This window comes from Pseudomonas sp. LB3P14 (assembly GCF_054898045.1).
Genome location: NZ_CM142714.1, coordinates 4626698 through 4742040, shown reverse-complemented (window position 1 = coordinate 4742040; position 115343 = coordinate 4626698). Strand labels below are relative to the sequence as shown.

The 115343-nt window shown below is 55.5% G+C and carries 77 protein-coding genes and 6 pseudogenes (2 of these 83 running past the window's edge); 45 read left to right on the top strand and 38 right to left on the bottom strand.

The genetic code is table 11. The features are described from left to right. The 5 genes from dnaB to ACYZT5_RS21720 all read left to right on the top strand — a co-directional run. Window positions 1–954, top strand: the 3' portion of a protein-coding gene (gene dnaB / locus ACYZT5_RS21740) for a replicative DNA helicase (protein WP_462047348.1). Its footprint begins 441 nt before the window's first position; 954 of the gene's 1395 nt are visible here — the last part of the coding sequence; its start codon lies off the left edge, out of view; its stop codon occupies window positions 952–954. Between the two features lie 214 nt (window positions 955–1168). Then, complete coding sequence (locus ACYZT5_RS21735) at window positions 1169–3472, top strand: YgiQ family radical SAM protein (RefSeq protein ID WP_033055554.1); 2304 nt, start codon at window positions 1169–1171, stop codon at window positions 3470–3472. A gap of 318 nt (window positions 3473–3790) precedes the next feature. Continuing rightward, the gene (locus ACYZT5_RS21730) at window positions 3791–7066 is read left to right on the top strand and encodes a transglutaminase family protein (RefSeq protein ID WP_462047347.1); all 3276 of its coding nucleotides are present in this window, start codon (window positions 3791–3793) and stop codon (window positions 7064–7066) included. 88 nt (window positions 7067–7154) lie between these two features. Beyond that, complete coding sequence (locus ACYZT5_RS21725) at window positions 7155–9641, top strand: circularly permuted type 2 ATP-grasp protein (protein ID WP_462047346.1); 2487 nt, start codon at window positions 7155–7157, stop codon at window positions 9639–9641. After that, window positions 9641–10531, top strand: a complete 891-nt coding sequence (locus ACYZT5_RS21720; RefSeq protein WP_462047345.1) for a transglutaminase family protein — start codon at window positions 9641–9643, stop codon at window positions 10529–10531. The genes ACYZT5_RS21725 and ACYZT5_RS21720 overlap by 1 nt, the downstream gene beginning before the upstream one ends. A gap of 223 nt (window positions 10532–10754) precedes the next feature. Here the strand turns inward: ACYZT5_RS21720 and ACYZT5_RS21715 are convergent, their stop codons facing one another. Together ACYZT5_RS21715 and ACYZT5_RS21710 are read right to left on the bottom strand one after the other, a co-directional pair. Next, window positions 10755–10943 carry a hypothetical protein gene (locus tag ACYZT5_RS21715; protein ID WP_007947526.1) on the bottom strand — a complete coding sequence of 63 codons (189 nt, stop codon included), beginning with the start codon at window positions 10941–10943 and terminating at the stop codon, window positions 10755–10757. A gap of 68 nt (window positions 10944–11011) precedes the next feature. After that, window positions 11012–11599 (bottom strand): LOG family protein, encoded by a 588-nt coding sequence (locus tag ACYZT5_RS21710; protein ID WP_462047344.1) that lies wholly within the window; start codon window positions 11597–11599, stop codon window positions 11012–11014. Window positions 11600–11942: 343 nt separating this feature from the next. Here ACYZT5_RS21710 and azu point away from each other — a divergent pair, with 343 nt between their 5' ends. Next, a complete protein-coding gene (gene azu / locus ACYZT5_RS21705; protein WP_462047343.1) occupies window positions 11943–12389 on the top strand; it encodes an azurin in 447 nt (148 codons plus the stop codon). Window positions 12390–12630: 241 nt separating this feature from the next. Beyond that, window positions 12631–13563, top strand: coding sequence for a hypothetical protein (locus ACYZT5_RS21700; protein ID WP_462047342.1), 933 nt, complete (start codon window positions 12631–12633; stop codon window positions 13561–13563). 61 nt (window positions 13564–13624) lie between these two features. On the opposite strand, the pseudogene nadE (ACYZT5_RS21695) reads toward ACYZT5_RS21700, so the two are convergent. Further along, window positions 13625–13933, bottom strand: a pseudogene (gene nadE / locus ACYZT5_RS21695) (NAD(+) synthase); the annotation flags it as partial. 302 nt (window positions 13934–14235) lie between these two features. Between nadE (ACYZT5_RS21695) and ACYZT5_RS21690 the strand changes: the two are divergent. Further along, on the top strand, window positions 14236–15891 hold the full coding sequence (locus tag ACYZT5_RS21690; RefSeq protein WP_462047341.1) for an NAD+ synthase: 1656 nt from the start codon (window positions 14236–14238) through the stop codon (window positions 15889–15891). 164 nt (window positions 15892–16055) lie between these two features. On the opposite strand, the gene ACYZT5_RS21685 is transcribed toward ACYZT5_RS21690, so the two are convergent. Continuing rightward, window positions 16056–16487 (bottom strand): helix-turn-helix domain-containing protein, encoded by a 432-nt coding sequence (locus ACYZT5_RS21685; protein ID WP_462047340.1) that lies wholly within the window; start codon window positions 16485–16487, stop codon window positions 16056–16058. A gap of 212 nt (window positions 16488–16699) precedes the next feature. On the opposite strand from ACYZT5_RS21685, the gene ACYZT5_RS21680 reads away from it, so the two are divergent. The 5 genes from ACYZT5_RS21680 to istB all read left to right on the top strand — a co-directional run bounded on the left by ACYZT5_RS21680 (window position 16700) and on the right by istB (window position 21306). Beyond that, the gene (locus tag ACYZT5_RS21680) at window positions 16700–17107 is read left to right on the top strand and encodes a DUF6957 family protein (RefSeq protein WP_462047339.1); all 408 of its coding nucleotides are present in this window, start codon (window positions 16700–16702) and stop codon (window positions 17105–17107) included. A gap of 41 nt (window positions 17108–17148) precedes the next feature. Further along, on the top strand, window positions 17149–17571 hold the full coding sequence (locus ACYZT5_RS21675) for a hypothetical protein (RefSeq protein WP_462047338.1): 423 nt from the start codon (window positions 17149–17151) through the stop codon (window positions 17569–17571). A gap of 96 nt (window positions 17572–17667) precedes the next feature. After that, complete coding sequence (locus ACYZT5_RS21670) at window positions 17668–18024, top strand: hypothetical protein (protein ID WP_462047337.1); 357 nt, start codon at window positions 17668–17670, stop codon at window positions 18022–18024. Between the two features lie 989 nt (window positions 18025–19013). Further along, on the top strand, window positions 19014–20510 hold the full coding sequence (gene istA / locus ACYZT5_RS21665) for an IS21 family transposase (protein ID WP_462047336.1): 1497 nt from the start codon (window positions 19014–19016) through the stop codon (window positions 20508–20510). After that, the gene (istB, locus tag ACYZT5_RS21660) at window positions 20503–21306 is read left to right on the top strand and encodes an IS21-like element helper ATPase IstB (protein ID WP_462047335.1); all 804 of its coding nucleotides are present in this window, start codon (window positions 20503–20505) and stop codon (window positions 21304–21306) included. The genes istA and istB overlap by 8 nt, the downstream gene beginning before the upstream one ends. A 632-nt stretch (window positions 21307–21938) precedes the next feature. On the opposite strand, the pseudogene ACYZT5_RS21655 reads toward istB, so the two are convergent. The 5 genes and pseudogenes from ACYZT5_RS21655 to ACYZT5_RS21635 form a co-directional block, all read right to left on the bottom strand. Further along, window positions 21939–23296: pseudogene (locus tag ACYZT5_RS21655) on the bottom strand (IS1182 family transposase). A gap of 692 nt (window positions 23297–23988) precedes the next feature. Next, window positions 23989–24969, bottom strand: a complete 981-nt coding sequence (locus tag ACYZT5_RS21650) for a fimbrial protein (protein ID WP_462047334.1) — start codon at window positions 24967–24969, stop codon at window positions 23989–23991. Window positions 24970–25078: 109 nt separating this feature from the next. Continuing rightward, a complete protein-coding gene (locus ACYZT5_RS21645) occupies window positions 25079–27529 on the bottom strand; it encodes a fimbria/pilus outer membrane usher protein (RefSeq protein WP_462052291.1) in 2451 nt (816 codons plus the stop codon). A gap of 221 nt (window positions 27530–27750) precedes the next feature. Beyond that, window positions 27751–28500, bottom strand: a complete 750-nt coding sequence (locus ACYZT5_RS21640) for a fimbrial biogenesis chaperone (RefSeq protein WP_462047333.1) — start codon at window positions 28498–28500, stop codon at window positions 27751–27753. A gap of 67 nt (window positions 28501–28567) precedes the next feature. Further along, a complete protein-coding gene (locus ACYZT5_RS21635) occupies window positions 28568–29158 on the bottom strand; it encodes a fimbrial protein (protein WP_462047332.1) in 591 nt (196 codons plus the stop codon). 1465 nt (window positions 29159–30623) lie between these two features. Between ACYZT5_RS21635 and ACYZT5_RS21630 the strand changes: the two genes are divergently transcribed. The 12 genes from ACYZT5_RS21630 (at window position 30624) to ACYZT5_RS21575 (ending at window position 62088) form a co-directional block, all read left to right on the top strand. Beyond that, complete coding sequence (locus tag ACYZT5_RS21630) at window positions 30624–31289, top strand: LuxR C-terminal-related transcriptional regulator (protein WP_462047331.1); 666 nt, start codon at window positions 30624–30626, stop codon at window positions 31287–31289. Between the two features lie 308 nt (window positions 31290–31597). Continuing rightward, a complete protein-coding gene (locus ACYZT5_RS21625; RefSeq protein ID WP_462047330.1) occupies window positions 31598–47401 on the top strand; it encodes an Ig-like domain-containing protein in 15804 nt (5267 codons plus the stop codon). 106 nt (window positions 47402–47507) lie between these two features. Further along, entirely contained in the window at window positions 47508–48419 is a 912-nt protein-coding gene (locus ACYZT5_RS21620; RefSeq protein ID WP_462047329.1) for an OmpA family protein, read from the top strand. 102 nt (window positions 48420–48521) lie between these two features. After that, window positions 48522–49451: an OmpA family protein gene (locus tag ACYZT5_RS21615; protein ID WP_462047328.1), complete on the top strand. Its 930-nt coding sequence runs from the start codon at window positions 48522–48524 to the stop codon at window positions 49449–49451. A 229-nt stretch (window positions 49452–49680) separates the two neighbouring features. Next, window positions 49681–51981: a type I secretion system permease/ATPase gene (locus tag ACYZT5_RS21610; protein ID WP_462047327.1), complete on the top strand. Its 2301-nt coding sequence runs from the start codon at window positions 49681–49683 to the stop codon at window positions 51979–51981. Continuing rightward, a complete protein-coding gene (locus ACYZT5_RS21605) occupies window positions 51978–53225 on the top strand; it encodes an HlyD family type I secretion periplasmic adaptor subunit (protein WP_462047326.1) in 1248 nt (415 codons plus the stop codon). The genes ACYZT5_RS21610 and ACYZT5_RS21605 overlap by 4 nt, the downstream gene beginning before the upstream one ends. A 2-nt stretch (window positions 53226–53227) precedes the next feature. Continuing rightward, entirely contained in the window at window positions 53228–54928 is a 1701-nt protein-coding gene (locus tag ACYZT5_RS21600) for a TolC family protein (protein WP_462047325.1), read from the top strand. Further along, window positions 54925–55398: a hypothetical protein gene (locus tag ACYZT5_RS21595; protein WP_462047324.1), complete on the top strand. Its 474-nt coding sequence runs from the start codon at window positions 54925–54927 to the stop codon at window positions 55396–55398. Before ACYZT5_RS21600 ends, ACYZT5_RS21595 begins: the two co-directional genes overlap by 4 nt. 10 nt (window positions 55399–55408) lie before the next feature. Beyond that, complete coding sequence (locus tag ACYZT5_RS21590) at window positions 55409–56629, top strand: EAL domain-containing response regulator (protein ID WP_462047323.1); 1221 nt, start codon at window positions 55409–55411, stop codon at window positions 56627–56629. A 167-nt stretch (window positions 56630–56796) separates the two neighbouring features. Next, entirely contained in the window at window positions 56797–57429 is a 633-nt protein-coding gene (locus ACYZT5_RS21585) for a serine protease (RefSeq protein WP_462047322.1), read from the top strand. 257 nt (window positions 57430–57686) lie between these two features. Further along, the gene (locus ACYZT5_RS21580; protein WP_462047321.1) at window positions 57687–58385 is read left to right on the top strand and encodes a response regulator; all 699 of its coding nucleotides are present in this window, start codon (window positions 57687–57689) and stop codon (window positions 58383–58385) included. A gap of 184 nt (window positions 58386–58569) precedes the next feature. Beyond that, window positions 58570–62088 (top strand): transporter substrate-binding domain-containing protein, encoded by a 3519-nt coding sequence (locus ACYZT5_RS21575; protein ID WP_462047320.1) that lies wholly within the window; start codon window positions 58570–58572, stop codon window positions 62086–62088. 269 nt (window positions 62089–62357) lie between these two features. Here ACYZT5_RS21575 and ACYZT5_RS21570 read toward each other — a convergent pair whose 3' ends face one another. From ACYZT5_RS21570 to ACYZT5_RS21555, 4 genes and pseudogenes are all read right to left on the bottom strand, one after another. After that, window positions 62358–65537 (bottom strand): transporter substrate-binding domain-containing protein, encoded by a 3180-nt coding sequence (locus ACYZT5_RS21570; protein ID WP_462047319.1) that lies wholly within the window; start codon window positions 65535–65537, stop codon window positions 62358–62360. Window positions 65538–67017: 1480 nt separating this feature from the next. Next, window positions 67018–67185: a hypothetical protein gene (locus ACYZT5_RS21565; protein WP_462047318.1), complete on the bottom strand. Its 168-nt coding sequence runs from the start codon at window positions 67183–67185 to the stop codon at window positions 67018–67020. 245 nt (window positions 67186–67430) lie between these two features. Further along, window positions 67431–68611, bottom strand: a pseudogene (locus ACYZT5_RS21560) (diaminopropionate ammonia-lyase); the annotation flags it as partial. Window positions 68612–68774: 163 nt separating this feature from the next. Further along, window positions 68775–68903 (bottom strand): hypothetical protein, encoded by a 129-nt coding sequence (locus tag ACYZT5_RS21555; protein WP_462047317.1) that lies wholly within the window; start codon window positions 68901–68903, stop codon window positions 68775–68777. A gap of 175 nt (window positions 68904–69078) precedes the next feature. Here ACYZT5_RS21555 and ACYZT5_RS21550 point away from each other — a divergent pair, with 175 nt between their 5' ends. Further along, entirely contained in the window at window positions 69079–69549 is a 471-nt protein-coding gene (locus tag ACYZT5_RS21550; RefSeq protein ID WP_462047316.1) for an Lrp/AsnC family transcriptional regulator, read from the top strand. Between the two features lie 131 nt (window positions 69550–69680). Here ACYZT5_RS21550 and ACYZT5_RS21545 read toward each other — a convergent pair whose 3' ends face one another. After that, window positions 69681–70115, bottom strand: a complete 435-nt coding sequence (locus ACYZT5_RS21545; protein ID WP_462047315.1) for an N-acetyltransferase — start codon at window positions 70113–70115, stop codon at window positions 69681–69683. Window positions 70116–70261: 146 nt separating this feature from the next. Then, a pseudogene (locus ACYZT5_RS21540) lies at window positions 70262–70901 on the bottom strand (MFS transporter); the annotation flags it as partial. Between ACYZT5_RS21540 and ACYZT5_RS21535 the strand changes: the two are divergent. Continuing rightward, window positions 70866–70973, top strand: a pseudogene (locus tag ACYZT5_RS21535) (AraC family transcriptional regulator); the annotation flags it as partial. The pseudogenes ACYZT5_RS21540 and ACYZT5_RS21535 overlap by 36 nt on opposite strands. Window positions 70974–71028: 55 nt before the next feature. Here the strand turns inward: ACYZT5_RS21535 and ACYZT5_RS21530 are convergent. Next, window positions 71029–71631 carry a hypothetical protein gene (locus ACYZT5_RS21530; RefSeq protein WP_462047314.1) on the bottom strand — a complete coding sequence of 201 codons (603 nt, stop codon included), beginning with the start codon at window positions 71629–71631 and terminating at the stop codon, window positions 71029–71031. 1160 nt (window positions 71632–72791) lie between these two features. Next, window positions 72792–73313, bottom strand: coding sequence for an SH3 domain-containing protein (locus tag ACYZT5_RS21525; RefSeq protein WP_462047313.1), 522 nt, complete (start codon window positions 73311–73313; stop codon window positions 72792–72794). Between the two features lie 803 nt (window positions 73314–74116). Between ACYZT5_RS21525 and ACYZT5_RS21520 the strand changes: the two genes are divergently transcribed. The 4 genes from ACYZT5_RS21520 to ACYZT5_RS21505 all read left to right on the top strand — a co-directional run bounded on the left by ACYZT5_RS21520 (window position 74117) and on the right by ACYZT5_RS21505 (window position 77796). Continuing rightward, window positions 74117–75064, top strand: a complete 948-nt coding sequence (locus ACYZT5_RS21520) for a hypothetical protein (RefSeq protein ID WP_462047312.1) — start codon at window positions 74117–74119, stop codon at window positions 75062–75064. Then, a complete protein-coding gene (locus ACYZT5_RS21515; RefSeq protein ID WP_462047311.1) occupies window positions 75055–75522 on the top strand; it encodes a three component ABC system middle component in 468 nt (155 codons plus the stop codon). The genes ACYZT5_RS21520 and ACYZT5_RS21515 overlap by 10 nt, the downstream gene beginning before the upstream one ends. After that, window positions 75519–77513, top strand: a complete 1995-nt coding sequence (locus ACYZT5_RS21510) for a DUF3732 domain-containing protein (protein ID WP_462047310.1) — start codon at window positions 75519–75521, stop codon at window positions 77511–77513. The genes ACYZT5_RS21515 and ACYZT5_RS21510 overlap by 4 nt, the downstream gene beginning before the upstream one ends. Before the next feature lie 127 nt (window positions 77514–77640). Next, on the top strand, window positions 77641–77796 hold the full coding sequence (locus ACYZT5_RS21505; RefSeq protein ID WP_462047309.1) for a hypothetical protein: 156 nt from the start codon (window positions 77641–77643) through the stop codon (window positions 77794–77796). 290 nt (window positions 77797–78086) lie between these two features. Here the strand turns inward: ACYZT5_RS21505 and ACYZT5_RS21500 are convergent, their stop codons facing one another. Together ACYZT5_RS21500 and ACYZT5_RS21495 are read right to left on the bottom strand one after the other, a co-directional pair. Then, window positions 78087–79466: a DUF6035 family protein gene (locus ACYZT5_RS21500; protein ID WP_462047308.1), complete on the bottom strand. Its 1380-nt coding sequence runs from the start codon at window positions 79464–79466 to the stop codon at window positions 78087–78089. Between the two features lie 123 nt (window positions 79467–79589). Next, window positions 79590–80342 (bottom strand): HEPN domain-containing protein, encoded by a 753-nt coding sequence (locus ACYZT5_RS21495; RefSeq protein ID WP_462047307.1) that lies wholly within the window; start codon window positions 80340–80342, stop codon window positions 79590–79592. Between the two features lie 173 nt (window positions 80343–80515). Here ACYZT5_RS21495 and ACYZT5_RS21490 point away from each other — a divergent pair, with 173 nt between their 5' ends. Further along, the gene (locus tag ACYZT5_RS21490) at window positions 80516–81748 is read left to right on the top strand and encodes an RES family NAD+ phosphorylase (RefSeq protein WP_462047306.1); all 1233 of its coding nucleotides are present in this window, start codon (window positions 80516–80518) and stop codon (window positions 81746–81748) included. 30 nt (window positions 81749–81778) lie between these two features. On the opposite strand, the gene ACYZT5_RS21485 is transcribed toward ACYZT5_RS21490, so the two are convergent. The 9 genes and pseudogenes from ACYZT5_RS21485 to ACYZT5_RS21445 all read right to left on the bottom strand — a co-directional run bounded on the left by ACYZT5_RS21485 (window position 81779) and on the right by ACYZT5_RS21445 (window position 92236). Further along, complete coding sequence (locus ACYZT5_RS21485; RefSeq protein WP_462047305.1) at window positions 81779–82453, bottom strand: hypothetical protein; 675 nt, start codon at window positions 82451–82453, stop codon at window positions 81779–81781. Between the two features lies 1 nt (window position 82454). Then, the gene (locus ACYZT5_RS21480) at window positions 82455–82625 is read right to left on the bottom strand and encodes a hypothetical protein (protein WP_462047304.1); all 171 of its coding nucleotides are present in this window, start codon (window positions 82623–82625) and stop codon (window positions 82455–82457) included. Window positions 82626–82950: 325 nt separating this feature from the next. Then, the gene (locus tag ACYZT5_RS21475) at window positions 82951–83466 is read right to left on the bottom strand and encodes a hypothetical protein (protein ID WP_462047303.1); all 516 of its coding nucleotides are present in this window, start codon (window positions 83464–83466) and stop codon (window positions 82951–82953) included. After that, window positions 83463–85604 carry a site-specific integrase gene (locus ACYZT5_RS21470; protein ID WP_462047302.1) on the bottom strand — a complete coding sequence of 714 codons (2142 nt, stop codon included), beginning with the start codon at window positions 85602–85604 and terminating at the stop codon, window positions 83463–83465. Before ACYZT5_RS21470 ends, ACYZT5_RS21475 begins: the two co-directional genes overlap by 4 nt. Then, on the bottom strand, window positions 85601–88051 hold the full coding sequence (locus ACYZT5_RS21465; protein WP_462047301.1) for a tyrosine-type recombinase/integrase: 2451 nt from the start codon (window positions 88049–88051) through the stop codon (window positions 85601–85603). The genes ACYZT5_RS21470 and ACYZT5_RS21465 overlap by 4 nt, the downstream gene beginning before the upstream one ends. Continuing rightward, window positions 88048–89340, bottom strand: coding sequence for a tyrosine-type recombinase/integrase (locus ACYZT5_RS21460; protein ID WP_462047300.1), 1293 nt, complete (start codon window positions 89338–89340; stop codon window positions 88048–88050). Before ACYZT5_RS21460 ends, ACYZT5_RS21465 begins: the two co-directional genes overlap by 4 nt. A gap of 114 nt (window positions 89341–89454) precedes the next feature. Further along, a pseudogene (nadE, locus tag ACYZT5_RS21455) lies at window positions 89455–89979 on the bottom strand (NAD(+) synthase); the annotation flags it as partial. Between the two features lie 4 nt (window positions 89980–89983). Next, the gene (pncB, locus tag ACYZT5_RS21450) at window positions 89984–91219 is read right to left on the bottom strand and encodes a nicotinate phosphoribosyltransferase (RefSeq protein WP_462047299.1); all 1236 of its coding nucleotides are present in this window, start codon (window positions 91217–91219) and stop codon (window positions 89984–89986) included. Between the two features lie 78 nt (window positions 91220–91297). Further along, on the bottom strand, window positions 91298–92236 hold the full coding sequence (locus ACYZT5_RS21445) for a LysR family transcriptional regulator (protein WP_462047298.1): 939 nt from the start codon (window positions 92234–92236) through the stop codon (window positions 91298–91300). Window positions 92237–92410: 174 nt separating this feature from the next. On the opposite strand from ACYZT5_RS21445, the gene amaB reads away from it, so the two are divergent. From amaB to ACYZT5_RS21405, 8 genes are all read left to right on the top strand, one after another. Continuing rightward, entirely contained in the window at window positions 92411–93901 is a 1491-nt protein-coding gene (amaB, locus tag ACYZT5_RS21440; RefSeq protein WP_462047297.1) for an L-piperidine-6-carboxylate dehydrogenase, read from the top strand. 168 nt (window positions 93902–94069) lie between these two features. Next, window positions 94070–95353, top strand: coding sequence for an L-pipecolate oxidase (amaA, locus tag ACYZT5_RS21435; RefSeq protein WP_462047296.1), 1284 nt, complete (start codon window positions 94070–94072; stop codon window positions 95351–95353). A 364-nt stretch (window positions 95354–95717) separates the two neighbouring features. Beyond that, window positions 95718–96851, top strand: coding sequence for an ABC transporter substrate-binding protein (locus ACYZT5_RS21430; protein ID WP_462047295.1), 1134 nt, complete (start codon window positions 95718–95720; stop codon window positions 96849–96851). 170 nt (window positions 96852–97021) lie between these two features. Continuing rightward, a complete protein-coding gene (locus tag ACYZT5_RS21425) occupies window positions 97022–97936 on the top strand; it encodes an ABC transporter permease subunit (RefSeq protein ID WP_462047294.1) in 915 nt (304 codons plus the stop codon). Between the two features lie 3 nt (window positions 97937–97939). Next, window positions 97940–99223: a high-affinity branched-chain amino acid ABC transporter permease LivM gene (gene livM, locus ACYZT5_RS21420; protein ID WP_462047293.1), complete on the top strand. Its 1284-nt coding sequence runs from the start codon at window positions 97940–97942 to the stop codon at window positions 99221–99223. Continuing rightward, window positions 99220–100092, top strand: a complete 873-nt coding sequence (locus ACYZT5_RS21415; protein ID WP_462047292.1) for an ABC transporter ATP-binding protein — start codon at window positions 99220–99222, stop codon at window positions 100090–100092. The genes livM and ACYZT5_RS21415 overlap by 4 nt, the downstream gene beginning before the upstream one ends. Then, window positions 100089–100805, top strand: a complete 717-nt coding sequence (locus tag ACYZT5_RS21410) for an ABC transporter ATP-binding protein (RefSeq protein WP_462047291.1) — start codon at window positions 100089–100091, stop codon at window positions 100803–100805. The genes ACYZT5_RS21415 and ACYZT5_RS21410 overlap by 4 nt, the downstream gene beginning before the upstream one ends. Window positions 100806–101535: 730 nt before the next feature. Continuing rightward, window positions 101536–102306 (top strand): SDR family oxidoreductase, encoded by a 771-nt coding sequence (locus tag ACYZT5_RS21405; RefSeq protein WP_008153379.1) that lies wholly within the window; start codon window positions 101536–101538, stop codon window positions 102304–102306. A gap of 93 nt (window positions 102307–102399) precedes the next feature. Here ACYZT5_RS21405 and ACYZT5_RS21400 read toward each other — a convergent pair whose 3' ends face one another. From ACYZT5_RS21400 to ACYZT5_RS21370, 7 genes are all read right to left on the bottom strand, one after another. Further along, entirely contained in the window at window positions 102400–103527 is a 1128-nt protein-coding gene (locus ACYZT5_RS21400) for an AGE family epimerase/isomerase (protein WP_462047290.1), read from the bottom strand. A gap of 192 nt (window positions 103528–103719) precedes the next feature. Next, entirely contained in the window at window positions 103720–104292 is a 573-nt protein-coding gene (locus ACYZT5_RS21395; RefSeq protein ID WP_462047289.1) for a HupE/UreJ family protein, read from the bottom strand. A gap of 35 nt (window positions 104293–104327) precedes the next feature. Then, entirely contained in the window at window positions 104328–104942 is a 615-nt protein-coding gene (ureG, locus tag ACYZT5_RS21390) for an urease accessory protein UreG (protein ID WP_449645011.1), read from the bottom strand. A gap of 23 nt (window positions 104943–104965) precedes the next feature. Continuing rightward, window positions 104966–105640 (bottom strand): urease accessory protein UreF, encoded by a 675-nt coding sequence (locus ACYZT5_RS21385; RefSeq protein ID WP_462047288.1) that lies wholly within the window; start codon window positions 105638–105640, stop codon window positions 104966–104968. After that, on the bottom strand, window positions 105637–106137 hold the full coding sequence (gene ureE, locus ACYZT5_RS21380; protein ID WP_033055578.1) for an urease accessory protein UreE: 501 nt from the start codon (window positions 106135–106137) through the stop codon (window positions 105637–105639). Before ureE ends, ACYZT5_RS21385 begins: the two co-directional genes overlap by 4 nt. 269 nt (window positions 106138–106406) lie before the next feature. Next, the gene (locus ACYZT5_RS21375; protein ID WP_008157374.1) at window positions 106407–107039 is read right to left on the bottom strand and encodes a TetR family transcriptional regulator; all 633 of its coding nucleotides are present in this window, start codon (window positions 107037–107039) and stop codon (window positions 106407–106409) included. Between the two features lie 157 nt (window positions 107040–107196). Further along, window positions 107197–107709, bottom strand: coding sequence for a hypothetical protein (locus tag ACYZT5_RS21370; RefSeq protein ID WP_462047287.1), 513 nt, complete (start codon window positions 107707–107709; stop codon window positions 107197–107199). Between the two features lie 386 nt (window positions 107710–108095). Between ACYZT5_RS21370 and ACYZT5_RS21365 the strand changes: the two genes are divergently transcribed. Then, window positions 108096–110171, top strand: a complete 2076-nt coding sequence (locus tag ACYZT5_RS21365; RefSeq protein WP_462047286.1) for an AsmA family protein — start codon at window positions 108096–108098, stop codon at window positions 110169–110171. A 102-nt stretch (window positions 110172–110273) separates the two neighbouring features. On the opposite strand, the gene ACYZT5_RS21360 is transcribed toward ACYZT5_RS21365, so the two are convergent. Together ACYZT5_RS21360 and ACYZT5_RS21355 are read right to left on the bottom strand one after the other, a co-directional pair. Continuing rightward, the gene (locus ACYZT5_RS21360) at window positions 110274–110804 is read right to left on the bottom strand and encodes a ferritin-like domain-containing protein (RefSeq protein ID WP_149630178.1); all 531 of its coding nucleotides are present in this window, start codon (window positions 110802–110804) and stop codon (window positions 110274–110276) included. Between the two features lie 128 nt (window positions 110805–110932). After that, the gene (locus ACYZT5_RS21355; protein ID WP_462047285.1) at window positions 110933–111865 is read right to left on the bottom strand and encodes a LysR substrate-binding domain-containing protein; all 933 of its coding nucleotides are present in this window, start codon (window positions 111863–111865) and stop codon (window positions 110933–110935) included. 93 nt (window positions 111866–111958) lie between these two features. Between ACYZT5_RS21355 and ACYZT5_RS21350 the strand changes: the two genes are divergently transcribed. From ACYZT5_RS21350 to ACYZT5_RS21340, 3 genes are all read left to right on the top strand, one after another. Then, window positions 111959–112597 (top strand): FMN-dependent NADH-azoreductase, encoded by a 639-nt coding sequence (locus ACYZT5_RS21350; protein WP_462047284.1) that lies wholly within the window; start codon window positions 111959–111961, stop codon window positions 112595–112597. Beyond that, window positions 112598–112903 carry a DMT family transporter gene (locus tag ACYZT5_RS21345; protein ID WP_462047283.1) on the top strand — a complete coding sequence of 102 codons (306 nt, stop codon included), beginning with the start codon at window positions 112598–112600 and terminating at the stop codon, window positions 112901–112903. 109 nt (window positions 112904–113012) lie between these two features. Further along, window positions 113013–113903 carry an esterase/lipase family protein gene (locus tag ACYZT5_RS21340; RefSeq protein ID WP_462047282.1) on the top strand — a complete coding sequence of 297 codons (891 nt, stop codon included), beginning with the start codon at window positions 113013–113015 and terminating at the stop codon, window positions 113901–113903. Window positions 113904–113994: 91 nt separating this feature from the next. Here the strand turns inward: ACYZT5_RS21340 and ACYZT5_RS21335 are convergent, their stop codons facing one another. Next, the gene (locus ACYZT5_RS21335; protein ID WP_462047281.1) at window positions 113995–114882 is read right to left on the bottom strand and encodes a DMT family transporter; all 888 of its coding nucleotides are present in this window, start codon (window positions 114880–114882) and stop codon (window positions 113995–113997) included. Between the two features lie 95 nt (window positions 114883–114977). Here ACYZT5_RS21335 and ACYZT5_RS21330 point away from each other — a divergent pair, with 95 nt between their 5' ends. Then, on the top strand, window positions 114978–115343 hold the 5' end (the start) of the coding sequence (locus ACYZT5_RS21330; RefSeq protein WP_462047280.1) for a helix-turn-helix domain-containing protein. Its footprint extends 429 nt past the window's final position; only the first 366 of its 795 coding nucleotides appear in the window; the start codon lies at window positions 114978–114980; its stop codon lies off the right edge, out of view.

The window sequence follows — 115343 nt, the reverse complement described above, 5'->3', positions numbered from 1 at the left end:
GAAGAGATTCTCGACGAAGCCGAACGGCAGATTTTCCAGATCGCCGAGGCCCGGCCAAAAACCGGCGGCCCGGTGAGCGTGAATGACCTGTTGACCAAGGCCATCGACCGTATCGATACGCTGTTCAACACTGACAACGCGATTACGGGCCTCTCCACCGGTTATACCGATCTCGACGGCATGACCAGCGGCTTGCAGCCGTCCGACCTGATCATCGTCGCCGGCCGTCCGTCCATGGGTAAAACCACCTTTGCGATGAACCTGGTGGAAAACGCCGTATTACGCAGCGACAAGTGTGTACTGGTTTACTCGCTGGAGATGCCAGGCGAATCGCTGATCATGCGTATGTTGTCGTCCCTCGGTCGGATCGACCAGACCAAGGTCCGGGCCGGTCGCCTCGACGACGACGATTGGCCGCGCCTGACCTCGGCGGTCAATTTGCTCAACGACCGCAAGCTGTTCATCGACGATACGGCCGGTATCAGCCCGTCGGAGATGCGTGCGCGGACCCGACGCCTGGTGCGTGAGCACGGCGATGTGGGCCTGATCATGATCGACTACCTGCAATTGATGCAGATCCCGGGGTCGAGCGGCGACAACCGGACCAACGAGATTTCTGAAATCTCCCGTTCCTTGAAGGCCCTGGCCAAGGAATTCAACTGCCCGGTGGTGGCGCTGTCCCAGCTCAACCGCTCCCTGGAGCAACGACCGAACAAACGCCCGATCAACTCCGACTTGCGGGAATCCGGAGCGATCGAGCAGGATGCTGACGTGATCATGTTCGTGTACCGGGACGAGGTTTACCACCCGGAAACCGAGCACAAAGGCATCGCCGAGATCATCATCGGCAAGCAGCGGAACGGCCCGATCGGTACGTCACGACTGGCGTTCATCGGTAAGTACACCCGCTTCGAAAACCTGGCGCCGGGCAGCTATAACTTCGACGACGAGTAAATTATTCGGCGTCTGGTCGGACCTCTTCGCGGGCAAGCCTCGCTCCTACAGGTCACGTGTCGTTCGCGGAATCGTGATTCGACAAAAAACCTGTAGGAGCGAGGCTTGCCCGCGAATGAGGCGACACCAATTTCCGACCATAGCCGTCGGAATTGGTTATTTTTTGTGCTATATTCCGCGCCCGCGATTTTTCATCTCAACACCGGTCATCGTCATGCAAACAGCCAAGCCGTTATTTGACTATCCCAAGTACTGGGCCGAATGTTTCGGCCCAGCGCCATTCCTGCCGATGAGCAGGGAGGAGATGGATCAGCTTGGCTGGGATTCCTGCGACATCATCATCGTCACCGGTGATGCGTACGTTGACCATCCGTCGTTTGGCATGGCGATCATCGGCCGGCTGCTGGAGTCTCAGGGCTTTCGCGTCGGGATCATCGCTCAGCCAAACTGGCAGTCCAAAGACGACTTCATGAAGCTCGGCGAGCCGAACCTGTTCTTCGGCGTCGCGGCCGGCAACATGGACTCGATGATCAATCGCTACACCGCCGACAAGAAAATCCGTTCCGACGACGCCTATACCCCGGGTGGTCTGGCGGGCAAACGTCCGGACCGTGCGAGCCTGGTTTACAGCCAGCGCTGCAAGGAAGCCTACAAAAACGTGCCGATCGTTCTCGGTGGCATCGAAGCGTCCCTGCGCCGCATCGCCCATTACGATTACTGGCAGGACCGGGTGCGCAACTCGATCCTGATCGACGCCTGCGCCGACATCCTGCTCTACGGCAACGCCGAGCGTGCGATCGTCGAAGTCGCCCAACGTCTGTCTTACGGTCACAAGATCGAAGACATCACCGACGTTCGCGGTACCGCGTTCATCCGTCGCGATACGCCGAAAGACTGGTACGAAGTCGATTCCACGCGCATCGACCGTCCGGGCAAGATCGACAAGATCATCAACCCGTACGTCAACACTCAGGACACCCAAGCCTGCGCCATCGAGCAGGAAAAGGGTCCGGTTGAAGATCCGAGCGAAGCCAAGGTCGTGCAGATCCTGGCCAGCCCGAAGATGACGCGCGACAAGACGGTGATCCGTCTGCCATCGGTTGAGAAAGTCCGTGGCGACGCGGTCCTTTATGCTCACGCCAACCGCGTGCTTCACCTTGAAACCAACCCGGGCAACGCCCGTGCACTGGTTCAGAAGCACGGCGAAGTCGACGTCTGGTTCAACCCGCCTCCGATTCCGATGACCACTGAAGAAATGGACTACGTGTTCGGCATGCCTTACGCACGTATCCCGCACCCGGCGTACGGCAAGGAAAAGATCCCTGCCTACGACATGATCCGTTTCTCGGTGAACATCATGCGTGGCTGCTTCGGCGGCTGCACCTTCTGCTCGATCACCGAGCACGAAGGCCGGATCATCCAGAACCGTTCCGAAGAGTCGATCATTCGCGAAATCGAAGAGATTCGCGACAAGGTTCCAGGCTTCACCGGCGTCATTTCCGACCTCGGCGGCCCGACCGCGAACATGTACCGCATCGCCTGCAAGACCCCGGAAATCGAATCCGCGTGCCGCAAGCCTTCGTGCGTATTCCCCGGCATTTGCCCGAACCTGAACACCGACCACTCGTCGTTGATCCAGCTGTATCGCAGCGCTCGTGCCTTGCCGGGGGTGAAGAAGATTTTGATCGCGTCTGGCCTGCGTTACGACCTCGCAGTCGAGTCGCCGGAATACGTCAAGGAGCTGGTGACCCACCACGTCGGTGGTTACCTGAAGATCGCCCCGGAACACACCGAGGAAGGTCCGCTCAACCAAATGATGAAGCCGGGCATTGGCAGCTATGACAAGTTCAAGCGCATGTTCGAGAAGTACTCCAAGGAAGCCGGGAAAGAGCAGTACCTGATTCCGTACTTCATCGCCGCTCACCCGGGCACCACCGACGAAGACATGATGAACCTGGCCTTGTGGCTCAAGGGCAACGGCTTCCGTGCCGACCAGGTGCAGGCGTTCTACCCGTCGCCGATGGCCACCGCCACCGCGATGTACCACTCGGGCAAGAACCCGCTGCGTAAGGTCACTTACAAGAGCGACGCCGTGACCATCGTCAAGAGCGAAGAGCAGCGCCGTCTGCACAAAGCGTTCTTGCGCTATCACGACCCGAAAGGCTGGCCGATGCTGCGTGAAGCGCTGACCCGCATGGGCCGCGCCGACCTGATCGGGCCGGGCAAGAATCAGTTGATCCCGCTGCACCAGCCGGCGACCGACAGCTACCAGAGCGCCCGTCGCAAGAACTCGACACCCGCCGGCAGCCATAAAGTGGCAGGGGAAAAGACCACCAAGATCCTGACCCAACACACCGGCCTGCCACCGCGTGCCAGCGATGGCGGCAACCCGTGGGACAAGCGTGAACAGGCCAAGGCTGCGGCATTCGCCCGCAACCAGCAGGCGGCCAAGGACCGTAAGGATGCGGCCAAAGGCAAAGGGCCGAAGCCTGCGCGTAAGCCGGTTGTACCGCGCTAAACGCTGACCGCTGATAACAGAACGCCAACCTTCGGGTTGGCGTGATCGTTCCCACGCTCTGCGTGGGAATGCCTCAAGGGACGCTCCGCGTCCAGTGACGCGGAGCGTCACGGGCTGCATTCCCACGCGGGAGCGTGGGAACGATCAAACGATCTAGGGACGGCGCAACATTTCCGTGCAACTCCTCCAAACCAATTTCCCGCATCGCCCGATTTTGGTGCTGTACTGCCTCAAGCAACCGGAGAAAGCGCCAGCGCTGCGCGATGGCATAAGTCTTGCGCGCTTTCCAATACGCTTAAGGCTCGCAGGAGGCACGCCGTGTCGATCCATGTCGCATTGCACCACGTCACGCATTACCGCTACGACCGCGCCGTCGAGCTCGGTCCGCAGATCGTTCGTCTGCGCCCGGCGGCCCACAGTCGCACGCGGATACTTTCCTACGCGCTGAAAGTCTCTCCCGAGCAGCACTTCATCAACTGGCAGCAGGACCCCCAGGGCAATTACCTGGCGCGGTTGGTGTTCCCGGAGAAAACCGATGAACTGCGGATCGAAGTCGATCTGCTGGCGGAGATGGCGGTCTTCAATCCTTTTGACTTCTTCCTTGAGCCCTACGCGGAAAAGATCCCTTTCGCCTACGCCGTGGATGAGCGCAAGGAGCTGGCGCCCTACCTGGAAACTTTGCCCCTGACGCCAAAGTTCAAGGCTTACCTGGACGGTATCGACCGCACGCCGCTGCCCAGCGTCGATTTCCTCGTCGCGCTCAATCAGCGCCTGAGCGAAGACATCGGCTACCTGATCCGCATGGAGCCGGGCGTGCAAACGCCCGAACACACCCTCGAACAGGCTTCCGGTTCCTGCCGCGACTCGGCATGGCTCTTGGTGCAACTGCTGCGAAACCTCGGTCTGGCGGCGCGTTTCGTTTCCGGTTACCTGATCCAGCTCACCGCTGACGTTAAAAGCCTCGACGGCCCGTCGGGCACTGACGTGGACTTCACCGACCTGCACGCCTGGTGCGAAGTCTATTTGCCCGGTGCTGGCTGGATCGGCCTGGACGCGACGTCAGGGCTGTTTGCCGGCGAAGGACATATTCCGTTGGCCTGTAGCCCTGATCCGGGCTCTGCGGCACCGATCAGTGGCTTGGTTGAACCGTGCGAGTGCGAATTCACCCACGAAATGTCGGTGGAGCGGATTTGGGAAGCACCGCGGGTGACAAAGCCCTACACCGAAGACCAGTGGCTGGCGATCCAGGCCTTGGGTCGGCAGATCGATGCCGACCTGCTCGAGGGTGACGTGCGCCTGACCATGGGCGGCGAACCGACCTTCGTCTCCATCGATGATCCGGACGGCGCCGAATGGAACACCGCTGCGCTCGGGCCGGACAAGCGGCGCCTGTCCGCCGAATTGTTCCAGCGCATGCGTAAGCACTACGCGCCAAAGGGACTGGTGCATTTCGGTCAGGGCAAGTGGTACCCCGGCGAGCAATTGCCGCGCTGGTCGCTGAACTGTTATTGGCGCCGCGACGATGTGCCGATCTGGCACAACAGCGCGCTGATTGCCGATGAGCAGCAAGACTACGGGGCCAATGGTGAGTTGGCCGGGCGTTTTCTGGCGAGTGTCGCCGAGCGCCTGAAAATTCCCACACGGTTTGTATTTCCGGCCTACGAAGACAATTTCTATTACCTCTGGCGCGAAGGCGCTTTGCCGCAGAACGTCAGCGCCGAAGACTCACGTCTGGAAGAGCCTTTGGAGCGTGCGCGCCTGCGTAAAGTCTTCAGCCAGGGCCTGGACAAGGTCATCGGTCAGGTCCTGCCGCTGGCGCGCACCGCCAAGGGTGATCAATGGCAGAGTGGTCGATGGTATCTGCGCGATGAGCATTGCCGACTGGTACCGGGGGACTCGCCGCTGGGCTATCGCTTGCCGCTCGGCTCGCAGCCTTGGGTGAAAGCGGCGGAGTACCCCTTTATTCATCCTGTGGACCCGAATCAGGATTTCCCCGCGCTGCCCGACACTGCGCAACTTCAGAGCCAAGGCGAGCCAGCGGTTGCTGATGAACGCACGCCAAAGATCGACGAATCTGCCGACTGGCTGACACGTACTGCCTTCTGCGCGGAAGCACGAGAAGGGCGGTTGTACCTGTTCATGCCGCCGCTGGAGCGGGTCGAGGACTACCTCGAACTGGTCAGCGCCATTGAAGCCACCGCCGAGGAATTGCATTGCCCGGTGTTGCTTGAAGGCTATGAGCCGCCGAGCGATCCGCGCCTGAGCAACTTCCGCATCACGCCCGACCCAGGTGTGATCGAGGTCAACGTGCAGCCGTCTGCCACGTGGGATGAACTGGTCGAGCGCACCGAATTTCTTTACGAAGAAGCGCGCCAGACCCGACTCACCACCGAGAAATTCATGATCGATGGCCGGCATACCGGCACCGGCGGCGGTAACCATTTCGTGCTGGGAGGCGCGACTCCGGCTGACTCACCGTTTCTGCGCCGTCCGGATTTGCTGCGCAGCCTGATCAGCTACTGGCATAACCACCCATCCTTGTCCTACCTGTTTTCGGGATTATTCATCGGCCCGACGTCTCAGGCGCCACGGGTCGACGAAGCACGCAACGATGCGTTGTATGAACTGGAAATCGCCTTCGCCCAGATGCCTGAGCCGGGTGAGGAGTGCGCTCCGTGGTTGGTGGATCGGCTGCTGCGTAACCTGCTGATCGACGTGACCGGCAACACCCATCGTGCCGAGTTTTGCATCGACAAACTGTATTCACCTGACGGTGCTACCGGTCGCCTTGGATTGCTCGAATTGCGCGCGTTTGAAATGCCGCCCCATGCGCGCATGAGCCTGGCTCAGCAATTGTTGCTGCGGGCGCTGGTGGCTCGGTTCTGGCGCGAGCCTTATGCGCCGCCGAAACTGGCGCGCTGGGGCACTGAGCTGCACGATCGTTTCCTGTTGCCGCATTTCATCGAACAGGATTTCGCCGACGTTATCGTCGACCTTAATGCCGCCGGTTATCCCGTACGGGCGGAGTGGTTTGCGGCGCATCTGGAGTTTCGTTTCCCCAAGGTCGGCGATTACGCGGTCAGCGGCATAGAACTGCAATTGCGCCAGGCGCTGGAGCCTTGGCATGTGCTGGGAGAGGAGGGCGCGGTCGGCGGCACGGTGCGTTACGTGGATTCGTCACTTGAACGCTTGCAGGTCAAACTCATTGGCCTGCCACCACAGCGTTACGTGCTGACCTGCAACGGCATTGCGGTGCCATTGCAACCCACCGGACGGGTTGGCGAATTTGTGGCTGGCGTACGATTTCGTGCCTGGCAACCGGCCAACTGCCTGCAACCGACCATCCCGGTCCATGCGCCGCTGGTGTTCGACCTGCTCGACACCTGGATGCAGCGCTCGCTGGGTGGTTGTCAGTACCACGTTGCCCATCCGGGCGGGCGCAACTATGACAGCTTGCCGGTGAACGCCAATGAGGCGGAGAGCCGCCGAATGGCGCGTTTCTTCCGCATCGGACATACGCCGGGGAAACTTCCTATACCCAATATGGAAATTAACGACGAGCTGCCGATGACTCTCGATTTACGACGTTTCTAAACCGTACGCGACGCTCGGATTTTTCGTATATCCGGGCGTCATGAGCCTGCGTTAGTCTGACCGTTCTTTGCTGTCTGCCGAGCTTTCCATGCCTGACCTGCTTGACCGCTACCCGCTGACGGCGGGCACTTATCACGAACTGCTCGACGACAGCGGCGCGGTGCGCCCGCATTGGCGTCGGTTGTTCGACCAATTGCAGCGCAGCACACCAACACAATTGGTGCAGCGTCAGGCCCTGCTGGCCCGGCAGATCCAGGAAAACGGCGTGACCTATAACGTCTACGCCGATCCCAAGGGGGCCGATCGGCCGTGGGAGCTCGATCTGCTACCGCACGTGATCGCTGCTGATGAATGGCAGCAGTTATCGGCCGGGATCGCTCAGCGGGCACGCTTGCTCAATGCTGTGCTGGCAGATTTATATGGCCCGCAACGGTTGATCGCCGAGGGGCTGCTGCCGGCTGAACTGGTTTTCGGTCACAACAACTTCCTCTGGCCCTGTCAGGGCATCACGCCGCCCGACGGGGCTTTTCTGCATCTGTATGCGGTGGATCTGGCGCGTACACCTGACGGTCGCTGGTGGGTCACGGCAGACCGGACTCAAGCGCCATCCGGTGCCGGTTACGCGTTGGAAAACCGCACCATCGTGTCCCGGGCCTTTCCCGAGTTGTACCGCGATTTGAAGGTGCAGCACCTGGCCGGGTTCTTCCGCACGCTTCAGGAAACCCTGGCCCGTCAGGCGCCGAGCGATGACGAAGCGCCGCTGATCGTGCTGCTGACCCCGGGACGTTTCAACGAAAGCTATTTCGAACACCTCTATCTGGCGCGCCAGCTCGGTTATCCACTGGTGGAGGGCGGTGACCTGACGGTGCGCGACGCTACGGTCTACCTGAAAACCCTGAGCGGATTGCGCCGGGTCCACGCGATCATGCGGCGGCTCGACGATGACTTCTGCGACCCGCTTGAACTGCGCACCGACTCGGCCCTTGGTGTGCCGGGGCTGCTGGAGGCGGTACGCCAAGGGCGAGTGCTGGTGGCCAATGCCCTCGGCAGCGGCGTGCTGGAGTCGCCGGGATTGTTGGGCTTCCTGCCGAGGATCAATAAATTCCTGTTCGGCGAAGAATTGATCCTGCCCTCCATCGCAACCTGGTGGTGCGGTGAAGCGCCGGTGCTGGCTCAGGCCCTGGAAAAATTGCCGGAGTTGTTGATCAAACCGGCCTTCCCGTCGCAAAGCTTCGCTCCGGTGTTTGGTCGCGATTTGAGTGAAAAACAGCGTCAGGCACTGGCCGAGCGCATGCAGGCCCGGCCTTACGCCTATGTCGCGCAAGAATTGGCTCAGCTCTCTCAAGCCCCGATCTGGCAGGCTGAAGAGGGTCATCTGCAACCCCGGGCCATCGGCATGCGCGTGTACGCGGTGGCCAGCCGTGAGGGTTATCGGGTTCTGCCCGGCGGCCTCACCCGCGTTGCCGCCGAGGCTGACGCCGAAGTGGTGTCGATGCAGCGCGGTGGCGCGAGCAAAGACACCTGGGTGTTGGGCGATCGCCCGCCGAGCGGTGAGCAATGGAAAACCCAGCGTACGATCGGTGTGCACGACCTGGTAAGACGCGATCCGTATCTGCCGTCCCGGGTGGTGGAAAATCTGTTCTGGTTCGGGCGTTACTGCGAGCGCTGTGATGACAGTGCGCGGTTATTGCGGATCATGCTGGCGCGTTATGTCGATGGCGATGACCCGCAAGCCCTGGAGGCGGCGGTGGATCTGGGCGAACGGTTGATGTTGTTGCCCGATGAAGGCGAGTTGCCGGAGCGTTTACTGGCGGCATTGCTCGGCGATGACTGGCCGTTCAGCCTGCGCTCCAACCTGCAACGTCTGCAGTGGGCGGCCTCGCAAGTGCGCGGCAAGCTCTCGCGGGAAAACTGGCAGGCGCTGGTGGAGTTGCAGCGAGAGGCCATGGAGCTGGAAACCGAAGAGCCGGATTTCGGCGAATTGCTGGATTTCCTTAACCGTCTGGTGATGTCCCTGGCGGCGTTATCCGGTTTCGCCCTCGACGACATGACCCGGGACGAAGGCTGGCGCTTCCTGATGATCGGCCGCCGGATCGAACGTCTGCAATTTCTCAGCGCCAGCCTGGCGGCATTTTTGCGCGGTGCTGGTGCTTTCGATCAGGCCGGACTGGAATGGCTGCTGGAGCTGGGCAATAGCAGCATCACTTACCGTTCGCGGTATCTGGCGGTGGCGCAACTGATTCCGGTGCTCGACCTGTTGCTGCTCGACGAGCAGAACCCCCACGCCGTGCTGTTCCAGTTGAAACTGGTGACTCGTACCTTGAAACGCTTGAATGACGACTTCGGCGTGCCTCGCGAAGCGGGGTTGCCACAGTTGGTGGAACGCTTGGCACAGTTCGATCTGGGATGCCTGGAGAACCCGCTGTTTGGCGAAGCCAGCGTTCGGGCGGCCATTGAGGGTCTGGCCGATCTGTTGCAAGAAATCGCCGATGCCAGCGGGCAAGTGTCGGATCGTCTGGCCTTGCGCCATTTCGCCCATGTCGATGACGTCAGCCAGCGCACGGTGTCCGTCTGATGAGCGCCCACTACCAGATTCTCCACGACACCCATTATCACTACGACAGCCCGGTCTCTCTGGCTCAGCAGCTCGCGCACCTGTGGCCGCGGGCGTGTGCCTGGCAGCGTTGCACCAAGCAGCAACTGCAGATCAGTCCCGACCCGACTTCGCGCCGCGATGAACTGGATGTGTTCGGCAATCCGCTGACCCGGTTGGCGTTCGAGCGGCCGCACGATGAATTGCTGGTCAATGCCCAGCTCATCGTCGAAGTGCTGGCCCGGCCGGCGCTGGATTTCAATCAATCCCCCGCGTGGGAAGAAACCCGCAACGCGCTGACCTACAGCAGTCAGCCGCTTTCCCCGCAATTGCTGGAAGCGTGTCGTTACCGGTTCGAATCGCCCTATGTGCATTTGAAGCACAACTTCGTCGAGTTCTCGCAAAGCTGCTTTCCACCGGGGCGGCCACTGATGCTGGGTGTTCAGGCACTGATGGAGAAAATCTTCAGCGAGTTCACTTTCGATGCCGAAGCGACTCAGGTGGCGACGCCGCTGGTGGAAGTGCTGGAGCGCCGGCGCGGCGTTTGTCAGGACTTCGCTCACCTGATGCTCGCTTGCGTACGCTCCCGTGGGTTGGCGGCCCGTTACATCAGCGGCTACTTGCTGACCCAGCCACCACCGGGCCAGCCACGACTGATCGGCGCCGATGCTTCACATGCCTGGGTTTCAGTGTTTTGCCCGGTGCTCGGCTGGGTGGATTTCGACCCGACCAACAACGTGCGACCAGCACTGGAACACATCACTTTGGCCTGGGGCCGGGATTTCTCCGATGTATCGCCGTTGCGTGGGGTCATTCTTGGGGGCGGTAATCACGACCCGGAAGTCCGCGTCACCGTGATGCCCCTGGAGTAATAAAGAACCCATGTGGGAGCGAGCCTGCTCGCGAAAGCGGTGTATCAGTTACATCAATGTTGAATGGCACACCGCTTTCGCGAGCAGGCTCGCTCCCACAGGGGGCTGTGCAAGTCAGTTCTGGATGGGGTTTTTCAGATTGGACTGTGAGGGTCAGCAGCGTGACTGCTGACCCTGGACACAGATCCGGTGGGCCTGATCAGATCATCTGGCCCTGAGGGTCTCAGGCGTCGGGCGCCTGATCTTTCGGTGCTTCAGTTTCGTCTGTAGCCACTTCGCCTTCGGCATCCGGGTTCAGTGCTGCTGCTTCTTCTTCAGCTGTAGCTTTCTTGCGCTGAAGCTTTTCCTCTTTCTTCTGCTCCTTGGCCAAGTCTCTCTGACGTTTGGCGAAGGAATAATTAGGTTTAGCCATGGGCGATCCTCTGGGGTCGAAGGTGAGGTTGAGCGGCGCATATTCTGCCCTGTATCGATGCCGAGCCGTTAGCTGGGTTTTTGCTCGGCCCATTTTGGCGGTACCGAGGGTTGCCAGGCGTCCAGTGCATCGAGCAGGGTTTGCGGCGATTCGCTCATTTGCAGCATGTCACGGTGCGGTTCGCGAACGAAGCCTTCGCCGACGATATGATCGAGAAAATCCGTCAATTTGCGATAGAAACCGTTCACTTCCAGCAGCCCCAGCGGTTTGCCGTGGTAACCGAGCTGGCCCCAGGTCCAGACTTCGAACAGTTCTTCCAGCGTGCCCAGACCGCCGGGCAGGGCGATAAAGGCGTCACTGAGCTCGGCCATCCGCGCCTTGCGCGCATGCATGCCGTCGACCACTTCCAGGCGAGTCAGGCCGCTGTGGCCGATTTCTTTGTCTTTGAGGCTTTGCGGAATGATTCCGATCACTTCACCACCGGCCGCCAGCGCAGCATCGGCGACGATTCCCATCAGCCCGACGGCACCGCCGCCATAGACCAGGGTCAGCTTGCGCTCGGCCAATGCTCGCCCCAGGGCGACAGCCGCTTCACGATAAGCAGGGTTGGTGCCAGTGCTGGCACCGCAAAATACACAAACGGACGCTAAAGACATGCCTTACTCCATGGTCAGTATGGCCACAGAGTAAAGGCAGGCACGCGGCGTTCCAAGGTCTAGACTTCGCGTTTAGGTGTTTCATAGGTACCGCTGGCGCCGCAGGCGTAGGCAGCGAGCAAACTGCACAACAAGCTATTAAGGGACATGACAGACGCTCCGGATGAGTGATGACGACCTGATGATAGGACCGCCCCAGACGTCTGGCTGGTAGATTGTTTCGATAGGTGTCATAGCCCGAAAGTTGTATACAATTTTTGATTCAGGTCATAGGAACTTGCGAAGATTTCAGGCAGTCTTCTGTCCATTCGCACTTTTGTTAACCCTGCCTTGGAGATTCACCATGTTTGCCAAACTTGTTGCGGTATCCCTGCTGACACTGGCCAGCAGCCAATTGATGGCTGCCGAGTGCAAGGTCACTGTCGACTCGACTGATCAGATGTCCTTCGATACCAAGGAGATCAGCATCGATAAGAGCTGCAAGACGTTCACCGTGGAGCTGAAACACTCCGGCAACCTGCCGAAAAACGTCATGGGTCATAACTGGGTGCTGAGCAAAGAGGCGGACATGCAGCCGATCGCCACCGCTGGCCTGGCCGCAGGCATCGAGAAGAATTACCTGCCTGAAGGCGACGCACGCATCATCGCCCACACCAAAATCATCGGCGCCAAGGAAACCGACTCGGTGACCTTCGACGTGTCGAAGCTCGATGCTGGCGAGAAGTACGGCTTCTTCTGCTCGTTCCCTGGCCACATCTCGATGATGAAAGGCACTGTTACCCTGAAGTAAGTCAGCGCTTATGCAGTACTAAAAACGCCGCTGCGAGGCTATCGCAGCGGCGTTTTTGCGTCCGGGGTATTTATTTTTGCTGAGGTGCGGGACTAGCCATCTCACGCTGCTCGTTCCAGCCCATTGGTCTGAAATTCGCGATACCTGTTATTTATGACAGTAGACGCAGATTTTGATCGCGAGTCTGATGGCATGGCGCTCGCATCGCGTTGCGCATCCATTCTGAAAAAGGAGTTTTCATATGACCGAACAAGTGAAATTACCTCAGCTGCGTTCTTTGGTTCAGTCATCGAGTAAAAATACTCGGGAGAGTCGGACCTTGATTCTGGCCGTTACTAATGGCGATGGTGAATTAATCGAAAGCGGCGGCACCAGTAAAAATGGCGATTTAAGCTTTGTAGGCGCTGCTGAACCTGATCAAACGGCGGAGGTTCTCGATCGGGGCGTTCCCGTACATCCTCCTGTTAATGTCGATAACCTTGGTCACTACAGTGCCTTCCTGCCGAAACAGACATTTGGTGAGCACGAGTACAGCGTACGAACATCCGACGGGCAGGAATCAGCTGTGTGGCACATTTTTATGGACGTGCCCGAACTTGCAGAAATCCAGTGGGTAGCAGGTCCTGACGGAGTTCCCATCGAAAGTAATAAAAGCACTGTGCATAGAGCTCTCAGTTTTGTCGGCTGGGGGCCGGCTCTCCAGACAGTGGATCTTCTGGACTGCGGGGAGCTGCTTCAAACACTTAACGTCGATGGGAACAATCATTGGAGCGCCCTCGCTGAAAACGTGAGTGAAGGCCTCCATGACTTCACTGTTCGTGGAGAAGATGGTGAGGAGTCGGCGCCTTGGAAGATTCTGGTCACAAAGCAGGCTGAACTCAGTGTTCAATTTGTAATAGGAGCCAGTTTCCAGCTCATCGGGAATCACGAGTCGACGACTGATAAAAAGTTAACGCTAGTAGGTACGGCAAACCCCGGTGAAAGCGGATTTATTGTTGACTATGAGAGAGATCTGGTTCCATTTGTGGCTGATAAGAACGGCGTCTTTACAGCAACTATTGAGTGCTTGGAAGCAAAGGTACATACCTTCAGAGCGAAATCTGACCAAGGTCGAGTCTCAACGCCATGGGCCATCAGGGTTGTTGCGTCGAAATCAAGGCACACCGGTTCCTGATTCATATCAAAAAAGGCCCACTGAGAAATACCCTCAGTGGGCCTTTTTGTTGCTCACCCGCTTAAGGCGCGAACGGCATTACCCGCTTGTGATGAGTCTTTTTATACGTGTCACAAATGATCTTGAACGCTTCCTCACGCACCGGCTCGCCGTGCAGAAACGCGTCGATCTCGGCATAAGTCACGCCGTGGGACGCTTCGTCTGGCTTGCCAGGCGACAGGTCTTCAAGGTCGGCCGTCGGGATTTTTTCTACCAGCGACTCCGGTGCGCCGAAGATGCGGGCGATGTCCCGGACCTGGTTTTTCACCAGACCGCTCAGTGGCGCCAGGTCGCAAGCTCCGTCACCGAATTTGGTGAAAAAGCCCAATACTTTCCTCCCCCCAAAAAAGTGCCCAATACGTTGTTAATGCTTGCCTGATAGCTAGCTTATACGTTGTGCAGAATTATATTCTGCACAGCCTTAAAAAAGTGTATGACTTTTTGAAATCCCTGCACCTTGGCGACCACTACACCCATAGGCTCGAGGGATGGATGAGGCATAATGAATGACAATCGCGAGATGCGGCTCTACCTGTGATAAGCACTCGTTGGAGCCTGGCAAGGCAAATGGCCTGATGATGAGTCGGCTAGTGAGCGACATTTTGCAGTTCGGCTCAAGGCATAGGAGGAACCATGGCGCAGAGTTTGAGAGTGGTAATGGCCCAGTTGAATATCCGTGTGGGGGATATTCAAGGCAATGTTGAGAAGATCATCGACGCGGCGAAGAAAGCGCGTGACGAACTCCATGCCCAGATCATCGTTTTCCCTGAACTTACTTTGTGCGGCTATCCGCCAGAGGATCTGTTGCTGCGCTCTAGCATGCAGCTCCGAATTGAAAAGGCTTTAGATAAAGTTCGCCAAAGCTCTCAGGGTATAGCTGTAGTGGTTGGCTTCCCTTGGGTTGAAAGTGGTTCTGGTCACGAAGAGCTACAAAGTAATCGATACAACAGCTGCGCTATATTTATTGATGGGGTAGAGCTGGGACGTTACAACAAACAGAAACTTCCGAATTATCGAGTCTTTGATGAGAAGCGATATTTCGTGCCTGGCAAGGGGCCGTGCGTTGTTGAGCTTTTTGGTGTAAAGATAGCTCTCGGGATTTGCGAAGATATATGGTTTCCAGAACCTTTGAATGAAGCCTGTGCCGTAGGTGCGCAAATCATGCTCACCTTGAATGCATCACCGTTCCATCGCGGCAAACAAGCTGAGCGCGAAGAGCTTCTTGCGCAGAGAGCGAATGAATGCTCAATTCCGATGATTTATGTAAACCAAGTTGGTGGTCAAGACGAACTCGTCTTTGATGGCAACAGCTTCGTTGTTGATGGAAACGGAAAAGTTACTCAACGAGCCCCGGCCTTTGAAGAAGGGCTCTTCCATGCTGACTTTGCCATAAAAGAAAATTCCCTCGTACCAGTTGAGGCAGGGAAGGCTGATCTTCTGAGCGTAGAGGCGAGCGTTTACGAAGCATTGGTTATTGGTGTGCGTGATTATGTTCAGCGCAACGGCTTTAAGGGCGTTGTACTGGGTCTGTCTGGCGGTATCGACTCGGCCTTAACCCTTGCCGTAGCGGTCGATGCCTTGGGAGCTGAAAACGTGGAAGCGGTGATGATGCCGTACCACTACACCGCCCAAATGAGCCAGGACGACGCGAAGGAAGAGGCCGAGCTGCTTAACGTCAAGTACAGCGTGATGCCGATTCAGCCGATGGTTGAGGCTTTCCTAAGTACACTAACACCCGCTTTCGAAGGGCTCCCCAAAGACACCACCGAAGAAAACCTGCAGGCCCGTTGTCGTGGGGTAATTCTCATGGCTATCTCCAATAAAAAACGCTACTTGGTTTTAACCACTGGTAACAAGAGCGAAATGGCAGTCGGCTATGCAACCCTCTATGGCGATATGGCAGGGGGCTTCGATGTATTGAAAGATGTTCCTAAGACTCTGGTGTTCCGCTTGTGCGAATACCGAAATACTCTTGGATATGTCATTCCTCAGCGTGTTATTGATCGACCTCCGTCAGCAGAACTTGCACCAGATCAGAAGGACGAAGATTCGCTTCCTCCTTATCCTGTTCTCGATGAAATCTTGCGTTTATACGTTGAGCATGACTACTCAGCAGATGCCATTGTTGATGCCGGTTTCGACAAAGAAGTGGTGCACAAGGTGATTAGGCTAGTTGATATCAACGAGTACAAGCGCCGCCAGGCTGCAGTTGGCCCGCGAGTAACTGAGCGAGGATTTGGACGGGATCGAAGATATCCAATTACTTCGCGTTGGAGCATTGGCGAATAAATGAGCAGAGTTAGGCCGTCCGCAATGGTCGGCCTATTTTGCTTACCGTTTACGCTCAGACCGTAGGTATGGAGACCATCTCGAAATACCTGAACGGTGTTTTTGCTAGCGCTTCAGGCCTCTTGCTCAGCGACCAAACTGCTCAGCCTATCGGATGAACTCAGCTACGATGCGTCAACTGCATCCGAGTGCCAAATCTTGTTCACCGTTGAAGCCGCCATGCCAAGCTCTGAGCACGTTTGTTTCTGAGTAAAACCTTTTCCTTTGCAGGCAAGCACCGCCTGGATCTTTTCAGCAGGCACGGGCCGCTTGCCCGCTTTACCCGTCCGCAAATCACCATCTTGAAATTCACTTGGCAGGCTGGCCATTACACCGAGCTTTTCTAGCTTCTGGATTTCACTGCTCAGGAATGAAAGGAAGTCAGCAGTGGACTGTTGCCTCTCGTAGCTAGAGGCCATAGCGAGTAGAGCTAAAGCATCGACGTCAAGACGCTTGGCAATCCCTTCAAGAGTGTCCAGGGTTACGCTGGACTTTGCGTGCTCAAGGTTGTGTAGGTGCCTCGCTTCTACTGCGGTAGCAAGCTGCTCTTGGGACAAGCCGCGTGCTTTCCTGGTCAATCGTAGGATCGCGGCTAGCGCTAATCGCAATGGCATGAGTACTTCCCACAAAGGAAAGGATAAGGCCACATTGATAAATTCCAATCTATGCAATATAGTTCTTTATTGGGAATTACTGGTATCGCCCGCGCTCCGAATAGGGAGCGAGATCCCGCGCAAACATATCACATGTATTGTCAGAGGTTTTTTGATTGGAATTCGAAAAAATCCAAGCAGCCAGCGAGCTCCTCTCCAGCCTCGGAGAGGCTCGGTCTGGATCTATGGAAAGCCAAGAGACATTGATCCAACTGGTACAGAGCCGCTTCCCCAACAAAGGCTTTTGCATCGTCCAGCAGTGGACGATCGTTCGTGCGATAGCGAGTGATGCGGACTTCACCAAAATTCACGTTCACGGCCATTTGCCGCTCTTTGTTTTCGCCGAAAAAGTGATCCTAGACAGCCGAGGACGCTTCGATTATGGAAATTGGGTGCGTAGCACCATGGCTATTTCATTCCAAGATGGCTTTCTCTTTGAAACCAAAAACACTGTGTACGTTTTGGCGGGAGACGGCGACGAAAAGTCAGCCCCTCTCGCCGCGATACTGTCTCTTTATCAATGATGTCGGCTGCAACTGCAGCTGAAGATCCACGGGAATGTGAAATGTTTAGAAGCCATGAAACCGTTGCCGAGGGCACTCCTAATATCTTTGGGGATGGGTATTCGAACTGGCGGATGTTTGAACGCCACTTGGCTCATCCCTGGTATCACGTCGTCCTTGAAGAGCGCTTGGAGGGCAAGGTATGGCCACGCACCATGATGATTAGTGACGTCGATATGCTCGAAGAAATACTTTCCCAACAAACCAGCGAGTTTGTCGTTACGGAAATTCAGGTCGTCTCGCCCGGGTGGATGAACAAAGCCGGCAAATGGATTATGGAGGGACTTTCGGGGTTGCTGGTGGGATATGACTCCACGGGACGTCGGATTTGTCTTCACAACATAGATGACGAAAAGGCTTATACCGATGCGCCTGGACAACTGATCGATACCCATTCCCTGAATGGAATGCGAGTTATTTTTTGATCTGATCTCGTAATGCATCTGCAGCGATGAAATGGAGCGTCGTAAAGAGGAGATGGGTGAAAATCGAAGAAGAAGGAAATGCATTAGGAGGAAATTTTGTCTGAAGTTATTAACGTGGAGTTCCACAGTAAGTGGCTGACCGACTTTGAGTTAATTCGTCTGGTGCGAGCAACAAATCAAAAGGACACCATTGTCATCACGGCATTTATCAGCGGTGCGATGATCATAGATGACACATGCTTGGGTGTGGTCTTTGGCCATCTGGATAAGGATGACTTAGGCCGTCACGCTGATTGCTCGATCATCCAAACAGGAAAAATCCTTTCGGCTCGAAAGGAAGGCCGGTTCTGGGTGCTATCAACGCATGAAGAACACTACGCTGTAGGTACTTTCAAGCGAGGCGGCGGAAGAGCTAGCCTGCTCCAGTTCCTCAAGTCCGGCGAACGCCTCTGAAGATGCTTAGATCTCAAAGGAAATGGCTGATCGCAGGGAAAGTTGCGTCTTCCATCTAGCACCAAGAATTAGTTTTCTGGGTATCAGCACTATAGCCACCAGAACTTGGCTCGGGCGAGGCACGTCAGCCACGTCAGATTATTAAAATGGATGGAGATCTAACATGCTCGACACGAGCGACGCAGGCCGTCATGACCGCCACCTGACTGACTTTCAACTCAAAAGGGTCATTTGCGCCCTACAGTGGCCTTACGATTCACCGATCACTGGTTATCTTAGCGATGCACTGTTCGTGGGCAATACGTGCATCGCCATAGTCTTTGACCACTCACGAAAAGGGCCTCGTGAGCAATTCAAGGACGGGCACCTGATTCGAAGCTCCCACATTTTATCTGTGCATAAAGAAGGTCGATTCTGGGTTCTTACTACATTGAACAGCTTGTACGTCGTGGCCAGTTTCAAGCGTCTGCTGGGCAGGTCGACGTTCAAGAAATTGGATGCCTTTGAACGCTGGAAGACTTGCGTCGGGTAGGCGATGGGAAGACGGTGTAATTTGATCTCAACAAAGAGGGCCTGGCAGCATGGCAAGTGAGGAACGGTGGACTGTTATTCGCGCAGCGATCCATTTTGATGAGTTGCTCGAACACGTTATCACCACGCGAAAGCCAGTTTTCATCGACGGGGAGAGTAAGAGCGCGGTGCTGATATCAATCGAGGGATGGATATCCGTCCAAGAAAAACTCAGGTATCCCTCTTCATCTGCCCTCTGAAAAAGTGTCGTATCGGGACTTTACATATACCCTTTGAGTATCGCTCCGAATGATGATCCGGAGCGCATATTTAATGCATGTCCTCAGACTGATATGCATCTGTCTGTTGCCGCTGACCGAAAACTGACCCAGTAAAGGCTGTTCTGCCGACTGAAAACTGACCCAGGTGTTCAACTGCTTCTGCTCACTTTCCGAGCAGGAGAACACAGGGTGATCAGCATGGAAATGTTGGGAAAAATCCGGCGGATGTACTTCCGCGACAAGCTCTCGCTGCACCAGATAGCCAAGCGTACCGGGCTGTCGAGAAACACCATCCGAAAATGGGTCAGAGCGCCCGAAGCCACTCAGCCGGCGTACCAGCGGTGCGCGACCTTCAACAAACTCAGCCCTTTCCACGACACGCTGGAACAGGCGCTGAAAGCCGATTCGTTCCGAGCAAAGCACAATCGCAGAAGCGCCAAAGCACTTTTCGAGCAGATCAAGGCCGAGGGTTATGACGGCTACAGCCAGCTCACAGCGTTTGTACGCTCGTGGCGAGGTGAGCAAGGCAAGTCTTTACGAGCTTTTGTACCGTTGACGTTTGCGCTCGGTGAAGCCTTTCAATTTGACTGGAGCGAAGAAGGGCTGCTGATCGGTGGCCTGTTTCGACGCATCCAGGTCTCCCACATGAAGCTTTGCGCCAGTCGCGCATTCTGGTTGGTTGCGTACCCTAGCCAAAGTCACGAGATGCTCTTCGATGCCCATACACGCTCGTTCGCAGCGTTAGGTGGCGTGCCGCGTCGCGGCATCTACGACAACATGAAAACGGCTGTCGATAAGGTCAATAAAGGCAAGGGCCGCACGGTCAATGCCCGGTTTTCCGTGATGTGTGCGCACTACCTGTTCGATCCGGATTTCTGCAACGTAGCCTCTGGCTGGGAAAAGGGCATTGTCGAGAAGAACGTTCAAGACAGTCGACGGCGCATTTGGCTTGACGCTCAAAACTGCATGTTCCACACCTTCGAGGAACTGAATGCCTGGCTCGGCCAACGCTGTCGTGCGCTCTGGAGCGAGCTGCTGCATCCGCAGTACAACGGACTTACGGTGGCGGAAGTTTTGGAGCTGGAACGGGTCGAAATGATGCCGATGCCGACGGCCTTTGATGGCTACGTCGAGCGTACCGTGCGGGTCTCCAGCACCTGCCTGATCAGCGTGGCGCGAAATCGCTATTCGGTGCCTTGTGAGCGAGTCGGCCAGTGGGTCAGCAGCCGTCTTTACCCATCCCGGATCGTGGTCATCGCCGATGACACGATGATCGCCAGCCACGAGCGCCTCTTTGATCGAGATCAGGTCAGTTTTGACTGGCAGCATTACATCCCACTCATCGAGCGCAAGCCGGGTGCACTGCGCAATGGCGCACCGTTTGCCGATCTGCCCAATCCGTTGCGGCTTCTCAAACGGGGCCTGAGACGTCACAGCAACGGTGATCGAATCATGACGCAGGTGCTCGCTGCCGTGCCCATCGCCGGTCTCGACCCGGTGCTGGTAGCGGTAGAACTGGTGCTTGAGTCGGGAAGTCTGAGCGCCAATCACATCTTAAATGTTCTCGCCCGACTCACCGCTACTACACCACCGCCTTCCGTAGAAACCAGCCTGCAACTCAAGGTGGCTCCCGTTGCCAACACGGCCCGATATGACCAACTCCGTACAACAGATGAGGAGAGCCGCAATGCGTGACTTGATGGCAGAACTTAAAGAACTGCGTCTGCATGGCATGGCGCAGGCTTGGGAAGAACTGGCGGCCCAGGGAGAAGCTTCGACGGCATCCTCGAAATGGCTGCTTGAGCATCTGCTCCAACAGGAGCAGGCAGATCGCGCCGTGCGCTCTGTGAATCATCAGATGAACATGGCAAAGCTCCCCATGCACCGTGATTTAGCTGGCTTTGACTTCAGCGCTTCCAGCGCTGATGCCCGTCTGGTCAAGGAATTATCCAGCCTTGAGTTTACGGAGACTGCGCAAAATGTCGTGTTCATCGGTGGGCCTGGAACCGGAAAAACACACCTGGCCAGTGCCTTGGCCGTGTCCGGAATCACCACTCATAACAAACGAGTACGGTTCTTCTCCACGGTCGATCTCGTCAACCTGCTGGAGCGTGAAAAGTTCGATGGTAAGGCAGGCCGAATCGCCCAGGGACTGCTTCGGACAGACCTGGTGATACTCGATGAGCTTGGGTATTTGCCCTTCAGTCAGAGTGGTGGCGCGCTGTTATTTCACCTGCTTTCAAAACTGTACGAGCACACCAGCGTGGTCATCACCACCAACCTCAGCTTCTCGGAATGGTCGAGTGTGTTTGGCGACGCCAAGATGACCACAGCGTTGCTGGATCGGCTGACACACCACTGCCATATCGTCGAAACGGGCAACGAGTCCTACCGCCTGCAACACAGCACCTTGGCCGCCCAGACAAAGATCAAATCGCGTGAACGAAAGCGCAAGGACGAAGATGGTATCGAGGACGATGAAGCGTTTTGATCTGCACCGTAAACACACTTCCGCATGCCTGCATGCGGTGGGGCCAGATGCGTCTTCAACCAGGACACTACTGCTAAGGTTATCCACAATTGCTGAGACAAAAATCAGCAATCCGCCCTGGGTCAATTTTCAATCGGCAGGGTGGGTCAGTTTTCAATCAGCGCCAACATAATGAGCGCTGGTGAAAGGGGTTGATAGGAAAACAACTGAAGGTTTACGTGGCTGAGGCTGAGAGGGCTATTAACCCCCTTGAGCAAGCCCTATTAGCCCTACACAACATGAATTTAACTGGTCGTGAAGGGCCACTTCTGGCCCAGAGTGCGTAAAAACGCCTCCGTCATTTTGAAGTCTGCGTTGCTATTTAAAATCTGCCAGCGCTCGCTCAGTCAACGGACCTACAATTTGCGTAGGAACACGATTTCCGGACTGTTTTCGTACGCAGCTGCTGGTCAAAAACGTTTTTACACAGCCTCGGCCCAGAGTGTGTAAAAACGCTAGATCCCGTTTCGATTTTCAAGGCTGAGCGGCTGTCCGGCTTCGTTGCCTGATCAAGGCACAATGTCCCTTCCTGATGAGCTAAACCGCCCCAGCAACGCGCCAGATCATCGGGACACGTAAAAACAGGCCTGTTTTTAGGCCGTTAGCGCCTTCATCAAGTGATGGGTGCCGATGATTTTCATGACCCGTTTCAAGTTGTAGACAGCACATACAAGCTCATCTCCGTACTCACCCCAGCCAGCTTTCGCGTCAGGAAGTGCGTCGCACCCATCCATTGCTTTTGCTCAGCCGAAGCTGCATCTCCTCCAATACGTCTTCATGCTCCCAGCGTCGAACTCGTCGTTCCGTGCTCGGAGTGGCATTACGACTTCAACGAGCAGCCCTGGCATTTCGAACTCCAGTAACGATGCAACTTCAGGCCTTTTTCAACGTTGGAATAGTGCCAGATCAGCGTTTCTCCAGACGGCAAATGTATTCGTTTTTTGCCGCGTCATTGATGAAGGCATCGTTATTGAAACGCCCGTCAGCCTTGGTTCCAGAGGTCATCGGCTTGGGCACATAGGCGGTGATGACTGCATCGTGACAAGTTAGGATTTGTTCGCTTTTGAAGTAACCTCGGTCAGCCACTACCGACAACGTATCTTACGCCATCGCCTCGCGGGCATGCTTGGCCATCGAGCTGAGTTGATCGCGGTCGGAACCGACGTTGGTCACCTCATGTGCAACGATCAAATGGTGCTGCGTATCGACCGCCGTCTGCATGTTGTAGCCGACGATTCCCGTGCCGCGCGTCATCATGGAGCGGCTGTCTGGATCGGTCAGTGAGACCTGTTTATCCGGCGATTCATTGAGCTGGATTTCGATCGCTTGAAGCTCCTTCATTTGAGTTTTGAACTGGGCGATTTTCTCTTCCAGCCGCACGGCATTGGGCTCGGAAGCTGTTGGTTCTTGCCAATCAGCAGCATCGAGTGCCGCCAGGTAACGGTTGATGCTCGATTCAATTTCTTCCATGCGCCGCTTCAGTTTGGCGCTGGTGAAATTGCGGTCGCGATTGTTGACGGCTTTGAATTTGCTGCCATCGATGGCGACCAGGTGTTCTCCGAACACACAGCACGACGAACTGGCGACAGACGCCTCGGATGGCCTTGCTGTTGTCTTTTCGGAAGTTGGCGATGGTCTTGAAATCCGGCATCAAACGCCCGGTCAACCACATCAGCTCGACGTTGCGTTGAGCTTCTCGTTCAAAACGTCGGCTCGACTGGATGCGGTTGAGATAGCCGTAGATGTAGATCTTCAGCAAGATCGCGGGGTGGTAAGCAGGCCGGCCAGTATCGGCAGGAATGGCACCTTCAAAACCCAGATTGACCAGGTTGAGTTCGTCGACAAAGACGTCGACTACGCGCACCGGATTGGTATCGCTGACGTAGTCGTCGAGGCTCTCGGGAAGTAAGGTGCCTTGGCCTCGATGTTCACCTTGGATAAAGCGCTTTATGGGCGATCCCTGCGATGAAATCCTCAGAAATTATAGCAAGGGTTCGCGAAGGCGTTTTTACACACTCTGGGCCAAAAGCGGTCGCTTCCGCCTATATGCCCTGAGGTAATTGGCCTCTATAAAACCGAGGCCATTTCAAGGGCACCTCCGCGATCAAGGCTGAACCTTTGTGGCCTAGCTTGTGAGAAATAAAACTCTCTACAAGCGTGATGACTGATACCGCGTTCCATGGCCTATTGGTTCTAAAGCCTTTTTCACGGGCAAGCGCCTTAAGCTCGTATGACGCGTAGCTCAGCAGGCAATTCGAGCGTAGTGAAAATTGATCCGTTGCAGCTGTTTGTTAAACTCCTTTCGTGATGCTTGGAATTTCACCTTTGTAGTACTCCGCGATCAGATCCTTTCTTGATGCAGGAAAAGTAATGAAGGGCTTATCTTTGAGCGCACCAGGTGGGGCAAATAATACTGCCGCTCCGTACCCTTTCATTTCAGCCCACTCTAGCTGATAAGAAAAGCTCTGAAGACATATTGAGGCATGCCTCTAACACACCAACGGTCACTATCTAACTGCGCCTCTCTAAAAGCTCGCTGCGCATGCTCTTTAGAGTAGGATAAAAGCATTTCAGGTCTTTTCGTCGTGGGGTGAAGGGCGGTGGCGACTACTCATCAATAATGTAGGTTTAGGTCTAGAGCGGTCATAAGTAACTCATAATGAAAGTAAGGGAAGTGTTGGCCGTGCCCACAGTGAGCTCTTTATCCTGGAGTCTTACGTATGACGCGCTTAGCGGGATCTTAAAGTGACCGCCATTAGTATCATATGAGTCGAACATATAGGGCTTTTCCAAGGATAGTGCAGTTCCATTTTCATCCATAATGCGTAGGCCAACTCCCTTGGCAGTAGAGTTACTATCCAGCGAAACCAAGCCAGTGAGTTGGTCAATAATTGGAGTGTTTGCCAATATTGAGTAAGTGACTTTGGAGATGCCTTCTTGGCACTCATTAAGATCAATGTTAAATTTTAAGGGGATGGACTGACCACGGCTTCCGGAAATTTCACTGGCGACATAATCTCCCATGTTTACTGATACGTCAGGAGTTTTACATGAGGCTGTCGAGATTGAGGTATTTCCTACAAGTTTGAAAATGTGTGTAGTGAGGCGGCCATGTTTGTACAGTGCGAATTTTACGGGGTCGATAAAGGCGCCATGTTTTATTTTTCCAATTTTTACAAGTCTGAACATAAAATAGTTATATGTGGCTAACACGTTTCCTACTTGAGTCTTTTCCTCGCCCCAAACCCTCAAAGGCCTTTCGGAACCTGATTCGATCGAATAAAGTTGGATTGCCATTCCAGTATCTTTGATCGGAATTGTGTAACCGGTAGCCGGTGGAGGTCCTAATTCTGACCCTATATCTAGCCCCTTGCCGAGTACTTCTGTGCACGTCAGCGTATTAGTTGCTTTAGATATAATTGTGAGCTCATGTATAACGCTGTTGTCTTCAAGGTTCGCTGGCATGCTTATAATTTCGGGTATCCGTATATTTACTTCGGTTGGTCCCGGTAATTGTTGTCCTTTATTGAATGTGCAGTCAGCAAACGAATTGGAAGTTGTCATTGCTAGGGAGGCGATCAGTAAAGAGAGGAGTATTTTGCTAACGTTTTTGAATCTAAACATATTAGATCCTTCCAAAAAAGGTTTTCAGGTTTTTGTTAAGCTCGTGACTTGAAGTTGGTTTTTGATGCTTTTCAAGGCTACGGGCGATAGATGGAGAATTGTCAAGAAATTAAAAATCGTTGCGTGAAGGCAAGCAAATTAGTTTGTAGCGTTCGTAATTAACATTGGTGTCAGGAGGCGGAAGCGAATAAGCTGCCTGGCACTGTTTTCCTGCCCATTTAATGGTCAGCGTATCGTTATCTCTTTCCACCATCGCTAGGGCATTACCGGTTGGATCTGAAATCGCCAGCTGTTTTCCGCTGGCATCTTCTAAAGCAGCACCGAATGGAATTGACTCATTATTGGCATCAATCAACTCAAATTGGACTCTGCGACCTTTTCGCCCGTCAAAGCGTGCCACTATCACTGCACCCCGTCGAGGTACGAGTTGTTGAGAAGTATTGTCAAGCTCAATATCGCCACCTAGGTTGCGGGTGTCCAAACTCAACCAATTGACGCGATATGGTTGGGCGTTAGGAATGACGGCGTAACCATTGGAGCCGGTCATAACACCTGTGTGAGTGCTGATCTCAACTCCGGAAATTCCAGGGACCTCGACTAGGGCAAAAGTTTCACCCACAGTTTGCCCAAAATTCACCCCTCCCGCATGCGCTACCACCGAACCAGAAACGTTCAGATTCTGAGAGTCGTAGCCACGTCCCTTACTGTAACCCACACCAAGATCGGCCACCGCTGTGCGGGTGTTTACGCTGATTGAGCTGGAGCCACCGTTATTGTCGCTATCACCAGACTGGACAGAGAAAAAAGTGTCACTGTTGTCCGATAGGTAGCCATTGATGCCAATTTGCGTGCTATTACCGCTTTGTTCTCGGTTGGTCGAAACAAAAGCTCGCGGCGACCTAGGACCAGAACCTAATGGAAAAGAAACCGAGAGGTTAACCTGGGTGTCCGCGTTCGATAAATCCCGCTCACTGAATTCCTGGGTTTTTGTCAGGCTCAGGTTATAGTTAAGGTCACCCCAGTTGTTGCTATAGCCGCTAGAGAAGCTCCGGGAGCCACCGCGGTTCCAGTAGCGTTGATCGCTGGCATTCAAGTAGAGCGTACCGTATTGTCGAGCGCCGCCAAGTGTCTGATTAACCGTTAAATCAGTACGAATTTTCGAGCTGCCGCCACGCGGCCGTGCGCCTTCACTAATATCCTGAACATGATCATTAAAACTGCGATAGCCCTCAGTGGAGTATCGGTAGGCAGCGAGTGTGAAGCTAGTATCAGTACCAGTGAAGGTTTTCGCATACAGCGCTCTTATACTACTGCCCTTGGTGTTTCTTCCCTGGGAATGACTGGAGGATTTGGTGACGTCGAACGATATCGCGCCAATAGTGGTATTTTTTGCTGCGCCGATAGAAAGAGCTTGGAAGTTTTCACTGATTTGCAAGCCTGCAATTCCTGTCAGGCTACTGCTTAAACCATAAGCCACAGTACTGCTGGTGAACGCTGGCGATGCAATCCCTTGGGTATTACTGGCGTATTTGCCCGCAGACGCGCTGTACTTAACCTGGCCTTCTCGGACCATGGTTGGCAGAGCAGAAAAAGCCTGCCTGCTTACTTTGCGACGTCCGTCAGCCTCGATAGTAATTATCTCCAGATCACCGTTTGACCCGGTAGGGTAGATGTCACTAATCTCGAACGGTCCTGGAGGGACAGTGGTGGTGTAAAGGATGTAATCATCTTGGCGAATCTCCACCGTGGCGTTGGATTCGGCTACGCCACGAATGATTGGCGCATAGCCACGTTCACTGTCGGCGCGCATGCCCTCATCAGAGGCTAATTTCACGCCTTGATAACGCACGCTGTCGAACAGCTCGGTATCCGACAGGATTTCGCCGGCGGAGAACTGACCCTTGAGCACAGTGACGTCGTGTTGCACATAACTCCGATTGCTGGTGAATTTGTTCGGGCTACCGGTGCTGGTACTAAAATTTGACTCGTTTCGCAGGCGCCACGCCCCGAGATTGACGCCATTACGCAGGCCCAGGTTATTAGATACTTGAGCACCATAATCAGTAGTTTGGCGGTTTGTGCTGAACTGATAGTTGATAAATCCGGCCGGGACACCTCCGTCCCATAACTCAGGGTCGACATAGCCGCGTATCCCGCGAGCGAGCGCCACTTGTGGCACGCTGACATAAAGTCGCAGGCGATTGGAATCGTAGCGAATCGCGGCCTGATCGATCATAGCCGGGAGGTCATAGTAAGCCGCAGGCGCCTCCAGGTTGATCAGCCCTTGGTCCTGCAGCTTCTGTAGGTCGACGCCGAGCTGTTGCAATAGGTCAAATGTCAGGCAAGGGTCTACCTTGTTAGTACGCTCGTTGTGTTTAAATTGAATGTCTCTACGACCGATGAGAATTTCATTACTGTAGAGGTCCACTCGATAACTGCCAGGCAACACTTGGTTGGCGCTCAGCAGTGTCTGTACATCTACTGCGTCTCCTCCGCCCTGCAGAAAAGAGGTGTTGAACCCTTCGGAATAGTGATCTACCTCTTCTGCGTGGAGAGCCATGCTCGAAAGTGCGAGAATAATTGCAATGTAAAGTGGTTGTACGCACGCGAGTGTTGGGTTGTGTTTAGATATAGGTCCTCGAGCACTTTTCTCCATGCAAGTTTTATGCGTATGGATATTGGAGGAAAACATGCGGATAGCCTATGCCGAAGGAGTTGTGGAGCTGTCAGAGGGGGGCGAATGAAACGGCCAGACACGGCGCTGCAACGTATACTAAGCTGTTACCTTTCGGTGATCTCTTTCGCTCTCACCGTATTAAGTTCGCTGCTGGAAAATTTGGCTTCAAACTTTCGCAGTGCCCCGTAGTCGTTGATGCTGGAAAACCAGAGAGATAGTGACTGTGTATTGGGCACTAAGTTAAGCTTGAGTGTCCTTTCCTCGCCAGGAGTGATCATTGTTGCATCGGCGACAAGTTCGGATTTCTGTAAATCCCCAATCTTAAGATCAGCCAGCGAAACGTGAAATAGACTGTGGTTCTTAACCTTCAATACGAGTTGGCCACCAATTCTTTGTAGTTCCCAAGTCAGTTGTTCAGGCGCTCGAGCTGCTTCGCCTTGCAAGCCGGCCGGTCGAAAAAAAACTTTAATTCTTTGACGTACAGCCAGTTGTAGTGTGTTGGCATCGGCAGAGCTTGACTGGGGGATTTCCTGAACATTCAGCCAGACTACTGACTCTTTGTCGGGGGGTAACCCATTGCCTTCATAAAGAATGCGTAGAAGTTGTTGTTCATTGGCTTCCACTCGGGCCAAAGGAGGCGAGACCGCAAAGGGAGGTGTTTTTGTTTCTGATGCGTAACTGTCGATCCACGACTGTACTAGCACTTTTTGGGATCCGTTGCGCACCGTGACGTTTGCTTCTTTTCGGGATCCGTCGAATATAACGCGGGTTGAACTTAGCGATATGCTGGCGGATGCCTGGAGTGAAAAAAGTAGACCAAATAAACTCAAAAGAACAGGAATAGGATGTCGCATTGTGTAATTAACCTAATGAGTGTTTACTGAGGCAAGTGAGGCATTGGTGCCTCACTTGCACCTGGTGTTACTCGTACTGCAGTACGAACGGGAGCGTTGCATTACCCGTACCAGCAGTGGCAGCTTTTGCATCGCCAGTGGTGACATAAGCGGCGGCGAAAGACAGAGTGCCATCGCCACCCGTACCTTGTTCGCCACTCAGCCCTGTTTCGATCTTGGCCGTGGTGTCGGAGCTCAAGTCAATCAGCTCGCCGTTGCCATCAAGCAGAGCGATACCTACACCTTTAGCGGAATCTGTACCCTGCAGTTTCAGAACTTTTTTTCCATCAACCAGTCCGGATCCACCATTCAGGCTCGGTTTGAAAACCATGGAGACTTTGGTGCCATCGTTGCAATTTACTTTGAGGTTGAAATTGTTCGCACTCATGCGCCCAGCAGTTGGGGCCGTGTCGCTGCCCATGTCCTTGATCGATACGTTGCCCATATCAACCGAGATCACTTTGTCCTTGCCCGTGGTGCCATCAACCGAGCAAGCGTCGTTGTTGATAATGCCTGTGAAGTTGATCTGTCCGCTGCCGCCTTTAACGGGTGCAGCAAAACTATTAGCGGAAGCTGCCAGAGCCGACAGGGTGAGGAGTGCAAGGGAAAACTTTTTCACTTTGAGTCCTTAGTAGCTTAAGAGTGTTTCGCTGGAGTTCGTAGACAATGTTAGGGCGATGTCCGAGGCCGGTCTTTAAGACTTGTCTCAAACCGTCTCCAGAGATTTTTTTGCTGCTAACCTAAGCGGCGGTAGGGAGTTGTCAAAGGCTCTAAGTTCAGCCTCTTGGTCGGTAGTGTTGGACTGGCGCATCGAGTGGTTCGTTTTTTTTGGTATTAAGCTGCGGCCTGTTTGATCAGAATTTTTTGCGTGGATAGAGATAAGTCTTGAAAGGCTCGGGGCGGATGGAGAAGAGATGTTCTCTAGTGAGCTAATGCCGCCGCACATTCATTTAGGTGAAAATTATCGCCATACCGAAATGTCGCTGGAGCCAGTACCTTTCTACGCGAGGCGCCGACCTCAGGCTCAAGCAAAGTCGCAGCTCCATCCAAGCACGTCGCTTGCTCATTGCTGGATAGAAGATGGCTTCTGCGCCCTTGGGTTCGAAGAACTCTCGCGACGCACTGATCCATCAGCCAGGCGCCCGTCATCCAGTCGACTGCTTGTGCAAGGCGTCTAAAGTCTCCCCTTCGTGTTGCTACGGACGCCGTCTCAGGTGGCGAGCGCCCGTTAAGAGACTTAGGTCGCGTACGTGAGTGAATCAGCTGTTCGCTCAGGCAGTAGGTGTCAGCCAGCGTCGCAGCATGTTGATGATGAATAAAGGAAGGTATGCCAATCGGACATTTCTAGATGCGCAACTTGATGTGCGAGAGAGCGGGTCCGCAAGCAACCCGGACCGCACACGTCAAAAAATAAGAGTTCGGAGGCTTGAATGCCGAATATTCTTAGCTGTAGTTTGATTTTGACACCGGCAGGGGTAGAGGTGAACCGCACTGCGCGCGGTTTAGCTGGTGTTCCGCTTGATCATGGCATTGAGATGCTGGTGGTTGCCGCCCCAATCATTCTAGCGCTGGCTCCAGGGCAATCCGATCGCACTGGCGCTAAGCACGCGTCTCGGTTTGTTCTTTTGGGGAATGCCACTGCGATTGCAAAGTCTCAATAGGGTGTGGCTATAACGATGCAGTGGTTTCGTTTGTTCTGCGCAGCGCAGTCGGAGAAGCTGATATTGAAGTATGAATCTGGAAAAAACTCGACTTTATTCTGGAAAGCCTGACTCGCCGCGGGTCGAACGAAACCGAAAAAACTCAAATAATGCCCGGAATCAGGGGGGCGCGCCCCCCAACGGTGTTGGACTGTCTTTTGGTCAAAGGTTTCTATCTTGATTTTTTGAGACAAATCTTGGAGTTCAAATTGTGCGGAACCGCTATCTTTGCGAATGCCAGATACGCGTGATTAGGCATAGGAATCGCATGAAGGGGGTGTTTCGAAGCCAGCTTGAGTGCGATCATTTTCGTCTCAAGAGTTCTCCAATAACTGTTTTGCTCTCGCGGAATAAGAACCGATCAGCTGGAGATGGAGTTTCGCCATGTTGAACCCTATCAGGGTAGGGGTGCTAGATAGGCACGAAATTGCACGTTATGGTTTGTGCGTGCATCTGCTTGATCAGCCGGGTATAGCAGTGTCGGGCTCCTACGCAAATTCCGCCACTGCATTGTGCGGTGCGCGTAAGGAAGGTTGGGACCTGCTACTTATGGGGGAGCTACTGGAGCATAGCAACCGTGTTGAGCTTATCAGGATATTGAGAGTTGAGCAGCCAGCACTGAGGTTCTTGGTTTTGTTGGATCAACCTCATTTGGGAACAGCTGTAACTCTTATGGCTGCGGGAGCCCACGGCGTTGTGTGTAAAAATCAGCCCCTTACGGATTATGTTGAAGCAATTCGCTCTCTGGCGTCTGGTGAATTTTACTTTTGTTGTAGGTTGGCTCCTGAGCAAAACTTTGAGCGTAGAGTTAGTGCTCGGCATGCCGGAATCGATAATGTTCGGGCCGACTTGTTTGACAGCGCCATGTTGACATCGCGAGAAAGGGAAGTACTAAGGTTATGTGCCGGCGGCCTGACGGTTACTCAAATTGCAATTAGCTCCGCGCGAAGTGTCAAAACTATCAGTGCACAAAAACAGGCCGCCTATCGAAAGCTGGGTCTGAAAAATGATCTCGACCTGTTCAGGATTTTTTCCCTGCGGTCTTCTTAATATTTGGCGCGCTGTAGCGGAAGGGGGTCCCAAACACCCTTAACGTTCGGCGCGCAATTTTTCAGTCGCCTCCTTTCACACCCTCCTGCGTGTTCCTTTCTGTATTCCAGCGGCGAGCCTATCGTCCGCGTTCCCGCTTTAGCCTGCGCACTGCCTAATTGGGACAGGTCTCATATCACTCGGCGTCCGCCTTAAAGAGAATTCTTATACCCCAAGAACGCCGTTGGCTAGCGAGAGATTCTGGTCGACTTAAGCGAATGTCGTCATTGGCGACATAAAAACAACCTGACGAAATAAAGGTAGAGCACGTGACTCCTAGTGCAGTGAGCATTGCAGTGGTAGACGGCAGGACGATTATTCAAGCGCTGGAGCTTCGTACCTCGAAGCATGGCGAGCCGCTCCGAATCAAGGCAATAGAACAGGGCAAGTACATTCTTGCCGAAGGCGAAAAAGGCTTCGCGCCGGAAAACATCACGGTCAAGCGCGTTGGCAAAGACCTGCACATCAGCTTGGAGGGCACTGACCTTGATCAGCCTCAGCTGATAATCGAGGGCTTCTACGACACCCAAAGTCAGGTTGTCGGTATGGCTGAGGACGGCACGTATTACCCGTACGTGGCATCCGATGCCGAACACGAACACGAAGTCGCTTTCTTGATGGATGATGTGTCTGCGCCTCAGGTACTGGGTGTTGAAGCATTAAATGGCTTTGGTCATGACCTGGTGGCGCTGGCGGGCTCGGGCATCTTGTGGCCAAGCGTACTGGGGTTGGGGGCGCTGGGCTTGATCGGTCTCGGCGTCGCGGCAACGCGTGACGACGGTGGCTCCAGTCAGCCTGCTCCTCCCCCGGAGATCGTGACTACTCCTGAAAAGCAGCCTGAAATTGGCACAGTGACCGACAACGTCGGCGATAAACAAGGCCTCCTTCTGCCGGGCGACATCACCGATGACACCACCCCGACGTTTAGCGGCACCGGCACTCCGGGCGCTGAACTGCAAGTTACCGATAATGGAAAAGAGATCGGAAAAGTTGTTGTAGACGAGAACGGTAATTGGGAATTCACCCCGGAGATGCCGCTAGACGAAGGGCAGCACGTGATTGTCATCGTCCCGGAAAAAGGCGGTGAACCATCGGATGGTTTTGAGTTAGAAATCGACACTAAGGCTCCTTCCCAGGTGGTGATCGATAGCATCACTGACGACGTTGGCGTGAAAATTGGTGTAATTGCCAACCATGGCCAGACTGACGACGCGACTCCGACCCTCAGTGGTCGTGCAGAACCCGACAGTCTGGTGTCTATCTTTGTCCATGGACAATTGTTGGGCACTACCTTGGTCGATGCCAATGGAAATTGGCAGTTCACACCAACAGCTTTGGCTGACGGTGAGTACGTGTTTACCGCCCATGCGACAGATGCCGCAGGTAACATCGGCCTGTCGTCTCTGCCTTATACAGTTACCATCGATACGGTTTCTCCCCAAAAGCCAGGTCTTGGCGGTGATGGGCATGGCATTAGCGATGTACTGGACAACGAAGGGTCGATTCAAGGTTCGATCACGAACGGTGGCGTCACCGATGACACTACTCCAACGCTAGTTGGCAAAGGCGAGCCTGGCGACACTGTCACCCTAATCGACAACGGCAAGGTTATCGGCGAGGTTGTGGTCGATGATGAGGGCGAGTGGACCTTTACCCCGAATACTGAATTCAATGAAGGTCAGCATGACTTGACGGCGGTGATTACCGATCCGGCGGGCAACAGTTCACTGCCGTCTGATCCATGGGTAATCCACGTTGACACTACTGCGCCGGTCAATCCGGGCGTTGAAAATGCCATCGACGACGTTGGTTCGATTGTCGGGCCAATCAAAACCGGTGAAACAACCGACGACAATAAACCGACTCTGGGCGGCTCCAGCGAGCCTGGTGCCACGGTGACCATTATTGATGACGGCAAGGTCATCGGTGAGGTTGTGGTCGATGACAATGGGCAGTGGACATTCACTCCGGAAACAGCTCTAGAAGACGGTGAACACGGTTTCACCGTCGTTATCACCGACCCAGCTGGCAACGCATCTGATGAGTCTGATCCTTTTATCGTAATTGTCGATACCGTGACGCCCGGCAAGCCGAGCATCGAGTCTGTGTTTGACGATGTCGGTGATGTCCAGGGCAACCTGAAGCCGGGTGATATCACCGACGACAACAAGCCGACTATCAGCGGTAAAGCTGAAGCCAACGGCACCGTGGTCATTTATGACAAGGGTGTTGAGATCGGCCATGCGCCGGTGGACGACAAAGGTCAGTGGACCTTTACCCCAAGCATCCCTCTGAGTCATGGCGAGCATAAGCTGGTCGTCGAAGCGGTGGACGCGGCGGGTAATGCCAGTGAGAAGTCCGATGTATTCGCTTTTGAAGTGTTTGCTGACGGCGCCCCAGCTGCACCGGCCATCACGGCGGTGAAAGACGATGTCGGCTCGATCAAGGGCAACATCCAGAAGGAAGGGGTTACCGACGATGCACGTCCGACCCTGGAAGGGACGGCCGAAGCGGGTACCACGGTGTCCATCTACAGCAACGGCAAGTTGCTGGGCACGGTCGAAGCTGACGTCAAGGGCAACTGGAGCTTCACGCCAGATGCCGACCTCAAAGACGGTCTGCACAACATCACTGCGACGGCCACCAACAGTGCGGGCAACACCAGCCCAAGCACGGGTGTGTATCCGATCACTGTCGATACCACCGCTCCGGGCACAGCCACGGCTGAGCTGAGCGATGACGTGGGTGCGATTCAGGGCCCAATCGTCAGCGGCGACATCACTGACGACAATACCCCGACCTTCAGCGGCAAGTCCGAAGCCAACAGCACCGTGATTATTTATGACCAGGGTGTTGAGATCGGTCGTGTTCCTGCTGATGACAAGGGTAACTGGAGCTTCACGCCAAGCACGCCACTGGTTGACGGTGGCCACAGCCTGAGCACTGCAGTCCAAGATAAAGCCGGTAACCTGGGCAAGCCGAGTGTTGCGATCGACTTTACTGTCGACACCAGCACCGTAGATATCTCGATCGCTCGTATCGTGGATGACTTCGGTAGCAAACAGGGCAACCTGGCCAGCGGCGACGTGACTGATGACAGCACACCAACCCTGCACGGCAAGGCGACGGCGAACTCGACCGTCAACATCTACGACGGCAAGGTATTGCTGGGCTCTACCCAGTCCAACGGCAAAGGGGAATGGAGCTTCACGCCAACTCAAGCGCTCGCGGAAGGTAAACACTCACTGACCGCTACCGTGGTCACTGCAGCCGGTGGTGAAAGTGCCCCGACGGCGGTATTTGATCTGACGATCGACATCACTGCACCGGGTAAAGCCATCATTGGTGAAGTGCTCGATGACGTGGGTGCGATCCAGGGCCCAATTGTCAACGGCGGCAGCACCGATGACACCACCCCGACCCTGTCGGGCAGCGGTGAACCGGGCAGCACCGTGCACATCTATGACAACGACAGCCAGCTGGGCAGCGTCGAAGTGGATGACAAGGGCAACTGGAGTTTCACGCCAAGCCCGCTGAACAACGGCGAGCACAGCTTCACGGTGACCAACGAAGATCAGGCCGGCAACGTCAGTGCACCGTCCGATGCCTACGTGGTAACGGTCGATACCGTGGCTCCGGTCAAACCGAGCATCGAGTCTGTGTTTGACGATGTCGGTGATGTCCAGGGCAACCTGAAGCCGGGTGATATCACCGACGACAACAAGCCGACTATCAGCGGTAAAGCTGAAGCCAACGGCACCGTGGTCATTTATGACAAGGGTGTTGAGATCGGCCGTGCGCCGGTGGACGACAAAGGTCAGTGGACCTTTACCCCAGCCATCCCTCTGAGTCATGGCGAGCATAAGCTGGTCGTCGAAGCGGTGGATGCGGCGGGTAATGCCAGTGAGAAGTCCGATGCCTTCGCTTTTGAAGTGTTTGCTGACGGCGCCCCAGCTGCACCGGCCATCACGGCGGTGAAAGACGATGTCGGCTCGATCAAGGGCAACATCCAGAAGGAAGGGGTTACCGACGATGCACGTCCGACCCTGGAGGGGACGGCCGAAGCGGGTACCACGGTGTCCATCTACAGCAACGGCAAGTTGCTGGGCACGGTCGAAGCTGACGTCAAGGGCAACTGGAGCTTCACGCCAGATGCCGACCTCAAAGACGGTCTGCACAACATCACTGCGACGGCCACCAACAGTGCGGGCAACACCAGCCCAAGCACGGGTGTGTATCCGATCACTGTCGATACCACCGCTCCGGGCACAGCCACGGCTGAGCTGAGCGATGACGTGGGTGCGATTCAGGGCCCAATCGTCAGCGGCGACATCACTGACGACAATACCCCGACCTTCAGCGGCAAGTCCGAAGCCAACAGCACCGTGATTATTTATGACCAGGGTGTTGAGATCGGTCGTGTTCCTGCTGATGACAAGGGTAACTGGAGCTTCACGCCAAGCACGCCACTGGTTGACGGTGGCCACAGCCTGAGCACTGCAGTCCAAGATAAAGCCGGTAACCTGGGCAAGCCGAGTGTTGCGATCGACTTTACTGTCGACACCAGCACCGTAGATATCTCGATCGCTCGTATCGTGGATGACTTCGGTAGCAAACAGGGCAACCTGGCCAGCGGCGACGTGACTGATGACAGCACACCAACCCTGCACGGCAAGGCGACGGCGAACTCGACCGTCAACATCTACGACGGCAAGGTATTGCTGGGCTCTACCCAGTCCAACGGCAAAGGGGAATGGAGCTTCACGCCAACTCAAGCGCTCGCGGAAGGTAAACACTCACTGACCGCTACCGTGGTCACTGCAGCCGGTGGTGAAAGTGCCCCGACGGCGGTATTTGATCTGACGATCGACATCACTGCACCGGGTAAAGCCATCATTGGTGAAGTGCTCGATGACGTGGGTGCGATCCAGGGCCCAATTGTCAACGGCGGCAGCACCGATGACACCACCCCGACCCTGTCGGGCAGCGGTGAACCGGGCAGCACCGTGCACATCTATGACAACGACAGCCAGCTGGGCAGCGTCGAAGTGGATGACAAGGGCAACTGGAGTTTCACGCCAAGCCCGCTGAACAACGGCGAGCACAGCTTCACGGTGACCAACGAAGACCAGGCCGGCAACGTCAGTGCACCGTCCGATGCCTATGTGGTAACGGTCGATACCGTGACGCCCGGCAAGCCGAGCATCGAGTCTGTGTTTGACGATGTCGGTGATGTCCAGGGCAACCTGAAGCCGGGTGATATCACCGACGACAACAAGCCGACTATCAGCGGTAAAGCTGAAGCCAACGGCACCGTGGTCATTTATGACAAGGGTGTTGAGATCGGCCGTGCGCCGGTGGACGACAAAGGTCAGTGGACCTTTACCCCAGCCATCCCTCTGAGTCATGGCGAGCATAAGCTGGTCGTCGAAGCGGTGGACGCGGCGGGTAATGCCAGTGAGAAGTCCGATGTATTCGCTTTTGAAGTGTTTGCTGACGGCGCCCCAGCTGCACCGGCCATCACGGCGGTGAAAGACGATGTCGGCTCGATCAAGGGCAACATCCAGAAGGAAGGGGTTACCGACGATGCACGTCCGACCCTGGAAGGGACGGCCGAAGCGGGTACCACGGTGTCCATCTACAGCAACGGCAAGTTGCTGGGCACGGTCGAAGCTGACGTCAAGGGCAACTGGAGCTTCACGCCAGATGCCGACCTCAAAGACGGTCTGCACAACATCACTGCGACGGCCACCAACAGTGCGGGCAACACCAGCCCAAGCACGGGTGTGTATCCGATCACTGTCGATACCACCGCTCCGGGCACAGCCACGGCTGAGCTGAGCGATGACGTGGGTGCGATTCAGGGCCCAATCGTCAGCGGCGACATCACTGACGACAATACCCCGACCTTCAGCGGCAAGTCCGAAGCCAACAGCACCGTGATCATTTATGATCAGGGTGTTGAGATCGGTCGTGTTCCTGCTGATGACAAGGGTAACTGGAGCTTCACGCCAAGCACGCCATTGGTTGACGGTGGCCACAGCCTGAGCACAGCGGTCCAAGACAAAGCCGGTAACCTGGGCAAGCCGAGTGTTGCGATCGACTTTACTGTCGACACCAGCACCGTAGATATCTCGATCGCTCGTATCGTGGATGACTTCGGTAGCAAAACAGGCAACTTGGCCAGCGGCGACGTGACTGATGACAGCACACCAACCCTGCACGGCAAGGCGACGGCGAACTCGACCGTCAACATCTACGACGGCAAGGTATTGCTGGGCTCTACCCAGTCCAACGGCAAAGGGGAATGGAGCTTCACGCCAACTCAAGCGCTCGCGGAAGGTAAACACTCACTGACCGCTACCGTGGTCACTGCAGCCGGTGGTGAAAGTGCCCCGACGGCGGTATTTGATCTGACGATCGACATCACTGCACCGGGTAAAGCCATCATTGGTGAAGTGCTCGATGACGTGGGTGCGATCCAGGGCCCAATTGTCAACGGCGGCAGCACCGATGACACCACCCCGACCCTGTCGGGCAGCGGTGAACCGGGCAGCACCGTGCACATCTATGACAACGACAGCCAGCTGGGCAGCGTCGAAGTGGATGACAAGGGCAACTGGAGTTTCACGCCAAGCCCGCTGAACAACGGCGAGCACAGCTTCACGGTGACCAACGAAGACCAGGCCGGCAACGTCAGTGCACCGTCCGATGCCTATGTGGTAACGGTCGATACCGTGACGCCCGGCAAGCCGAGCATCGAGTCTGTGTTTGACGATGTCGGTGATGTCCAGGGCAACCTGAAGCCGGGTGATATCACCGACGACAACAAGCCGACTATCAGCGGTAAAGCTGAAGCCAACGGCACCGTGGTCATTTATGACAAGGGTGTTGAGATCGGCCGTGCGCCGGTGGACGACAAAGGTCAGTGGACCTTTACCCCAGCCATCCCTCTGAGTCATGGCGAGCATAAGCTGGTCGTCGAAGCGGTGGATGCGGCGGGTAATGCCAGTGAGAAGTCCGATGCCTTCGCTTTTGAAGTGTTTGCTGACGGCGCCCCAGCTGCACCGGCCATCACGGCGGTGAAAGACGATGTCGGCTCGATCAAGGGCAACATCCAGAAGGAAGGGGTTACCGACGATGCACGTCCGACCCTGGAAGGGACGGCCGAAGCGGGTACCACGGTGTCCATCTACAGCAACGGCAAGTTGCTGGGCACGGTCGAAGCTGACGTCAAGGGCAACTGGAGCTTCACGCCAGATGCCGACCTCAAAGACGGTCTGCACAACATCACTGCGACGGCCACCAACAGTGCGGGCAACACCAGCCCAAGCACGGGTGTGTATCCGATCACTGTCGATACCACCGCTCCGGGCACAGCCACGGCTGAGCTGAGCGATGACGTGGGTGCGATTCAGGGCCCAATCGTCAGCGGCGACATCACTGACGACAATACCCCGACCTTCAGCGGCAAGTCCGAAGCCAACAGCACCGTGATTATTTATGACCAGGGTGTTGAGATCGGTCGTGTTCCTGCTGATGACAAGGGTAACTGGAGCTTCACGCCAAGCACGCCACTGGTTGACGGTGGCCACAGCCTGAGCACTGCAGTCCAAGATAAAGCCGGTAACCTGGGCAAGCCGAGTGTTGCGATCGACTTTACTGTCGACACCAGCACCGTAGATATCTCGATCGCTCGTATCGTGGATGACTTCGGTAGCAAACAGGGCAACCTGGCCAGCGGCGACGTGACTGATGACAGCACACCAACCCTGCACGGCAAGGCGACGGCGAACTCGACCGTCAACATCTACGACGGCAAGGTATTGCTGGGCTCTACCCAGTCCAACGGCAAAGGGGAATGGAGCTTCACGCCAACTCAAGCGCTCGCGGAAGGTAAACACTCACTGACCGCTACCGTGGTCACTGCAGCCGGTGGTGAAAGTGCCCCGACGGCGGTATTTGATCTGACGATCGACATCACTGCACCGGGTAAAGCCATCATTGGTGAAGTGCTCGATGACGTGGGTGCGATCCAGGGCCCAATTGTCAACGGCGGCAGCACCGATGACACCACCCCGACCCTGTCGGGCAGCGGTGAACCGGGCAGCACCGTGCACATCTATGACAACGACAGCCAGCTGGGCAGCGTCGAAGTGGATGACAAGGGCAACTGGAGTTTCACGCCAAGCCCGCTGAACAACGGCGAGCACAGCTTCACGGTGACCAACGAAGACCAGGCCGGCAACGTCAGTGCACCGTCCGATGCCTATGTGGTAACGGTCGATACCGTGACGCCCGGCAAGCCGAGCATCGAGTCTGTGTTTGACGATGTCGGTGATGTCCAGGGCAACCTGAAGCCGGGTGATATCACCGACGACAACAAGCCGACTATCAGCGGTAAAGCTGAAGCCAACGGCACCGTGGTCATTTATGACAAGGGTGTTGAGATCGGCCGTGCGCCGGTGGACGACAAAGGTCAGTGGACCTTTACCCCAGCCATCCCTCTGAGTCATGGCGAGCATAAGCTGGTCGTCGAAGCGGTGGACGCGGCGGGTAATGCCAGTGAGAAGTCCGATGTATTCGCTTTTGAAGTGTTTGCTGACGGCGCCCCAGCTGCACCGGCCATCACGGCGGTGAAAGACGATGTCGGCTCGATCAAGGGCAACATCCAGAAGGAAGGGGTTACCGACGATGCACGTCCGACCCTGGAAGGGACGGCCGAAGCGGGTACCACGGTGTCCATCTACAGCAACGGCAAGTTGCTGGGCACGGTCGAAGCTGACGTCAAGGGCAACTGGAGCTTCACGCCAGATGCCGACCTCAAAGACGGTCTGCACAACATCACTGCGACGGCCACCAACAGTGCGGGCAACACCAGCCCAAGCACGGGTGTGTATCCGATCACTGTCGATACCACCGCTCCGGGCACAGCCACGGCTGAGCTGAGCGATGACGTGGGTGCGATTCAGGGCCCAATCGTCAGCGGCGACATCACTGACGACAATACCCCGACCTTCAGCGGCAAGTCCGAAGCCAACAGCACCGTGATCATTTATGATCAGGGTGTTGAGATCGGTCGTGTTCCTGCTGATGACAAGGGTAACTGGAGCTTCACGCCAAGCACGCCATTGGTTGACGGTGGCCACAGCCTGAGCACAGCGGTCCAAGACAAAGCCGGTAACCTGGGCAAGCCGAGTGTTGCGATCGACTTTACTGTCGACACCAGCACCGTAGATATCTCGATCGCTCGTATCGTGGATGACTTCGGTAGCAAAACAGGCAACTTGGCCAGCGGCGACGTGACTGATGACAGCACACCAACCCTGCACGGCAAGGCGACGGCGAACTCGACCGTCAACATCTACGACGGCAAGGTATTGCTGGGCTCTACCCAGTCCAACGGCAAAGGGGAATGGAGCTTCACGCCAACTCAAGCGCTCGCGGAAGGTAAACACTCACTGACCGCTACCGTGGTCACTGCAGCCGGTGGTGAAAGTGCCCCGACGGCGGTATTTGATCTGACGATCGACATCACTGCACCGGGTAAAGCCATCATTGGTGAAGTGCTCGATGACGTGGGTGCGATCCAGGGCCCAATTGTCAACGGCGGCAGCACCGATGACACCACCCCGACCCTGTCGGGCAGCGGTGAACCGGGCAGCACCGTGCACATCTATGACAACGACAGCCAGCTGGGCAGCGTCGAAGTGGATGACAAGGGCAACTGGAGTTTCACGCCAAGCCCGCTGAACAACGGCGAGCACAGCTTCACGGTGACCAACGAAGACCAGGCCGGCAACGTCAGTGCACCGTCCGATGCCTATGTGGTAACGGTCGATACCGTGACGCCCGGCAAGCCGAGCATCGAGTCTGTGTTTGACGATGTCGGTGATGTCCAGGGCAACCTGAAGCCGGGTGATATCACCGACGACAACAAGCCGACTATCAGCGGTAAAGCTGAAGCCAACGGCACCGTGGTCATTTATGACAAGGGTGTTGAGATCGGCCGTGCGCCGGTGGACGACAAAGGTCAGTGGACCTTTACCCCAGCCATCCCTCTGAGTCATGGCGAGCATAAGCTGGTCGTCGAAGCGGTGGATGCGGCGGGTAATGCCAGTGAGAAGTCCGATGCCTTCGCTTTTGAAGTGTTTGCTGACGGCGCCCCAGCTGCACCGGCCATCACGGCGGTGAAAGACGATGTCGGCTCGATCAAGGGCAACATCCAGAAGGAAGGGGTTACCGACGATGCACGTCCGACCCTGGAGGGGACGGCCGAAGCGGGTACCACGGTGTCCATCTACAGCAACGGCAAGTTGCTGGGCACGGTCGAAGCTGACGTCAAGGGCAACTGGAGCTTCACGCCAGATGCCGACCTCAAAGACGGTCTGCACAACATCACTGCGACGGCCACCAACAGTGCGGGCAACACCAGCCCAAGCACGGGTGTGTATCCGATCACTGTTGATACCACCGCTCCGGGCACAGCCACGGCTGAGCTGAGCGATGACGTGGGTGCGATTCAGGGCCCAATCGTCAGCGGCGACATCACTGACGACAATACCCCGACCTTCAGCGGCAAGTCCGAAGCCAACAGCACCGTGATCATTTATGATCAGGGTGTTGAGATCGGTCGTGTTCCTGCTGATGACAAGGGTAACTGGAGCTTCACGCCAAGCACGCCATTGGTTGACGGTGGCCACAGCCTGAGCACAGCGGTCCAAGACAAAGCCGGTAACCTGGGCAAGCCGAGTGTTGCGATCGACTTTACTGTCGACACCAGCACCGTAGATATCTCGATCGCTCGTATCGTGGATGACTTCGGTAGCAAAACAGGCAACTTGGCCAGCGGCGACGTGACTGATGACAGCACACCAACCCTGCACGGCAAGGCGACGGCGAACTCGACCGTCAACATCTACGACGGCAAGGTATTGCTGGGCTCTACCCAGTCCAACGGCAAAGGGGAATGGAGCTTCACGCCAACTCAAGCGCTCGCGGAAGGTAAACACTCACTGACCGCTACCGTGGTCACTGCAGCCGGTGGTGAAAGTGCCCCGACGGCGGTATTTGATCTGACGATCGACATCACTGCACCGGGTAAAGCCATCATTGGTGAAGTGCTCGATGACGTGGGTGCGATCCAGGGCCCAATTGTCAACGGCGGCAGCACCGATGACACCACCCCGACCCTGTCGGGCAGCGGTGAACCGGGCAGCACCGTGCACATCTATGACAACGACAGCCAGCTGGGCAGCGTCGAAGTGGATGACAAGGGCAACTGGAGTTTCACGCCAAGCCCGCTGAACAACGGCGAGCACAGCTTCACGGTGACCAACGAAGACCAGGCCGGCAACGTCAGTGCACCGTCCGATGCCTATGTGGTAACGGTCGATACCGTGACGCCCGGCAAGCCGAGCATCGAGTCTGTGTTTGACGATGTCGGTGATGTCCAGGGCAACCTGAAGCCGGGTGATATCACCGACGACAACAAGCCGACTATCAGCGGTAAAGCTGAAGCCAACGGCACCGTGGTCATTTATGACAAGGGTGTTGAGATCGGCCGTGCGCCGGTGGACGACAAAGGTCAGTGGACCTTTACCCCAGCCATCCCTCTGAGTCATGGCGAGCATAAGCTGGTCGTCGAAGCGGTGGATGCGGCGGGTAATGCCAGTGAGAAGTCCGATGTATTCGCTTTTGAAGTGTTTGCTGACGGCGCCCCAGCTGCGCCGACTATTGATACCGTGTACGACGACCAGGGCAGCATTAAAGGCAACCTGAAACAGGGCGATGTCACCGATGACACCAAGCCGGCGCTCAGCGGTAAAGCTGAAGCCAACAGTACGGTGGTCATTTATGACAAGGGTGCTGCGATCGGCCGTACCTTGGCTAATAGTTCGGGCAACTGGACGTTCACGCCATCGACGGCGTTGTCTGAAGGCGTCCATACCCTGACGGCCAAAGCTATCGATGCCGCGGGTAACGCCAGTGGAGTGTCGAACAGCTTCGGTCTCACCGTGGATACTGTTGCGCCATCTGCGCCGACTATTGATACCGTGTACGACGATCAGGGTGCGATCACAGGCAACCTGAAAGCGGGTGACAGTACTGACGATAATAGGCCGACCCTGAGAGGTAAGGCTGAAGCCAACAGTACGGTGGTCATTTATGACAAGGGTGCTGAGATCGGTCGTGTGAAGGCAGATGCTGCGGGTAACTGGGGGTGCACGCCAGCGACGGCATTGTCTCAGGGCGCTCATACGCTGACGGCCAAGGCTATCGATGCCGCGGGTAACGCCAGTGGAGTGTCGAACAGCTTCGGTCTCACCGTGGATACTGTTGCGCCATCTGCGCCGACTATTGATACCGTGTACGACGACCAGGGTGCGATCACAGGCAACCTGAAAGCGGGTGACAGTACTGACGATAATAGGCCGACCCTGAGAGGTAAGGCTGAAGCCAACAGTACGGTGGTCATTTATGACAAGGGTGCTGAGATCGGTCGTGTGAAGGCAGATGCTGCGGGTAACTGGGGGTGCACGCCAGCGACGGCATTGTCTCAGGGCGCTCATACGCTGACGGCCAAGGCTATTGATGCCGCGGGTAACACCAGTGTTGTGTCGAACAGCTTCGGTCTCACCGTGGATACTGTTGCGCCATCTGCGCCGACTATTGATACCGTGTACGACGACCAGGGCAGCATTAAAGGCAACCTGAAACAGGGCGATGTCACCGATGACTCCAAACCGGCGCTCAGCGGTAAAGCTGAAGCCAACAGTACGGTGGTCATTTATGACAAGGGTGCTGAGATCGGTCGTGTGAAGGCAGATGCTGCGGGTAACTGGGGGTGCACGCCAGCGACGGCATTGTCTCAGGGCGCTCATACGCTGACGGCCAAGGCTATCGATGCCGCGGGTAACGCCAGTGGAGTGTCGAACAGCTTCGGTCTCACCGTGGATACTGTTGCGCCATCTGCGCCGACTATTGATACCGTGTACGACGACCAGGGCAGCATTAAAGGCAACCTGAAACAGGGCGATGTCACCGATGACTCCAAACCGGCGCTCAGCGGTAAAGCTGAAGCCAACAGTACGGTGGTCATTTATGACAAGGGTGCTGAGATCGGTCGTGTGAAGGCAGATGCTGCGGGTAACTGGGGGTGCACGCCAGCGACGGCATTGTCTCAGGGCGCTCATACGCTGACGGCCAAGGCTATCGATGCCGCGGGTAACGCCAGTGGAGTGTCGAACAGCTTCGGTCTCACCGTGGATACTGTTGCGCCATCTGCGCCGACTATTGATACCGTGTACGACGATCAGGGTGCGATCACAGGCAACCTGAAAGCGGGTGACAGTACTGACGATAATAGGCCGACCCTGAGAGGTAAGGCTGAAGCCAACAGTACGGTGGTCATTTATGACAAGGGTGCTGAGATCGGTCGTGTGAAGGCAGATGCTGCGGGTAACTGGGGGTGCACGCCAGCGACGGCATTGTCTCAGGGCGCTCATACGCTGACGGCCAAGGCTATCGATGCCGCGGGTAACGCCAGTGGAGTGTCGAACAGCTTCGGTCTCACCGTGGATACTGTTGCGCCATCTGCGCCGACTATTGATACCGTGTACGACGATCAGGGTGCGATCACAGGCAACCTGAAAGCGGGTGACATTACTGACGATAATAAGCCGACCCTGAGAGGTAAGGCTGAAGCCAACAGTACGGTGGTCATTTATGACAAGGGTACTGAGATCGGTCGTGCAAAGGCAGATGCTTCGGGTAACTGGACGTTTACACCAGCGACGGCATTGTCTGAAGGCGTCCATACGCTGACGGCCAAAGCTATCGATGCTGCGGGTAACACCAGTGGTGCATCTAACAGCTTCGGTCTCACCGTGGATACTGTCGCGCCATCTGCGCCGACTATTGATACCGTGTACGACGATCAGGGTGCAATCACAGGCAACCTGAAAGCGGGTGACAGTACTGACGATAATAGGCCGACCCTGAGAGGTAAGGCTGAAACTAACAGTACAGTGGTCATTTATGACAAGGGTGCTGAGATCGGTCGTGCAAAGGCAGATGCTGCGGGTAACTGGACGTTCACGCCAGCGACGGCATTGTCTCAGGGCGCTCATACGCTGACGGCCAAAGCTATCGATGCTGCGGGTCACACCAGTGGTGTGTCGAACAGCTTCGGTCTCACTGTGGATATTGTTGCGCCATCTGCGCCAACAATTGATACCGTCTATGACGATCAGGGCAGCATTAAAGGCAACCTGAAACAGAACGATGTCACCGATGACTCCAAACCGGCACTCAGCGGTAAAGCTGAAGCCAACAGTACCGTAGTCATTTATGACAAGGGTGCTGAGATCGGTCGTGCGAAGGCGGATACTTCGGGTAACTGGACGTTTACGCCAGCGACGGCATTGTCTGAAGGCGTCCATACGCTGACGGCCAAAGCTATCGATGCTGCGGGTAACACCAGTGGTGCGTCTAACAGCTTCGGTCTCACCGTGGATACTGTTGCGCCAACTGCGCCGACAATTGATACCGTGTATGACGATCAGGGCAGCATTAAAGGTAACCTGAAACAGAACGATGTCACTGACGACTCCCAACCGGCGCTCAGCGGTAAAGCTGGAGCCAACAGTACGGTAGTCATTTTTGACAGAGGTACCGAGATTGGCCGTACCTTGGTTAATAGTTCGGGCAACTGGACGTTCACGCCAGCGACGGCGTTGTCTGAAGGTGTCCATACGCTGACAGCCAAAGCTATCGATGGCGCGGGCAACACCAGTACCGTGTCTAATAACTTCGGTTTCACGGTAGATACAGTTGCGCCATCTGCGCCGACTATCGTCGCAGTGTACGACGATCAGGGTTCGGTCAAGGGAAATCTGCAACAGGGGGATAAAACCGATGACAGCAAACCAACTATCTCTGGTAAGGCTGAGGCTGGAAGTACTGTCACTATATATGACCAAGAAATTGAAATTGGTCATACGAACGCCGATGCTTCCGGTAATTGGACGTTCACTCCTGAGAAAGATCTTCTTAATGGTGCTCATTCGCTGTCTGTAAAGGCGCGCGATTTAGCTGGTAACACAAGTGCGAGCTCAGCTGCTTTTAAATTTGACGTGGTCCCTCCCGCATCTGTTGGATATGAAAATTTTGAGTCTCAAAGCTTAACACCGCCATCTGGTGTGAAAATTTTGTGTGTTGTAGGGCAATATCAATTTACTAAAGAGGGTGACTCCGTTGACGTGCCAATGGGGTATGGCCTACAGTTGTTCAACAACTCCGCTGTGAGACTGACGCTGCCTGATCCAACTGATAGTTTTTCATTTGATTACTTTGGCTTGCTGTACCAGAATATAGGTGCCGTTCTGGTGTACGGCGTGGACGGCCTTCAAATCGGAAAAAATATTTACCTGACGCCTAATGCCGGTCACGTAGGAGCTAGTTGGTCGAAAGTAGAATTCAAAGCACCTTCAGGAACATTGATATCGCACATAATCATTAGTTCTGGAACGGACCATGCCAATGGCTACAAAATTGATAACTTAAAGTGGGGTCAAGGGGTAAGGTCTTTGTCTTTGGATGATCCTATTAACCTTGATAACTCAATTTTTATGGATCGCGTATTGCATGAGAATGACATTTCGGATGATGCAGATTCTCTCGTGTTAATGGGGCGCAATATAGATGCGCGTGATTTGCTTGGTCACAAATCGATTCTTGATCTCTCCGGTCTGGTAAGAAATATTAGCGATGCCGAGCTCGAATATTCTTCAGAGTTGGGCGAATATCACAATGCGCTATCGCTATCTGATGTGCTGGAGGGGGGCGGCAGGAACTTATTTATTAATGATGACCAGATACAAATGATGGTTAAAGGTAATGTTGGCGACACTGTACAACTTGAAGAGCTGCTGCCTGACGGCACCGATCCAGGCGACTGGGCTCTTATGGGCGACGTCACGGTGGCCGGTGTTGTCTACAACACCTACCAACACTCGACCCTTGATGCTGAGGTGCTTGTGCAACAGGGGGTGACGGTGAACTTGGTGTAATTACTCGAGAGGCGGTACTACGATACCGCCATTTACCACTTTGTTTCCCCTTTTTTGATAGCCATGGACGTTACTGAAAATCAGCGTCCACGGCGGAGCTTTGACTATGTTCAAGCAAAAAACACAACTGGCAGCCTTACTGTGCGCTGCCTCGTTTGCCAGTGTCCTGTCTATCGAAGTCTGGGCAGTTCCCTCGGTGAGCGCCTTCGATACTGAATACCAACCGGGCGTCAAGGCCGGATCCGAACAAGTTCAGGTGATTTACTATCGTGTGGCTGAGCCTGCGCCTGCGCCCGGGGCAGCGCATGTGTACGTCGATCGTGAGTTTCACACTGGCCTGTTGCCTGGCGGGTACACCCGGTTCTGTGTGGCGCCGGGCAAGCATCTGCTCGGTAGTTACCTTGATGATGCGCCGCTGTACTTAGGTAAAACCGGTGAGACCTTTGAGGCCAACCTTGAAGTCGGCAAGACTTACTTCCTGCGGGTGAATGGCAGCAGTATGCCTCAGACGGTTGCCCGTGAAGAGGCAGAGCGTGAACTGCGCGGTAGCCGGGCACTGGAGCACACTCTGTCCCGTGCATCTCGCGTGAACGATTGCCATTATCAACTTGATACGGCCGTTACCTACAAGGACTACACCCTGTCTGGCGATGTGCTGTTCGCATTTGGCAAGTCCGGCTATGGCGACATTACTCGGCAAGGGCATGACGCTATCCGCACGCTGGTGGGGCAGCTGTCACGCGATGCAGTACAGCCCCAGCATGTCGAAGTGATCGGTCACACAGACCCTATCGGTTCGGCTGCGGCTAACAGGACACTGGGCCTGAAGCGTGCGCAAACTGTGCGCCGCTTGCTGGTCGAAGGCGGCTTGCCGGCCAACAAGGTCGGGGCGGTGAGTGCTGGCAGCCATGAGTTGCTGGTGGCCGATTGCGTCGGTTCCCGCACAGAGCAAGTGACTTGCCATGCGCCGAACCGGCGCGTGGTGGTTCGGGTTGAACTAGCCCCCATCAAGCCCTAATGGCAAGGCTACCAGGGCGGGCAGCTTCAGCTGCTTGCCCTGGGTGCCGATTATTCTTTTCAATCCTTTATCACCAGTCTATGGGCTGGCTGTGGCGAAGCTATGAGCATAAATCCTGTAAATCGCTGGCGGCATTATTTGTCGGTATGTGTAGTCATCCTGAGTGTGCCGTTTTACGCGCAGGAGCTGTGGGGTAAACAATCCGCGGGCCAGAGTGATCAACCGTATCATGGCGTGCCGCCGGTGGCCGCCGACCAGGCGCAAGTGGTGTATTACCGTTCCGCTGAAGGGGTGCAGCGGCGTAGTGCTGCGCATGTGTATATCGATCGCGAGTTCCACACCAGTCTGTTGTTAGGGGGCTACAGCGCATTTTGTGTCGTGCCCGGGGTACATACGCTGGGGGCTTATCTAGGCGACGAACCACTTTACCCGGGTAAGCGCCGCGATCTGTATCAGGCAACGCTTCAGGGCGGCAAGACTTACTTTCTGCAGGTGCGCGAGGATGGTAATACGTTGCCATTAGCAGTGAAGCGCAGCGAAGCCGAGCCGCAACTGAAGCTCACCTACGCGCAACAACATGTGCTGTCACGCGCGTCCCGGGTCGAAGCGTGCCGTCATTATAATTTCCTGGAAACGCACAAGGTGTCTGATCAGGACTTCAGCTTTACCGTTGACCGTCTGTTTCGTAACGGTACGTCGGAAATGTCGGCAGTGGGAAAACAGACCTTGCATCAGTTTCTGCAGAGCTTGCAGAAGGATGGCGTGCAAGCCCGTGAGATTCGCGTTGAAGGTCATACCGATCCGCTGGGCAACGAAGCTGAAAATCAGTTGCTCGGTTTGCAGCGTGCCAATGCTGTACGGGAGGCGTTGATTGCCTTGGGTGTTCCGCAGGCACTGATTCGAGCGTCGAGCAACGGCCATCGCGAGCCGCTGGTGCACATCTGTTATGGCAATCGTACCGAACAGCGAGCTTGTTACGCACCCAACAACCGGGTGGTGTTGTGGGTCCAGTCGAAAGAGGCAGCATTCTGAAGGGCTGCAGGTGAAGGGGGATGACTGTGCGGCACCTTCTGGTGCGGCCGCACTTTTAGGACAAGTCTTGTTCTGGCGTGAGCCCCTGCGCGTCAGAATCCTCTTATCGGTTTCAAGACGCAGATTGCCGTAGCAATCACCCCTTCACGGTATCCGCGTGAACGCCTTGCAAACTCCACTTTCAGCGGCTCGCCATCATGCGCGCCCCAGCTCTCCCAGGACTTTTACAATGGCCACTGACATGCCTGTCACCTCAAGCATGGAGGCCCAGGTTTTACCTGCGCCCCAGGCCAGTATCCAGGACTCACTGTTGGAAAGTGTGTCCTGGGTCTGTGATTACTATGATCTTGGCAAAACACCGGAGGCATTGACCGCGGGCCTGCCCAAGGGTGGCCTGCTCTCGCCTTCACTGGCGCTCGCGGCGCTGGCCAATGCCGGGTTGTCGGGTGGACTGGTCGATCGGCGAGCCCAGGCGTTGCCATTGCAACTGATGCCGATGATCGTACTGCGCAAAGAGCAGGGGGGCGGAGTGCTGGTGGGGCGACGTCTCGACACAGATGCCGAGGGCAAACGCTGTTTCTTCTATCAATTGATTCTGCCGGAAGTCGGCTCCGAAGCGGTTGAAGTCGGGCAGGTCGAAATGGATGAGATTTACGCTGGCCACGCGATCTTGCTCAAGCCCCGAGCCAAGGTCGATGCCCGTGCGGGTGAACAAACCCCGCAGTCGGCCGGTCACTGGCTGCTGAGCACGTTGTGGCGGTATCGCCAGTACTACCGCAGTGCGGCCATCGGCGCGCTGCTAATCAACGTACTTGCCCTGGCCAGCATTTTTTTCACCATGAACGTGTATGACCGTGTGGTGCCCAACCAGGCATTTGTCACCTTATGGTCGCTGGGTATCGGCGTGACTGTGGCCATGGCCTTCGAGGCGGTTGCGCGGTATGTCCGTGCGCACCTGCTGGACATGGCCGGCAAGAAAGCCGACCTGGTGCTGGGGGCGATGCTGTTTCGCCAGGCGCTGTCGATTCGGATGGAACACAAGCCAGCATCATCAGGCTCATTTGCCAACCAATTGCGCGAGTTCGAATCGGTGCGCGACTTCTCCACGTCAGCTACCCTGGCGGCGATTTCCGACCTGCCGTTCGTGCTGTTATTCGTCGGGGTGATCTTTGCCATTGGCGGGCCGTTGGGTTGGGTGCCGCTGATGCTGATTCCCTTGATCGTGATCATTAGCGTGATCATCCAGTGGCCGCTTGCTCGCACCATGCAGGAAAATCTACGCGAGTCGTCGCTCAAGCAAGGCGTCTTGATCGAAACGGTCGAAGGCCTGGAAACACTTAAGGCGGTCAGTGGCGAAGCCTATATGCAACGTCGTTGGGAAGCCTTCAGTGCACTGGCCGCAGCCACCTCGATGAAGTCACGGCAGTTGTCCAGTCTTGCGACCGGTTCCGTGACCTTTTTTCAGCAGTTGCAAACAGTGGTGCTGGTGATCAGCGGGGTGTACCTGATCGATGCTGGCGAACTGACCATGGGCGCGATGATTGCCACGGTCATGTTAGCCGGTCGCGCCACCGCCCCACTGGGGCAGGTGGTGGGTCTGGCAGTGCGCTTCCAACAGGCCAAGGCAGCGCTCAAATCCCTCAACAACTTGATGGCCATGCCGGTTGATCGTGATGCCAGCCGTGAGTATCTGGCCAAACCAACGCTGACTGGGCAACTGAGCCTCAAAGACGTCGGCTTTGCATATCCTGCACCGCCCATGCAACCCAACCCACCGGTATTGCAGGCAATCAACCTGACCATTCGGGCAGGTGAGCGAGTAGCCATTCTGGGGCGGATCGGCAGTGGCAAATCGACCTTGTTGCGGGTGATGGCGCGCCTGTATGCACCGGTCAGTGGGCAGTTGTTCAGCGATGGTCTGGACGTCAACCAGATCGACCCGGCGGACTGGCGCAAGACAGTTGGTTATGTCGGCCAGGACGCACGGCTGTTCTACGGCTCGTTGCGTGACAACGTAATGATCGGCCGTCCGCAAGCGTCCGCCGACGAGTTCCTGCGGGTGTTACGACTAACCGGCCTCGACCATGTGGCCGCCCGGCATCCGCGAGGCATCAACTTGCCCATTGGTGAAATGGGCGAGGGCTTGTCCGGCGGACAACGCCAGTTGGTATCGCTGGCTCGCAGCCTGCTCGCCAGGCCCAGCTTACTGCTGCTTGATGAGCCTACCAGCGCAATGGACAGCCAGACCGAGGCGATTTTTCTGGAGCACCTCAAGCGTGCGACCGAAGGCCAGACGCTGGTGGTAGTGACCCATCGTCCCTCCCTATTGGAATTGGTCGAGCGCATCGTGGTGGTGGATGACGGCAAAGTCGTCGCTGACGGGCCTAAGGCACAAGTTCTGGCGGCGTTGACTGGTAGTCAACACAACAAACCTGGCGCACCCGACCAGAGTTGTTCAGCGCCTGTGCGCACAGAGGTCAGTACCGGTACCGCGCAAGTAAAGGCAGCATCCGAGGAGGCAGCTCAATGATCAGTAAGATATTTCGCCGGGGGGCATCCGCGAAGCCACCCCTGGCCCCTGGTGATGCCGCGTTCATGAACGATGTTCAGGAGTCATTGTTAACCCAGACCACACCAGGTTCGAAATTGATGCTCTACCTGATTGCCGCCGTGCTGGTGGGGGGACTGATCTGGGCACACTTCGCCCGGGTCGAAGAAATCACTCGGGGCGAGGCGAAGGTCATTTCCCTTAGCCGAGAGCAGGTGATCCAGAGTCTTGAGGGCGGGATTTTGGCGGAAATGGAAGTGCGCGAGGGATCTGTGGTCGAAAAGGGCCAGGTCTTACTGCGCATCGATCCTACCCGCGCACAGTCAAGCTACCGCGAAGCGCTGTCTAAGGTTATCGGCCTCAAAGCGACTATAACCCGCTTGCGTTCCGAGGCGTATCAACAGCCGTTAGAGTTCGACGACATCGTCAAACAGGACCCAGAGGTCATCGCTCAGGAAACTCGCGCCTATGTTGCGCGTAAACGCGCTCTGGACGAGAGCGTGAAAGCGCTTCAGCGCAGTTATGCTCTGTCGAACCGGGAAATCCAGCTGGCACAGCCGCTGGCCGCCAAGGGCTTGATGTCGGAAGTGGAGTTATTGCGCATTCAGCGTCAGGCCAACGAGATCAAGTCGCAGATCGTCGAGCGTATCAACCGCTTTCAGGCCGATGCCAACTCTGAATTGACCAAGCTTGAGCTCGAGCTGTCTCAGATCAGCGAAAACTTGGTGGGTCGGGCCGACGTGGTTGATCGAACCACCATTACCGCGCCAGTGCGCGGGACGGTAAAGAACGTACGTGTCAATACCATTGGCGGGGTCATTCAGCCGGGCGAGCACATTCTGGAGATTGTACCGCTTGAGGAGCAGTTGCTCGTCGAGGGCAAGATCAGACCGTCCGACGTGGCTTTCTTGCACCCTGGCTTGCCCGCGACGGTGAAAATCACTGCCTATGACTATGCCATTTATGGAGGGCTCAAAGGGCGGGTGGAGCACATTAGTCCCGATACGCTCAAAGACGACCAAAAGGCTGCTTCAGGGCGCGCGGATGATACCTATTATCGGGTACTGGTTCTGACTGAGAGCAGTGAACTGAGCGCTGGCAGCAAGAAGCTACCCATCATTCCGGGAATGATCGCCTCGGTGGAAATTCGTACAGGCGAAAAGACCATTCTGGATTACCTGCTCAAACCCGTGCTCAAGGCACGTGAGGCCTTTCGGGAACGATAACCATGAAAAAATCCCACCAGTTCAGGTCGCCGCCTGACCGTGTTGTAGCGGGGCCTTTCGCGCGGTTTTTCAACGTGCGTTGCGCGTGGCCGGCCACGGCTCTGTTGTCCGTCCAGTTATATTCAATGACCGTACGGGCGGAGCTCCTGGAATTTACCCGAGTGCCGGAGGTTGCGGAACAGGTCCAGGTTGCAACGATGCCCTCGGCATCACCCAATACAGTCGAGCAGGCCGCTGAGCTGACCTTCAGCAAGGTTGAGGGAGTCTCTGAAGTGACGCCGGTCAAAGCAGTCGCTGATGAGCCTATTCCGTCCGCGATTTCGCTCACGCCACAGTTGGTCGCAAGATCAGCCGGCGCTCCAGAACCTGTGGCCGCGCCTGTGGTAGCTCCAGTGGCAGAGCCAGCGTTGCCTGGCGTGTCGGTGTTGGCAACACGGGCCTTATCATCGCAGCGGGTTGGTCGGTCAGGGAAGGTGCTGGGGGCGTCAGAAACTGAGTTGCGCGCAATGTTCCACCGGGCGGTACAGGCCGCTGCAGAGCATAGCCCACAGGTGCAACGCGCTCAGGCTGACTTCGAAGCTGCACAAGCAGACATTGATGAAGCTAAGGGGCAGCGTTTGCCTCAGATAGACCTCGGTACCCAGACCAAGGCGGCGCGCTTTGGCTCGGGCTCGGACAACGACTCGCGCGGGAGTGGCGGGATCAATCTAAACGTGTCGACACCGATTTATGACTGGGGGCGGATTCGTAAAACCATCGACAGCCGCAAGTACCTGTCGGACGCGGCCAGTTCAAATATCGAAGCCGAACGGGAAAGTTTGGCCTATGAGGTCACCACCAATATGGTCGAGTTGGGCAAGCAGCGCATGATCATCGATATCAGCCAAGAGTATGTGCAGCGCATGGATGAGTTGGTCAAGATGCTGGCAGGTATTGTTGCAGTGGATAGGGGGCGGGTCAGCGAATTGACTCAGGCCAAGGCACGCCTGCTGCAGGCGCAGGCGTCGCTTGACTCGGCTGAAAGCCGAGCACGGGATGCTGAAATCAATTTGCGCAAGCGTATAGGCGAGCGGCCAGTGATGATTCCGCACAGCGCTGAATGGAATATCCATCCGGCCAACCTTGATGTGCTACTGACTAAAGTCGGCGATCACCCGACCATTCACCAAGGTAAGGCGCAAACCCAGTCGGCCGAAATGCAGGCCGAGGTGGTGCGCGCTTCATCGTTACCGCAGTTGAACTGGGTCATCAGCAAAACCACCGCCGATGACGCCTTGGGCCGAGAACAACCCTGGCAGACGACGCTTTCAGTCAGTTGGGCAGCCTTTCGCGGCGGTTCCACCCGCGCTTCCGAGCGCGCTGCGCTGCAGCGGGCCGAGGCCAGCCGGCAGCGAACCGAAGAGCAGCGCCTGGATCTGGAGTATCGGATCCGCACTGCCGATCATGACGCACGAACTTTGCTTGAGCGTGCCGAACTCTATCGTGACCTGACGGTAGAGTCTGAGCGCATTCGTCTGGCGTTCTATGAACAGTGGTATCACTTGGGCAAGCGCACTCTCCTGGATGTGCTGATCGCGGAAAGTGATCACTACGGCAACCGGGTGGGCGAAGTGACCCAGCGCTTCGATGGCTACCAGGCCATTCTTCGCCAATACGCCGGGGCGGGCTCGTTGGCGGTCTGGCTGCAGGGTTCCGGACAATGAGTGCATATGTTGAATATGGAATATCCAGGCCGCTGAGGATCCTGGTTTTCTGTGTTCATCCGGGCTCTTTGCTGAACTACAGTGCGCTACTGAACGAGCGGGGAGTCTTTCATTTAAGTCTCTGCGCATCTGCGCAGGAAATTGCGCTTGTTTTGGCCCAAGGCAAGTATTTCGACCTGCTTATTCACGATGATTTTTGTTTCGACGACGAAGATCAGCAGATCGTGATGCAGTTCGCTCGGAACCTGAGCGTCGACAGCTTGATGGTCGTCGGAGATATGGCTTTTGGTCAGCGACGCGAGCTCTTCAATTGGGCGCGTGAAAATGCTGTTCCATTGGTTCATTTCTTTCAGCAACCGCTGTGCACCAATGAGCTGGACAAGGTGCTGACACTGTATCGACAGCGATGGTGTCCGGCACGCATGCGGCTGGATCCCTGCCAGATAGCAATCGACAACTCTCTCCACTGAGGTATCCGTCTTGAACAGACTGCGTGTACTGGTTCTAGAAGATCATGATTTCCAGCGCTGTGCTGCTGTTAGTACACTGCTCAGGATGGGCTGCCTCGACGTTCTTGAGGCCGCCGATGGTCAGCAGGCGCTGTCATTGCTGCACCAGCAAGGAGGCGTCGATATCGCGCTGTGCGATCTCCATATGGCTGGAATGGATGGCTTGACGTTCCTGAGGCAAGCTCGCGAGGCGGGCTTGGTCAGTGCAGTGATTATCAGCAGTGCACTGCCCGAGGAATTTTTGTATACCGTCGAACGCATTGTCACACTGCAGGGTTTGGAGTTGCTGGGCAACATTGGCAAGCCAGTGCTAACCGAGTTGCTTGAACCATTACTACAAGCTTACCTCTCGGCCAAACAGACACGCCCCGATCAGCCTTCTCTTCCACGGCAGCAACCAAGCGAGAGAGAGATACGTGAGGGCATTGCCCAGCAAGAGTTCTGTGCCTGGTTTCAGCCCAAGTTCCAACTGAATACGGGAGAGATGCAGGGTGCGGAAGTGTTGGTCAGATGGCAGCGTGCCGAGGGTAGGCTTTTGTCCCCGGCGGCATTTCTTCCAGCCGTTGAACAATACGGTTTACTCGACGAAGTGTTTTTCAGCCTGTTGGAGCAAGGGTTGCGCCTGCAGCGGTTCATGCAGGCTCGTGGACAGCCCTTCAAGCTGGCGTTCAATCTGGATGTGACTCAGCTTTCTTGTCCGCAATTCGTTGACAGGATAAAGGCAGTGCTGAGCAGGCACGGTACATCGCCCCGAGGTTTGATCTTCGAACTGACGGAAACCGGCCTCTTGCAAGCACCAAGCCTGTGCATGACCAGCATGGTACGTTTACGCATGCTGGGTTGCGACCTGTCGATTGATGATTTTGGTGTGGGCTATTCGTCGCTTGAGCGGCTGTGTCAAATGCCCTTCAATGAACTGAAACTGGACGCTGGCTTCATCCGCAATTTTTCGCAAAAACGGTCTGTCGCCGTGATTAATGGCGTATTGGGTTTGGCGCGTGCGCTGAACATGCAAGTGGTCGCCGAGGGGATTGAAACCGTTGAGCAGTTATGCTGTCTGGTCGATTTGGGTTGTCAGCTGGGGCAGGGATATCTGTATTCCCGGCCGATGAGCGAGGCACAGCTGATGACGTGGAAGTTTGATGGTGATCAATCGATATGGAACAGTGCTTGGCATCCGCAATCCCTTTAGCGGCAGTGTCTTAATGCGCCACTGAATATTTAGTCTTCTCCCCGCTGGTGAACTCTCAAAGCTGCTTCTAGGCTGAGGATGTGCAGCGCTTCCATCAGGAGGTGCTGCTCTCGGCGACGGCTTTTTGCCGCCCGCCGTGACTATCCTAGGCAGTCATGGGGGTGAGTATGAAGGGCTTTTTCTTCGGCTGTGTTTCTTCAATGGTGCTGGTCGGCTGCAACGGCTTGCCGCATCCGGTTTCCGTAGATAACGAATATCAAGGGCGTTTTGTCGTCAGTTCCGGCTTCCCCTTACCCTATATGTTCCAAGGCAATGCGGTGCAGTGGAATGAAGAGTTTGCAGTAACGGTCAAGCATATCCCGATGATGCCTGATGTCGTCCACACCTGCAGTACTGGCTGCGATCTGGTGTTTATCAGACACAAAGCCGAAGGCGCAATTCCCTCCTGGCGCAACTTTGTCAAAGGGGAGGCGGTTACAGCGGTTGGCTTCAGTCCATTGATGGTGCCGGTGCAGGGGCGTGGTGTGGCCAAAGGCATGCGCATGATGATGCCCGGCAAGACCGATACAACACCCTATGCGGTTAATGACGCGCCCATCGTCATGGGTATGTCGGGTGGGCCAGTGTATGGCGCAGATGGCGCAGTGCTCGGTATTACCGTGGGGATGTGGATGGGTCAGCGACCAACATTTGGCGAGCTTAAGTCGAGTGATCGAATTAGCCTCTATTTACCCCACGACGTCGTTCTGCGGGAGTGGCAGAAATACACGAAGGGCAGGGAAGTCGCGAGGCTGCAGTGATCGACTGGATTGGATTTTCTCCTTGGAGGCCTTGTAGGGGCGAGCCTATTCGCGAAGGACGAATCGATGACGCGTTTATTTTCAGTGATGGCGTGGCTCAGGAGTTCATCGCGTACAAGCTGGTTCCTGCAGCTATGTGCCTAGCCCTGTCATCTTGGTTTTGAGACAACGCCCTATATCCATTGTCCGCAACATCCTTCAGACTTTTCCTACGCTTCATTGAGAAGTCAAAATCTATCTGTGCCGGAGAAAAAAGAATGCAGTGGTCCATTGTCACTCCGTTACGTGTTGCCGTACTGGATGATCATTCGCTGATTCGCTTGGCCTTGAACGCACGGCTGACCAGAGAGGCGGATCTCTCGGTGGTGGGCGTGTTCTGCGGCAGCGCGGAGTTGATATCGGCGTTGCGTGAAGTGGAAGTCGATCTGCTGGTCTTGGACTACCAATTGCATGACGGTGAACTCGATGGTTTGAACCTTATCAGGCTGTTGCGTAAACAGTATCCAGACCTCCTTATTCTCATTTCTTCTTCGGCCGAAAAGCCCGCCATCGTCAATCTCGCCATCGGTGCGGGCGCCAATGGCTTCTTGGGTAAATCCCAGCCGGTCGATGATCTAGTTGTGGCTATTCGTACTGTTGCTTCGGGACAGCTGTATTTGTCATCACTGATGGCCTTTGAGCTGGAGAAAAAGCCGGTGTCCGGCCAGGAGCAACTGACCGCAATCGATGGTGATCCGGTCGGTGATACGATACTAGTCAGCAACGCAGCGCTTTCTCCCAAGGAGCGCGAAGTGTTGCGTTGCTGTCTGGATGGCATGCAGGTTTCGCAGATCGCACAGAAGTTCATGCGCAGTCGCAAAACCATCAGTGGACAAAAGCAGTCAGCCTTTAGAAAGCTGGGGATACGCACGGACGTTGAGTTGTTCAAGTTGCAGCACAACCTCGGTGAGCAGTGAGCGGAACCCATTTGAAGGTCGAGAAAAGGTAGTGCGGTTTGTTGTTTCACCTGTCAAGGTTGCCAGTTGCATTAAACGAGGTGTATTGACCGCTTTGGTCTTGCTAATCCTATCCTCGAGTCTGTTACACGCTGCCACCGTCGATGGTTCGCTCCGGCTTTTAGCGCGGGCTCAATGCGCGAACTTGCCGATCACCCTTGCCAATGACGACTGGAGTTGGCTCAGGCACAAGCGCTCACTGGTGCTGGGCGTCGCTCAACCCGATTACCCACCGTTTGAAATGACGGCCGGTGCCCCCTATTACGAAGGTATCACCGCGGACGTAGCGTGCTACCTCGGTCAGACACTTCACGTCGGTATAGAAATCCAGCGCTTTACCGATCGACGCACTGCGCTTTCGGCCCTGGAAAAAGGCGAGATCGACCTGTTAGGCAGCGCCAACGGGTTCGAAGTTGCCGGCGGCAATACGGTACTCAGCAAGCCTTATGTGGAAGACCATCCGGCTCTATTTGTCCGCAGCCAGGAACAGCAAAAATTACCGGCCAATCTGGCGGGCGTGCGCATTGCCATGGCCGATGACTATTTACCGCATAGCCAACTGAAAGCGCTGTTCCCCCATGCCCGGTTTTTGCCGTATCCCTCACGTGAACTGGCCTTGGCAGCGCTGGCGTTTGGCGACGTGGATGGCTATCTGGGCGATGGGCTATCGAGCAACTATCTGATCAATTTGAGTTATTTCAATTATGTGCGTCTGGAACGTTTTGTCGATCTGCACAGTGGCGGCTTCAGTTTTGCTATCCGACGGGGCAATGAGCAGCTGAAAAGTATCCTGGACAGGGCCATTGGCGCTATCGACGAAAGTCATCTGAGTGAAATCACTAAGCGTTGGTCGGGTGGCGGGGCGATGTTGTCAACCAGGACAATCGCGTTGTCTACCAACGAGCAGCGTTGGATCGAGCGTCATCCGAAGGTACGTTATGTGGTCAATGACGATCTGGCGCCGTTTGCGTTCTTTGACTCCGATGAACACTTCAGCGGCATGAGTTCGGAGTTGCTGGAGTTGATTCGCGGGCGCACAGGGCTTCAATTCGAGGCCATGCGTACTGACAGCTTCGCTAACCTCATTAGCTCTCTATTTGATGGCGATGCGGATCTGACCATCGCCGCACCTACGGCTGAGCGTGAAGCCGACCTCCGTTTCAGCAGGCCATTCATTTTCAGTTCGTTTGTGATCGTTGCGCGCGACATTCCGCAAGCTCCTAGGAGCCTCGACGCGCTACGTGGCAAGCGGGTTGCTGTGCCGTTGATGGCTGCCGAGCGTGATGTCTTGACTGCTTATACTGATATCGAGGTGATCGACTCACCGACCATCCTTGAGTCTCTGAGCATGGTTGCCGATGGTAGAGCGGATGCGACGTTCGCTACCCTCCATGGGGCCCGCTATTACCTCCAGCATCTTTACGCAAGCAAATTGCGAATCACCAATATTCTAGAAGGGGGTCATGGGGCTTTGGCGTTCGCTGCCCGGCGTGCCGATACAGAGCTGATATCCATTATCGACAAGGCGCTGCAGAGCATCTCGCCGGATGAAATCGACGTCGTGCTGAGTCGCTGGCGGCCACTAGCGACATTTGAGGGGATGTCCTGGAGAAACTACAAGACACTTATTTATCAGATCGGTGCAGCGGCGTTCGTCTTCATTTTTTGTTCGCTCATCTGGAATCTTTACATTCGTCGACAAATCCGCGAGCGCAGGCGTGCAGAGCTAGCGCTGGCCGATCAGCTGAAGTTTATGGAAGCGTTGATCAATGGCACCCCTCATCCTATTTATGTGCGTGATCGCCAGGGTCGGCTAGTAACTTGCAATAACAATTATCTGAAAACCTTTGCAGTCAGCAGTGAAGATGTTATCGGAAAAACAGCGCTGGAAAGCGGCAAGCATAACCGTGAAGAAGCGTTGCAGTTTCATGATGGCTATTTGCGGGTCATGGAGCAGGATGAGCCCTACGAAGTCGACCGCACGCTACATGTGGATGCGACTCAACTAAGTATTTACCACTGGATTCAGCCATTTCACGACACCAGTGGACAAGTGCAGGGTGTCATTTGTGGCTGGATCGATATCAGTGAGCGGCGCGAGTTGATTGAGGATTTGCGTGCTGCCAAGCAGCGGGCTGACGACTCCAACAGAGCGAAGACCACTTTCCTGGCCACCATGAGCCATGAAATTCGCACGCCCATGAGCGCCGTCATCGGCATGCTTGAGCTCGCCTTGAACAGGGTCGAGCAAGGGCATTTCGATCGGTCGGCGATCGAGGTGGCTTATGACTCGGCAAAGGGCATGCTTGTACTGATTGGCGATATTCTGGATGTGGTGCGCATTGAGTCAGGACACCTCAGCCTTTCGCCCAAAAGAGCTAATTTACGGGAGCTGGTCGAATCGGTCGCGCGGGCCTTTGAAGGATTGGCCAGGCAGAAAAACCTCATCATGAAGCTTGATATTAACGCCAGTGTCGGCTGTGACGTGTTGGTCGATCCCAAGTGCTTCCAACAGATTTTTTCCAATTTGCTGGGTAATGCGATCAAGTTCACGGACGTGGGTGAAGTGCGCGTGTCGATCAGCGGACAGCGCATCATCGATGAACGTCTGCAGGTAGATTTGTCCGTTGAGGACACCGGTATCGGGATTCACGCTGACGATCTTCAGCGCTTATTCCAACCTTTTTCACAGGCCGATCATGGATCTTCATCCCGCGGTGGCACGGGGCTTGGGTTGGCAATCTCCCGATCGCTGTGCGAACTGATGGGCGGTAGCCTGCAAATCAGTAGTACGCCAGGGGTGGGGACGCGTCTGGAAGTTTCGCTGCTTTTCAACACACTTGATGCTGTCGCTATCAAGGCACCACCACGTGCGGTGCCACAGCTTCGCGCCGCTCGCACCTTGCAAGTTTTGGTGGCTGATGATCAGCGTGCAAATCGCTTGCTGCTGGTTCAACAATTGAGTTTTTTGGGGCAGTCAGCAAGCGCTGCAGAGGATGGGGCGGTTGCGCTTGAGCTTTGGCGTTCCGGATATTTCGATATTGTCATTACTGACTGCAACATGCCGGTAATGAATGGCTACGCACTGGTTCAGCAAATACGTCGGGACGAGATAGAGAAGGGCGTGAACGCGTGTTTTGTGGTGGGTTTGACAGCAAATGCCCAGCCCGAAGAGAAGGCCAAATGCCTACAGGCGGGCATGGATAATTGTTTGTTCAAGCCCATGAGCCTGAGTACGTTATCGGACCTATTATCGAATCGGCAGGAATCCCTTACATGTATCGACAACCCGGCGCACGAGGCTGAATCGTTCGCCGTTCGCCTATCGATCCCCGAGCGTCTGGGTGAGTTGACGGGGGGGGATACTGAAGTAACGAACCTACTGATCCAGGAGGCCCTGTTAAGTGGTGAGAAAGACTTAGCGGAGCTCAAAGTGCTGCTGGCCACAAATGAGACGTTTGCTTTCGCAGACCTCGCGCATCGTATCAAGGGCGCGGCGCGGATCGTCGCGGACCAAGCCGTTATCGACTGCTGCGAAGCGTTGGAGCAGGCGAGCAATGCCTCGGTCATTATTCCGGCATACGTCGTTCAATGCGCGAGATCACTTGAAGAAGCGCAAATGGCATCGGTGAACACCCTTCGTAATATTTCGACAGGTTACTGACCGAGGTGTGGCGCTAGGGCGCGAACCTTTTGTTGCTGAGGTTATAGTATGAAAATATTGGTTTTGTTTATTCTGGTCACTTTTGGTGATTTTGGATTTTGTCCCGCGCGTTCGGTTGATTGTAATTGGCACCCTGGGGCGGAGTGTAAATATGATCAATGGGACGCCGAGCCCCTGGGCGATTGATTTCCTGAAAAGGCTCAATGCAATTCTAGCCCGGACTCGGTATTCATCTATAGCGCAGAAGTTCTAAGTGACAATACGCCTGCTCACGCCGGCTGCAGCGACAAATTGATCTCGTTGAGCGCCAAGATAAGGTCAGCTACGGCCCGGCGGATAGTCTCGGTTTCATCATTGCTGGCAGTCAGCTCCTCAAGCAATACGCACAGTTGCAGCAAGCTCTGCGAATTTAGCACGTAGGCTGTGCCTTTAAGTTTATGTGCGATACGTCCGAGTGCGCTGAGATCGAGCAGGCGGAGGGCTTCCTCCAAAGCTTGCAATTCCTGATTATTGCTGGTGATCACATGTTCCGCGATCTCGTGTTGGATCTCCATTGCAATGGTAGAGTGAGCGTTCGACTGCCCCTTGTGCTGGCTATCTAGCGTCGGAATCAACCGGTTCAACATAGCAAGATTGATGGGTTTGGCGAGGGCTTCATTCATTCCCGACGTTAGGCATTGTTCGAGCGCTTCCCGTTGTGCGTCGGCGGTAAGACCTATGATGGTGCACGGTTTGACACCGAGGCTGGTCTCCAGGCTACGGATCGAACGAGTCATTTCATAGCCGCTGATCTCAGGCATGTTGCAGTCGGTCAATACAACATCAATATCCTGTTCCTGCCATATTGCCAATCCTTCGAGTCCGTTGTTGGCGGTGATCGCATGATGACCCAGATAGGTAATTTGTTGCTCCAGCAAGTACTGGCTTGGCAGGTGGTCTTCAACTATCAGTATGTTCAGTGGGGAATCGATTGCCGTCGCTTGTGTCGGCTGTTCGGTCGCTTCGATCTCACTGTTCGCGCTCACACATTGGAAGCGGGCATTGAAGATCATTGATGTGCCGACACCGATTTCGCTTTGGACGCTGAGGTTGCCGCTCATCAACTGGCTTAATACTTGACTGATTGAAAGGCCAAGGCCGGCACCAGCGTTGGGGTTGTTCACGGCACTGTCGAGCTCAAAGAATGGAGTAAAGACTTTATCGATTTGTGAATGGGGGATACCTTTCCCGGTATCGGTAACACTAACTCGAAATTGCACCGTCTCCGCTCCATCGTAATCACCTTCGCAACGGATAACGATGCCGCCTTTTTCGGTGAACTTGATCGAATTACTCAAAAGGTTTGAGATAATTTGCTTGAACTTCTGCCCATCGATCCACACCCGCTCGCTGGCGGTTTCGTCGAGCTCCAGGCGGATGCTGAGGTGCTTCTGGCGCGCCAGACCCGCAAAAACCTTGGCCACGGACTCAATCAGATCCTTGAGGCTGGAGATTTCCGGACGCAGGGTCAGCTTGCCTGATTCGATGCGGGCGATGTCGAGGATGTCGCCGATCAGGCCCAGCAGATTGTGTGCCGATTCGTAGGCGATATGTACTGACTGGGTGTTGAGTTCGGCATCGGTTTTGCGAGTAAGGACCAATTCCAGCATGCCGATAATGGCGTTCAATGGCGTGCGGATTTCATGGCTCATGGTCGCTAGAAATACGGTCTTGCTTCGGCTGGCTTTTTCTGCCAAATCCTTGGCAACTTGCAGTTCGTCGAGAAGAAGTTGGCGCTGATGCAAGTCGAGTTGCTTGCGAATGATCCGCCGCCGCTGGGTTACGATTAGCAGCGCGGCTACGGCGAGTAGCAGGCATAGCGTACCCAGGGTTCTCCATGCGGTGGCGGTGATGCCTTCCCAGTGCTTGTCGTCGGTCGCGGCGTTGGCCCGCCAGCGACCGGTAATTTGCATGTACTGCCAAGGGCTGATTTCCGCCAGCGCTTTATCTAGGATCGAAATCAGCAAAGGGTTTCTCGGTGTCGCGGCAAAGGCTATTTGCGCTTCATTGTCGGGGAGCATGCTGCCGATTTTCAGGCTGCTTTCATACTTGTAGGACAGGTAGTATCGCGCCAGGTTGGCTGGTGCCAGCGAGAAGTCCGCTTCACCATCGCGTACCCGATTGAGTGCTTCCGCAGTGGTCGTGCTCTCTATCAAACGAAGGTTCGGGTAGTCGCGGGTGAGCGTTTCCGGCGGCAGATGGCCCTTGGCAATGGAAAGTGTGGCGACTGTCTGTTTGCTTAGGGATGTTAGTGAGTTGTCATCCCGCCGGGTCACGATCACATAAGGAATCGTTACGAAAGGGCGTGTAAACAGATAAGCACCATGGCTGGGGCTGACATGGGTCAGAATACTCAGGTCAGCCTTGCCTTGTCCGAGCAGGGTCTCTGCATCGTTCAGAGAGCTGACACGATTGATCTCGAAACGAACGCCGGTCTTGCGTCTCACGATGTCCAGCAGTTCCGAGGCAATTCCATTGAAACGACCTCTGTTGTCAAAAAATGTGTAAGGCGCTAAGTCTTCACTAACCGCGAGCTGCACCGGCCCTCCCTGTTCGAGCCAGGCACGCTCGGACTCGCTGAGACGCTCGCGGAAACTGCTCATGTCGCATCCCTCGGTGTCGCCCCACACACGCATGGCGCTGACAAGGTTGCAGCGCGAGAGATCACCTAAGGCTCTATTTAGGATAGGACCGAGCAGGCCGTCGTTTGCGGCAAATGCAAAGCCCACATGGATTTCCGGTAAGCGGGCACTTTGATTGACGACCAACTGATTGCTGAGAAGTTGGCCCGACAGGTATCGAGTGGAGAAGGTATCGCCCAAATAAGCTTGCGATTGGCCGTTCAGTACTGATGCCATGCCAGCAACGCGGGTGGGGTAGTCGGTAATTGCGCCCTGTCCGCCAGCCTGTCTGTACAGCTCCAGAAGCTGTTTATCGGCGGTAGCGATTCGCGTGGTTGTTGCCTTTACATCGTAGTCGCGAAGGTCACCGGCCTCGGCGAAGAGCGCCAGTTCGGTGAAGGCGTAGGGCGGGCTCAGGCGAACCTGATAGTGCTGAGCTAAAGGTTCAGTGGCACTGTCCACCAGATCGACACGACCCTCGCGCAGTGCCTGGTACGCGGCATCCGTTGAGGCGAACCGGCGGACCGTCAGCGAGATCGCCAACTCGCGCTGCAAGGCTGATAGGTAGTCAGCAGTAATGCCTTCCAACTCATTGCGTCCTGTGATGATGCGGTAGGGCGGATAGTCGTCGTCAGGTACCCCGACCACCAAAGTTTGTTTTTTTCGCAGCCAAGCCTGTTCCTGGGCTTCGAGTTGAATTTTCAAACCCTCTAGGGGCTGTCGCGCGCGAATCTGCAGGATGTCGCTATCAGCAAACACACTGCAGGAAAGCAGTAGCAGCACGAGCATTCCTACGACGCGTAGCAGATGTGGCTGTGATTTCACGTTATTATTCTCACGCAAGGTTATGCTGCCGGGCAATATTAGCCAGGTGCACTATCGAAGACACACCAAGTTTGCTCTGGATTTTGTCGTGTGGGCGCTGAGGTTATTATTGCTCAGGTGTTGGCGATTCGCGACATCCATGTTGATGAGGCCTCCGGCGAGCAACGTCAAGGTCGTTAAGTCGCGATTATTGAGCTCCGCCAGTTCTTCGATGTCGCGGGCCCCAAGGGTTTAGCCTGTCTGGCTATGCTGTCCTTGGGGATAGCACAAAGCCGTCGGCAATGGCTTCGATTGCCGTTATTAGTTTGGTGCTAGGTTTGTCCTTATCGACAAAACCAAATGTGCCGGCATGCACGCTGCGTTTAACATTGGACCCCATGGGGTGGGACGAGTACACAAGTGCACAGGTCTTTAGTTTTCCATAGCTAATCCGTTTAAGCACCGGAAGTCCGTCCACGTACTTCAACCTAATATCCATATCGATGTTGGGGGTTAGTGATTAAATCATCAGCACGCATTCCACGCCATTGGCTGTTTCAATCAGGCTCTGGAAGCCATGAGCTCGAGGCTTGGAGTTGTCGTGACACATCACTGGTATTCATCGACACTCAACATTTTTTCGTACCTGTTAGTCTATTCCTGAGTTTCAGATGCTACAGGTACTCATCAATGACCTCACTAAAATGCAGCGGGTGCCAAGCGAGGCTCACTGTTGGTGCGTGTGATTATGAGGTTTTTTTCCATGCGAGGTAGGGCAGATTTTCAAAGCGCCAAACAATGCCAGTTTCATGCGCTTGCGGCACTGGGGTACAGTCTGAGTGCGACAAGACCTGGCAGATTGCAAGCACGAGGGTTCTTGACTCGATACAATCGGGTCTTTACATTCGGTCGAGCTACGTGACTTTGCGTTATTTAGCGCGATCATTGAGCGGTTGTTCAAGAAATACAATTTCAGCAAAATTGTTTGCTGGTCTGTTGATCGAGCTCCGGAACTTGCCAGCGGCAACTGATTAGTACGTGTGTTTGTGAGAGTGAGGTAGGCAAAAAACCGGTAAACAATGTGGGTTGTTTCCCGGGTCACGATTGTGATTTCTTGAGCGGCTCCTGCCTAAACGCGTTCAAGGATCCAAACGAGAAAAGCAGTGGAATCTATTAACAAACGTCTTACTTCTATGAGATTCGTCTTGAAATTCAACTGTGCTGAGTGTTGAAGATAGACAGGATATACCGTGAAACCAGATCAGAATTATTGCCGATGGCAACGACATCAGTGCCTTAATCAATGATCGTTTGTTGCTCATGCCCACACTGGATAACCCGGCATAGAGTCGCGTGAGTTCGAGTTACGTATCGATGATCGAGACGGTAGGTCGCGTTGTCCAAGCGGGAGGGGGGGCGAGTTTACCTGGGTTATGCAGCTCGCTACAGCAGTTGGTTGAGCTTCTTAACCATCGATGGTTGAGCGGTTTGGCTGTTCTTTATTTTCACTAAAGCGCTTGGCAATATCGATTGCGTTTTTTCCATTAGTATGTGGAATGGTTAATAACCTGTTGAGCTCAAGCTTAAATCTTAAAGTTGTATCTTCACCATGTGAGTCATGACGTGAATACATTGTATTACCTCTTCAGCGCGATTTCTCTATGACGAGATCGTATGTTGGAGAGGGTCTGATAAATGTAGGATTTGTCTTAAATGAACTTAGTCTTTTGAGGGTGCGGAGTAATGGAATGGGAGAGGGTGTCCAATTGATGGAACACGTCCAGTGGCGATGCCTGAAGTCGGCTTGATTGAATATCGTGGTTTGCCCTGAAGGGGTTTATATCCCGTCAGTGAGGCTGCGGGGGGCACGATACTTGTTGCTACCTCGGCCACTTGCGCAGCGCCCACCAGTTCGGCGTAAACGGAAGGTGCGGTGGCACCTTCGGTGCTGATGAGCAGAATCCGCGAGTGCTCGTCGATACCCACTTAAGCGGCCAGGCGTGGTGACTTGAGCAAATGGATCAACCCTGCGAGCCCGGCCACTGCTGATTCACCGGCAATCAGAGGTATGTCGCGATCACTGCCCTGGGCTAGCACGCGCATGGCGTTGACGGCGTCCTCATCCTCGATGGTCATGAAATGGTCGATGCTCTGATGCAGGAACTCCCAGGCCAAGGGCGAGGTTTCACCGCAGGCCAATCCTGCCATCACCGAGTCCACCGAGCCTTGCGTTTTTGCCGCATGGCCAGCCAGGGCACTCTGGAGCAGGCAGTCGGTCTGTTGCGGTTCGACGACGAACATTGCGGGCCGTGCTTTACCATAAAACTCCCAGAAGTGACTGGCGAGACCGGCGGCCAGACCACCCACGCCGCCCTGAAGGGACATGTGAGTGAAGGTCAGACGCATCGGCGTGCTCTACGATTTCCGCAGCGATGGTGCCGTAACCTTGCATCACATCCCGGGGGATTTCTTCGTAGCCGTCGTAAGAGGTGTCATACGCCACCTGCCAGCCGTGCTCGACCGCCAGCGCGGCGGTTTCTCACACCGAATCGTCGTAGTTGCTGGGGACTCGCACGATCTGCGCGCCATAGGCGGCGATGGCCTGTTCCCGTTCGATATTGACGTTGGCATGCAACACGATTACGCAATGGCAACCGATACTCTGTGCTGCCGGCTAGTGCGGGGCCATGGTTGCCGTCGGTGGCACTGATCACCGTGAAATCGGTCAAGGCGCCACGGTACGCGCCGATCAGCAGGCCTTTGGGTTCAAAGCGTTGTTCGGGGAACAGTCGCAGGATTAACCGCACCAGTGCGATCGGTGCCCCCACTGCTTTGAAGCTGCCTAACTCCGAACGGCTCGACTCATCCTTGATGCAGAGTTGCGCGACGCCGAGGTTAGCAGCCAGATCTGGCAGGCTGAACAGCGGTGTACCTGCGCGGTTGAGCGTATTCCAGTCTGCTAGCCAGGTGCGGCTTTCGGTAGCTGTCTGGATGTTCATGATGGCTTTCAAATCGTCGGGATAGGCGTGACGGGTAGCATTGCGGTTGGCGATAAGCATCGTGGGTTCCAGATTTTCGGCAAGGGGAGGCCGGACCCGCAGGGTATGCGGGTTCAGTTGTTGAGTTTTTGGTTAGCGGGTGGCGCTGATGCTGCGTGTAATCACCTAGAGCGGCACTTCGGCGCCCTCGGCCAGTTAGTCGTCATTGGGGTGCTCCCTCGGGTTATGGCTGATGCCGCGCTTGATTGCGTCCAGTCTTTTCTGCGCCGGCCAGCGCGATGAGGGGGCAGCCGGCGACATGGTGGTCCACGCCGGTATTGCCCAGCGTGCCGGTGGTGTTCTGAACACTCATGCTGTTTCTCCTGCAAGGGGACCGCGATCGTTGGCGCCGACACTCAACGTGGTGGCTGGCGGCGAGTGAAATAATATCTCGCTCGCGCAATACTAATTCCTTGATTTTCATCCAAGAACTGGATTCTTATTCACCGGTAGCGTGAACTTCATCAATTTTATTGCGAGCCCTCTGAATGAGCCTTGATGCCTTCGATTTGAAGTTGATCGCTGAAGTCCAGAAAGACGCCAGCCTGTCCCAGAGTGAGTTGGGGGCCAGGGTCAATCTTTCATCCGCCGCGGTGAATCGCCGACTCAAGCGTCTAACCCAAGAAGGGATCATTAAAGGCACCGTAGCGCTGGTGGAACCAGAGAAGCTCGGCTACCCGCTGACCATCGTGGCGCAAGTCGAAGTCGAAAGTGAGCGGTTGGATCTGCTGGATGCTACGAAACGCAGATTCACCGCATGCCCTCAGCTTCAACAGTGCTACTACGTAGCAGGGGAATGGGACTTTGTATTGGTACTGACCGTGCGGAACATGGAGCAATACACGGAGCTGACTCGAGATCTATTTTTCGAGAACAACAACGTCAAGCGCTTCAAGTCGCTGGTTTCCATGAGCAACGCTAAGGTGGGGTTGCAGATTCCGGTGGGTAATCAGGAATAGAGTTGATTTGAACTGCGGAGCGTACCCACCGTGCTTACGTCTGGAGCTACTGCAGCATAAGTAGGAATCGGTTTAACGACGCAAGGTCAGTGGGCAGATGCTTGGACTAAGGATGGCGCGACCTCTCCTTATTAGTCAGATTTGGTGACCCAGCGCATCACTTTCTCCAGTTGGCCGGTGTGCTCATCCAGCTGTTCTTTGAGAACCACAAAGCCCTGATTCTCATAGAAACGGATACTAGGAGTATTTGCCGAATACACGGTCAGCTGTAGGGTTGACTTAGATGCCATGGCGTCCGCGAGAAGCTGCGTACCTATACCGCTACCTTGATGTTCAGGCGATACAAATAGTGCTGCGACTGCGTCTCCATATACAGAACAGAATCCTACTACTGCCCCATCTGCCTCAAACACTCGGGACATGGCGCTTGGTAGGTAAACCTCACGCATAGCGTCAAGCTGTGTACGCCAGAATTCGGGTTCTATGAAGTGATGCGCTTGGATTGACGCTCGTAGCCAAACGTCTAATACGGACTCTAGGTCAACGTTACTAAAGTCGCGGATCATGAGTTCTCAACGATTGAGTTAGGAAGTAAACATTGTGCCATATTCATGATGCTCCGCCGGCTAACCATTTGGTGGTTTTGAAGGGGCAGCGATTGCCTGTATGCAGGATCTGCAACGCGTGGTTATCCAAACGCTTAGAGCGCCAATTAACCCATCCAGGGCGCGCCGTTGACGGCGCGCTTGAGTGCTTTGTTCAATTTTTGATGACGTTGAAGGGCGTGATACCCTAGCCATAACGCCGTCAAGGCACAGACCAACAGTGTCCAGCCCAGAGCCTGCCCCCAGGCTGCCAGGGTCAAACCGGCACCGATCACCAGGTAATACAACAAGCCAAACAGGGCCCCTGCTGTGCCGAGGCGGTCGCGATAAGCAACCAACGCCGTCCCGAGCACATTGGGAATCGCCATGCCGAAAGACATCACCACCAACAACATCGGCAGAACGTATAGCCAGCGGTCCTGCAGCACTACTACCAGAACGCTGCCCAACAACGCCGCGGCACCGGCAGCTAGGACCAGTTGTTCACTATTTACTCCGCGTTTGGGCAGCCCTTTGTTCTGCCACGACTCAGCCCCAACGCCAGCAACACACCACTGTAGCCGAACTGTTCGGCGGATAAACCCAGCCGCTCGAAGATGAACGGTCCCAGGCTGTAATAACTGAATAGCGCAATGTTGAATACCGCCACCAACCCAACCGAGCGCCACAATGTCCAGTCCTGAGCATCAGACCCAGGGTGCCAAACAATGGCGCAGCATCGCCTACTGCGCCTTTAGGCTGGGTTTCGCCAGCGACAGCGTGTTGATCGCCTTCTTCAAGGCCGGGACCGGCACCACGCCAGGGAGTTACTTCAAGTAACGGTCAACACCTTAATTGGGCATCTGATTAAATTGCTTCACGTAGTATAAAATAATTAATTCTGAGGTGGTTGCGCAGTATCGTAGACTACCTTTCGAAAGCCTCTTGATCCGCACTGCATATCAATTTCTATATAACTTATAGGGTTGTCCGTTATCTCTGGTGTCGAAGAGTTTGGTAGTGGAGAAGGGCTTGTCTTCGAGTTGTTTTCAAAAAATCGGATTTTGCTTTGCAGATCCTCTGTCTCATTTGTATTTGCGAGGTGTACGATAATGGCATGGCAGAAAAGTTGGAAGCCCGGCCAGAAATTATGGGATGCATTAAAGTCTACCGTTATGGCCAGGTTTTTTTCTTCGTCGGAAATGTAGTTCCACACCAAATCAAATTTTTCATTTCGATTATTGGCAGCTATGATTTTTCTTGCCAGCTGTTTAGGGATCCCTGCGAGTCGCTCCATTGATTCAATCGTATCCTCGGGATTTGTCCATGTACAACCTAACTGTAACTGCTCCTCTACTTTTTCAACAGTATCAAGCATCCAGCCGATACATTGAAGTCGACAAATTTTGGTAATTCTATACTCATCGCTAAGACATTTGAAATCAAGAGATACGGCTGCTTGAAGTTCATCTATGTAAACGCTAATTTCATAGCTCATAAAGTACATCTCCTATTGTGTTGAGGGGGCGTAACTGGTCTCTCGGTCTCCTATTATCCATGGGTGTGATCTACGGTCAAGCAAGTAATTTGTTGGCGGCTTGTCAATTCGCATGGGGATTCTTAGTGGCGTGTTAGAAGTGCCAGTAATTACAGGCGTTATGGCTTTATCATGCGGTGAGGTTTTTTTTCAGAACTTTAAGCTGGCTATTTAATGTCTTTTGGTTTGTGGGTGTTTAGTTGAGTGAAGTATCAGGCGCGAATTCTGCATCAAACTTTCTTGGTTGCGTTTGGCTGTTCATGTCCAGCTCATACGGCAGTTTTTTGCGGATTCATCAGTGCTGCTTACTTGCGCTTTCTGAGTCGTAACATGCTGGTTTGCAGTATGAGCGCCGTCGGACATTGTGGTGCGTGAGCTGTCATCGATCAAAGGTTACCAGCCTAGGCCGCCAATCCATGAAGACATTTGGACGACCCTAGGTTGCCTTCACGCCGCACGAATCTCCATGACCTCATTCGTCTTGGACTTCCTTTCGAATTTTTCGGCCGCTAGCTAGCATTCAGGTCACGCGAGAGGTTGTCGCTAAGGGCAGATTCCGTCCGGGCAAAGCACAACCGCAGGCGCGCCTCCGGTGACGCCCAAGTGCCGGGTCCGGCAGGAAGAATGGAGGGAGCTTCGGTCTTCGGCCAGTAGAGACTCATAACGAGGTAGATGGTGTCGTTGAGCGCCGGTACAGGCTGAGCTGCATAAGTGGTTACCGCGTCTGGGTCGTGCTGCAGCTTTTCTTGAACCTGCGATTCCAGCATTGCACGGAGCGCGTCTTTGTCGGGACGATTAAGCAATGTGTTCTCCTATTCGGAAGCGTGGCACTAACTGTTCGACTTGAACCTTGGCCGATTCGTGGAACTAGCGATGTTCAAATTTATAGCTGCATCTTGGTACGCCTACCAAGCCATAGCGGCAACCGCCTGTGTTGAAAATGATGCCATAGCTACAGCCTTTGAAGCAGCTATGAGATGATTGATGTGGCCAAATCCTCGCCTGCCATTTTTGCATGAGTCTCAAAGGGCAGGGAGCAATAGTTCGAGCGGTTCACGCTAACAAGCACTCAGTTGTTCCGTTCGAGCGTTACAAATTAGGCTCGACCAAAACTGACGGTTTTAAACGCCGTAACGCTTGTTCCCGCCTGATGTGATGCAGTACCTACCACCTCTCGGGCCAATGCATACACTGCCGGAAGAACAAGGACAGGAAGAGCCATATTCAGAGGCAGGCCTACGGACAGGTTGCGGTGCTTGCCTCAATGATTTCGGCTGAGATGCAACGTAGCAATTCGATCCGCTGCAAATGCTTTTTGATGAAAGCCACTTCGCTGGCTGGCCATCAATGCTTATGCGCACCCAATCATCCAGTTGTTCGAAGACCTGAATTTTGTCTCCACGGCTCAGCTTGGAAATGATCTTTCCGCCCGGCTGATCCCGGATATTGAGCTTTTCTGCTCTTACGAATTGATCACTGGAGGAGGCCGGCGTCGGTGATGAAACCGCTGTATTAGAGACCAGCGTATTCGGTGTGCTCGGTAGGCTCGGTTGCACCTGAACGGGAGGCGTATCTTTTTTGCCTACTGCCCAAAGGACAGCGAAAACAATCAGGAGTGGGACAAACCATGACTGAGACTTCATGCGCATTTCCATTGCTCTCGCTCAACAAACAGTGCCCAGCCTGTCCTCCTGACCAACCTGGCTTCATAAACCCTAATGCGAGTTTAGCCAAGCTTCTATTTTCTGCAGCCTACCTAACCCTAAAAGCTTTGGTTTTCCCAAATCAAGCATCGTTGAGATACCAGATTGTTGCTGTCGTGTAGCCGAGCGTGACGTCCGTCAGACGAGGCAGACGTCGTCTGTGGTGAGCGAGGAAGGTCGTTTCAAATCACCGGGGTGGGCAGGGCGTACATGAACAGGCTGTCCAAACTGGCATGAGTTTCAAAGACCGAAACGGAGTCGGCAACTGCAGATATTAAGTATTGAGGAATAGTGTAAGTTTCCATCTCTTGTCCTGACATCCCTATTGAGCATGCACTGAGTGTATCAGTGCTTCGTTTGAACGCCGGCTAACCTACTGGCCGCTCGCATCGGTTAGTGCTACGCGTTTCTGCTTACCACTTCAAATACACGGGATACCTTAAAAATACTGTCCGAATAGCCTTCGGGTATCCCATGGATATCCCTTTGATAGTTCGATGAAATTGGCCCAGATCAATTGCTTGATAGCCCTTTGCGATCATCGACTTTGAAGTGCTACTATCGAGTAGATTCAATAAGAGTAACTGTATTCATATACAGTCAAATGTCGAATTGGCGTAATCGTTACTGTATATTCGTACAGTTATTTTCAGTCGCCAATTGCTGGAAAACGCTGGTCATCCCGCCATCAGTACAGCCAACTGATCTGCTCGTGCTCTTTCTGAGGCGGTCGTGGAATTTTTATGGATAAATTGCCAGATAAGTTACTGTTTGACGCGACGAAGCTTTTCGAAGCCCTCACGTACCAGCTTGTGGTTGCGCTTGAATATTGCCACAAGCTGAAGAAGGGAAAGCGCCTGTGGGTCGAGGTTTTCGGGGATGTGACCTTGGAAGACGAGGCGCAGGTGGAGGTCAAGCTCTACGCCGATGCGTTGAGGGACGGCCACCAGAACATCTGGAACACCCTGAATAACTGGCTGAACAAGGCATTTGACCATACGGCGTACGAAAGCCTGATATTGGTGACGAATCAGGAGTACTCGCCAAAGTCGACGCTGACCGACTGGAACAGCTGTGCCGCTGCCGAGAAGCTCGCCTTGCTCACTGCGATCTACGACGGTGCCGAGCAGAGGTTTGTCGCTTCCAGGGCGAAAGAGCCTTCAGAGACCTTGGAGCTCTTACGATCCGTGATGGCTCCTGAGCTGAGGGATGATCTGCTGGAGGTGTTGGGGAGGGCGGTGTTCATCACGGGCTCGCCTTCGCTCAAAGAGAGGCTCGATGCCTACGAGGTTGATCAGCTTAGGGTGATACGAGAGTCGAAACGTCAATCCTACATCGATGACATCCTGGGCTTCATTGGTAGCCCCCGGTATATCGATACAGGCTGGGAAATCACCTGCGAGGAGTTCACCGCCAAGACTGTTGAGCTGACCAAGCGTTACATGAAGCATTCAAACACCTTCCCTGAGGTAGATGCTGATGCGCTGAAGCAGAAGATTGTCCTTGATGAGATCGCCGATCGGCCTTTCGTGCAGAAGATCCGCGAGATCGATGGCGAGTCACGCGTCAGACACGCTGCTCTGCAGCTTCTGATTGCCGGCGAGGTCATTGATGAGCTGTACCGAGACAATCTGGCCTCGGATTTTGATATCAAGCGCTATCAGAAAAACCATTGGAGATTATGGCCGTGAGTATGAATGCCGCAGACCATATTTACACACTGCGCCGGACGCCATTTGCCCTCGCGCCGATAATCCACTCCTTTTACGATCACTGGGGTCCGACTGAAAAAGACATTCTACTGAGCTACTTGGTTTTGCCCCTGATCACCTACAAGCCTATTCACAAGTTTCTGCATTACGCGGGGAAAAATAGCTCGATCCGCACTTTGACGCAGGAACCCAGCCGGATTCTCGGTTTGGAGTCGCGGATCGAAGAATACCAGCCGATCACGAATGCTTCCCTGCTCATCCTTACCTCGGAGCAGAGCATCAAGATCAATGAGGATATGTCGGTGGTTCCGCAAGGCAAAATCAGAGCGGAAAATGCCGATGCCCAGTTGTTGAAGTATGCTCGGAAACTCGCAGTGGTGTTTACGGGTGAAAATGTCGTTTCTGTTTATAAGTCATTGGGGCTGAAATCGCTATGAACTGCTATGTAAGATATATCGGCGTCGTAGACAAGGATAAAAGACTTCACACTGTGGAGTTTACCCGTGGCCTAAATATCATCACCGGTAAGTCGTCTACCGGGAAAAGCGCTATTCTCGAGATCTTTGACTACTGTTTAGGTAGTAGTGAAGACACTATTCCAGATGGTAAGCTGACTGAGCGTGGCGATACGTTCTTCACCGTCCTGCAGTTCCCGAGTCTGACGCTTGTGCTGGCGCGAGCAACGGCTTCCAAACGTTGCTTCCTGCGCGAGGTCACCGGGCCAGAAGCAGAGAATGTCCTAGAGCTCATGGGGCAAGTTGAGTATTTTTTTGACGATCGATATTACATCCATAAAGATCAATTCCTAAAGAGTCTCGGAAAGTATTTTGGCGTAACGCTGGAGAATATTGATAAAGACCCGATGTACAAAGAGGTTACGGGTAGCAAGGGCGCCACCCCATCTGTGCGCAGCTTCCCGTCGTTTATGCTTCAGCACCAGAACCTGGTAGCGAACAAACATGCCATTTTCTACCGGTTCGATGAGAAGGTTAAACGGGATCAGGCCATCGATCACTTCAAGATATTCATGGGTATCGTTAAGGAAGAGTATTTTGATATCGCCAAGGATTTAACCGAAGCAGCCTATGAACTTCGTCGGGTTGAGCTGAAAATCCCCAAAGACGAGAAAGTCAGGGAGGAAACGGTTGGGAAGTTCGAGAAACTCCTCGCGGAGTACCAAGCACTCGCGGGAGTTCCTCTGTTCGAGATGACGGCTGATGAGATTTTCATCAAACCAAGTCAGGCGCTAAAGCTGATGAAAGGTACCCCGGTCACCGTGGATGGGCTGGCCGATGATTACGAGAAGACGCTCAACTCGCTGCGTGACCAAAAGGCAAAACACGTGGCCGACCTGCGTTCGGCGATAGGTCGACTCAATCTACTTGAGCGATCTGTTGAGCAAGCGAAGGGGATTGGTGCCTCGTATGCCTCGCTGACGATTCCCCGCTCCACGAACCTTGAGCACACGTTCTGCCCAGTGTGCGAGTCTCACTCCGATATCCCGGAGGATCAGGCCAACAAGCTGACACAGGCCATCGAGTGGCTGAACACTGAACTGAAGCTTTCGTCGTTTGCGCGGGAGAGCTTGGGGCAGGAGAGTCGCGACCTGAGGAAAGATATCAAGGACTTTCGTCAGAAGCTCAAAGAAGTCCAGACCTCCCTCAAGCCTTTTGAAGAGCAGGAAAATCGACTGGCCCAGACCCACTCGTTGGAGGATGCTCCGAAGAAAACGAAGCTGCTGCTTGAGATCGAAATCGACAAGTTCATCGAAAACCCGCCTTCTGACTTGAAGAAGATGAAGGATTATTGGGAGGCGCAGGTTAAGAAATACCAGGCCCAGCTTGATGAGTATGATGTTGATATCGAGTTGGACAGGCTGGCGAGAGACATCAACAAAAAAATGAAAGAGCTTGGTCAGAAGTTCCACTTCGAAGAAACGTACAAGACGGGATCGCTGAAGTTTGACGTAAATAGCTTCGACTTGTGGCATGAGAAGGAAGCTTTCAAAAAAGTTTTCCTCAGGTCTATGGGAAGTGGTGCAAACTGGGTTTACTCGCACCTTACCTTGTTCATGGCGCTGCACTATCAATTTGCTGCCAGGGCCGATAAGTGCAAAATTCCGCCGATTCTCTTCCTTGATCAACCTACACAGGTTTATTTCCCTTCCAAGGATGATGGCCAGGTATTTGTGGCTGATAATTTAAGGCCTGATGACACCAAGGGTGTCGCATTGCACGACGACATCGATGCGGTGTCGAACATGTTTACTCAACTTGCTAAGTTCTGTGATGATACTGCAGAGCAAACTGGTATGAGGCCGCAGATTATCGTTTGTGATCACGCCGACGGACTAGACCTTGGGGAAGGTTATAACTTCGGTGATTATGTCAGGGAGCAGTGGCGAACGCGTGGTTTTATCGCTGACTGACTTGCGGCTTTGAAATGTTTGCTCACAAGCTGAAGGTTTAGAGGCTTCAGGTAAGCTGGAGCACTTTAAAAGCCTGATCAACGACGCGGTGAACCAGATTCCGCCTGACAAACCTGGAGTCATCCACGTGTTCTACGAAACCCGTGATGACATTGCGATCGAGGAAATGAGAAGGGGGAAGAACATCGACAACATCGCGACCTACGACGCGTCCATCGGTGGCGGGCGTGCTCATGCACGCTGTGAACTATTACCCCATGGAGAGTGGTTACCCGTGGGCTGAAACCATGCAGGACTTTGCCCGCGTTCCTGACCTCATGGATCTCTACCCTCGGCAGCCCCTAATGTTTTCGTCTGGCACTACTCGTGAAGTGGAGGGTGATACACATTGGAGGCAGGACAGAGCCTCTAAAAAGCCGCGATAGCGCTGTTACCGATCTTCGGCTCAAGGCAGTCACACCTACCCTTGGCGTCGTCAACCCAAGGTCGTCGAAAGGTCTGGCAGAGCAGGGCGGTCAGGGTGACCTAAAATCTTCAGCAAAATGGGGCGATGCCCTCATGGGACTTCGCAGGTTACCAATCCCTAGCCTGGGCCAGTTTCTCGGTAATCTCGGGAACGAGGAATGTGATCAGTTGGTTGAGGCTGGGATCTTGCCGGAAAGCTTCGTCATGGTTCCTCATGCCGTCCTTGATCACCTCAATGCGCCGAAGCCACGTACCTTTGGTGTCCTGCTCCTTCAGCAGCTGCTCGGTGTCGCAGAGTTTGAGCGCCCACCCAAACGGGTAGAGGTACTGCTTATAGTGGTCGAACGCAGTGTTGGCAACGTTCAGCAAGCGCGGCAGGTTGTAACCGAGAGGCCGACCATAGCGGGCGCTCAGCATCAGCGAAATCGCTCCATGAAATTTGCCCGTGCGGTAGTCCGTCCGCAGGTGCAGTCGAGGTAAAGCGACGCGCATCTTTTCCCGCAGGAGCACCCAGGCGGCATCCGTTTCCCGGCAGTCATTCGGGGCATGGTTGAACCAGAAGTCATAGAGCGCCTGGCGGGCTTTCGAGATATCCAATGAGCTTTCCAGTTCGGCACGAAGGGCATCGTAGTCCTTGAAGAACACCTTCTGCGCCTTGGCATCTACAGTCAGCTGATCAAGGAAAACCTCCTCCATCACCCACTCGTTGATGATCGTCTTGCCCCTCAGGTGCGGTACCGCATACCAGCAAACCATGGCCATGCGTTTCGCCTGCCGCGATCGCTCTAGCGTTGCCTCATTCACGATGAAGACGTTGTGGTTATTCAGGTAGAAGATGTCTTCCTCGGAGGTGCGGGTGACGCTCGGATCGAAGCTCTGGAAAACCCAGACCATGCCGCCGTTGTTCATCCTGTAGAACTCGCGGCGACCTACGATCTCGGTAAGATAGGTGGTCGAGAGCTGCACCTCGAATGCCAGTCGCTGGCCGGCGTGCTCCACCTGCACATCCGGCTTGCGCCACTGCGCTCGGTCAGCAAGCCGCATGCCCTTCCAGACAGCTTCCACTTGCGGCTCGCTGCAGTTTTCATCGGCAATCAGGCTGTCGCGAAGGATGCCCTTGAGTCTGAGGTGAGCCGCGCTTTCCTTGGCGGCGTTGTACTTGATGCAGTTGATCTGCTCAGCGCTGAGCAGGCCTCGCGTGGAAACCGAACACTTCTGCTCGACCTCCTCGCGCGGTTGGTGGCGAAAGTGAAAGCGCCGACCTTTGGTGCGTACCAGGATGACCGGCGCCGAGCATAACTGGCAGACCAGCCAGGGCTCTTCGGGATTGCGTGTATACCGGCTCGCCAACTCGGCCCGGTCTTTGATGACCAGGCCCAGCTCGCGGCTCAGGAACACCTGCAGGTCGATGTTTTCGCCGGTCTCCATGTCGAGGATCTCGGTCAGAAGCATGGTGTCGGTAGGCTGTGCGATTTCATGGGTGAACATATGGCTTCCTTTTCGTGGAGTGTCCTAACCAGCCACCGGAAATCAGCGACCCCGCTGCCACCGAACCCTTTACACTTACTCGTACCCTGAATTGCGCCAGGTCAGAGTCCATTGGCGCGCCATCTAGAAATCAGCGGACTTTCGTTCGCAGGCGGCGTTGTCAATCCTGGATTTCAGCTCTTCAGCAAATTTACGGATGGTGCGGATTGCCTGCTTAACCTCTTCCGTGGTGAGTTCGATCGGCTGATCATCGAGAGTCTTGCCGTTGCGGTGGACGATGTCATGGCGCTTGCTGCAGATGCGACCGATCTCGCCCACCTCCAAGCTGTCCATGTGCTTGCCAAACATTGCACCCAGCACCTCTTTCACCGTCCCGACGTTGTGCAGCGTCAGCTCCTTCAGTGTGGTGAGGACAATGCTCTCCACGAGCTTAGGCTGCTCGGCAACCTCCTTAAGGTTGATCGTGCGCGTACTCAGCTTCCGGTACCCGGCTACCAGGTTGATCAGCAGCCCCTTGTCACTCACGACGAGCTTGCAAACGACAGAACTGATGAGTGCCTCCATCAAGGTGACGGCATGGGCATACACAAGCTTGTTCAGTGTATCGGTGTGCTGCTCGCTGCTGCCAAGCGTCAACAGGCTGGATGCGGTCGCAAGCTCTTCGGGAAACTTGAGGAAAAACTCGCTGTGCGTATGCCGGTTCAGCCATTGGAACTCAGCTTCTTCCTCTTCCGCGTCAAGCATGGCCGAGTACTCGGCGGCCAGCTCTGCCCAGCGCTCATCATCCTCGTCGATGTCGACTCCATATACCTGTTTGATCCACTCAATGCAGCGTTGCTGTTGCAACTCGAAGAAGTGTTCCTTGACGCTGCTCATACGATGTCTTGTCCTGTGAAGTTCATGGAGTGTTGTCGCTGTGCGTGAAAGCTCAAACAGTCACGACGGATCGGCAAATCAGGTGTTGGTCTGCGGATGATCATCAGCGATCATGCCGAGCTTCCACGTACTTGTACTTTGCCACCATTATGCGAAAGGACGATGAGCACGCGATGGCTGAAAATGTAAATGTTTGTTCCGAGTGTGCGTTCGATCCTTTCCTGGGCGAGCAGATCCAGCTCAATGGTCGCGCCGTTGTCTGTGGGCTCTGTAACTCGACGCGTACGTGCTCACCGCTCAGCGAGATCGTTACCTGCGTGGAGGACGCCCTCGGTAAACACGTTTGTGTAGGAACTCACCGTCACGTTGGTAGCGACGGCGACTTCTCCGTAACGCATGGCGAGAGCATCGAGCACTGGATCATCTTGATGTTTGGTTGTTCAGCCAGTGAGCCAGTCGTGGGCGCGGTGTGCAGCAACCTGACGTCCTTCCGGCGCGACGACGAATACCTGAAGAGGTCTTCCACACATGACCATATTGGCTTGAAATGGGGAGAGTTTGAGGAAGGTGTAAAGCACGGCAGTCGCTTTTTCAATCAGCACGCCAGAGAGTACCTAGACTGGCTATTCGAAGGGCTGCATAAGTACTCAGCAGAGTCAGAAGCGCTGGCTGTGGTGCGCGTGCTGACTCCTGAAAACGCTCCACCAATTTACCGCGCCCGCACCTGCATGACGTCGTCAAGCGTTGATGAAATCAGCGCGGATCCTGCGATCAAGCTCGCGGCGCCGCCCAAGGCGCTGGCAGGCGAGGGGCGAATGAACCCCAATGGCGTACCGGCATTTTATGGTGCCTTCAAGCGCATAACCTGCGTGGCTGAGCTACGACCTCCGGTAGGTGGGACTGTCGTCAGCGGTGAGTTCAGATTGAATAAACCGGTTAGCGTGCTGGACTTCGAACGATTCGAAAATGCCGATCTTGGGTTCGAGCCGAGCGTCTTCGATCCCGACTACTTCCGGAAGTCCGGGCGCAGGGAATTCCTCAAGTACCTGCACGATAAGATCACCGCACCTGTGCTCCCAGGTTCGGAGAGAAATTATTTGGTATCTCAGTTCATCGCCGAATACCTGGCCACCTGCGTAGAGCCTCGTATCGACGGCGTCATCTTCAAGTCGGTTCAGGATCCCTCGGGAAGTAACATCACCCTGTTCTCGCATGTCGTCTGCGTAGAAGCAGCATTGCAGTGGGAGTTCGACGGCAGCCATGGAGTGAGGGGGCCGAGACAATCTGACCCCCCTCGCATTGCGTATGTAAACGCAAGCCTCGTTCAGCACTCTATCAAAGCAGTGGAGTACCGTCCCATAGATAATGTCATCTTAGAGAGCGCCAAGAGCTGCGAGAGCACTTAGCTGGGCCGTTACAGTCGGTGGGCGGGCTGCTTAACGGGTGGAGGTGGCTGGGGTCGAGGCTGACGCGGCCTCAACAGGCAGATCGACTTTCGGCACCGAACTGATTGTGATGCCCACGTCCAAGGTTTCGGCTAGGCCGGAGATGATCCGCTCCTTCGAACTCTTCGCGAAGTCGTCACGGGTGACGCTCGAAGCTGCGCCAAACAGAAGCAGGATCACGATGAGGGTGGTAAGTGCATTACCCACAACGCCGCCCACACCTCCGAAAAGAAGGGTTTTGGCACCCTGCCAAGTGCGCTCTCCCAGCGCCTCAGGCTTGTGCCGCTTGATGAAAAGCCACAGCTCAGCCTTGTAATGCTTTTCCATCTCATCCAGTTTTTCTTGGATAGCCTGAGCGAGATAGTCGTTGAACGTGTTGTTGGCGGTGTCTTTGTACATCTCTACGGCAGGTAATTCTGCGCAATGTACGTGGTTGCGGACTTCCGCGTCGGTGGGCTGCCTGTTGTTTCGCATCGCGAATTGCTGCAGGTACTGCTGCTTGCTCTGCTTGTACATGCAGTAAGCAAGTTGTCCCACTATGTCGTCGGGGTTCTCGACCAGCTTTTCGTACATGACGTTGTGCTCCACCACCGACTCGTTGTCGTTGGCGGAGGGCTGGGGCAGGAAGGGCTTTGGAGGCGGCTTTTTGAGGCCTTTCTTACGCATCCTATCGAGAAGCCACACGCTTGGCCCTCGCGAAACGAGCGTTGATGGTGGCGGCGCTCTCGGTGCTTAGATCGCGCGCAAAAGCACTCACAGCCTTTTTAGAGCTGTGGCGTTTCAAGACTTTGGAGACAAGGTCGTTTTTGCCCATAAGGCTTTTGAGGAAAGCAGTCATAAATCCTCCTGATTCACGTGACATTGTACACCAACACCCCACCAACGGTGCGGATGAGCGCTGCGCCCTCTGCAGACGACCGTTCAGCGGCTGCCACCTAGGTAGATTAGGTGATGTGCCATCTCTTATCAACGTGTGTTACCTAGTGAGTTGAGCACAAGCTCCGCGAACTGCATCAGGTAGAGGTGGCAATAACGGCCAAGTAGGGGGCCCAGCTTAGATGTCCAATAGTGAAGTTGGCGGTCAATTAGCTTGAGGGGATGCGGTTGTTAGTGTCCCCCGCTCGATTATGGGTGAGGGCGGGGGAGAGTATGAAGCAGCGATATCATTGAGCTTGCGACAGGTTTCGCTTCAAAAGCGAGAGCTCCTCCTCCTGCAGGGCGAGCGCGTCCCGAAGCTTATTGATTTCATATGTTTGCTTGTTGATAGTTTCCAAGCGATCACGTGATAACTTCATATAAAAGTCTCGGCTCGATTCGGTTGTTTTGAGCGACATACTCAGTGAGCTATTGCTATTTCGAGCATCCTGCAGTTGAGTGAACCAATATATAACCTCCAGCCTACTTAGCTCCAGCAACTCCTCTGGCGTTTTTTTTTCAGCCTTGGATATGGCGTTATATTCCTCCTGCTGAGCGCGTTTTTGTTTGATCTCGTTGAGTTTGTCTTGTGGCCATTTGCGATTATAAATCGTGTTTCGATGTATGCCTGATAGCCTGGCCAGAGATGAAGCAGATGCCGATAGTGATGAATCCCTTTCTATTCGGCGCAGTGCTTCATTAAGCTGCCGTGTCACAGCCTCAAATTGTTCGTTGTTCTTTTCATCGTATGTAGCAGAACTCATACCATCAACTCCTCGCCCAATCCTTGCAGTACCGCCTTAGCCTCGGCGATTGCAGCCTTCATCTGAGCAATCGAGGTCGCAAATTCACCATAAATAAGCTGATCGATCGACTTGGCCTCTAACTCGAGCTTTCTGACGGCAATCGTGTTTTGCACGTAGATCTCACGCCACTTGGGCGCATTGGCCTTTGTGACAACAGCGTTTTTGCACCGGTAGGGGTTGCACCGAAGCGAACCAATACAGGGGAGCGATGCATCGAAGTCCTCGTTGGCATTGCCGTAGCAATAGCCTTGACCCACGTTGATGATCGCAAAATTAAGCTCCACCATCCGATCAAAGATTTCGTCTTTGGTGTAGCCTGCCTCAAGGTAGCCTTGGAAGTACTTCTTCAATCGCTCCCGATGGGCTCCGGCATTTTCACCCACGTAGCCACCATCGGGATCGCAGGCATTCATGACAAATTCTTTTTCGGCATCGTGCCGAATAGCGTTTGCGACCTCGCGCCCCGTGTCAGAGGTGAGTGCTGAGCCGATGTTGCCATAGTCAATCGTGACGGCACTTACGCGATTTTGTCCAATGCCACTCACAATATTTCCAAAATGTTTCAACTGATAGGAAATGAAAGGCAGCCCTACGGAAGCACGAAACATTTGATGCGCCAAGGAGTGCCGTAGGGTATAAGCGGACACATCAAGATTTTCAAGTTCTTCGACATCTAAGGTTTCTGATAGGAATGCCCACAATACGTGGTCGAAATTTCCGATCGAATTTGCATTTTCCTTTTGTTCAGGGGCCACAGTATTCATATTGGCTAATAGGTATTGGTTCTGTTTGAATCGATTTAGTATTTGCAGTGTCCTTACGGCATCCATGACAATCGGAATCGCTGCCCATTTGTCGCCAAAAAGTTTTCCATAGACTTCGCGATTTTTAAGAACCGTGCTCAGAATTAAATTGTGACCAAACTCATTTGTCATCAGGCATCCTTCCGCCATGATTCCTGAGAGTTCGGATGGCCTCATGCCAGTGTATTGAGCAATTATGTAATATGCACTGTTGCTTATGTGGGTGATGTATTGATAGAAGTCATCATCCATCTTTGCATTAGTGAGTTTGCATATGGCTTCTTTGTCCTTGAACATGCCATGTCTTTGGGGAGACCAGTATCTAGGATCATTGTAATAAAGGAAAGATTCAATCTCTTTTCCTGAATACCCTCGAGAGGTAAGGCGAATGGCTACATAGATGTCAAAATTTTTCTTGGTTAGCTTTGCCTCTGCTGCAGCTTTGTAACCGCTAACCTTCAATCGCTTCAGCCCATCTTTATCACAGACTGGTTCTTTCAAAGCTTTCAAAAAATCTACAACTGCGTAAGTGGCTTTACGTGAACATTTCTCGAAGATATGGTTATCGAAATATTTTTGCTTCTCCCGGACTCTAGGGCTGACAATACTATTCTGTGGCCACTTCAGTGAAGACATTTCTATAAAAGGCAGAGGCTTTGCAAACAAGTTTTCGACCAAAAATGGTGAGCGTAGGAAAGTGAACCCTAAATTCGTAACGCCGCGAAAAGCTCGGTCATATACTTCTGCTTCTACAGCGTAGTCATTTTCGCTGAAGTCAGCGAGGCTGTAGTACGTAAGCTCGAAGAACTCATCGCCCTGTTCAAGACGTTTGCGAGCACACATTTTATCAATAAATGGGATGACTGATTTGAAAATGTCGATGATAGTATGCGGTTTGCAGATTTTAAGCTTTCTTCCAGTCCGAATCGCTCCCGGCATCTGAAGTGCGCAAGCGAACGCGATTTTTAACTCGAAAAGAATCGTCGAGTTAAGACTCGTGTAGTTTTCAAAATCAATCCTGGATTTTGCGCCTTGAATATTCCTCGCAAGCGGATGTGGTTCATCATTGAAGTCCCATGCCAAGTCCCTAATCATGCTGAGGTTGCTCACGGGAAGATTCATTATCGCATTGAAGATAGCAACAGGGTCGTAGTCAGCGCTGACCTCACTCTGACTGACTTGGCTATAGCTCCTATGGCCCGCAGCAAGCGCGTTTTGAGCACTGAGAAGGCGCAAAAACTGATCCCTAGCCGGCTTGATCTGGTAGATGAGGTTGTCGAGCGTAGACGTCAAAGGGTCATTCCTTCTACTAGAGTACTCGTGAGGATGTGTTCAGATAGACGCTCGGCATGATCCAGTTGCTCGCTATCGAAGCCTTGGGCCGACGGCGTTAGAATGGAATCCAAGGTTTCCAGATTCTGCACGATGATGCGTCCATACGGAGTCTGCGCGACTGCACTGGTCTCCATCATTGCTCGATAATCTCTTCGCATAGCAAACAGGTCAGGCAGGTTGGATGCTGTGATAATGGAGTTGCGGCATGAAAGACACTTGTTCAAAAGCGAGCAAGGGTTTCCTTCCTTATAAGCTGGCGAATTCCTAATCTCTGGCGGGGGATCATAGACATTTCGACACTCGACCAGCCCCGTCCTGATGGGGACTGCTGGAGAATTTCGTTCGTTTTGGATATCTATGTTGCTCGTGGGAATATCTACGTTGCTTGATTCGGCCAGCACGTATTTCTTATGAATTTTTTGTAAGGCCTCATCGACTACCTTCTGTGCAGTTTTGCTGAATTCCAACTGATCAAGGTATTTGATTGTGGTGGTGATACTTCGATGGCCGAGAATCATTTGAATCTCGCGCAGAGAAACGCCTTGGTCTACCAGTTCTGCTACTAAGCTAGGTCTTAACCTAGAAGCAGAAATTGCCAAATCATCACCATTGTCTTTCTTCAAGTTATGATCTTTGGAAAACCGATTCATCACTAGATTAATAATATTAGATTTTTCTATTGATTTGACTTCTCGATATTCGGAACCTTTCAACGATTCATAAATGAATAGCTTCTCTCTAATGGAAGGGGCAGCGCGGTCACGGATGTGACGAGTCAAGTAGATCACATCGTTGAAGATCTTCTCGACTTCAACGCTCTGAGCCACGCTAAGCCAAGTGACGTCAGCATCCATGAGATCAAGGTCAGCATTCATGAGGTCAAGGTGGTAGAGTTTTTCCCCGCCGGATCGCTCTTTCCAGTAACGTAGGTAGGGCCGCCTGGTGATCTCATGGCATTTAATGAAGTCATCCACATCCAGAGATTTCACGGAGTCGGCATTGAGTCCCGTTATTTGTGCTAAGCGGATTAAATAGGGGGCGAGTAATCTGGATGTATATTCGTAGATGACATCCCAGCTCTTATAAATCTCGATGATGCCAGATTCTGAATAGTCCAGAATTTTACAAAAAGCCTTCTCGTAGAAGTTGTTCTGATCGGCAAATGCACGGCTAAGACGTTGGCAGTTGAGTTTGTTTTCAAATATCCATCTGGCATTTTCCAGTGTGCCATATCCGTTCCGAATATGACCTTTCTCATTACAGGGGTCGCACCCGCCATTAAAGTGCTGGTAATCCGCCGCAAGTCGATTGGTTTCCTGGATTTCTAACTCACAGGCATCTCTGATTCTATCTCGCTCCGTAGAAGAATAGGGGCGATACTCATCGGTTGTTCTACTAGTTTTGAACCCTTGTATATCCACAAAGTTGCTGAAGCCGATACCTTGAGTCTTCAGCAATCGCTTTAGCAGCTTGCGCGTACATGTCACGACGACTTGAGCGGAGTGCGATGAAATTGCTCCTATACTTAGTTGCTCCGTCAAGTAGTTTCGCAGTCGAGTCAAATAGTTTGGTGTAATGCACTCAAATGGGTTCTCGCTACCGGTGTAGCCAACTTCTTTAAGATGTTGACTAACAAACTTAAAGCCTTCAACAAAGTTGAGTTGGCCGGACTGCGACATTGTGGTCATTGAGGCAGCGGCGAACATATGGAAAATTTGAACGAACGGGCGCTGAGGGTCAACTGGTACTAGGTCATCGACATGTGAGAGAGGAATAGATCTCAGCGTTTTCAACTGCGTTTCCCATGTATCTCCTCTTGGGAAAAGCTCTTTCTTTTCGTCAGCCTCAAGTTTTCGTTCAGCAACTGTTTTATAATTGGCGTTTACTACACCGCGTTTTTCTAGGTCTGACAAAATATCGCTGAAGGTTTGCTCTACAAGTCGGATATTCAAACGTGCCCACTTAAGATTTCCCATCCCTGGTACATTCTGAAGGCATCTGCGTACTGATATGGTGTTTGCGACCACCGGAATGGCTTGCTTCTCGGTGTCAGTCATACTTTCGTACCAGCGCAGTAGCTTACGGCGCCACTCATTGGCGATAGAATTATGCCCAGGGATAATAATTCGCTCATCGATCATACTTTGGATGACCGAGTTCAGGATTTCGAATCTCGTTTTATAGGCGCCATATGATGTCTTCAGTTCGGTCACTAAGTAACTAGCCGCGATAGCCGGCTCGCCTTTTTGACTGAGTTGCACATCAAGCAGATTCAGCCTGCTAGATTTAATCTTTGTGGCCCACGAGTCGATCTCCTTCGTGATATCAGCTTCTGGGCGCCTCTCACGCTTTGCCGTTTTGGGGGCGGTCTTATTTAGTTCGTCTTCAGATGCTTCATGCTTCATTTTTTATCACCCGAGCGAATGCGCTTAGTAGTCCTTTCACGTAGTAGTTCCATCTCGCTAGCTTTGGTTTTTTCCACGGAATTTGGGTCGGCGAACTTTTGATACAAATCTTGAGGGATCAGCGTGTAACCCTCAGACGTCGTCTCCCGGCTATGCCCATACGACTTCATAAGGGTGACGAGACGCTCTACGTGATCTTTGCCCAAATCAGGGCTTTTAAGAATCGCGTATGCGCCGCCGTGTCGCAGCTTGTGCGGCGAGATGAGGCGCCTGATCTTCCTCGCTTTCATGGCCCGCTTGGTGACGCGGTCAAAGAGCTTTTCGATGCTCTTGGTCTTGTAGGGCTCACCATGTGCGTTGAAGAACGCAGGCGTTTCTTCCGGAGTCGGGTATCGCTTAGCAAAGCGCCGGTAAAGAGGCGTCTTGTGATAGTCCTCAATGCGTTCCAGCGTCGTCCGGCTGGCCAGAGTAGTACGAGGTTTGATCTTATTCTTCCTCCCCTTGCTCCCTTGGATATTGAGCGGGCAGTACGCCGCCTTCAACGGTCTTGCAAGAGGCAATCCTGTAGTGATGAACTGGAGCTTCTGAAATTCGAGCGCATTTCTTACATCCTGCAGCGTCACTCGAGGGACTTCTGACTCCCGTATTCCGGTGTCGTATACCGCCTGAATCAGGCACCGCTCCCGCTCCGATTCAGCGTGCAGAATCAACTTCTCCAGCTCGTCCATGCTGCAGGGTTGAACGATACCAAGGGTGTGGGCTTTGCCATTCCAAATCAGGCCTGTCTTGTAGGGATTGTCCTCACGCAGCGCTGGGCTCTGGTCAAACTGCTTGCATAGATATGTTGTGAACAGGTGATGGTGGGCTGCGTCTCTTCCTTGAATCGTCTTGGGCGCGAGGCCTGCGGCGTTCAGGCCCGCCAAGTAACTCTCAAGCCTGCTTATAGTGACGCTTAACAGCGCTTCGTCTCGGTCGCTACTCTCAAACTCCACCTGGGTCTTTAGGTCATCCAGAAGGTACCCGATGCGGTACGCGTAGGACTTGGTGGTGGCGTCAGCCAGCAAGTTGTTCCTGTAGTTGCGGCAAAGATAATCCGAGGTCAGGGATTGGAGTTGCTCTCCACTCCCTATCAACACACACCCGGTGACCTTCACTTCGAGTTGTTGAGCTTCGGGTTGGGACAGGAACTGCTCCCGGTACTCGCCTTGGGCCAGGACAGAATTTCGTAGGTCTAGGAGCTCTTCCTTGACTGCAACCATCTTCATCAGCGCATCACCTTCGGTTTCCATTTCAATCAGTTGGGGAACCAGCGATGTGCATTATGGGCGGGGAGATATGGTAAGCGGAAGAGGGTAGGGCGGGGGTTGCAGAGGGGGTTGTGCAGTTTAATGTAGGGGGGTAGAAATCACGGCTTCCGCCGCGTGGTCGGTGCCGATCACCAGGCCGTGGGCCGCGCCGGCAATGGTGTATTGAGCGACCATGCGCATCCGCGCCTTGGTGTTGCCCAGCACGAAATCCACCGAGACCGCATGCTTGCCTTCAAAGGCCGCTACTTCACTGGCCAGGGATTTGACGGCCGGGCCGATGTTCACGGTGTGGCGCTCGTCCGGGGCGATGAAATCCACCGAGGCCTGGGCGTCGTGTTCGTCGAACTGGGTTTCGTACGGCAGGCGCACGGCGATGAACGTGTAGCTGTTGTCGCCTGTGCGTGTGCGCAGTTCGCGCATGGCACGCTGGGCCAGCAGGCCGGCGGTCAGGGAATCGACGCCGCCGCTGATGCCGAGTACCAGGGTCTTGAGCCCGGAATTGACCAGGCAATCCTGGATGAAGGTAATCCGCCGGGCGACTTCGGCCTCGAGGGCGGCCTGGTCGGCGAACGGCGGCTGGACCTTGAGCTGTTCAGCAATCTCACGCTGTTCGGCTTGCATGAATTCACTCCTTGCTAGAAATGCTTGATGTACTGGAAAGGGCGGCAGGTACTTTGAAAACGTGTCGCAAATAGGCGACGAAATTCGGGTCTTTGCAGTGAGTCTTGCCAGGCTCATCGGAAATCTTTGCCACGGGCTGGCCGTTGCAGGCGGCCATTTTAAGCACGATGCTCATTGGTTCGACACCCGGAATATCACACGTCAGGTTGGTGCCGATGCCAAAGCTGACATTGATCCGACCGCGCAATGCCCGAAAAATCTCCAGGGACTTGGGCAGTGTCAGGCTGTCGGAGAACACCAGCGTCTTGCTCATTGGGTCGATGCCCAGCTTGTGATAGTGAGCGATGGCCTTTTCCGCCCAGAGCACCGGATCACCGGAATCATGACGCAATCCGTCAAAGAGCTTGGCGAAGTACAGGTCGAAATCGTTGAGAAAGGCATCCGTGGTAATGCAGTCGGTGAGGGCGATCCCCAATAGGCCGCGGTACTCGCGGACCCAGCAATCGAGTGCTGCAATCTGACTGTCGATCAGCCGTGGGCCGAGTTGCTGGTGGGCCATGATCCATTCGTGGGCCATGGTGCCCAACGGCTTCATGTCCAGCTCCCGTGAAAGGTGCACGTTGCTGGTGCCGACGAAGCGTCCGGGGAAATCGTGCTTGAGCACGTTCACCACTTCTTCCTGCACGCGATACGAGAAGCGACGGCGAGTGCCGAAATCGGCTACCTGCAATTCGGACAATTCTTCCGCGCTGGCGTTGGCAGTCAGCCAGTCGAACTTGCGATAGAGCTGCTCGCGCGCCTGTTCCAGCACGACCTCACGGTAGCGATAGCGGTTGCGCACCTCGCTGACGATGGACAGCAGCGGCACTTCGAAGAGGATCACGTGTAGCCAGGGCCCGCGCAGGCGGATGAACAGCTCGCCGTTTTCGATGCCGGTGTGGATGTAGCGCAGATTGAAGCGGAACAACCCGAGAAAACGCAGGAAGTCCGGCTTCATGAAGCTTATGCGCTCCATGAAACTCAACTGGTCGGCACTTAGGCTCAACTCGGCGAGGCGTTCGATCTGGAAACGAATCTCTGCCAGGTACGGGCGCAAATCTTCGCTGTTACGGCAACGAAATTCCCATTCGACTTCCACGTTCGGGTAGTTGTGCAGCACCGCCTGCATCATCGTCAGTTTGTAGAAGTCGGTGTCGAGCAGGTTCTGCACGATGCGATCGCCAAACACGCTCTCGCTCATAACGGGGTTCTCCAGGCTGGCCGCGGCCCGTGGCAGCGACGTTGCAGCTGTTTCAATGAATGGGGCTAGTGGCGCATATCAGTGGTGGTGATTGCCAGCGATTTTTGCATCGTCGGTGGATGTGGGGTTATCAATCTGCTCCAGCATCCACTTCACAAAATCCCGCACTTTCGGCACTTCCGCCGAATGCTCCGGATACGCCAGGTAATAGGCATCGGTGCTGGGCATCGCGTGCTGCCAGGGTATGACCAGTTTGCCGTCGGCCAATTCCTCTTCCACCAGAAATCGCGGCAACAGGGCCACTCCGCAGCCGACCTGGGCTGCGCGGATGCACATATAAAAGGTTTCGAAACGCGGGCCGTGGTAACTGTGTTCGGTGTGGTAGCCCTGACTGTCGAACCAGTCGTGCCAGGCCTGGGGCCGGGAGGCGTTTTGCAGCAGGACCAGGTCGGTGAGTTGCGTAGGATCGGTGAACGGTGTATCCGGCAGGCTGCCCGGTGCGCAGACCGGCACCAACTCTTCGCCGAACAGCTTCAGGCACTCAGTGCCGGGTCGAGAGCCCTGGCCGAAGTAGAACGCCAGGTCGCTGCGACCTTGTAGCAGATCGTCGGCTTCCTGCTCGCTGCACAGGTCAAGATGGATCGAGGGATGGCGCAGACGCCACCCCTTCAAGCGTGGCACTAGCCAGCGAGCGCCGAAGGTCGGAGGCGTCGAGACGCGCAGGACTTCGGTTTCACCGCCGTAGGAGCGCAGGTAGTGAGTCGACATCTCGACCTGTGTGAGGATTTTTCGTACCTCCACCAGGTACAAGTCACCGGCCGGAGTCATTTGCAGGCGTCGACGCACCCGGCGGAACAGCAGATGCTGCAGCAATTCTTCGAGTTGCGCGACCTGTTTACTGACGGCACTCTGGGTCAGGTTCAGCTCTTCGGCGGCCCGAGTGAAGCTCAAATGCCGGGTTACTGCCTCGAAACACTGCAGTGCGGTGATCGACGGCAGGTAGCGTTTATTCAGCATTGGTTGTCCTTTTTCTTGTTTCTTTCTTATCAGCAATTCGCAGCATGAATAAACGGAATGATATCTCTCTTAAAGGTCGTTTGTTGGGTAACCTCCGGAGCGCTAAAACTACAGGTCTGATCAGTCGTGATTTTCCGGCTGCACACATTCTGTTTTTCGCTTGAGGAGTGACCCATGGTTGCCGCATTGCTTGATCGTCTTGGTGTGAACCCGGCCCTGTACCAGAACGGCAAAGTGCCGGTGCATTCGCCGATCGATGGCAGCCAGATTGCCGCTGTGAACTGGGAAGGCGCCGCTGAAGTCGAGCAGCACATCAGTCGTGCAGATCATGCGTTCGAACTGTGGCGCAAGGTCCCGGCGCCGCGCCGTGGTGAACTGGTGCGTCAACTGGGCGATATCCTGCGTGAATACAAGGCCGACCTCGGCGAGCTGGTGTCCTGGGAAGCCGGCAAGATCACTCAGGAAGGCCTGGGTGAAGTTCAGGAAATGATCGACATCTGCGATTTCGCCGTCGGCCTGTCCCGTCAACTGTACGGTTTGACCATCGCTTCCGAGCGTCCTGGCCACCACATGCGCGAAACCTGGCACCCGCTGGGCGTCGTCGGCGTCATCAGCGCCTTCAACTTCCCGGTGGCGGTCTGGGCCTGGAACACCGCGCTGGCGCTGGTCTGCGGCAACCCGGTGATCTGGAAGCCGTCGGAAAAAACCCCGCTGACCGCACTGGCCTGCCAGGCCCTGTTCGACCGCGTACTGAAGAACTTCAGCGACGCGCCACCGCACCTGAGCCAAGTCATCATCGGCGGTCGCGATGCCGGCGAAGCCCTGGTCGATGACCCGCGTGTCGCGCTGATCAGCGCTACCGGCAGCACCCGCATGGGCCGCGAAGTGGCGCCGAAAATCGCCGCACGTTTCGCTCGCAGCATTCTGGAGCTGGGCGGCAACAACGCAATGATCCTCGGCCCAAGCGCCGACCTGGACATGGCCGTACGGGCAATCCTGTTCAGCGCCGTCGGCACCGCCGGTCAGCGTTGCACCACGCTGCGTCGCCTGATTGCCCATGAATCGGTGAAAGAAGAAATCGTCACCCGCCTGAAAGCCGCTTATTCCAAAGTGCGCATCGGCAACCCACTGGAAGGCAACCTGATTGGTCCGTTGATCGACAAGCACAGCTTCGAAAACATGCAGGACGCACTTGAGCAGGCCTTGAGCGAAGGCGGTCGGGTGTTCGGCGGCAAGCGCCAACTGGAAGACAAATTCCCTAACGCTTATTACGTCGCGCCGGCCATCGTTGAAATGCCGGAGCAGAGCGATGTGGTCTGCAGCGAAACCTTCGCGCCAATTCTGTACGTGGTCGGTTACAAGGATTTCGACGAGGCCTTGCGCCTGAACAACGCCGTACCACAAGGCTTGTCGTCGTGCATTTTCACCACTGACGTGCGTGAAGCTGAGCAGTTCATGTCGGCGGTGGGCAGCGACTGCGGCATCGCCAACGTCAATATCGGCCCAAGCGGCGCGGAAATCGGCGGGGCGTTTGGTGGTGAGAAAGAAACGGGCGGCGGTCGTGAATCCGGCTCCGATGCATGGCGCGGCTACATGCGCCGTCAGACGAACACCGTGAACTATTCGCTGGAGTTGCCGTTGGCTCAAGGGATTACGTTCGACTAAATCTCGAGTCGAGCAGTGATTGATCGTTCCCACGCTCTGCGTGGGAATGCAGCCCGGGACGCTCCGCGTCCCAAAAGCGGACGCAGAGCGTCCATTGAGGCATTCCCACGCAGAGCGTAGGAACGATCGGGCAACGAGGGTTGGTTAGGTTTCTGTTGGAGTCTGGCAATGCCGTTACGCGAAGAGTGTCTGTGGGAAAAACTGACGCCGCAAAGGCCTGACAACGCGGCGCTCAAGGGCGAAGTCACGGTTGACGTCTGCGTCATCGGCGCCGGTTTCACCGGTCTGTCGGCGGCGGTGCATTTGCTGGAACAAGGCAAAACGGTGTGTGTGCTGGAAGCCCATCGCGCCGGTCATGGCGGTTCGGGGCGCAACGTCGGGCTGGTCAACGCCGGGATGTGGATTCCACCGGACGAGATCGAAGCCGGTTTCGGTGAGGCAATCGGCAGTCAGCTCAATCGCATGCTGGGTGCAGCACCGTCCCTGGTGTTCAGCCTGGTCGACAAATACAACATCGATTGCCAACTACGCCGCGAAGGCACGCTGCACATGGCGCACAACGCCCGTGGCGAAGCGGACTTGCGCAGTCGTGAAGCACAATGGAAACGTCGTGGTGCGCCGGTCGAACTGCTGACCGGTCGAGCCTGCGAACAAGCAACGGGCACCCAAAAGATTGCCGCTGCACTGCTCGATCGACGTGCGGGCACGATCAACCCCATGGCTTACACGACGGGGTTGGCCAAAGCGGCCATCGGGCTCGGCGGTCAGTTGTTCGATCATTCCCCGGTGACCCGGCTCGAACGTCAGGGCCAACGCTGGTCGGTACAAACCGCTCAGGGTTCGGTGCTTGCCGAGCAAGTCGTGATTGCCTCGAATGCTTACACCGAAGGTGACTGGACGGAATTGCGGCGCAACTTCTTCCCCGGTTATTACTATCAAGTGGCCTCAGTCCCGCTGACCGAAGAGGCTGCGCAGCAAATCCTCCCCGGTGGCCAAGGCTCCTGGGACACTCGTCAGGTACTCAGCAGTATTCGTCGAGATAAAGACGGTCGTCTGCTGCTTGGCAGTCTCGGTAATGGCAATCAGAAGCCGACCTGGTTCCTCAAGGCTTGGGCCGACCGGGTTCAGCAGCACTATTTCCCTTACCTCAAACCGGTGGAATGGGAGTGCACCTGGACCGGTTGCATTGCCTTCACCCCCGATCATTTGATGCGTTTGTTCGAACCGGCGCCCGGTTTAGTGGCAGTCACCGGATACAACGGCCGGGGCGTCACGACTGGCACTGTGGTCGGCAAAGCCTTTGCCGATTATCTGTGTAACGGAAATCCTCAAGCGCTGCCGATTCCCTTTGCACCCATGCAGCCACTGGCGGGCGTGGGATTACGCAGCTGTTTGTACGAGGCCGGATTCTCGCTGTATCACGCAGGCCAGTGCCTGCGGATCGTTATTTGATTGTTGAAATTTGTTGCTGAAAGCGGCGCTTTTTCGCGCAGCGACTAGCCTGTAAAAGGTGCGGGTTGTAGCAGTCCCGCACCAGCAGTGTGCACTTCGGTGACGCACGTTGTTACAGGCTGGTTGCACGTCGTTTGGCGCCGCGGTTGCAATGATGGCGCGCTCGGGTTGCGCCTTTAAAAATAAATGGTTTCACCTTCCGCGGTTTAGACGGTTGCACGCCCAATGAAAATGGGATCGAAACAGTCGAAATAACAATAAAGCAGCGACTTTTTTCAGAATAAAAAACCGATGGCACGGCCCTTGCTCTGAGCATTCAGGAAGTCGCAGTGCCAACTAAAAAAAAACCTTGGAGCACCACCTCATGTCCCAGACGTTTTACAAAAAAGGCTTTTTGGCCCTCGCAGTGGCAACTGCGTTGGGTGTTTCTGCGTTTGCACAGGCTGATGTGAAAATTGGTGTGGCGGGGCCGATGACAGGCGCCAACGCGGCATTTGGCGAGCAGTACATGAAGGGTGCACAGGCTGCGGCCGATGCGGTCAACGCAGCGGGCGGCATAAACGGGGAAAAAATCGTACTGGTCAAGGGCGATGACGCCTGCGAACCGAAACAGGCTGTGACGGTCGCCAAGGACCTGACCAACCAGAAAGTCGCTGGCGTAGTCGGTCACTTCTGCTCCTCCTCGACGATCCCGGCTTCGGAGATCTACGACGAAGCGGGCATCATCACGATCACCCCAGGTTCTACCAACCCCAAGGTGACCGAACGCGGCTTGAGTGCCATGTTCCGTATGTGCGGTCGTGACGACCAGCAAGGCATCGTGGCCGGCGACTACATCGTCGACGTGCTCAAGGGCAAGAAAGTGGCCGTGCTGCACGACAAGGACACCTACGGCCAGGGCCTGGCAGATGCCACCAAGGCTCAACTGGAAAAACGCGGTGTGAAGCCGGTGCTGTATGAGGGCCTGACCCGCGGCGAGAAAGATTTTAGCGCTGTCGTGACCAAGATCCGTGCGGCCGGTGCCGACGTGGTCTATTTCGGTGGTCTGCACCCGGAAGCCGGGCCGCTGGTTAAACAACTGCGTACCGAAGGCCTGAAAGATGTGACGTTCATGTCCGACGACGGCATCGTGACCGACGAGTTGGTGACCACCGCTGGCGGCCCGCAATACGTCGACGGCGTGCTGATGACCTTCGGCGCCGACCCGCGCCTGCTGCCAGACAGCAAGACCGTGGTAGATGCCTTCCGCAAGGCCGGTACCGAGCCTGAAGGCTATACCCTCTACGCTTATGCTTCGGTCCAGACCCTTGCTGCAGCCTTCAATGGCGCCAAGTCCAACAGTGGTGAAAAAGCCGCCGAGTGGCTGAAGAAAAACACGGTCAAAACCGTGATGGGCGACAAGGCCTGGGATTCCAAGGGCGACCTGAAAGTCTCCGACTACGTGGTTTATCAGTGGGACAAGGACGGCAAATACCACCAACTGGAAAAACAGAAGTGATATGAACTGCTGATTGCCCGGCGCCTTGTGCGCCGGACAATCAATCAACATGTCCGTGCAGTACCTGTCTTTTCTCGTAGAGCTGCACACAACCGTGTTACGCCGGCGGCTGAACCCCGGTCCGTCGTACCCGGCTGCTGTGCAGTCTCTCAAATGCGTGAGATTGCGTTATGGATGGTATTTTCCTGCAGCAACTGGTCAACGGCCTGACCCTCGGGTCGGTCTATGGCCTGATCGCCATCGGCTACACAATGGTCTATGGCATCATCGGCATGATCAACTTCGCCCATGGCGAGGTTTACATGATCTCTGCGTACCTCGCGGCGATCAGTCTGGCTCTGCTGGCTTACTTCGGTATTGAATCCTTCCCTCTGCTGATGCTCGGCACACTGGTCTTCACCATCATCGTCACGGCGGTGTATGGCTGGGTCATCGAGCGCGTCGCCTACAAACCGTTGCGCAACTCCACACGACTGGCACCGCTGATCAGCGCCATCGGTATTTCGCTGATCCTGCAAAACTATGCACAGATCGCCCAGGGCGCCCGTCAACAAGGCGTACCTACACTGTTGACCGGTGCATGGCGAGTTGAAGTCGGGACCGGCTTCGTCCAGCTCACCTACACCAAGATCTTCATTCTGGTCGCAGCGTTTGTCGGGATGGCCCTGCTGACCTACGTCATCAAGTACACCAAGCTCGGCCGTATGTGCCGCGCTACCCAGCAAGACCGCAAGATGGCCTCGATCCTGGGGATCAACACCGATCGGGTGATTTCCTACGTGTTCATCATCGGTGCAGCGATGGCGGCCCTGGCCGGCGTGCTGATCACCATGAACTACGGCACGTTCGACTTCTACGCCGGCTTCGTCATCGGGATCAAAGCGTTCACTGCCGCGGTACTCGGCGGGATCGGTTCGCTGCCTGGCGCCATGCTCGGCGGGATTATTCTGGGGATCTCCGAATCACTGTTCTCAGGTCTGGTGAACTCGGACTACAAAGACGTTTTCAGCTTCTCGCTGCTCGTTCTTGTTCTGGTCTTTCGGCCTCAAGGCCTGCTTGGCCGTCCTCTTGTGTCGAAGGTGTAAGCGATGTCTTCAACCACTAAAAAAACCATTGATATCAAAAGAAGCCTGGTTGACGCGATTCTTGCCGGCCTTGTCGCCCTGATTGTGTTCGGCCCGATTGTCGGCATCGTCCTCGACGGCTATGGCTTCAACCTGCAGCCGACACGCGTGGCATGGATTGTCGCCATCGTCATGGCTGGCCGCTTTGCCTTGAGCCTGTTCCTGCAAACCCCGAAGGGTCTGAGAATTCTCGAAGGCTTTGAAAGCACCGGCTCCGGGGTTCATGTTCTGCCGCCTGATTACAAAACCCGGTTGCGCTGGATCATCCCGCTGTTGATCGTCATTGCGGTGGTCTTCCCGTTTTTCTCCAACTCCTACCTGCTGGGTGTGGTCATCCTCGGGCTGATCTACGTACTGCTGGGCCTTGGTCTGAACATTGTGGTCGGCCTGGCTGGCCTGCTCGACCTGGGTTACGTGGCGTTCTACGCCATCGGTGCCTACGGTCTGGCGCTCGGTTATCAATATCTGGGGCTGGGCTTCTGGACCATGCTGCCGCTGGCGGCGATCACGGCCGGCCTTGCCGGTTGCATCCTCGGTTTTCCGGTGCTGCGTCTGCACGGTGACTACCTGGCGATCGTGACCCTGGGCTTCGGTGAAATCATCCGGTTGATTCTCAACAACTGGCTGTCCCTGACCGGCGGTCCGAATGGTATGGCCGCTCCATTGCCAACCTTCTTGGGCCTCGAGTTCGGCAAAAGAGCGAAGGATGGCGGTGTACCTTTCCATGAGTTTTTCGGCATCGCGTACAACTCGGACGTGAAGTACTACTTCATTTATGCGGTGTTGTTCCTGGTGGTGCTGGCCGTGCTGTACATCAAGCACCGCTTGACCCGCATGCCGGTCGGTCGCGCCTGGGAAGCCTTGCGTGAAGACGAAATCGCTTGCCGCTCCATGGGCCTGAACCATGTACTGGTCAAACTCTCGGCGTTCACCATCGGTGCATCGACGGCCGGTCTGGCGGGCGTGTTCTTCGCCACCTACCAAGGCTTCGTCAACCCGACCTCGTTCACCTTCTTTGAATCGGCATTGATCCTTGCCATCGTGGTACTCGGCGGCATGGGCTCGACCATCGGCGTGGTGATTGCGGCATTCGTGCTGACCGTCGCCCCGGAACTGCTGCGCGGCTTCGCGGAATATCGCGTGCTGTTGTTCGGCGTCCTGATGGTGTTGATGATGATCTGGCGACCGCGCGGCCTGATTCGGATCAGCCGTACCGGTGTGACCCCGCGTAAAGGAGTAGCGCCATGAGCGAAGTCGTACTCTCGGTAGAGAAGCTGATGATGCACTTCGGCGGCATCAAGGCGTTGAATGATGTCAGCCTGAAGGTTGAGCGCAACTCGATCTTCGCCCTGATCGGCCCCAACGGCGCCGGCAAAACCACCGTGTTCAACTGCCTGACCGGGTTCTACAAGGCCTCGGGCGGCAAGATCGAACTCAACGTGCGTGGCGAGCGGACCGATGTCATCAAAATGCTGGGTGAACCGTTCAAGGCGACTGATTTTGTATCGCCGAAAAACTTCCTCAGCCGGCTCCACTACAAGATGTTCGGCGGTACCCACCTGGTCAACCGTGCCGGCCTGGCGCGGACGTTCCAGAACATTCGCCTGTTCAAGGAAATGTCGGTGCTGGAAAACCTGCTGGTGGCCCAACACATGTGGGTCAACCGCAACATGTTGGCCGGGATCCTCAACACCAAGGGCTACCGTAAGGCTGAAAGCGATGCGCTGGACCACGCTTTCTACTGGCTTGAAGTCGTGGACCTGGTGGACTGCGCCAACCGTCTGGCCGGTGAGCTGTCCTATGGTCAGCAACGCCGTCTGGAAATCGCTCGGGCCATGTGCACCCGGCCGCAGATCATCTGCCTCGACGAACCGGCCGCCGGCCTCAACCCTCAGGAAACCGAAGCGCTGAGCGCGATGATCCGGCTGCTGCGCGACGAGCACGATCTGACCGTGGTGCTGATCGAACACGATATGGGCATGGTAATGAGCATTTCCGACCACATTGTGGTGCTGGACCACGGCATCGTCATCGCCGAGGGCGGCCCCGACGATATACGCCACGATCCGAAAGTGATTGCGGCCTACCTGGGCGCCGACGAAGAGGAAGTGGTATGAGTAAACCCATCCTCGAACTCAAGGAGCTGGACGTGTTTTACGGGCCGATCCAGGCCCTGAAGAAAGTCTCGCTGCACATCAATGAAGGTGAAACCGTCAGCCTGATCGGCTCCAACGGTGCTGGCAAATCTACCCTGCTGATGTCGATCTTCGGCCAGCCGCGGGCGGCGGACGGGCAGATCATTTATCAGGGTGTGGATATCACTCACAAGTCATCCCACTACATCGCGTCCAACGGCATCGCTCAATCGCCGGAAGGCCGGCGGGTGTTCCCCGACATGACCGTCGAGGAAAACCTGCTGATGGGCACCATTCCTATCGGTGACAAGTACGCCAAGGAAGACATGCAACGCATGTTCGAGTTGTTCCCGCGACTCGAAGAGCGGCGTACCCAGCGGGCGATGACCATGTCCGGCGGCGAGCAGCAAATGCTCGCCATCGCGCGTGCGTTGATGAGCCGGCCGAAACTGCTGTTGCTCGATGAGCCGAGCCTGGGCCTGGCGCCGATCGTGGTGAAACAGATCTTCGCGACCCTGCGGGAACTGGCGAAAACCGGTATGACCATCTTCCTGGTGGAGCAGAACGCCAACCACGCCCTCAAACTGTCGGACCGGGCGTATGTGATGGTCAACGGCGAGATCCGCATCACTGGTACCGGCAAGGAACTGCTGGTTAACGAGGAAGTGCGTAACGCTTATCTCGGCGGCCACTAAACTGCTGAGCGCATAAAAAACGCCCTGACGAATCCACGTCAGGGCGTTTTTTTATGCCAGTCGTAAAGGTTTTTTGAAATTGTGGAAAACAATATTCACAAGCTCTCAAAGCGCGACATAAAGCCGCTGCAAATAGTTGTTTTGTCACGGTTTTGACTTGTCCCCGTTTGCTGTGGAGCTGGCTGTGAATAACGTGGGAGTAGCTGGCTGAAAGCCTTTGAAACCGTGGCTTGCAGAGTTATGGTTGTTTTTTGATCAGGCGTTTTTGCGGGACCGTGAGCGGGCTTTGTCAACCTTTTTGTTGGTAATGAAAGTAGGCTGAAATGAGCTGGAGCTACCTGTGGATAAGTCTGTGGTTAAACTCTGGAAAGACTCGGCTGAAGGCCGTAGTTACTGGCTTGGCGCCATCGTCGGTAGGGGCGGTCAATCGTGCAAAATGCCATGGGCTACACAGCCGGTGTTCCAGGGTCAAGCAAAAAAATTTCCAATTTGCCCGCAAAGCCTTGTGCACAGCGGCTTGCAGCTTTTCCACTTGCCCCCGGAAACTGTGGACCGGCCTGTGGATAAGGTGCGCGCACATGGCTGAGAGCCACGGCGGGCAAGGTGCGGTAAGGTTTGGTCGTTTTTTGTACAGTTTGTACGGTAGTTGCCGCTGTGGGCAAGGCCGGGCATGCTGCCTGCTGATTTTCTATTCCAATGGCTGCCGATCAGCCGAAGCAAGGAGAACACGATGTCCAACACCCTGTTTATTACCGGCGCGACCTCCGGTTTTGGTGAAGCCTGCGCCCGTCGTTTTGCCGAGGCTGGCTGGAAACTGGTGCTGACCGGCCGTCGTGAAGAGCGCCTCAATGCGCTGTGCGCCGAGTTGTCGAAGCAGACCGAGGTCCATGGCCTGGTGCTCGACGTGCGTGATCGCAAGGCCATGGAGGAGGCGATTGCCAACCTGCCGCCGTCCTTCGCCAAGCTGCGCGGGCTGATCAACAACGCCGGCCTGGCGCTGGGCGTTGATCCGGCGCCGAAGTGCGACCTCGACGATTGGGACACCATGGTCGATACCAACATCAAAGGCCTGATGTACAGCACTCGTCTGTTGTTGCCCCGCCTGATCGCTCACGGTCGCGGCGCCGGCATCGTCAACCTTGGCTCCATCGCCGGCAACTACCCGTACCCGGGCAGCCACGTGTATGGCGCGAGCAAAGCGTTCGTCAAACAGTTCTCCCTGAACCTGCGCTGCGACCTGCAAGGTACGGGCGTGCGGGTCAGCAACATCGAGCCGGGCCTGTGCGAAAGCGAGTTCTCGCTGGTGCGTTTTGCCGGTGATCAGGAGCGTTACAACGCCACCTACGCCGGTGCCGAGCCGATTCAGCCGCAAGACATCGCTGACACCATTTTCTGGGTGCTCAATGCCCCGGCGCACATCAACATCAACAGCCTGGAACTGATGCCGGTGAGCCAGACGTGGAGCGGGTTTGCGATTGAGCGTAATGGTGGCAAGGCGTAAGACCGCGTAACGGCCATTCGCGAGCAGGCTCGCTCCCACAGGGGAACGCATTCCAATGTGGGAGCGAGCTTGCTCGCGATAGCGATCTATCAATCAGCGAAGATAGTCGGCTAATCCGCGATAGCATGTTGCCAAGTGATAAGGCGTGGTCGACGGCATGTCCCGACGGCTCACCTCACCATTCTCATCACGGCACTCAAACCAGCCCCCGGTATGCAGAGAATGTTGCTGCAACGCCTGCAACTGGCGCAGAACAGCGGTCTCGCTGTCCGGACGCAAGGTCAGTGCCCGCAGGTACTCGGCTTGAGCCCAGATTCTTTGGGTGCCGTCCCTGGAACGGCCATCCAGATCGAGCATCGCCTGCACAGCACCTGTCTGTGGATCGACGCCCAGTTGTTCGGTGAGCGCAAACGCCTGGTCCAGTGACCTGTGCAGCGCCGAACCGCGCAGCAATGGCGAAGATTCCAGCAGGAAATACCACTCGAACTGATGCCCCGGTTCAAACCAGTTATCCACAGCACCCAGCGGTTTCTCCATCAACACACCGTGTTGTGGGTCGATAAAACGCTTCTGCATGGCTGTGCATAACTCGACGAGCGCGTCCTGCACGGCGGCGTCTTCTCGCACCGACAGCGTGGCAAGGAAGGCTTCGGCCAAGTGCATCAGGGGATTTTGCAGCGGCCCGGACTTGAGAGAGGACCCGTCACGGTCGAGGCTGGCTTCGTACAGGCCGTCGCCTGTGGCAAAGCGCTGTGCGACCACTTCCAGTGCGGCGTTGAGCGCCGACTCCACCAGCGGCTCGCGGACTTTGTCCCAGTAATGGGCGCAGGCGAACAGGATGAAGGCGTGGGTGTAGAGATCTTTGCGCTGATCCAGCGGCGTGCCCTGCGGGTCGATGCTGTAGAACCAGCCGCCATGCTCGGCATCGTGAAAATGCTGCTGCAAGGAACGGAACAGCGCTGCGGCGCGCTCTTCGGCGGCCGGTACCTGACCGATCAGGCTGGAAAACAGGTAGAGCTGCCGCGCGCAGGCCATGGCCCGGTAGCGTTGGGGAGGCAGCGGTTGATGCTCGGCGTCCAGCGCCTCATAGGGCAGCGCCATGTCGGCATTCCAGCCGGGGCCTTGCCAGAGCGGCACGATCACGTCCAAAAAGTGCTGTTGCACCGAAGCAAACAGAGCGGTCAATTCAGGCTGGGAAGCAGAGCGGGAAACAGGCGGCATTGGCTGGCGTCGTCACGGCAGGGTTAATTGCGCGACATGTTAGCAGAGTGAACGCGTCGATCGTTCCCACGTCGAGGCGTCGAACCGTCCGCGTGGGAATGCCTCATTGGACGCGCAGCAATCGCTTCGAAAGGGACGCGGAGCGTCCCGGGCTGCATTCCCACGCAGAGCGTGGGAACGATCATGGCTGGCTTAGCCTGCCAGCAACCAGGCCCCGGTCGCCGCCGAAGCCGCACCCGCCAGTCGAACCAACGGCGCCGCCGCTTGAGGCAACACTCGAACCACGGCGTAACCCAACCCATGCAACGCAGCCGTCGCCGCCACAAAACCTGCGGCATACCCCCAGGGACTAGACATGTCCGGCAATTCCAAACCATGGGCCACGCCGTGGAACAGCGCAAACAACGCCGTCGCCAGCACCGCCAGGCTCAACGGCGGACGCACTGCCAGCGCCACCGCCAGACCCAGCGCCAGCACCGACGCCGCAATCCCGCTCTCCAGCGCTGGCAGGTTCAACCCTTCAAACCCCAGCAACCCGCCGATCAGCATGATGCCGACGAACGTACACGGCAGCGCCCAGCGTGCAGCGCCTTTCTGCTGCGCTGCCCACAAACCGACCGCAACCATCGCTAGCAAGTGATCAAGGCCACCGATCGGGTGGCTGATGCCGGCGATCAAACCGTTGTCGCCATGCCCTGGGTGGGCGAAGGCGATGGCCGGGGTCAGCAGCAGGGCCATGGCGCCCAGAATGCGTTTAAGTGTCATGGATAAGCGTCCTAGTTGATAAAAGTTGATCGTGTTCACGCCGCTGTCAGCAGGCCCTGGCGTTCGATGAAGGCGATGATCTCTTCCAGGCCCAGACCGGTTTTCTGGTTGCTGAAGACGAATGGCTTGCCATTGCGCATGCGTTGGGTGTCGCTGTCCATCAACGCCAGCGACGCACCCACCAGTGGTGCGAGGTCGACTTTGTTGATCACCAGCAGATCCGATTTGCAGATGCCCGGCCCACCCTTGCGCGGCAGCTTGTCGCCGGCCGAGACGTCGATCACGTAAATGGTCAGGTCGGACAGTTCCGGGCTGAAGGTGGCGGAAAGATTGTCGCCACCGGACTCCACGAGGATCAGGTCCAGTCCCGGAAAGCGGCGGTTCAGTTGATCCACGGCTTCGAGGTTGATCGAGGCGTCCTCGCGAATCGCCGTGTGCGGGCAACCGCCGGTTTCAACACCGATGATTCGCTCCGGCGCCAAGGCTTCGTTGCGCACCAGAAAGTCGGCGTCTTCGCGGGTGTAGATGTCGTTGGTGACCACCGCCAGGTTGTAGCGGTCGCGCAGCGCCAGGCACAGGGCCAACGTCAGAGCGGTTTTGCCGGAACCGACCGGGCCGCCGATGCCGACGCGCAGAGGTTGTGTGTTCATGTGATTCTCCAAAATAACAGGCCCTAGGAACGGAACAGACGGCTGTACTGGCGCTCATGGGCCATGCACGCCAGGGACAGGCCGAAAGCAGCGCTGCCATAGTGTTCGGGGTTGATTCGGGTGGCGTTCTGCTGAGCCTCTTGCAGCAGCGGCAGCAGTTCGCTGGTCAGGCGTTGAGCGGCTTGCTGGCCCAGCGGCAGGGTTTTCATCAGCACCGCCAGTTGGTTTTCCAGCCAACTCCAGAGCCACGCCGCCAGCGCGTCCTGCGGGTTAATAGTCCAGGCGCGAGCGGCCAGTGCCCAGCCGAGGGCCAGGTGCGGCTCGGGGCGTTGTGCAAGAAAGGCACGGGCCGGTGCGTCAAGCTCGGGCAAACCGTTGAGCAGTTGTTGCAAGGAATAGCCCATCTGCCGGCTCTCCTGATGCAACTCGCGGGTTTCCCGGCTGGCGCGATGTTCTTCGCAGCGTTGCAGCAGTTCAGCCCAGTTTTCCTCGGCTGCGGCCACGCAATGAGCGAGCAGCAACGGTGCTTCGAAGCGTGCGAGATTCAGGATTAGTTGATCGCTGATCCAACGTCGCGCACTGTCGGAATCATTCACGCGGCCGTTATCCACCGCCATTTCCAGGCCCTGGGAATAGCTGTAGCCGCCAATCGGCAGCTGTGGGCTGGCCAGACGCAACAGCGCCCAGGCCGGGTTCATAAACGTACGCCGAACTGGTGCAGTTTCGGCGGGTAGTTGAAGTCTTCATCGCCGTGGCGCGAATGATGATGGCCGCCGCCATAGGCGCCGTGTTCCGGCTGGAACGGCGCTTCGATGTTTTCGACCTTGGCATCAAGCTGTTCGAGCATGGCCTTGAGCACGTAGTCGTCGAGCAAGCGCAACCAGCCATCACCGACTTGCAGGGCGACGTGGCGGTTGCCGAGGTGATAGGCCGCGCGAGTCAGTTCGAAAGCATTGGCGCAGGTGACGTGCAGCAGTTGTTCGGCTCGGGCGCAGACGCGGACGATGCGACCGTCTTCGGCTTGCAGGCACTCACCGTCATACAGTGGTGGCTGACCGCGCTCCAAAAACAACCCGACGTCTTCACCCTCGGCACTGAAACAGCGCAAACGGCTTTTGCTCCGGGCTTCGAAGGTCAGGTGCAACTCGGCGGCCCACACGGGTTGAGGGTCGATTCTGCGATGAATCACCAGCATCGGAAAGCTTCCAGCAATGGACAATGCTTAGGCTAGAGCAAGGGGCTTGCCAATCGGGTTATACGTGGGAAATACCTGTCGGAGCGGCGGAGGATGTTGCGGGCTTTGGCTGAGATTGGTGCGTGCGGGGAGGGTTATGCGCAAAGTTGGTGCGTAGGCTGTCATTCGCCGTGCTCCAGATCGTTCCCACGCTCTGCGTGGGAATGCAGCCAGTGACGCTCCGCGTCTACCACGCGGAGCGTGGGAACGATCATCAGTGACAAAGGTGGTTATTCGGTGCTACCCAGGCCTTGCCAGTGTTTGAGGCCGATAAAGATAAAGCGCAACTGCTGGGTGATCTTTGCCTGGGGCGTCAGATGTTCAGGTAGCGCCTCGGCAGGCGGGTCGATGATGTCGGGCAAGGTCGCGAACACGCTTTTGACGATCAGGTCGGCCATGACGCTCAGGCCGGCAATGTCCAGGTGTTGCAGTTTCGGCATCAAGGACAAGTCGGCCGCCAGGTCCGAGCTGATGTCTTCGCGCAAACGGCCGATGGCCAACCGCACCGGCAGCGAACCACCGTACTGCTCGCGGGCGAGGAACAGGAACTGCGAGCGATTGGCGGTGACCACGTCGAGAAAGATCCGCACCGAGGCGTCGATGATGCCGCCCATGACGAACTCGTTGTGGCGCACCAGGCGAATGGTTTCGCGGAAGGTCTGACCGACTTCACTGACCAGTACCAGGCCCAGTTCATCCATGTCGGCGAAATGCCGGTAGAAACCGGTGGGCACGATCCCGGCGGTTCTGGCGACTTCGCGCAGGCTCAGGCTGCCGAATCCTCGGCCGCATTCCATCAAGTGGCGGGCAGCGTCCATCAGGGCGTTGCGGGTCTGTTGTTTCTGTTCGGCGCGGGGCAGCATCGCAAGGGTGTTTTCTGGATAAGACAGCGGCGCACTCTAGCAAATCGGCTTTGCCTGCGTCGAACGACTATCGGGGGGATCAAGCGGGGAAGTGAGGCATCTATAACGTCAAAAGCCCAATCCGGGGATTGGGCTTTTTTTCAGGGTCGCCATGGGCTTAGCTCAAAGCGCTGTTGCGTTCGATGACACGGTCACCACCACCTTCGGCCAGGGTTTGACCTTGTGGGGTGCGGTCGGAACCGTCAGCAGCCAGGGTTTGGCCTTGTGGAGTGCGATCGGAACCGTCAGCAGCCAGGGTTTGACCTTGTGGGGTGCGGTCGGAACCGTCAGCAGCCAGGGTTTGACCTTGTGGAGTGCGATCGGAACCGTCAGCAGCCAGGGTTTGGCCTTGTGGAGTGCGATCAGAACCATCAGCAGCCAGGGTTTGGCCTTGTGGAGTGCGATCGGAACCGTCAGCAGCCAGGGTTTGACCTTGTGGAGTACGGTCCGAACCATCTTGGGTGATCAGGCCTTTTTCTTTCAGGCGATCATTGCCACCTTCGGCGATGGTTTGGCTGAACACTGAGTGGGTGGATTTGACTTGTGGGGTAGCCTGGTCAGCAGCCGGCAGGGCAAAAGCAGTGCTGGCCAGCATCGAAAGTGTAAGGCTAAGCAGTAATTGGCGTTTCATGATTAGGTGCTCCGTAGGAGGGCGATAAAGTGGGTACGAGGGCAATGCTACTCTCGATAAGTCGATATAAAAGTTCATAAACGCAATGGTAATAATCAACAGAATTGATTGTTCCGCCGAAGCGCTCTAGAACGGGCGTTTCCGGCGGACATTTTTGCACTGAGGTGGGTATTTTCGACCCACTCTCGCCTCGCAAAAGTGCGGGGTCGGTAACGCCGGATGAGGGGGCAGTGTGTCCCCGACCGATTATTTGAGGGTTAAACGGCTAATCGGTTAAACCTGCGCGCCATTTCCCAGTCCTAGATGTCATGGCAGGCCAGATCTGGCCTAACGTTTCAAATGTGCGTCGCAGTCAGGGCGCTTAGTCGTATCAGGAGCCCTGTGCAATGACGCGCACTCGTAAAGTGTTTACCTGGACCCTCGCCAGCCTCGTTGTCCTGCTGGCCGTATTGGTCCTGATCATCGCGTTCTTCGATTGGAACCGGATCAAACCACCGCTTAACGCCAAAGTTTCCGAAGAGCTGCACCGCCCGTTCGCCATCAACGGCGACCTCGCGGTGGTCTGGCACCGTGAGCCCGACGAGGGCGGCTGGCGTGCCTGGGTGCCGTGGCCGCATGTCGTGGCGCAAGACTTGAGCCTGGGTAATCCGGACTGGTCGAAGACACCGCAGATGGTCACCCTCAAACGCGTCGAGTTGCGCATCTCGCCCCTGGCCTTGCTGGCGCAGCGTGTGGAGATCCCGCGCATCGACCTCACCGAACCGAATGCCGATCTCCAGCGCCTGGCCGACGGTCGCGCCAACTGGACTTTCAAGTTCGACCCGAAAGACCCGAACGCCAAGCCTTCAAGCTGGGTGGTGGATATCGGTGCGATCGGCTTCGACAAGGGCCACGTCACCCTCGACGACCAGAGCCTGAAAACTCAGCTCGATTTGCTGATCGACCCGCTGGGCAAGCCGATTCCGTTCAGCGAAATCGTCGGCGACAAAGCGGCGAAAACTGCACAGGAGAAGGGCGCTGCGCCTCAGGATTACGCGTTCGCCCTTAAGGTCAAAGGCCAGTACCACGACCAGAAACTCGCGGGCGAAGGCAAGATCGGCGGCCTGCTGGCCTTGCAGGACGCGGCCAGACCGTTTCCGCTTCAGGCTCAAGTAAAGATCGCCGACACCAGCATCGAACTGGCCGGCACCCTCACCGATCCACTGAACCTCGGTGCCTTGGATTTGCGGTTGAAACTGGCCGGCAACAGCCTGGGCAATCTCTACCCACTGACCGGCGTGACCCTGCCGGACACACCGCCGTACGCCACGGACGGGCACTTGATCGCCAAGCTTCATGAGGCGGGCGGCGCAGTGTTCCGTTACGAAGAATTCAACGGCAAGATCGGTCAGAGCGACATCCATGGCAGCCTGGCCTATGTCGCCAGCCAGCCACGACCGAAACTCAGCGGCTCACTGCTATCCAATCAGCTGCTGTTTGCAGACCTGGCCCCGCTGATCGGCGCCGATTCCAACGCCAAGCAAAAGGCCCGCGGCGGCGAGAGCAAGCAGCCGGCTGACAAGGTGTTGCCGGTCGAAGAGTTCAAAACCGAGCGCTGGCGCGATATGGACGCCGACGTCGAGTTCACCGGCAAGCGCATCGTCCACAGCGAAAAACTGCCGTTCAAGGATCTCTACACTCACTTGGTGCTCACTGACGGCGTCCTCAGCCTCGAACCCCTGCGTTTCGGCGTGGCCGGCGGCAACCTGGATGCTCAGATTCGCCTCAATGGCCGAACCGAACCGTTGGAAGGCCGGGCCAAACTCACCGCACGCAAGTTCAAACTCAAGCAGCTGTTCCCGACCTTTGAGCCGATGAAAACCAGTTTCGGCGAGCTCAATGGCGATGCTGACATCACCGGTCGTGGCAACTCGGTGGCCAAACTGCTGGGCACCGCCAATGGCAATCTGAAGATGCTGATTAACGATGGCGCCATCAGCCGCGAGTTGATGGAGCTGGCGGGGCTCAACGTCGGCAACTATGTGGTGGGCAAGATTTTTGGCGACAAGGAAGTGAAGATCAACTGCGCCGCCGCCGACTTCGACATCAAGACTGGTCTGGCGACCACACGTCTGTTCGTCTTCGATACCGAAAACGCGATCATCTACATCGATGGCACGGCGAACATGGCGACTGAGCAACTGGACCTGACCATCACCCCGGAATCCAAGGGCTGGCGATTGATTTCGCTGCGTTCGCCGCTGTATGTGCGGGGCAAGTTCATCAAGCCTGATGCGGGTGTGAAGGCGGTGCCGCTGATCTTGCGTGGGGCTGGAATGGTGGCGTTGGGCGTGATTGCCGCACCGGCGGCGGGGTTGCTGGCGCTGGTGGCGCCGAGCGGTGGCGAACCGAATCAGTGTGCGCCGTTGCTGGAGCAGATGAAGGCCGGCAAGGCGCCCGTGACCGTCAAACCCACTAAGTAAACGGTTGGCTATGAGGACGCCTTCGCGGGCAAGCCTCGCTCCTACAGGGGATCACCTAGTCTGTAGGAGCGAGGCTTGCCCGCGAAGGCGGTTTAACGGGCGCTACATATCTTTCAGAAGGTCGGCCATGTCATCGGCATGCTCTTCTTCCTGGGCCAGGATATCTTCGAAGATGCGCCGTGTGGTCGGGTCCTTTTCGCCGATGTACTGAATGATCTCGCGATAGCTGTCGATGGCAATTCGCTCGGCGACCAGGTCTTCGTAGACCATCTCTTTAAGTGAATTGCCGGCCACGTATTGAGCGTGGGAGTTTTTCGACAGCAGGTCAGGGTTGAACTCCGGCTCACCGCCCAGTTGCACAATACGCTCGGCTAGACGGTCGGCGTGTTGGGCTTCCTGGGTCGCGTGTTCGAGGAATTCGTCGGCGGCGACCTGGGCTTTCAGGCCGCTGGCCATAAAGTAGTGACGCTTGTAGCGCAACACGCAGACCAGTTCGGTGGCCAGCGATTCGTTGAGCAGGCGCAGCACTTCTTCACGGTCGGCGCTGTAGCTTTCGGTCACCGCGCCGTTCTCGACGTTCTTGCGGGCACGTTCGCGAAGGGTGGTTACATCAGACAAATGCATGTCGCTCATCTCGATCTCCTGGAGGCTAATCCGGTTTGCGTCACCCTCTATAGAAGTGATCGCTACCTAGGGTGTGAGTGATGAGCGCGGCGAAAAGTTTTATGTAATTTGCCAATCGCCAACCTGGCGCGAAGCAATCACGCCAGGGCATGCCCGGACAGCAACGCCTCCTCGCGCAACCAGGCAAAAAATGCCCGGACCGGCGGATGTCGTTCACGTCCCGGCACGCAGAGGGCGCTGTATCCGGCGCCATCAACCTGGATTTTGCCCCGATACGCCACCAGCAAACCGCTGGCCACGCTCTCGGACACCAGAATATTGCTCGCCAGCACCAGGCCTTGCCCGGCAATTGCCGCTTGCAGGGCGTAATGTTCCTCGTCGTATTCACGGACCGCTGGCTGCCCCGCAAGCCAAGTCTCGCCGGACTGCGCGCACCAAGCCTCCCAGCCGTGGGCGTACAGCTTTGAGTTGTGCCAGCGCACGCTGATCAGCGTCGGCGCTCGTCTGGCGGCCAAGGTGACTTGCTCGGGCGAGCCATAGACGCCGAAGGATTCGTCGAACAGACACAGGCCATAAAGGTTCGGGTAATCATCGAGGCTGTAGCGCAGCACCAGATCGACGCTGGCGTCCTGATGCAAATCGATGACTTCGCAATGGGTATCGAGCCGCAGGCTGATGTTCGGGTGCCGGGCGTAGAACCGTCCCAGACGCGGCACCAGCCATAACGCGGCGAAAGCGGCGGTCGTGGAGATCGTCAGGCTCGCGCCGCTGCGTTGCGGGCGCAAAGTATCGACACTCTGCGCCACTTCAAGCAAAGCACCGTGCAAGCTGTGGAACAGCCGTTCGCCACAGTCAGTCAGGCGAACTTGCCGGGGCAGCCGCTCGAATAACGGCACACCGAGCCAGGTCTCCAGCGAACGAATCTGATGGGAAACCGCCGTCGGCGTCACCGAGAGTTCTTCGGCGGCTGCCTTGAAGCTCAGCAGGCGCGAGGCGGATTCAAAGGCGCGCAAGGCAGTCAGCGGCAGCGAGGCAAACATTGAAATACTCCATGGATGAAATGAATTCATCCAGACTGATTTTTGCTCATTTGAAGAGGGTCGGCGATGCGCTTCATGCTGCAAGCCACAAGCAGTTTGAGTTTAGTCCCTCAGGAGATTCAGATGAGTACAATTCTTGCCGTGCACGCCAGCCCCCGTGGCGACCGTTCTCACTCCCGGCGTTTAGCCGAGGTGTTTCTTTCAGCCTGGCAGGCGGCCAATCCTCAGTCGCACCTGACCCGTCGCGAAGTCGGTCGGGCGTTGATTCCGCCGGTCAACGAGGCTTTTGTCGCCGCCGCGTTTTACCCCGAGCCCGATGCGCGGCCGCTGTCGATGCAGGCCGACCTGGCGTTCAGCGATGAACTGGTGGGCGAGTTACTCGGTCATGATTTATTGGTGATCTCCACGCCTATGCACAACTTCAGCGTGCCCAGCGGCCTCAAGGCCTGGATCGATCAGATTGTGCGGTTGGGGTTGACCTTCAATCACACCCTGGACAATGGCGTGGCCCACTACGAGCCGCTGGTGCAGGGCAAAAAGGCGTTGATCGTCACCAGTCGCGGCGGGTTCGGTTTCGGGCCCGGTGGAGAACTGGAGGCGATGAACCATGCCGATCCGTTGTTGCGAACGGCGTTGGGGTTCATCGGCATCACCGACATTACAGTTGTGGCCGCAGAAGGCGAAGAATCCGAGGAACGCACCTTCCAGATCTCCGCAGCCGAGGCCGAGCAGCGTTTGCGGGCGCTGGCCAGGGAGTTCTAGATGGCCTGGTTGTTTTTGCTGATCGCCGCCGGCTTCGAAGTCACCTTTGCCATGGGCATGAAGTACGCAGAGGGCTTCACCCGGCTCTGGCCGTCAGTGATCACCGTGGTGGCGGCGGTGGGCGGGATTTACTTCCTGACCCTGGCGATGCGCGAGTTGCCGGTAAGCATCGCTTACCCGATCTGGACCGCCATCGGCTCACTGGGCACGGTGTTTCTCGGGTTTGCGCTGCTCGGCGAAAGCTTGACGGCAGTCAAGTTGGTGTCGGTCGGGTTGATCGTGGCGGGGGTGGTTGGGCTTAAGTAGGGTGGGATGTCATAGACTGGTCGTCGAGCTGTCATCTTCGATGCCGATGCTTGGCTGATGTCTTGCACTCAGTCTTGCGCCACCTCACCGATCACAAGGAAGTTCGCCCATGTCGCAAGGCTCCGCCACGCGTTACCCATTGGTGCTGGTCCCGGGAATGCTCGGGTTTATCCGTCTGCTGATTTATCCGTATTGGTACGGGATCGTCTCGGCGTTGCGCCGGGGTGGGGCGACAGTGATTGCGGTGCAGGTCTCGCCGCTCAATTCAAACGAGGTACGTGGCGAGCAGTTGCTGGCGCGGATCGAGGAGATTCTGCGGGAAACCGGGGCCGAGAAGGTCAACCTGATCGGCCATAGCCAGGGCTCGCTCACCGCCCGTTACGCCGCCGCCAAGCGCCCGGACCGGGTGGCTTCGGTGACGTCGGTGGCAGGGCCCAATCACGGTTCGGAACTGGCGGATTACCTGCATAAACACTATCCGGGAGACAGCGCCAAGGGGCGTTTGCTCAGCGTTTTGCTGCGGTGGATCAGTGCGCTGATGAGCCTGCTGGAAACCGGTTATCGCGGGCCGAAATTGCCGGTTGATATCCATGCCTCCCATCATTCACTGATGACTGAAGGCGTGGCGCTGTTCAACCAGCGTTATCCACAGGGCTTGCCTGACACCTGGGGCGGGCATGGGCCGGAAGAGGTCAACGGCGTGCGGTATTACTCCTGGTCCGGGACCTTGCAACCGGGGAAAACTGATCGGGGGCGTAACCTGTTCGATGGGACTAACCGCAGTTGCCGGTTGTTTGCCAGGACCTTCGTTCGAGAGGTCGGGCATTGCGACGGGATGGTCGGGCGTTACAGCTCGCATCTGGGGACGGTGATAGGTGATGAGTATCCGATGGATCACTTCGATATCGTCAATCAGTCACTGGGTTTGGTGGGGAAGGGCGCGGAGCCGGTCCGGTTGTTTGTCGAGCATGCGGCGCGGCTGAAAGCGGCAGGGCTTTAGACTGCGTTATCGTTCTTCGCGGGCAAGCCTCGCTCCTACAAATTTACGTCGATCCCTTGTAGGAGCGAGGCTTGCCCGCGAAGGCGTCGTGTCAGGCAACACTAACCTTACGACCGAGCACGGTAGTCCAGCGCTCGGAAAGAATCACCCCACCCAACGTCAACATCCCACCCACCAAGTGATACATCGCCAACTGCTCATGCAGCACCACCGCCGCAATCAGCGCAGTAATCAACGGCAGCAGATTGAAAAACAACGTGGTCCGGCTCGGCCCCAGGCGGATCACGGCTTGCATCCACGCCAATGGCGCAAGCATCGAGGCCAGCAGGCAGGCGTAAAGCACCAGCGGAATGTTCTGCAGCGTCGGGCCGATCTTCGGTGAAGCGAGGAATAGCGGAAACAGCACCACCACGGCCACCCATACCTGCAAATACAGCAACACCAGCGGCGGTAACCGCAGCTGCCATTTTTTCAGCAGCGTGCTGTAGATCGCGTAGGCCAGGGTGGCGATCAGCATCATGGCATCACCCAGGTTCACCCCGTGCTCGAGCAGCGCGCCGAGGCTGCCGGACGAGACGACCACCAAAACCCCCGCTAGCGACAGCACCGCACCGGCCAGTGCTCCGGCGGTCAGGCGCTGGCCGAGGCTGACAATGGCCATGGTCAGTGACATCAACGGCATCAGCGACAGGATGATCCCCATATTGGTGGCCGAGGTCAGGGTCGCGGCGAAATACGCCAGGCTTTGATAAACCGCCATGCCGAGCACACCGAGGATGAAAATCTTGCCCAGGTTCGGGCGGGTCGCCGGCCAATGGGCGATGACCGGTTTGAGCATGAACGGCGTGAAGAGCAATCCGGCCAGTAGCCAGCGGTAAAAACCGATCTCGGCGGGGAAAATCGCCCCGGCTGACATTTTGGTGATCACGGTGTTGCCGGCCCAGATGAAAATGGCCAGCAGGGGATAAGCGTATTGCATGGGAAAAACCAGAGCGTTAATGAGGGGTGATTATCGCCTGTCTGGATGCAAGCCTATACTTCGATCCAGACAACCTGCCCCTGATGACGGACAGCATGAACAGTAAACACATCGACCTGCTGGATTTCAGTGAACTGCCTGCCCCGGTGTACTTCCGCTATGCCGACTTTGATGCGCACCGCTATGCCTCGGCGCACCGTCATCCATGGGGCACGCTGGAGTATTCGGCTCACGGCGTCTTGCACATGGAAATCGGCGGCAGCCGCTTCATGTCTCCGCCGCACTATGCGGTGTGGGTGCCGCCGCAGACCGAGCACAGTTTCTACAGCCATCAGCCGATCAACTACCGTGCGGTCTGTCTGGCTCCGTTGACGTGCCACGACCTGCCTCTGCAGGCCTGCACCCTGGCGATCAGCGACATCCTCAAAGCCATTCTCAAAGACTTTGCCGCCCGCGATGTG

What these genes read in the sequence shown, in the direction of transcription:
- ACYZT5_RS21650 (WP_462047334.1), bottom strand. Translation starts at nt 24,969, where the DNA reads ATGTTTAGATTCAAAAACGTTAGCAAAATACTCCTCTCTTTACTGATC.
- ACYZT5_RS21555 (WP_462047317.1), bottom strand. Translation starts at nt 68,903, where the DNA reads ATGAGTGTTCAGAACACCACCGGCACGCTGGGCAATACCGGCGTGGAC.
- amaA (WP_462047296.1), top strand. Translation starts at nt 94,070, where the DNA reads ATGCCGTTACGCGAAGAGTGTCTGTGGGAAAAACTGACGCCGCAAAGG.
- ACYZT5_RS21610 (WP_462047327.1), top strand. Translation starts at nt 49,681, where the DNA reads ATGGCCACTGACATGCCTGTCACCTCAAGCATGGAGGCCCAGGTTTTA.
- ureG (WP_449645011.1), bottom strand. Translation starts at nt 104,942, where the DNA reads ATGAACACACAACCTCTGCGCGTCGGCATCGGCGGCCCGGTCGGTTCC.
- ACYZT5_RS21405 (WP_008153379.1), top strand. Translation starts at nt 101,536, where the DNA reads ATGTCCAACACCCTGTTTATTACCGGCGCGACCTCCGGTTTTGGTGAA.
- ACYZT5_RS21675 (WP_462047338.1), top strand. Translation starts at nt 17,149, where the DNA reads ATGTTTAGAAGCCATGAAACCGTTGCCGAGGGCACTCCTAATATCTTT.
- ACYZT5_RS21710 (WP_462047344.1), bottom strand. Translation starts at nt 11,599, where the DNA reads ATGTCTTTAGCGTCCGTTTGTGTATTTTGCGGTGCCAGCACTGGCACC.
- ACYZT5_RS21460 (WP_462047300.1), bottom strand. Translation starts at nt 89,340, where the DNA reads ATGGAAACCGAAGGTGATGCGCTGATGAAGATGGTTGCAGTCAAGGAA.
- ACYZT5_RS21425 (WP_462047294.1), top strand. Translation starts at nt 97,022, where the DNA reads ATGGATGGTATTTTCCTGCAGCAACTGGTCAACGGCCTGACCCTCGGG.
- ACYZT5_RS21545 (WP_462047315.1), bottom strand. Translation starts at nt 70,115, where the DNA reads ATGATCCGCGACTTTAGTAACGTTGACCTAGAGTCCGTATTAGACGTT.
- ACYZT5_RS21605 (WP_462047326.1), top strand. Translation starts at nt 51,978, where the DNA reads ATGATCAGTAAGATATTTCGCCGGGGGGCATCCGCGAAGCCACCCCTG.
- ACYZT5_RS21690 (WP_462047341.1), top strand. Translation starts at nt 14,236, where the DNA reads ATGGCGCAGAGTTTGAGAGTGGTAATGGCCCAGTTGAATATCCGTGTG.
- azu (WP_462047343.1), top strand. Translation starts at nt 11,943, where the DNA reads ATGTTTGCCAAACTTGTTGCGGTATCCCTGCTGACACTGGCCAGCAGC.
- ACYZT5_RS21480 (WP_462047304.1), bottom strand. Translation starts at nt 82,625, where the DNA reads ATGACTGCTTTCCTCAAAAGCCTTATGGGCAAAAACGACCTTGTCTCC.
- ACYZT5_RS21415 (WP_462047292.1), top strand. Translation starts at nt 99,220, where the DNA reads ATGAGCGAAGTCGTACTCTCGGTAGAGAAGCTGATGATGCACTTCGGC.
- ACYZT5_RS21510 (WP_462047310.1), top strand. Translation starts at nt 75,519, where the DNA reads ATGAACTGCTATGTAAGATATATCGGCGTCGTAGACAAGGATAAAAGA.
- livM (WP_462047293.1), top strand. Translation starts at nt 97,940, where the DNA reads ATGTCTTCAACCACTAAAAAAACCATTGATATCAAAAGAAGCCTGGTT.
- ACYZT5_RS21490 (WP_462047306.1), top strand. Translation starts at nt 80,516, where the DNA reads ATGGCTGAAAATGTAAATGTTTGTTCCGAGTGTGCGTTCGATCCTTTC.
- ACYZT5_RS21720 (WP_462047345.1), top strand. Translation starts at nt 9,641, where the DNA reads ATGAGCGCCCACTACCAGATTCTCCACGACACCCATTATCACTACGAC.
- ACYZT5_RS21400 (WP_462047290.1), bottom strand. Translation starts at nt 103,527, where the DNA reads ATGCCGCCTGTTTCCCGCTCTGCTTCCCAGCCTGAATTGACCGCTCTG.
- ACYZT5_RS21430 (WP_462047295.1), top strand. Translation starts at nt 95,718, where the DNA reads ATGTCCCAGACGTTTTACAAAAAAGGCTTTTTGGCCCTCGCAGTGGCA.
- ACYZT5_RS21410 (WP_462047291.1), top strand. Translation starts at nt 100,089, where the DNA reads ATGAGTAAACCCATCCTCGAACTCAAGGAGCTGGACGTGTTTTACGGG.
- ACYZT5_RS21640 (WP_462047333.1), bottom strand. Translation starts at nt 28,500, where the DNA reads ATGCGACATCCTATTCCTGTTCTTTTGAGTTTATTTGGTCTACTTTTT.
- istA (WP_462047336.1), top strand. Translation starts at nt 19,014, where the DNA reads ATGGAAATGTTGGGAAAAATCCGGCGGATGTACTTCCGCGACAAGCTC.
- ACYZT5_RS21520 (WP_462047312.1), top strand. Translation starts at nt 74,117, where the DNA reads ATGGATAAATTGCCAGATAAGTTACTGTTTGACGCGACGAAGCTTTTC.
- ACYZT5_RS21550 (WP_462047316.1), top strand. Translation starts at nt 69,079, where the DNA reads ATGAGCCTTGATGCCTTCGATTTGAAGTTGATCGCTGAAGTCCAGAAA.
- ACYZT5_RS21365 (WP_462047286.1), top strand. Translation starts at nt 108,096, where the DNA reads ATGACGCGCACTCGTAAAGTGTTTACCTGGACCCTCGCCAGCCTCGTT.
- pncB (WP_462047299.1), bottom strand. Translation starts at nt 91,219, where the DNA reads ATGAGCGAGAGCGTGTTTGGCGATCGCATCGTGCAGAACCTGCTCGAC.
- ACYZT5_RS21475 (WP_462047303.1), bottom strand. Translation starts at nt 83,466, where the DNA reads ATGAGTTCTGCTACATACGATGAAAAGAACAACGAACAATTTGAGGCT.
- ACYZT5_RS21725 (WP_462047346.1), top strand. Translation starts at nt 7,155, where the DNA reads ATGCCTGACCTGCTTGACCGCTACCCGCTGACGGCGGGCACTTATCAC.
- ACYZT5_RS21615 (WP_462047328.1), top strand. Translation starts at nt 48,522, where the DNA reads ATGAGCATAAATCCTGTAAATCGCTGGCGGCATTATTTGTCGGTATGT.
- ACYZT5_RS21335 (WP_462047281.1), bottom strand. Translation starts at nt 114,882, where the DNA reads ATGCAATACGCTTATCCCCTGCTGGCCATTTTCATCTGGGCCGGCAAC.
- ACYZT5_RS21360 (WP_149630178.1), bottom strand. Translation starts at nt 110,804, where the DNA reads ATGAGCGACATGCATTTGTCTGATGTAACCACCCTTCGCGAACGTGCC.
- ACYZT5_RS21645 (WP_462052291.1), bottom strand. Translation starts at nt 27,529, where the DNA reads ATGGCTCTCCACGCAGAAGAGGTAGATCACTATTCCGAAGGGTTCAAC.
- amaB (WP_462047297.1), top strand. Translation starts at nt 92,411, where the DNA reads ATGGTTGCCGCATTGCTTGATCGTCTTGGTGTGAACCCGGCCCTGTAC.
- ACYZT5_RS21340 (WP_462047282.1), top strand. Translation starts at nt 113,013, where the DNA reads ATGTCGCAAGGCTCCGCCACGCGTTACCCATTGGTGCTGGTCCCGGGA.
- ACYZT5_RS21495 (WP_462047307.1), bottom strand. Translation starts at nt 80,342, where the DNA reads ATGAGCAGCGTCAAGGAACACTTCTTCGAGTTGCAACAGCAACGCTGC.
- ACYZT5_RS21370 (WP_462047287.1), bottom strand. Translation starts at nt 107,709, where the DNA reads ATGAAACGCCAATTACTGCTTAGCCTTACACTTTCGATGCTGGCCAGC.
- ACYZT5_RS21595 (WP_462047324.1), top strand. Translation starts at nt 54,925, where the DNA reads ATGAGTGCATATGTTGAATATGGAATATCCAGGCCGCTGAGGATCCTG.
- ACYZT5_RS21630 (WP_462047331.1), top strand. Translation starts at nt 30,624, where the DNA reads ATGTTGAACCCTATCAGGGTAGGGGTGCTAGATAGGCACGAAATTGCA.
- ACYZT5_RS21485 (WP_462047305.1), bottom strand. Translation starts at nt 82,453, where the DNA reads ATGCGTAAGAAAGGCCTCAAAAAGCCGCCTCCAAAGCCCTTCCTGCCC.
- ACYZT5_RS21465 (WP_462047301.1), bottom strand. Translation starts at nt 88,051, where the DNA reads ATGAAGCATGAAGCATCTGAAGACGAACTAAATAAGACCGCCCCCAAA.
- ACYZT5_RS21345 (WP_462047283.1), top strand. Translation starts at nt 112,598, where the DNA reads ATGGCCTGGTTGTTTTTGCTGATCGCCGCCGGCTTCGAAGTCACCTTT.
- ACYZT5_RS21395 (WP_462047289.1), bottom strand. Translation starts at nt 104,292, where the DNA reads ATGACACTTAAACGCATTCTGGGCGCCATGGCCCTGCTGCTGACCCCG.
- ACYZT5_RS21735 (WP_033055554.1), top strand. Translation starts at nt 1,169, where the DNA reads ATGCAAACAGCCAAGCCGTTATTTGACTATCCCAAGTACTGGGCCGAA.
- ACYZT5_RS21600 (WP_462047325.1), top strand. Translation starts at nt 53,228, where the DNA reads ATGAAAAAATCCCACCAGTTCAGGTCGCCGCCTGACCGTGTTGTAGCG.
- ACYZT5_RS21515 (WP_462047311.1), top strand. Translation starts at nt 75,055, where the DNA reads ATGGCCGTGAGTATGAATGCCGCAGACCATATTTACACACTGCGCCGG.
- ACYZT5_RS21585 (WP_462047322.1), top strand. Translation starts at nt 56,797, where the DNA reads ATGAAGGGCTTTTTCTTCGGCTGTGTTTCTTCAATGGTGCTGGTCGGC.
- istB (WP_462047335.1), top strand. Translation starts at nt 20,503, where the DNA reads ATGCGTGACTTGATGGCAGAACTTAAAGAACTGCGTCTGCATGGCATG.
- ACYZT5_RS21565 (WP_462047318.1), bottom strand. Translation starts at nt 67,185, where the DNA reads ATGTATTCACGTCATGACTCACATGGTGAAGATACAACTTTAAGATTT.
- ACYZT5_RS21715 (WP_007947526.1), bottom strand. Translation starts at nt 10,943, where the DNA reads ATGGCTAAACCTAATTATTCCTTCGCCAAACGTCAGAGAGACTTGGCC.
- ACYZT5_RS21525 (WP_462047313.1), bottom strand. Translation starts at nt 73,313, where the DNA reads ATGAAGTCTCAGTCATGGTTTGTCCCACTCCTGATTGTTTTCGCTGTC.
- ureE (WP_033055578.1), bottom strand. Translation starts at nt 106,137, where the DNA reads ATGCTGGTGATTCATCGCAGAATCGACCCTCAACCCGTGTGGGCCGCC.
- ACYZT5_RS21350 (WP_462047284.1), top strand. Translation starts at nt 111,959, where the DNA reads ATGAGTACAATTCTTGCCGTGCACGCCAGCCCCCGTGGCGACCGTTCT.
- ACYZT5_RS21620 (WP_462047329.1), top strand. Translation starts at nt 47,508, where the DNA reads ATGTTCAAGCAAAAAACACAACTGGCAGCCTTACTGTGCGCTGCCTCG.
- ACYZT5_RS21500 (WP_462047308.1), bottom strand. Translation starts at nt 79,466, where the DNA reads ATGTTCACCCATGAAATCGCACAGCCTACCGACACCATGCTTCTGACC.
- ACYZT5_RS21700 (WP_462047342.1), top strand. Translation starts at nt 12,631, where the DNA reads ATGACCGAACAAGTGAAATTACCTCAGCTGCGTTCTTTGGTTCAGTCA.
- ACYZT5_RS21570 (WP_462047319.1), bottom strand. Translation starts at nt 65,537, where the DNA reads ATGCTCGTGCTGCTACTGCTTTCCTGCAGTGTGTTTGCTGATAGCGAC.
- ACYZT5_RS21355 (WP_462047285.1), bottom strand. Translation starts at nt 111,865, where the DNA reads ATGAATTCATTTCATCCATGGAGTATTTCAATGTTTGCCTCGCTGCCG.
- ACYZT5_RS21580 (WP_462047321.1), top strand. Translation starts at nt 57,687, where the DNA reads ATGCAGTGGTCCATTGTCACTCCGTTACGTGTTGCCGTACTGGATGAT.
- ACYZT5_RS21530 (WP_462047314.1), bottom strand. Translation starts at nt 71,631, where the DNA reads ATGAGCTATGAAATTAGCGTTTACATAGATGAACTTCAAGCAGCCGTA.
- ACYZT5_RS21385 (WP_462047288.1), bottom strand. Translation starts at nt 105,640, where the DNA reads ATGAACCCGGCCTGGGCGCTGTTGCGTCTGGCCAGCCCACAGCTGCCG.
- ACYZT5_RS21445 (WP_462047298.1), bottom strand. Translation starts at nt 92,236, where the DNA reads ATGCTGAATAAACGCTACCTGCCGTCGATCACCGCACTGCAGTGTTTC.
- ACYZT5_RS21375 (WP_008157374.1), bottom strand. Translation starts at nt 107,039, where the DNA reads ATGCTGCCCCGCGCCGAACAGAAACAACAGACCCGCAACGCCCTGATG.